Source organism: Sphingopyxis jiangsuensis (assembly GCF_016734905.1).
GTDB classification, from domain to species: Bacteria; Pseudomonadota; Alphaproteobacteria; order Sphingomonadales; family Sphingomonadaceae; genus Sphingopyxis; species Sphingopyxis jiangsuensis.
This window is the reverse complement of the sequence record NZ_JAERPO010000003.1, coordinates 151,771-262,219: the sequence shown is the minus strand read 5'-3', so window position 1 is coordinate 262,219 and position 110,449 is coordinate 151,771. Positions and strand designations below refer to the sequence as shown.

119 protein-coding genes (2 of these 119 running past the window's edge) are annotated in these 110,449 nt (G+C 65.5%); 59 read left to right on the top strand and 60 right to left on the bottom strand.

The annotated features are described in order from the left end of the window. Together spt and JI743_RS14300 are read left to right on the top strand one after the other, a co-directional pair. A protein-coding gene (gene spt, locus JI743_RS14305) for a serine palmitoyltransferase (RefSeq protein WP_201929015.1) crosses the window boundary here: on the top strand, window positions 1-156 show its end. It extends 1,047 nt beyond the left edge of the window; the window shows 156 of its 1,203 coding nt (coding positions 1,048-1,203); its start codon lies off the left edge, out of view; the stop codon is at window positions 154-156. Between the two features lie 114 nt (window positions 157-270). After that, a complete protein-coding gene (locus JI743_RS14300) occupies window positions 271-2,232 on the top strand; it encodes an ATP-binding protein (protein ID WP_201929014.1) in 1,962 nt (653 codons plus the stop codon). A gap of 17 nt (window positions 2,233-2,249) precedes the next feature. Here JI743_RS14300 and JI743_RS14295 read toward each other — a convergent pair whose 3' ends face one another. From JI743_RS14295 to JI743_RS14285, 3 genes are read right to left on the bottom strand one after another with little or no spacing between them, the layout of a single operon-like run. Beyond that, window positions 2,250-3,110, bottom strand: coding sequence for a hypothetical protein (locus JI743_RS14295; RefSeq protein WP_201929013.1), 861 nt, complete (start codon window positions 3,108-3,110; stop codon window positions 2,250-2,252). 21 nt (window positions 3,111-3,131) lie between these two features. Beyond that, window positions 3,132-4,106: a diacylglycerol/lipid kinase family protein gene (locus JI743_RS14290; protein WP_201929012.1), complete on the bottom strand. Its 975-nt coding sequence runs from the start codon at window positions 4,104-4,106 to the stop codon at window positions 3,132-3,134. Between the two features lie 8 nt (window positions 4,107-4,114). Next, on the bottom strand, window positions 4,115-4,630 hold the full coding sequence (locus tag JI743_RS14285; protein ID WP_201929011.1) for a DUF2141 domain-containing protein: 516 nt from the start codon (window positions 4,628-4,630) through the stop codon (window positions 4,115-4,117). Between the two features lie 123 nt (window positions 4,631-4,753). Here JI743_RS14285 and lptF point away from each other — a divergent pair, with 123 nt between their 5' ends. Both lptF and lptG read left to right on the top strand, forming a co-directional pair. Beyond that, complete coding sequence (gene lptF, locus JI743_RS14280; RefSeq protein ID WP_201929010.1) at window positions 4,754-5,962, top strand: LPS export ABC transporter permease LptF; 1,209 nt, start codon at window positions 4,754-4,756, stop codon at window positions 5,960-5,962. Further along, entirely contained in the window at window positions 5,962-7,059 is a 1,098-nt protein-coding gene (lptG, locus tag JI743_RS14275; protein ID WP_201929009.1) for an LPS export ABC transporter permease LptG, read from the top strand. Before lptF ends, lptG begins: the two co-directional genes overlap by 1 nt. 179 nt (window positions 7,060-7,238) lie before the next feature. Here lptG and JI743_RS14270 read toward each other — a convergent pair whose 3' ends face one another. Beyond that, window positions 7,239-8,339: a fatty acid desaturase family protein gene (locus tag JI743_RS14270; RefSeq protein WP_201929008.1), complete on the bottom strand. Its 1,101-nt coding sequence runs from the start codon at window positions 8,337-8,339 to the stop codon at window positions 7,239-7,241. Between the two features lie 119 nt (window positions 8,340-8,458). On the opposite strand from JI743_RS14270, the gene JI743_RS14265 reads away from it, so the two are divergent. The 3 genes from JI743_RS14265 to JI743_RS14255 all read left to right on the top strand — a co-directional run bounded on the left by JI743_RS14265 (window position 8,459) and on the right by JI743_RS14255 (window position 12,243). After that, window positions 8,459-9,628 carry an N-acetyltransferase gene (locus JI743_RS14265; RefSeq protein ID WP_201929007.1) on the top strand — a complete coding sequence of 390 codons (1,170 nt, stop codon included), beginning with the start codon at window positions 8,459-8,461 and terminating at the stop codon, window positions 9,626-9,628. 65 nt (window positions 9,629-9,693) lie between these two features. Beyond that, window positions 9,694-11,115 (top strand): DUF1800 domain-containing protein, encoded by a 1,422-nt coding sequence (locus JI743_RS14260; protein ID WP_201929006.1) that lies wholly within the window; start codon window positions 9,694-9,696, stop codon window positions 11,113-11,115. Between the two features lie 3 nt (window positions 11,116-11,118). Next, complete coding sequence (locus JI743_RS14255) at window positions 11,119-12,243, top strand: DUF1501 domain-containing protein (protein ID WP_201929005.1); 1,125 nt, start codon at window positions 11,119-11,121, stop codon at window positions 12,241-12,243. Window positions 12,244-12,249: 6 nt separating this feature from the next. Here the strand turns inward: JI743_RS14255 and xth are convergent, their stop codons facing one another. The 7 genes from xth to JI743_RS14220 all read right to left on the bottom strand — a co-directional run bounded on the left by xth (window position 12,250) and on the right by JI743_RS14220 (window position 19,258). Beyond that, window positions 12,250-13,020, bottom strand: coding sequence for an exodeoxyribonuclease III (gene xth, locus JI743_RS14250; RefSeq protein ID WP_201929004.1), 771 nt, complete (start codon window positions 13,018-13,020; stop codon window positions 12,250-12,252). 39 nt (window positions 13,021-13,059) lie between these two features. Further along, entirely contained in the window at window positions 13,060-13,392 is a 333-nt protein-coding gene (erpA, locus tag JI743_RS14245; protein WP_201929003.1) for an iron-sulfur cluster insertion protein ErpA, read from the bottom strand. Between the two features lie 88 nt (window positions 13,393-13,480). After that, window positions 13,481-14,185, bottom strand: coding sequence for a M23 family metallopeptidase (locus JI743_RS14240; protein WP_201929002.1), 705 nt, complete (start codon window positions 14,183-14,185; stop codon window positions 13,481-13,483). Between the two features lie 115 nt (window positions 14,186-14,300). Then, a complete protein-coding gene (locus JI743_RS14235) occupies window positions 14,301-15,098 on the bottom strand; it encodes a ferritin-like domain-containing protein (protein WP_201929001.1) in 798 nt (265 codons plus the stop codon). A 65-nt stretch (window positions 15,099-15,163) separates the two neighbouring features. Then, complete coding sequence (gene bcp / locus JI743_RS14230) at window positions 15,164-15,631, bottom strand: thioredoxin-dependent thiol peroxidase (protein WP_201929000.1); 468 nt, start codon at window positions 15,629-15,631, stop codon at window positions 15,164-15,166. Next, window positions 15,628-18,333 (bottom strand): bifunctional [glutamine synthetase] adenylyltransferase/[glutamine synthetase]-adenylyl-L-tyrosine phosphorylase, encoded by a 2,706-nt coding sequence (locus JI743_RS14225; RefSeq protein WP_201928999.1) that lies wholly within the window; start codon window positions 18,331-18,333, stop codon window positions 15,628-15,630. The genes bcp and JI743_RS14225 overlap by 4 nt, the downstream gene beginning before the upstream one ends. A 130-nt stretch (window positions 18,334-18,463) precedes the next feature. Beyond that, window positions 18,464-19,258, bottom strand: a complete 795-nt coding sequence (locus JI743_RS14220) for a response regulator (RefSeq protein WP_201928998.1) — start codon at window positions 19,256-19,258, stop codon at window positions 18,464-18,466. A 210-nt stretch (window positions 19,259-19,468) separates the two neighbouring features. On the opposite strand from JI743_RS14220, the gene JI743_RS14215 reads away from it, so the two are divergent. Beyond that, window positions 19,469-19,639 (top strand): NepR family anti-sigma factor, encoded by a 171-nt coding sequence (locus JI743_RS14215; RefSeq protein WP_201928997.1) that lies wholly within the window; start codon window positions 19,469-19,471, stop codon window positions 19,637-19,639. On the opposite strand, the gene tgt is transcribed toward JI743_RS14215, so the two are convergent. After that, the gene (gene tgt / locus JI743_RS14210; protein ID WP_201928996.1) at window positions 19,640-20,764 is read right to left on the bottom strand and encodes a tRNA guanosine(34) transglycosylase Tgt; all 1,125 of its coding nucleotides are present in this window, start codon (window positions 20,762-20,764) and stop codon (window positions 19,640-19,642) included. 46 nt (window positions 20,765-20,810) lie between these two features. Then, window positions 20,811-21,299 (bottom strand): hemerythrin domain-containing protein, encoded by a 489-nt coding sequence (locus JI743_RS14205; protein WP_201928995.1) that lies wholly within the window; start codon window positions 21,297-21,299, stop codon window positions 20,811-20,813. 256 nt (window positions 21,300-21,555) lie between these two features. Between JI743_RS14205 and JI743_RS14200 the strand changes: the two genes are divergently transcribed. From JI743_RS14200 to JI743_RS14180, 5 genes are all read left to right on the top strand, one after another. Further along, window positions 21,556-22,032, top strand: a complete 477-nt coding sequence (locus JI743_RS14200; protein WP_201928994.1) for an RNA polymerase sigma factor — start codon at window positions 21,556-21,558, stop codon at window positions 22,030-22,032. Then, window positions 22,032-22,997 (top strand): FecR family protein, encoded by a 966-nt coding sequence (locus tag JI743_RS14195; RefSeq protein ID WP_201928993.1) that lies wholly within the window; start codon window positions 22,032-22,034, stop codon window positions 22,995-22,997. Before JI743_RS14200 ends, JI743_RS14195 begins: the two co-directional genes overlap by 1 nt. Before the next feature lie 148 nt (window positions 22,998-23,145). Further along, window positions 23,146-26,439 (top strand): TonB-dependent receptor domain-containing protein, encoded by a 3,294-nt coding sequence (locus JI743_RS14190; protein WP_201928992.1) that lies wholly within the window; start codon window positions 23,146-23,148, stop codon window positions 26,437-26,439. Between the two features lie 8 nt (window positions 26,440-26,447). Next, window positions 26,448-27,710 carry a M14 family metallopeptidase gene (locus JI743_RS14185; RefSeq protein WP_201928991.1) on the top strand — a complete coding sequence of 421 codons (1,263 nt, stop codon included), beginning with the start codon at window positions 26,448-26,450 and terminating at the stop codon, window positions 27,708-27,710. 152 nt (window positions 27,711-27,862) lie between these two features. After that, on the top strand, window positions 27,863-29,947 hold the full coding sequence (locus JI743_RS14180) for a TonB-dependent receptor (protein ID WP_236660011.1): 2,085 nt from the start codon (window positions 27,863-27,865) through the stop codon (window positions 29,945-29,947). Window positions 29,948-29,978: 31 nt separating this feature from the next. Here the strand turns inward: JI743_RS14180 and queA are convergent, their stop codons facing one another. From queA to JI743_RS14155, 5 genes are all read right to left on the bottom strand, one after another. Beyond that, window positions 29,979-31,010: a tRNA preQ1(34) S-adenosylmethionine ribosyltransferase-isomerase QueA gene (queA, locus tag JI743_RS14175; protein WP_201928990.1), complete on the bottom strand. Its 1,032-nt coding sequence runs from the start codon at window positions 31,008-31,010 to the stop codon at window positions 29,979-29,981. Window positions 31,011-31,032: 22 nt separating this feature from the next. Then, entirely contained in the window at window positions 31,033-31,737 is a 705-nt protein-coding gene (locus tag JI743_RS14170) for a peptidylprolyl isomerase (protein ID WP_201928989.1), read from the bottom strand. A gap of 98 nt (window positions 31,738-31,835) precedes the next feature. Further along, window positions 31,836-32,342: a pantetheine-phosphate adenylyltransferase gene (gene coaD, locus JI743_RS14165; protein ID WP_201928988.1), complete on the bottom strand. Its 507-nt coding sequence runs from the start codon at window positions 32,340-32,342 to the stop codon at window positions 31,836-31,838. Continuing rightward, window positions 32,342-33,265, bottom strand: a complete 924-nt coding sequence (locus JI743_RS14160) for a polyprenyl synthetase family protein (protein WP_201928987.1) — start codon at window positions 33,263-33,265, stop codon at window positions 32,342-32,344. Before JI743_RS14160 ends, coaD begins: the two co-directional genes overlap by 1 nt. A gap of 4 nt (window positions 33,266-33,269) precedes the next feature. Further along, window positions 33,270-33,521 carry an exodeoxyribonuclease VII small subunit gene (locus JI743_RS14155; RefSeq protein ID WP_201928986.1) on the bottom strand — a complete coding sequence of 84 codons (252 nt, stop codon included), beginning with the start codon at window positions 33,519-33,521 and terminating at the stop codon, window positions 33,270-33,272. Between the two features lie 97 nt (window positions 33,522-33,618). Here JI743_RS14155 and JI743_RS14150 point away from each other — a divergent pair, with 97 nt between their 5' ends. From JI743_RS14150 to JI743_RS14135, 4 genes are all read left to right on the top strand, one after another. Continuing rightward, the gene (locus JI743_RS14150; protein ID WP_201928985.1) at window positions 33,619-34,035 is read left to right on the top strand and encodes a DUF2177 family protein; all 417 of its coding nucleotides are present in this window, start codon (window positions 33,619-33,621) and stop codon (window positions 34,033-34,035) included. Between the two features lie 131 nt (window positions 34,036-34,166). Next, on the top strand, window positions 34,167-34,463 hold the full coding sequence (locus JI743_RS14145; RefSeq protein ID WP_201928984.1) for a hypothetical protein: 297 nt from the start codon (window positions 34,167-34,169) through the stop codon (window positions 34,461-34,463). Between the two features lie 82 nt (window positions 34,464-34,545). Further along, window positions 34,546-36,801: a phosphoribosylformylglycinamidine synthase subunit PurL gene (gene purL, locus JI743_RS14140; RefSeq protein WP_201928983.1), complete on the top strand. Its 2,256-nt coding sequence runs from the start codon at window positions 34,546-34,548 to the stop codon at window positions 36,799-36,801. A gap of 55 nt (window positions 36,802-36,856) precedes the next feature. Next, a complete protein-coding gene (locus JI743_RS14135; RefSeq protein WP_201928982.1) occupies window positions 36,857-37,603 on the top strand; it encodes a DUF72 domain-containing protein in 747 nt (248 codons plus the stop codon). Window positions 37,604-37,606: 3 nt separating this feature from the next. Here JI743_RS14135 and JI743_RS14130 read toward each other — a convergent pair whose 3' ends face one another. Then, window positions 37,607-38,422: a Coq4 family protein gene (locus JI743_RS14130; RefSeq protein WP_201928981.1), complete on the bottom strand. Its 816-nt coding sequence runs from the start codon at window positions 38,420-38,422 to the stop codon at window positions 37,607-37,609. A gap of 111 nt (window positions 38,423-38,533) precedes the next feature. Here JI743_RS14130 and JI743_RS14125 point away from each other — a divergent pair, with 111 nt between their 5' ends. Further along, entirely contained in the window at window positions 38,534-39,208 is a 675-nt protein-coding gene (locus tag JI743_RS14125; protein WP_201929132.1) for a nitroreductase family protein, read from the top strand. Window positions 39,209-39,236: 28 nt separating this feature from the next. After that, window positions 39,237-40,490 carry a DUF418 domain-containing protein gene (locus JI743_RS14120; RefSeq protein ID WP_201928980.1) on the top strand — a complete coding sequence of 418 codons (1,254 nt, stop codon included), beginning with the start codon at window positions 39,237-39,239 and terminating at the stop codon, window positions 40,488-40,490. Here the strand turns inward: JI743_RS14120 and JI743_RS14115 are convergent. The 6 genes from JI743_RS14115 to panB form a co-directional block, all read right to left on the bottom strand. After that, window positions 40,484-40,888, bottom strand: a complete 405-nt coding sequence (locus JI743_RS14115) for an Hpt domain-containing protein (protein WP_201928979.1) — start codon at window positions 40,886-40,888, stop codon at window positions 40,484-40,486. The two genes, JI743_RS14120 and JI743_RS14115, sit on opposite strands and share 7 nt — an antisense overlap. Window positions 40,889-41,003: 115 nt before the next feature. Continuing rightward, window positions 41,004-41,231, bottom strand: a complete 228-nt coding sequence (locus tag JI743_RS14110) for a sulfurtransferase TusA family protein (protein WP_201928978.1) — start codon at window positions 41,229-41,231, stop codon at window positions 41,004-41,006. Next, window positions 41,221-42,594 carry a ribosome biogenesis GTPase Der gene (gene der / locus JI743_RS14105; protein ID WP_201928977.1) on the bottom strand — a complete coding sequence of 458 codons (1,374 nt, stop codon included), beginning with the start codon at window positions 42,592-42,594 and terminating at the stop codon, window positions 41,221-41,223. The genes JI743_RS14110 and der overlap by 11 nt, the downstream gene beginning before the upstream one ends. Before the next feature lie 43 nt (window positions 42,595-42,637). Beyond that, complete coding sequence (locus JI743_RS14100) at window positions 42,638-43,972, bottom strand: outer membrane protein assembly factor BamB family protein (RefSeq protein ID WP_201928976.1); 1,335 nt, start codon at window positions 43,970-43,972, stop codon at window positions 42,638-42,640. After that, window positions 43,973-44,743 carry a tetratricopeptide repeat protein gene (locus JI743_RS14095; protein ID WP_201928975.1) on the bottom strand — a complete coding sequence of 257 codons (771 nt, stop codon included), beginning with the start codon at window positions 44,741-44,743 and terminating at the stop codon, window positions 43,973-43,975. Window positions 44,744-44,863: 120 nt separating this feature from the next. Then, entirely contained in the window at window positions 44,864-45,727 is an 864-nt protein-coding gene (gene panB, locus JI743_RS14090) for a 3-methyl-2-oxobutanoate hydroxymethyltransferase (protein ID WP_201928974.1), read from the bottom strand. A 125-nt stretch (window positions 45,728-45,852) separates the two neighbouring features. Between panB and JI743_RS14085 the strand changes: the two genes are divergently transcribed. Together JI743_RS14085 and JI743_RS14080 are read left to right on the top strand one after the other, a co-directional pair. After that, window positions 45,853-46,275, top strand: a complete 423-nt coding sequence (locus JI743_RS14085) for a hypothetical protein (protein WP_201928973.1) — start codon at window positions 45,853-45,855, stop codon at window positions 46,273-46,275. Window positions 46,276-46,278: 3 nt separating this feature from the next. After that, window positions 46,279-46,500 (top strand): helix-turn-helix transcriptional regulator, encoded by a 222-nt coding sequence (locus tag JI743_RS14080; protein ID WP_201928972.1) that lies wholly within the window; start codon window positions 46,279-46,281, stop codon window positions 46,498-46,500. Window positions 46,501-46,503: 3 nt separating this feature from the next. On the opposite strand, the gene JI743_RS14075 is transcribed toward JI743_RS14080, so the two are convergent. Genes JI743_RS14075 through JI743_RS14065 form a run of 3 tightly spaced genes read right to left on the bottom strand, consistent with a single transcriptional unit; the run spans window position 46,504 to window position 48,600 of the window. Beyond that, window positions 46,504-47,571 carry a glycerophosphodiester phosphodiesterase gene (locus tag JI743_RS14075; protein WP_201928971.1) on the bottom strand — a complete coding sequence of 356 codons (1,068 nt, stop codon included), beginning with the start codon at window positions 47,569-47,571 and terminating at the stop codon, window positions 46,504-46,506. Beyond that, the gene (locus JI743_RS14070; protein WP_201928970.1) at window positions 47,568-47,918 is read right to left on the bottom strand and encodes an ArsC family reductase; all 351 of its coding nucleotides are present in this window, start codon (window positions 47,916-47,918) and stop codon (window positions 47,568-47,570) included. The genes JI743_RS14075 and JI743_RS14070 overlap by 4 nt, the downstream gene beginning before the upstream one ends. A 7-nt stretch (window positions 47,919-47,925) precedes the next feature. Further along, window positions 47,926-48,600 carry a Crp/Fnr family transcriptional regulator gene (locus tag JI743_RS14065; protein WP_201928969.1) on the bottom strand — a complete coding sequence of 225 codons (675 nt, stop codon included), beginning with the start codon at window positions 48,598-48,600 and terminating at the stop codon, window positions 47,926-47,928. Between the two features lie 256 nt (window positions 48,601-48,856). Here JI743_RS14065 and JI743_RS14060 point away from each other — a divergent pair, with 256 nt between their 5' ends. After that, window positions 48,857-50,230, top strand: coding sequence for a class II 3-deoxy-7-phosphoheptulonate synthase (locus JI743_RS14060; protein ID WP_201928968.1), 1,374 nt, complete (start codon window positions 48,857-48,859; stop codon window positions 50,228-50,230). Further along, window positions 50,227-50,397 carry a hypothetical protein gene (locus tag JI743_RS14055; RefSeq protein WP_201928967.1) on the top strand — a complete coding sequence of 57 codons (171 nt, stop codon included), beginning with the start codon at window positions 50,227-50,229 and terminating at the stop codon, window positions 50,395-50,397. The genes JI743_RS14060 and JI743_RS14055 overlap by 4 nt, the downstream gene beginning before the upstream one ends. A 7-nt stretch (window positions 50,398-50,404) precedes the next feature. Here the strand turns inward: JI743_RS14055 and JI743_RS14050 are convergent, their stop codons facing one another. Both JI743_RS14050 and JI743_RS14045 read right to left on the bottom strand, forming a co-directional pair. Next, a complete protein-coding gene (locus JI743_RS14050) occupies window positions 50,405-51,763 on the bottom strand; it encodes a M28 family peptidase (protein ID WP_236660010.1) in 1,359 nt (452 codons plus the stop codon). A 211-nt stretch (window positions 51,764-51,974) separates the two neighbouring features. After that, window positions 51,975-52,784, bottom strand: coding sequence for an HpcH/HpaI aldolase/citrate lyase family protein (locus JI743_RS14045; RefSeq protein ID WP_201928965.1), 810 nt, complete (start codon window positions 52,782-52,784; stop codon window positions 51,975-51,977). An 82-nt stretch (window positions 52,785-52,866) separates the two neighbouring features. Here JI743_RS14045 and JI743_RS14040 point away from each other — a divergent pair, with 82 nt between their 5' ends. Further along, window positions 52,867-53,778 (top strand): SPFH domain-containing protein, encoded by a 912-nt coding sequence (locus tag JI743_RS14040; protein ID WP_201928964.1) that lies wholly within the window; start codon window positions 52,867-52,869, stop codon window positions 53,776-53,778. 1 nt (window position 53,779) lies between these two features. Further along, window positions 53,780-54,226 carry an NfeD family protein gene (locus tag JI743_RS14035; RefSeq protein WP_201928963.1) on the top strand — a complete coding sequence of 149 codons (447 nt, stop codon included), beginning with the start codon at window positions 53,780-53,782 and terminating at the stop codon, window positions 54,224-54,226. A 140-nt stretch (window positions 54,227-54,366) separates the two neighbouring features. On the opposite strand, the gene JI743_RS14030 is transcribed toward JI743_RS14035, so the two are convergent. The 3 genes from JI743_RS14030 to JI743_RS14020 all read right to left on the bottom strand — a co-directional run bounded on the left by JI743_RS14030 (window position 54,367) and on the right by JI743_RS14020 (window position 56,454). Further along, window positions 54,367-54,897 carry a GNAT family N-acetyltransferase gene (locus JI743_RS14030; RefSeq protein ID WP_201928962.1) on the bottom strand — a complete coding sequence of 177 codons (531 nt, stop codon included), beginning with the start codon at window positions 54,895-54,897 and terminating at the stop codon, window positions 54,367-54,369. Window positions 54,898-54,929: 32 nt separating this feature from the next. Beyond that, window positions 54,930-55,490: a hypothetical protein gene (locus JI743_RS14025; RefSeq protein ID WP_201928961.1), complete on the bottom strand. Its 561-nt coding sequence runs from the start codon at window positions 55,488-55,490 to the stop codon at window positions 54,930-54,932. Between the two features lie 100 nt (window positions 55,491-55,590). Continuing rightward, entirely contained in the window at window positions 55,591-56,454 is an 864-nt protein-coding gene (locus JI743_RS14020; protein WP_201928960.1) for a metal-dependent hydrolase, read from the bottom strand. Between the two features lie 73 nt (window positions 56,455-56,527). Between JI743_RS14020 and JI743_RS14015 the strand changes: the two genes are divergently transcribed. From JI743_RS14015 to JI743_RS14005, 3 genes are all read left to right on the top strand, one after another. Continuing rightward, window positions 56,528-57,136, top strand: a complete 609-nt coding sequence (locus JI743_RS14015) for a TetR/AcrR family transcriptional regulator (RefSeq protein WP_201929130.1) — start codon at window positions 56,528-56,530, stop codon at window positions 57,134-57,136. 110 nt (window positions 57,137-57,246) lie between these two features. After that, a complete protein-coding gene (gene obgE, locus JI743_RS14010) occupies window positions 57,247-58,293 on the top strand; it encodes a GTPase ObgE (protein ID WP_201928959.1) in 1,047 nt (348 codons plus the stop codon). Between the two features lie 50 nt (window positions 58,294-58,343). Further along, complete coding sequence (locus tag JI743_RS14005) at window positions 58,344-59,228, top strand: MipA/OmpV family protein (RefSeq protein ID WP_201928958.1); 885 nt, start codon at window positions 58,344-58,346, stop codon at window positions 59,226-59,228. On the opposite strand, the gene JI743_RS14000 is transcribed toward JI743_RS14005, so the two are convergent. Next, complete coding sequence (locus tag JI743_RS14000) at window positions 59,139-60,206, bottom strand: class I SAM-dependent methyltransferase (RefSeq protein ID WP_201928957.1); 1,068 nt, start codon at window positions 60,204-60,206, stop codon at window positions 59,139-59,141. The two genes, JI743_RS14005 and JI743_RS14000, sit on opposite strands and share 90 nt — an antisense overlap. A 134-nt stretch (window positions 60,207-60,340) precedes the next feature. On the opposite strand from JI743_RS14000, the gene proB reads away from it, so the two are divergent. The 3 genes from proB to sppA all read left to right on the top strand — a co-directional run bounded on the left by proB (window position 60,341) and on the right by sppA (window position 64,422). Beyond that, entirely contained in the window at window positions 60,341-61,444 is a 1,104-nt protein-coding gene (proB, locus tag JI743_RS13995; protein ID WP_201928956.1) for a glutamate 5-kinase, read from the top strand. Between the two features lie 17 nt (window positions 61,445-61,461). After that, a complete protein-coding gene (locus JI743_RS13990; protein ID WP_201929127.1) occupies window positions 61,462-62,361 on the top strand; it encodes an NAD-dependent epimerase/dehydratase family protein in 900 nt (299 codons plus the stop codon). Between the two features lie 78 nt (window positions 62,362-62,439). Further along, window positions 62,440-64,422 (top strand): signal peptide peptidase SppA, encoded by a 1,983-nt coding sequence (gene sppA / locus JI743_RS13985; protein WP_201928955.1) that lies wholly within the window; start codon window positions 62,440-62,442, stop codon window positions 64,420-64,422. Between the two features lies 1 nt (window position 64,423). On the opposite strand, the gene JI743_RS13980 is transcribed toward sppA, so the two are convergent. From JI743_RS13980 to JI743_RS13970, 3 genes are all read right to left on the bottom strand, one after another. Beyond that, entirely contained in the window at window positions 64,424-65,326 is a 903-nt protein-coding gene (locus tag JI743_RS13980; protein WP_201928954.1) for an alpha/beta fold hydrolase, read from the bottom strand. A gap of 24 nt (window positions 65,327-65,350) precedes the next feature. After that, the gene (locus JI743_RS13975; protein ID WP_201928953.1) at window positions 65,351-65,650 is read right to left on the bottom strand and encodes a hypothetical protein; all 300 of its coding nucleotides are present in this window, start codon (window positions 65,648-65,650) and stop codon (window positions 65,351-65,353) included. Window positions 65,651-65,715: 65 nt separating this feature from the next. Further along, window positions 65,716-66,342 carry a trimeric intracellular cation channel family protein gene (locus tag JI743_RS13970; RefSeq protein WP_201928952.1) on the bottom strand — a complete coding sequence of 209 codons (627 nt, stop codon included), beginning with the start codon at window positions 66,340-66,342 and terminating at the stop codon, window positions 65,716-65,718. A 60-nt stretch (window positions 66,343-66,402) separates the two neighbouring features. Between JI743_RS13970 and JI743_RS13965 the strand changes: the two genes are divergently transcribed. After that, window positions 66,403-66,864 carry a GFA family protein gene (locus tag JI743_RS13965; RefSeq protein WP_201929126.1) on the top strand — a complete coding sequence of 154 codons (462 nt, stop codon included), beginning with the start codon at window positions 66,403-66,405 and terminating at the stop codon, window positions 66,862-66,864. A gap of 25 nt (window positions 66,865-66,889) precedes the next feature. Here the strand turns inward: JI743_RS13965 and lpdA are convergent, their stop codons facing one another. From lpdA to mdh, 6 genes are all read right to left on the bottom strand, one after another. Continuing rightward, on the bottom strand, window positions 66,890-68,302 hold the full coding sequence (lpdA, locus tag JI743_RS13960) for a dihydrolipoyl dehydrogenase (RefSeq protein WP_201928951.1): 1,413 nt from the start codon (window positions 68,300-68,302) through the stop codon (window positions 66,890-66,892). Between the two features lie 33 nt (window positions 68,303-68,335). Continuing rightward, on the bottom strand, window positions 68,336-68,536 hold the full coding sequence (locus tag JI743_RS13955) for a hypothetical protein (RefSeq protein WP_201928950.1): 201 nt from the start codon (window positions 68,534-68,536) through the stop codon (window positions 68,336-68,338). 44 nt (window positions 68,537-68,580) lie between these two features. Further along, the gene (odhB, locus tag JI743_RS13950; protein WP_201928949.1) at window positions 68,581-69,807 is read right to left on the bottom strand and encodes a 2-oxoglutarate dehydrogenase complex dihydrolipoyllysine-residue succinyltransferase; all 1,227 of its coding nucleotides are present in this window, start codon (window positions 69,805-69,807) and stop codon (window positions 68,581-68,583) included. 21 nt (window positions 69,808-69,828) lie between these two features. Further along, complete coding sequence (locus tag JI743_RS13945; protein WP_201928948.1) at window positions 69,829-72,642, bottom strand: 2-oxoglutarate dehydrogenase E1 component; 2,814 nt, start codon at window positions 72,640-72,642, stop codon at window positions 69,829-69,831. Window positions 72,643-72,731: 89 nt separating this feature from the next. Continuing rightward, the gene (gene sucD / locus JI743_RS13940) at window positions 72,732-73,622 is read right to left on the bottom strand and encodes a succinate--CoA ligase subunit alpha (RefSeq protein WP_201928947.1); all 891 of its coding nucleotides are present in this window, start codon (window positions 73,620-73,622) and stop codon (window positions 72,732-72,734) included. 126 nt (window positions 73,623-73,748) lie between these two features. Then, a complete protein-coding gene (gene mdh, locus JI743_RS13935; protein ID WP_201928946.1) occupies window positions 73,749-74,711 on the bottom strand; it encodes a malate dehydrogenase in 963 nt (320 codons plus the stop codon). Window positions 74,712-75,023: 312 nt separating this feature from the next. Here mdh and JI743_RS13930 point away from each other — a divergent pair, with 312 nt between their 5' ends. Together JI743_RS13930 and JI743_RS13925 are read left to right on the top strand one after the other, a co-directional pair. Further along, a complete protein-coding gene (locus JI743_RS13930) occupies window positions 75,024-75,566 on the top strand; it encodes a phosphatase PAP2 family protein (RefSeq protein ID WP_201928945.1) in 543 nt (180 codons plus the stop codon). A 76-nt stretch (window positions 75,567-75,642) separates the two neighbouring features. After that, the gene (locus JI743_RS13925) at window positions 75,643-76,686 is read left to right on the top strand and encodes a polysaccharide deacetylase family protein (protein ID WP_201928944.1); all 1,044 of its coding nucleotides are present in this window, start codon (window positions 75,643-75,645) and stop codon (window positions 76,684-76,686) included. Here JI743_RS13925 and zapE read toward each other — a convergent pair. From zapE to JI743_RS13910, 3 genes are read right to left on the bottom strand one after another with little or no spacing between them, the layout of a single operon-like run. Continuing rightward, on the bottom strand, window positions 76,657-77,778 hold the full coding sequence (gene zapE / locus JI743_RS13920) for a cell division protein ZapE (RefSeq protein WP_201928943.1): 1,122 nt from the start codon (window positions 77,776-77,778) through the stop codon (window positions 76,657-76,659). The genes JI743_RS13925 and zapE overlap by 30 nt on opposite strands. Next, complete coding sequence (locus tag JI743_RS13915) at window positions 77,775-78,266, bottom strand: PaaI family thioesterase (RefSeq protein WP_201928942.1); 492 nt, start codon at window positions 78,264-78,266, stop codon at window positions 77,775-77,777. The genes zapE and JI743_RS13915 overlap by 4 nt, the downstream gene beginning before the upstream one ends. Continuing rightward, window positions 78,263-79,045 carry a succinate dehydrogenase iron-sulfur subunit gene (locus JI743_RS13910; protein WP_201928941.1) on the bottom strand — a complete coding sequence of 261 codons (783 nt, stop codon included), beginning with the start codon at window positions 79,043-79,045 and terminating at the stop codon, window positions 78,263-78,265. Before JI743_RS13910 ends, JI743_RS13915 begins: the two co-directional genes overlap by 4 nt. A gap of 243 nt (window positions 79,046-79,288) precedes the next feature. Here JI743_RS13910 and JI743_RS13905 point away from each other — a divergent pair, with 243 nt between their 5' ends. From JI743_RS13905 to JI743_RS13895, 3 genes are all read left to right on the top strand, one after another. After that, window positions 79,289-80,821, top strand: coding sequence for a lipopolysaccharide biosynthesis protein (locus tag JI743_RS13905; protein ID WP_201928940.1), 1,533 nt, complete (start codon window positions 79,289-79,291; stop codon window positions 80,819-80,821). Window positions 80,822-80,990: 169 nt separating this feature from the next. Then, the gene (locus JI743_RS13900; RefSeq protein WP_201928939.1) at window positions 80,991-81,731 is read left to right on the top strand and encodes a methyltransferase family protein; all 741 of its coding nucleotides are present in this window, start codon (window positions 80,991-80,993) and stop codon (window positions 81,729-81,731) included. 4 nt (window positions 81,732-81,735) lie between these two features. After that, complete coding sequence (locus JI743_RS13895) at window positions 81,736-82,428, top strand: nucleoside/nucleotide kinase family protein (protein ID WP_201928938.1); 693 nt, start codon at window positions 81,736-81,738, stop codon at window positions 82,426-82,428. Window positions 82,429-82,525: 97 nt separating this feature from the next. On the opposite strand, the gene JI743_RS13890 is transcribed toward JI743_RS13895, so the two are convergent. Together JI743_RS13890 and JI743_RS13885 are read right to left on the bottom strand one after the other, a co-directional pair. Then, window positions 82,526-83,299: a nucleotidyltransferase family protein gene (locus JI743_RS13890; protein ID WP_201928937.1), complete on the bottom strand. Its 774-nt coding sequence runs from the start codon at window positions 83,297-83,299 to the stop codon at window positions 82,526-82,528. Further along, window positions 83,296-84,252, bottom strand: a complete 957-nt coding sequence (locus JI743_RS13885) for an alpha/beta hydrolase (RefSeq protein ID WP_201928936.1) — start codon at window positions 84,250-84,252, stop codon at window positions 83,296-83,298. The genes JI743_RS13890 and JI743_RS13885 overlap by 4 nt, the downstream gene beginning before the upstream one ends. A gap of 107 nt (window positions 84,253-84,359) precedes the next feature. Here JI743_RS13885 and JI743_RS13880 point away from each other — a divergent pair, with 107 nt between their 5' ends. The 3 genes from JI743_RS13880 to JI743_RS13870 are packed head-to-tail and all read left to right on the top strand — an operon-like array spanning window position 84,360 to window position 86,583. Further along, window positions 84,360-85,199 (top strand): diacylglycerol/lipid kinase family protein, encoded by an 840-nt coding sequence (locus JI743_RS13880; protein ID WP_201928935.1) that lies wholly within the window; start codon window positions 84,360-84,362, stop codon window positions 85,197-85,199. Next, window positions 85,196-86,044, top strand: a complete 849-nt coding sequence (locus JI743_RS13875; protein WP_201928934.1) for a metallophosphoesterase family protein — start codon at window positions 85,196-85,198, stop codon at window positions 86,042-86,044. Before JI743_RS13880 ends, JI743_RS13875 begins: the two co-directional genes overlap by 4 nt. Window positions 86,045-86,076: 32 nt before the next feature. Next, a complete protein-coding gene (locus JI743_RS13870; protein WP_201928933.1) occupies window positions 86,077-86,583 on the top strand; it encodes a hypothetical protein in 507 nt (168 codons plus the stop codon). Here the strand turns inward: JI743_RS13870 and JI743_RS13865 are convergent, their stop codons facing one another. The 4 genes from JI743_RS13865 to JI743_RS13850 all read right to left on the bottom strand — a co-directional run bounded on the left by JI743_RS13865 (window position 86,584) and on the right by JI743_RS13850 (window position 89,418). Beyond that, window positions 86,584-87,069 (bottom strand): DUF2165 domain-containing protein, encoded by a 486-nt coding sequence (locus JI743_RS13865; RefSeq protein WP_201928932.1) that lies wholly within the window; start codon window positions 87,067-87,069, stop codon window positions 86,584-86,586. It abuts the gene before it with no gap. A 136-nt stretch (window positions 87,070-87,205) separates the two neighbouring features. Continuing rightward, window positions 87,206-87,706 carry a 30S ribosomal protein S9 gene (rpsI, locus tag JI743_RS13860; protein ID WP_201928931.1) on the bottom strand — a complete coding sequence of 167 codons (501 nt, stop codon included), beginning with the start codon at window positions 87,704-87,706 and terminating at the stop codon, window positions 87,206-87,208. Then, window positions 87,706-88,185, bottom strand: a complete 480-nt coding sequence (rplM, locus tag JI743_RS13855; RefSeq protein WP_201928930.1) for a 50S ribosomal protein L13 — start codon at window positions 88,183-88,185, stop codon at window positions 87,706-87,708. The genes rpsI and rplM overlap by 1 nt, the downstream gene beginning before the upstream one ends. A gap of 171 nt (window positions 88,186-88,356) precedes the next feature. Continuing rightward, a complete protein-coding gene (locus JI743_RS13850) occupies window positions 88,357-89,418 on the bottom strand; it encodes a COX15/CtaA family protein (RefSeq protein WP_201928929.1) in 1,062 nt (353 codons plus the stop codon). A gap of 87 nt (window positions 89,419-89,505) precedes the next feature. Here JI743_RS13850 and JI743_RS13845 point away from each other — a divergent pair, with 87 nt between their 5' ends. From JI743_RS13845 to galU, 6 genes are all read left to right on the top strand, one after another. Next, entirely contained in the window at window positions 89,506-90,498 is a 993-nt protein-coding gene (locus JI743_RS13845; protein ID WP_201928928.1) for a M48 family metallopeptidase, read from the top strand. 57 nt (window positions 90,499-90,555) lie between these two features. Then, on the top strand, window positions 90,556-91,092 hold the full coding sequence (msrA, locus tag JI743_RS13840; protein WP_201928927.1) for a peptide-methionine (S)-S-oxide reductase MsrA: 537 nt from the start codon (window positions 90,556-90,558) through the stop codon (window positions 91,090-91,092). Window positions 91,093-91,258: 166 nt separating this feature from the next. Next, window positions 91,259-91,774, top strand: a complete 516-nt coding sequence (yfiR, locus tag JI743_RS13835) for a regulatory sequestration protein YfiR (RefSeq protein WP_236660009.1) — start codon at window positions 91,259-91,261, stop codon at window positions 91,772-91,774. After that, a complete protein-coding gene (dgcN, locus tag JI743_RS13830) occupies window positions 91,771-92,988 on the top strand; it encodes a diguanylate cyclase DgcN/YfiN (protein ID WP_201928925.1) in 1,218 nt (405 codons plus the stop codon). Before yfiR ends, dgcN begins: the two co-directional genes overlap by 4 nt. A 22-nt stretch (window positions 92,989-93,010) precedes the next feature. Then, on the top strand, window positions 93,011-93,508 hold the full coding sequence (yfiB, locus tag JI743_RS13825) for an outer membrane lipoprotein YfiB (protein ID WP_201928924.1): 498 nt from the start codon (window positions 93,011-93,013) through the stop codon (window positions 93,506-93,508). 69 nt (window positions 93,509-93,577) lie between these two features. Continuing rightward, window positions 93,578-94,441 (top strand): UTP--glucose-1-phosphate uridylyltransferase GalU, encoded by an 864-nt coding sequence (gene galU / locus JI743_RS13820; RefSeq protein WP_201928923.1) that lies wholly within the window; start codon window positions 93,578-93,580, stop codon window positions 94,439-94,441. A 36-nt stretch (window positions 94,442-94,477) separates the two neighbouring features. Here galU and aqpZ read toward each other — a convergent pair whose 3' ends face one another. Together aqpZ and JI743_RS13810 are read right to left on the bottom strand one after the other, a co-directional pair. After that, window positions 94,478-95,200 carry an aquaporin Z gene (aqpZ, locus tag JI743_RS13815; RefSeq protein WP_201928922.1) on the bottom strand — a complete coding sequence of 241 codons (723 nt, stop codon included), beginning with the start codon at window positions 95,198-95,200 and terminating at the stop codon, window positions 94,478-94,480. 105 nt (window positions 95,201-95,305) lie between these two features. Beyond that, window positions 95,306-96,592: a methyl-accepting chemotaxis protein gene (locus tag JI743_RS13810; RefSeq protein WP_236660008.1), complete on the bottom strand. Its 1,287-nt coding sequence runs from the start codon at window positions 96,590-96,592 to the stop codon at window positions 95,306-95,308. 261 nt (window positions 96,593-96,853) lie between these two features. Here JI743_RS13810 and JI743_RS13805 point away from each other — a divergent pair, with 261 nt between their 5' ends. Then, entirely contained in the window at window positions 96,854-97,075 is a 222-nt protein-coding gene (locus JI743_RS13805) for a hypothetical protein (RefSeq protein WP_330902898.1), read from the top strand. A 13-nt stretch (window positions 97,076-97,088) separates the two neighbouring features. Here JI743_RS13805 and JI743_RS13800 read toward each other — a convergent pair whose 3' ends face one another. Then, window positions 97,089-97,757, bottom strand: coding sequence for a S24 family peptidase (locus JI743_RS13800; protein ID WP_201928921.1), 669 nt, complete (start codon window positions 97,755-97,757; stop codon window positions 97,089-97,091). A 131-nt stretch (window positions 97,758-97,888) separates the two neighbouring features. Here JI743_RS13800 and JI743_RS13795 point away from each other — a divergent pair, with 131 nt between their 5' ends. Continuing rightward, window positions 97,889-98,149 (top strand): hypothetical protein, encoded by a 261-nt coding sequence (locus JI743_RS13795; RefSeq protein ID WP_201929141.1) that lies wholly within the window; start codon window positions 97,889-97,891, stop codon window positions 98,147-98,149. Then, window positions 98,146-98,469: a hypothetical protein gene (locus JI743_RS13790; RefSeq protein ID WP_201928920.1), complete on the top strand. Its 324-nt coding sequence runs from the start codon at window positions 98,146-98,148 to the stop codon at window positions 98,467-98,469. Before JI743_RS13795 ends, JI743_RS13790 begins: the two co-directional genes overlap by 4 nt. A gap of 8 nt (window positions 98,470-98,477) precedes the next feature. Here the strand turns inward: JI743_RS13790 and JI743_RS13785 are convergent, their stop codons facing one another. After that, the gene (locus tag JI743_RS13785) at window positions 98,478-99,302 is read right to left on the bottom strand and encodes a hypothetical protein (protein WP_201928919.1); all 825 of its coding nucleotides are present in this window, start codon (window positions 99,300-99,302) and stop codon (window positions 98,478-98,480) included. 29 nt (window positions 99,303-99,331) lie between these two features. After that, entirely contained in the window at window positions 99,332-100,573 is a 1,242-nt protein-coding gene (locus JI743_RS13780; protein WP_201928918.1) for a TIGR04063 family PEP-CTERM/XrtA system glycosyltransferase, read from the bottom strand. A 104-nt stretch (window positions 100,574-100,677) separates the two neighbouring features. Here JI743_RS13780 and JI743_RS13775 point away from each other — a divergent pair, with 104 nt between their 5' ends. From JI743_RS13775 to JI743_RS13745, 7 genes are all read left to right on the top strand, one after another. Beyond that, window positions 100,678-100,833 (top strand): hypothetical protein, encoded by a 156-nt coding sequence (locus JI743_RS13775; RefSeq protein WP_201928917.1) that lies wholly within the window; start codon window positions 100,678-100,680, stop codon window positions 100,831-100,833. Beyond that, the gene (locus JI743_RS13770; RefSeq protein ID WP_201928916.1) at window positions 100,826-102,208 is read left to right on the top strand and encodes a putative O-glycosylation ligase, exosortase A system-associated; all 1,383 of its coding nucleotides are present in this window, start codon (window positions 100,826-100,828) and stop codon (window positions 102,206-102,208) included. Before JI743_RS13775 ends, JI743_RS13770 begins: the two co-directional genes overlap by 8 nt. Before the next feature lie 458 nt (window positions 102,209-102,666). Next, window positions 102,667-103,821 carry a mechanosensitive ion channel family protein gene (locus tag JI743_RS13765; protein WP_201929121.1) on the top strand — a complete coding sequence of 385 codons (1,155 nt, stop codon included), beginning with the start codon at window positions 102,667-102,669 and terminating at the stop codon, window positions 103,819-103,821. A gap of 96 nt (window positions 103,822-103,917) precedes the next feature. After that, window positions 103,918-104,376, top strand: a complete 459-nt coding sequence (locus JI743_RS13760) for a MaoC family dehydratase (protein ID WP_201928915.1) — start codon at window positions 103,918-103,920, stop codon at window positions 104,374-104,376. 159 nt (window positions 104,377-104,535) lie between these two features. Continuing rightward, a complete protein-coding gene (locus JI743_RS13755; RefSeq protein ID WP_201928914.1) occupies window positions 104,536-105,717 on the top strand; it encodes an acetyl-CoA C-acyltransferase in 1,182 nt (393 codons plus the stop codon). A gap of 54 nt (window positions 105,718-105,771) precedes the next feature. Continuing rightward, on the top strand, window positions 105,772-106,062 hold the full coding sequence (locus JI743_RS13750; protein ID WP_201928913.1) for a putative quinol monooxygenase: 291 nt from the start codon (window positions 105,772-105,774) through the stop codon (window positions 106,060-106,062). A gap of 189 nt (window positions 106,063-106,251) precedes the next feature. Beyond that, window positions 106,252-106,536, top strand: coding sequence for a hypothetical protein (locus JI743_RS13745; RefSeq protein ID WP_201928912.1), 285 nt, complete (start codon window positions 106,252-106,254; stop codon window positions 106,534-106,536). Between the two features lie 49 nt (window positions 106,537-106,585). On the opposite strand, the gene soxR is transcribed toward JI743_RS13745, so the two are convergent. Further along, on the bottom strand, window positions 106,586-107,056 hold the full coding sequence (gene soxR / locus JI743_RS13740) for a redox-sensitive transcriptional activator SoxR (protein WP_201928911.1): 471 nt from the start codon (window positions 107,054-107,056) through the stop codon (window positions 106,586-106,588). 87 nt (window positions 107,057-107,143) lie between these two features. Here soxR and JI743_RS13735 point away from each other — a divergent pair, with 87 nt between their 5' ends. Continuing rightward, entirely contained in the window at window positions 107,144-107,539 is a 396-nt protein-coding gene (locus JI743_RS13735) for a VOC family protein (protein WP_201928910.1), read from the top strand. Between the two features lie 63 nt (window positions 107,540-107,602). Beyond that, window positions 107,603-108,067 carry a pyridoxamine 5'-phosphate oxidase family protein gene (locus JI743_RS13730; protein ID WP_201928909.1) on the top strand — a complete coding sequence of 155 codons (465 nt, stop codon included), beginning with the start codon at window positions 107,603-107,605 and terminating at the stop codon, window positions 108,065-108,067. A 125-nt stretch (window positions 108,068-108,192) separates the two neighbouring features. On the opposite strand, the gene JI743_RS13725 is transcribed toward JI743_RS13730, so the two are convergent. Further along, window positions 108,193-109,185 (bottom strand): dipeptide epimerase, encoded by a 993-nt coding sequence (locus tag JI743_RS13725; protein WP_201928908.1) that lies wholly within the window; start codon window positions 109,183-109,185, stop codon window positions 108,193-108,195. A gap of 158 nt (window positions 109,186-109,343) precedes the next feature. Between JI743_RS13725 and JI743_RS13720 the strand changes: the two genes are divergently transcribed. After that, window positions 109,344-109,739, top strand: a complete 396-nt coding sequence (locus JI743_RS13720) for a YkvA family protein (protein WP_201928907.1) — start codon at window positions 109,344-109,346, stop codon at window positions 109,737-109,739. Between the two features lie 199 nt (window positions 109,740-109,938). On the opposite strand, the gene JI743_RS13715 is transcribed toward JI743_RS13720, so the two are convergent. After that, window positions 109,939-110,449, bottom strand: partial view of a polyhydroxyalkanoate depolymerase gene (locus JI743_RS13715; RefSeq protein ID WP_201928906.1) — the final stretch only. The gene runs 710 nt beyond the window's last position; 511 of the gene's 1,221 nt are visible here — the last part of the coding sequence; its start codon lies beyond the right edge, outside the window; its stop codon occupies window positions 109,939-109,941.

Here is a 110,449-nt window from a genome sequence, read left to right as displayed (position 1 = left end):
GAAGGGCTTTACGTCAACCTTGCGCGCCCGCCGGCGACCCCCGCAGGGATGACATTGCTGCGCTGTTCGCTGTGCGCCGAACATTCGAGCGAACAGGTCGGCGAGATCCTCGGCCGCTTCGAGCGCGCGGGCAAGCGCGTCGGCATAATCGGCTGAATCGAGCGCCCACGCCGACCAGCGGATTCCTTTTCGCGCCGAATCGAGGCGCCGCGCCGCTGCAGGCCGCTTCGCCGCTTGGTCCTTTTGTCCAAATTCGGCTAAACCTTCAGTGTGTTCGAGAGGGATCTGGATAACGAGGCCGAGGGTCGCCGCGAGCGTTTCCGTTTATGGCTGACGATTGCGCTGGGCGCGGTGCTGATCGGCGCGGTCGGCGCGCTCGTGATGCTGTTGTCGCGCGCCAACGACAATTATGATCGCTCGCTCGGCTGGCAGTCGCAGAGCCTCGAGGTCATCTCGCAGACGCGCTCGGTCGACGCCGCGCTCGGCCGCGCCGAGGCGGCGCTCGGCCGCTTTGCGGTGGGGCTGCAGAAGGAAGACGGGCGCATCTATGAATATCAATGGGCGCGCGCGCGGCAAATATTGACGCAATTGCAGCGCAATGTCCGCGACAACCCGCAGCAGGCAGCACTCGTCGAGCAACTCACCGCGGAGCTGAACAGCCGCGGCGCCCAGCTCGGCGACGCCGCGCTCAGCGCCAACTATAACCAGACCGTCGCCGCAATCTCGAAATATCACGCCGCGGGCCACGACGACGGCCTGAACCGCATCGACAAGCTGCTCACCCAGATCATCGAGAACGAACGCACGCTGCTACGCGACCGCATCCGCGGCGCAGCGGCCGACCGGGCGGACCTCAACCGCGCGATCCTGCTCTTCTCGCTGCTCGGCGCGGCGGCGGCGGTGCTCGCGATCGGCGCGACGATCTCGCTCATCCGCGCGATCAGCGAGCGGCGACTGGCACGGCGCGAACAGCTTGCCGAAACCGAGCGTGCGACGCAGCTCGAAGCCGCGGTCGAGGAACGGACGGTCGAACTGGCCGAAGCGAACAGCGCGCTGCGCAATGAAATGTCGGAGCGTATCGCCGCCGAGGCGCAGCTTCGCCAGGCGCAAAAAATGGAGGCGGTCGGCCAGCTCACCGGGGGCATCGCGCACGACTTCAACAATATGCTCGCGGTCGTCGTCGGCGGGCTCGAGCTTGCGCAGCGCTGGCTTCCGGGCGAGCCCGACAAGGCGAAGCGTCACCTTGCCAATGCGCTTGACGGCGCCAACCGCGCTGCCGACCTGACGCGCCGCCTGCTGGCCTTTGCACGGTCGGAATCGGCGCGGCCCGAAATGACCCAGATCGACGCGTGCATCACCGGCTTTGCCGAGCTGATCGAGCGGACGATCGGCGACCGCATCGCGCTGACCCTCGACCTCGAGGCAGGGGAGCTTGCGAGCTGGATCGACCGGCAGCAGTTCGAAAATGCGCTGCTCAACCTCGCGGTCAATGCGCGCGACGCGATGGACGGGCACGGCACGCTGACGATCCGCACGCGCTGCGACCAGCGCGATGGCGCCGCAGCGCTCGCCGTGCAGGTCATCGACACCGGGTGCGGCATGTCGCCCGAAGTGCTCGAACGCGTGTTCGATCCCTTTTACACGACCAAACCCGCGGGCCAGGGCACCGGCCTGGGCATGAGCCAGGTCTTTGCCTTTTGCCGCCAGTCGGGGGGCGAGGTGCAAATCCATTCGACCGAAGGCGAAGGGACGAGCGTTGCGATGCTGCTCCCCGTCGCCCAGCGCGGCGAAGCGACCGATGCGGGACGCAAGATGACGGCGCCGGTCGCCGCGATCGCGCCGTCCAACCCGCTCGACATCCTGGTCGTCGAGGACGATCCGCGCGTCCTTACCGCGACGGTCGACGCCGTCGACGAATTGGGCCACCGGGTCGTCGCCTGCTCCGATCCGCTCGATGCCGAAGCGCTCGTCGAAAAGAAGGGCGGGTTCGACCTCGTGCTCACCGACGTGCTGATGCCCGGACTGACCGGTCCCGAGCTTGTCGCGCGGCTGAAGAAGCGCTGGCCCGACCTGTCGGTGCTGTTCCTGACGGGTTTTGCGGGCGATGCCGCCGAAGAAGCGAGCTTCGGCGACCACGATGTCTTGCGCAAACCCTTCACGCTGAGCGGACTCGATCAGGCGATCCGCCGCGCCAGCGAGCGGCGCGTTGCGGACCATCAGCTCGCGAGCTGAACGCCGCCCTCTTTCCTTCAGCGAATGGCGCCGCTTCGCATCAGGCGCGGAACGAGCGTCAACGCGGCGAGGAGCGGCCAGCGCCGTTGCCACGGCTTGATCTCGATCTTGGTGCCGGCATGCCGGTTGATCTTCCATGCGAGATAGTCGATCCCGCCCGCATAGGTGAAGGCCGCCTTGGCGAGCCGCACGATGCTGAGCGCCTTGCCCTCGATACGCCGCCGCGCCCAGCCGCCGCCCGCCGCGCGCGCCGGAACCGCGGCGATCGCGGCGTCGGCGAAGCGGCGGTATCGATCGGGATCGGCGTCGACCACCGACTGCGCACGGCCTTGGCGCTCGGCGCGCAGCTCGGCCGAATAGGTGAGCGAAAAGGCGCGGCGCCACCAGTCGAGCGGCGCTTCGCTCGCAACCCGGCCTGCCGCCGTCAGCAAGGTCGGCGCGGCACGCGATATTGCCGCAACGGCTTTGTCGCGCGCGGTGTCGTCGACGGCCCACACGATGCGCGACGGCTGGGCAAAGCGCGCCCACACCGACACGTTGCGCGTCTCGGGCCCGTTGAGACGGTGGAAGTCGGCCTCGCTGAGCACGGCATATTTCGCGACCAGCCCGCCATGCTGGAAAGGAAAGACGTTGGGCGGGATCAGCCGGTTCGCGGCGGCCAGCCAGCGCCGGTCATAGGCGTCGCCATAATCGGACACGATCAGATAGAAATCGAGCATCAGCCCGTCGAGTTCGCTTTCGCGCAGGCAGCTTCCATAAAAAAGCACCGCGCGCGCGCTGCCGGGATATTCGGCCGCAATCGCCGCCGCCATCGCGGTTACGCGCGGGTCGACCGGGTGCGACAGTTCGCCGCGGACCAGTTCGGGCAATGAATTCATGACGGGCGCCCCGACAATAGCTCAGGCGGCGAGGCGCAGGAAAGGCACCGGCTGGGTCGAAGTCAGGATGATCGGCTTGCCATTCTTTGCCTCGAAAATCTCGCCATCGAGGATGACGTTCGAGCGCGCGCCTTCGATACGGATTTCGTCGCCCTGCTGGAAATGCACGCCATCGAGCGGCTTTTGCCCGAGCGTGCCGCGCCAGGTCGCGCGCAGCATGCGGAACAGCGCGCCAAAGCTGCTTTCGGTCGCGAGCAGCTTCATATGGCCGTTGGTGCCATAGGCTTCGCTCGTGCGGATGCTCAGCAGCAATTTCTCGAGCGTGGTGACAATGAGCAGCGAAAATTTGCCCTTGAACTCGCCCTGCCGGACCAGCGACACGGTCATCGGCTCGGGCTTGGGAGGCAGACGGCCGCCGCCAAGGCCGAAGACGATCGCAAACAGCCCGAGGATCGCGGCAAGGAAATGCGACACGCCGTTCGGCAGCCCGAGCGGATAGATGCGGTGCCGGCAATAGAGCATCACATCGGCGAGGTAGGCGCCGCCGAGGAACATCCCCAGCACCGGCCGGCCACCGCCGCCGCGGTCGAGCGCAATGAGCTGGCGTTCGATGACATGATCGTCGATCGCGCCGGCTTCGACCAGCTCGACAACGCGTTCGAGCGCCTTGATCGGATCGCCCTCGGCACCGAGGTCGAGTGCGATCAGGTTCGTCTTGCCATTGGGCAGCACTGCGACCGGCGGCGGCGTCCCGCCGAAATGGCCGCCCGAGTAAAGCTCGGTCAGCGCGGCCTGAACCGTGCCGTCGCCGCCGTTGATCGCGACGACGCGCGGGCTGACCATCGCAATCGTGCGGATCGCCTCGCCGATCTGGTCGACGTCCTCGACCTCATAGTGAAAAATGTCGGGGTGCGCCGCGCAATATTCGCGCACGCGGGGAAGCAGAGCGCGATTCCCCGTCGATCGCGGATTGGAAAGTAGCGCGACGCTGGCCACCGCCCCCCCTAATCCACCGGATCGAAAGAGAGCCCGTTGATATAATTCAACGTGACGGGGATACGCTTGGTCGTCGCGCCCACCGCAAAGCTGACCGCTGCCAGCTTCGGCTTCCGCTTGAAGATGAAGTCGGTGAGCTTCATGTCGGGGTTGCCCGACAGGCCGCCGCCGTCGCTCTTGTCCGATTTGCCATTGCCGTTGAGGTCATGGCGGACCGACACGACATAATTGCCCGGCGCCTTGACCGGCACGCACACCTGCATATTGCCCGATTTCGATACCGGAATATCAACACGTTCGAGCCATTTGCGCTTTTCGAGATAGTTGCGGTCCGCACCGTAAATCTGGACGCGCAATGTGCCCGTATTCTGCTTGAACCCGCGCACATCGACGAGGACGGCGGTGGCGTTGCTGTTGCAGAGCGCGGCCGCCGGGCCGAGAGTGGCGCCCTGCGCCGCGACGGGCGCGATCAGCGCTCCGGCAGCACCGGCAGCGAGCAGTCCGGCGAGTAAAATTTTCGACATGACCTCAAAACCTCCAGAGGCTATAGCCACGCCAGCTTCAAGGCTGGCATGGGTCCCTGTCGCCCTTGACTCGGCATATCGGAAACATTTGCGGCCAAAACATGGTGATGGGGCGACGAAAGATTGAATAAGCTACCCGCCATCGACCGTTATATCGCGCGGCTCATCTTCTTCCCCATGCTCGGCACGCTCGTGCTGTCGGCGATGCTGCTCGTCCTCGAAAAAATGCTGCGTCTGTTCGATTTCGTCGCGACAGAAGGCGGACCGGTCAGCGTCGTGTGGCGCATGCTCGCCAATCTTATCCCCGAATATCTGTCGCTCGGCATCCCGATCGGGCTGATGCTCGGCATCCTGCTCGCCTTTCGCCGCCTCGCGACATCGAGCGAACTCGACGTTCTGAAAGGCGTCGGCATGGGCTTCAACCGGCTGATGCGCGTGCCTTATGCCTATGCGATCGCGCTCGCGGCGCTCAACCTCGCCATCGTCGGATTCATCCAGCCCTATGCACGCTATGCCTATGAAGGCTTGCAGTTCGAGCTGCGGTCGGGCGCGCTCGGCGCGTCGATCAAGGTCGGCGAGTTCACCAAGCTCGGCGACCGCATGACGCTGCGCATCGAAGAGAGCCACGACGAGGGGCGCCGCCTCGCCGGCATCTTCGTGCGCGGCGAGAATCGCGACGGCCAGACGGTGTCGGCGACCGCCTCGCGCGGGCAATTCCTTGCGACCGACGATCCGAACACGATCATCCTGCGCCTGTCGCAGGGCGTGTTGATCCATGAATCGCCCAAATTCCCGGTGCCGCGGGTGCTGACCTTCGACAGCCACGACCTGCCGATCCCGCTCCCCAAGATCGAGGCGTTCCGGCTGCGCGGCGGCGCCGACCGCGAATTGACGATTCCCGAGCTGTTCGTCGTCGGCAAGGACGAGCGCGAGACGCTCCAGACGCGGCTCGAATCGCGCGCCAATTTCCATTTCCGCATCGTCGAGGTCATGTCGATGTTCCTGATCCCGCTGATCGCGGTCGCGCTCGCGATCCCGCCCAAGCGTTCGACCTCGTCGCTCGGCGTTTTCCTGTCGATCGTGCTGCTCGTGACGCAGCACAAGATCAACCAATATGCCGAGGATCTGGGCGCTCGCGGGACGGTCGATCCGCTGATCGCACTGTGGGTGCCGTTCCTGCTGTTCGCGGCGCTCGCGGTGTGGATGTACTACACCGTCGCGCATGTTCCGGGCGGCCAGCCGATCGGCGCGCTCGAGCGCGTTGCGGCAAAGGCGGGGCAGAAGATTCGCGCCTTTGCCCGGCTGTTCCAGCGCAAGCAGCGGTCCGCCTGATGCACCAGCTTCATTTCTTTCCCTCGCGCACGATGGCGCTTTATGTCGGGCGGCTGTTCCTCACCCGCAGCTTCGCCATTCTTTTCGCCCTCGTGCTGATCCTCCAGACGCTCGACCTGCTCGGCGAGAGCGGAAAGATACTGGCGGTCGCGGGCAATGGCGACGCCGAGGTGTGGCGCTATGTCGGCCTGCGCCTGCCGCAGATTATCGAGACTTTCCTGCCCTTTTCGGTGCTGCTCGGCACCATCCTGACGCTGATTACGCTGAACCAGAACAGCGAGGTCGTATCGATGAAGGCGGCGGGCATGTCGGCGCACCAGGTGCTCGCGCCGCTGTTCCTCGCCGCGCTGCTCGTCGCGGCGATCAGCTTCGCCTTCAACGAGCGCATCGTCGCGCGCGCCAACGCCTCGCTCAGCGCGTGGCAAAAGGTCCAATATGCCGAGGTGCCGCGCGACGACGGCACGCGGACCAATATCTGGGTGCGTGCGGGCGACGATCTGATCAATGCGGGCAGCGTCACGATCGACGGCGACACGGTCCGGCTCGGCAAGGTCAAGATTTACCAGCGTGTGCAGGGCGTGTTGTCGTCGATGCTCACCGCCGACAGCGCGCGGACGGTCGCGGGCGGATGGGAGCTTGCCAACGCCAAAAGGTTCGAGCGGCGATCGGGCACGGTGACCGAGCTTGGCACGATCGTCGCGGCAAAAGGCGTGCAGCCCGACCAGTTCACGCTGGCGCAGGTCGACGGCGACGCGCTGACCTTTCTCGAGCTGCGCAGCGCCATCGCCGACCTCGAGGCTGCGGGCCGGCCGGTCGATGCGCTCAAGGGCATATTGTGGCACAAGATTTCGGGTCCGCTGTCGGCGATCCTGATGCCGCTCCTCGGCGCGGTCGCGGCCTTCGGTCTTGCGCGCTCGGGCAAGCTGTTCGTGCGCGCGATCCTGGGGATGGCGCTGGGCTTCGCCTATTTCGTCGCCGACAATTTCGCGCTCGCGATGGGTGATCTGGGGGCATATTCGCCGTTTCTGGCGGCGTGGGGGCCGTTCATCCTCTTCGCGCTGATCGGCGAGACGATCTTGATACGCACCGAGGAATAGGGTTGTCGCACGGCGGCTTGCGACCGGTTGCGGACTTTCTAGCCCGTCACCCGGGCTTGACCCGGGGTCCCGCTCAGCAGCGCCATAGAAGCGGGACCCCGGGTCAAGCCCGGGGTGACGAGGGTGTTCTTGAACGTCCGCTCCCCACCCCAAAACCGACAAACTCCTGCCGGTTCGGCTCAGGCCGCCGCGCCCTTGGCCGAACCCGCGAGCAGCTTTGCGACCAGCCCCGGCAGCCCCTTGTAGTTCGCCTTGTGATATTGCGAATCGTCGGGCAGCGCGGCCTTGAGGCGGCGGTGCGCTTCGGGAAGCGCGTGATAGGGGACGCCGGGCAGCAGGTGATGGAGCGCGTGATAACGCAGCCCGACCGGTGCCCAAAGTTCGGGCAGCAGGCCCGGCGGCGGGACGTTGACGCTGTCGAGGAACTGGCCGGTCACGGTCAGCACCTCGCCGTCATTTTCCCACAGATGCGCGACGAGCGTGCGAATCTGGTTGAGCACGATGCTCGCCGACGCGATCGCGCCAAAGATCAGCAGCGCGCGCAGCGGCACCCAGCCGAACAGCCCCGCGGCGACGAGCAAGGTCGACCACGCCCAAGCGCCGCCCTCCTGCCACGCCCATTGGCGGCGAAACTCGCCCTCGGGCGCGCGGCGGCGGAACATCGGGTTGATGATCAGCCCCGAATAGCGCTCGCGCACCAGCTTGCGCAGCGGCGGGATCAGGAAGGACAGCGGCGTCAGCACCGTATAGCGGACGATCAGCGCCAGCGGCGCGAAGGCCGCAGCCACCACGAACAGCGGCACCGTCCACGGCTTCATCAGCGCGAGCGGCAGATATTCAGGGTCCTCGACCGTGCCATATTTGGTGCGGTTGTGGTGCGTCGAATGGATGCCTTCGTACATGAAGGAGGGGATGAGCATCGGCACGCCGACGAGCAGGTTCCACCCCAAGCGAAAGCCCGGCAGCGCATTTTTGCGGATATGCGTGATTTCGTGGATGAAGCTGCCCGCACGGTAGAGCGCGAGCACCGCGACGAGCGCCGCGGCGAGCATCCACGCCGTCGTCGGCGCAAAGATCGCCGCCGCCACACCGGCATAGCCAATGAAGGCCGAGGCGAGGAAATCGGTCCAATAGATTCGCGCACTCGGCTGCACGAGGTCGCGGGTCAGTTCCGACGCGGCGCGGATCATCGCCATGTCGTCGGCAATCGCGGCCTTGCGCGCGGGCTGCGCCGCGGCGGGTGCGGCGGCGCGCTCGGCAGTGGGAGTCATGACAGTCATAGCCGGTGCCTTCACCATGATTTCGTGGCAGCAAGATGGCCAAATGCGGGTCGCCACCGCCGCACAGATGCCCTAATGCGGCGCGACCAATATAGGGCAGTTGCAACGGGATAACAGGTATGGCCGCACACAGCGAAGGTCCGATCACCATCCGCCGCGTCGAAAACAAGGCCGACAAGCGCGAGTTCGTAGAGCTTGCCTATCGGCTCAATCGCGGCGACCCGGCATGGGTTCCGCCGCTGAAGAACGAGGTGTTCGACCTGCTGACGCCCGGCAAGAATCCCTGGTTCGAACATGGCAAGGCGCAGCTTTTCCTCGCCCGCCGCGGCGAGCGCACGGTCGGACGCATTTCGGCGCATATCGACGCGCTCGCGCTCGCGCAGCCTGCCGAACAGGGCATGGGGCCGGGGACCGGCAATTGGGGGCTGCTCGAGGCCGAGGATGAAGAGGTTGCCACCGCCCTGTTCGCGGCGGCCGAAGACTGGCTGCGCGCGCAGGGAATGCACCGCGCGCTGGGGCCGCTGTCGATTTCGGTGTGGGACGAGCCGGGGCTGCTGATCGAGGGCTTTGCCGAGGCGCCGACGATCATGCTCGGCCACAACAGCCCGCTCTATCGCGGCTGGGTCGAAGCCGCAGGCTATCGCCCGGCCAAGCAATTGCTCAACTATGCGGTCGACATCGTCGATGGCTTCCCTCCGATCGTCGAGCGCATCGTCGCGGCGGGAGAGAAAAATGCACGTATCCGCGTCCGGCGCGTCGACAAGCGCCGGTTCGATGCCGAGGCCGCGCTCATCATGGGCATATTGAACGACGCCTGGTCGGACAATTGGGGTTTCGTGCCCTTGACCGACTCCGAAATCGCGCACGTCGGCAAGAAGCTGAAGGCGCTGGTGTTCGAGGACCTGATCCGCATCGCCGAGGTCGACGGCGAACCCGTCGCCTTCATGATCGTCCTCCCCGACATCAACGAGCTGCTGATCGACATGAACGGCTCGCTTCTCCCCTTTCATTGGGCGAAGCTGCTCTGGTGGCTGCACAAGCCCAAGAGCCGCCGGCTCCGCGTCCCGCTGATGGGCGTCGTCAAGAAATTGCAGAACAGCCGCATGGCGAGCACGCTGGCCTTCATGATGATCGAGTTTATCCGCCGCGACGCCGTACGCGATTATGGCGCCACGCGGGGCGACATCGGCTGGGTGCTCGACGACAATCAGGGGATGAAGGCGGTTGCCGACGCGATCGAAGCACGCGTAAACCGGGTGTACCAGATTTACGACAAGTCAATCGGCTGATCCGCTGGCACAAATTTGCGACAAAGCGCGGACATGCTGGCACGGCTTTCGAGAAAGGCTGATGCATGGCTGTCCAATATCTTGCCGCCAACCGCTTCGGTCTCGGTCGCCGCTATGACGACCCGGCAATCGGCGACCCCCGCGACTGGCTGACGCGCCAGCTCGCCGATTTCGACCCTGCACCCGCGCCCATCGCCGCGCTTGCCGGACGCGAGGCTATCGCCGCCGCCTATGTCGATTATTTCGCCGACCGCCGCGCCATGCGCGAGACAGAAGCGCGGGCCCCGACACCTGAAGGTGCCGATCCTGAGGTTGAGCGCCTGTCGCGCTCCGACATCCGCCGCCATTATGTCGACGCGGCGAGCGCACGGCTGACCGCTGCCGTTGCCAGCCCGACTCCCTTTGCCGAGCGGCTGGTCCATTTCTGGTCGAACCATTTTGCCGTGTCGGCGGACAAGCTGCCGGTGATCGGTTTCGCCGGCAATTACGAGTTCGAGGCAATCCGCCCGAATATCATGGGCAAGTTCGCCGACCTGCTGATCGCGGCGGTGCGCCATCCGGCGATGCTCCTCTATCTCGACCAGGCGCAAAGCTTTGGCCCCGACAGCGCGCTCGCGACGCGGATGCGCGGCCGGGGTCGGCGGCAAGCGCCGGGACTCAACGAGAATCTGGCGCGCGAGATCCTCGAACTCCACACGCTCGGCGTGCGCAGCGGCTATACGCAAGCGGACGTCACGTCGTTCGCCAAGGCGCTTACCGGGGTAACGGTGAGCGGCCTTGGGCGCGGCGCGGGCCAGCGGCTGATGCCCGCTAACGCGCGGCCGGGGGAGACGGTGTTCATCGCCCCGCTGCATCAGCCCGGCAGCCAGACAATCCTCGGCAAATCCTATGCCGACACCGGGGCGCGACAGGCCGAAGCGGTGCTGCGCGACCTCGCGGTGCATCCTGCGACCGCGACACATATCGCGACCAAAATTGCGCGCCATTTCACCGGCGACACGCCGCCGCAGTCGCTCGTCGACCGGCTGGCGGAGGATTTCCGCAGGAGCGGCGGCGACCTTCGCTCGCTTTATCGCACGCTTGTCGCGTCGCCCGAGCCGTGGGCCGCCGACACCGCGATGTTCAAGTCGCCGTGGGACTGGTCGGTGTCGGTGATGCGCGCGCTGAAGCTGCCCGCGCTCGGGGAGCGCCAGAATGTCGCAGCAATGTTCAACCAGCTCGGCCAGCCGCTGTGGCGCCCGGGATCGCCCGCGGGCTATGCCGATCTTGTCGCGACCTGGGCGGGATCGGCGGCGCTGATGCAGCGCGTCGAACTCGCGAGCCGGATCGCGGGGCGGATCGGCGACCGCGTCGACGCGCGCCGCCTCGCGCCCCTGATTCTCGCCGACGCGCTGACGACCGAAACCGAAACGGCGATCGCACGCGCCGACAGCCCCGGCCAGGGGATGGCGATGCTCTTCGCCAGCCCGGCCTTTTTGCGGAGATAGCCGATGAGATTCTCGCGCCGCTCGCTGCTGGTTTCGGGCCTGGGCATCGCCGCCGCCGCCGCGGCCACGCCGCGCTTCGCCTATGCCGCCGCCGGAACGACCCGACGGCTCGTTTTCATAATCCAGCGCGGAGCCGCCGACGGGCTTGCAACGCTCGCCCCCACCGGCGACCCCGCCTTTGCCTCCGCGCGCAAGGCGCTCGCCGATGAGACCGCGGGCGGCGCCAAGCTCGATGCGATGTTCACACTGCATCCGGCGCTCGCGAACACCGCGACGCTTTACGGAGCAAAGCAGGCGCATTTTGCGCACGCCGTCGCGACCGCCTATCGCGACCGGTCGCATTTTGACGGGCAGAACATGCTCGAAGGTGGCGGGGCGCGGCCCTATGGACGCGAGGACGGATGGGTGGGTCGGATGCTCACCCTGCTCCCCGATGCCGAGCGCGAGGCACTGGCGATCGCCGCCGCGGTCCCGCTCGCGCTGCGCGGCCCCTTCCCGGTCGGCACCTATGCGCCGAGCCGGTTGCCGCAAGCCGATGCCGACCTGATTGCGCGGTTGTCTGCACTTTACGCCGACGACCCGCTGCTTCACCCACTATGGGACAGCGCGGTCAAGACGCAGGAACTGGCGGGAGACATCGGCGGCAACAACGGGCGCAACGGCGCCGACCTTGGCAAGCTTGCCGCGTCGCTGATGCAGCCTGCCGACGGCGCGCGCGTGATGATGGTCGAAACGGGCGGCTGGGACACGCACAGCGGGCAGCGCGGGCGCCTTGTAGCGCAGTTGCGCGGGCTCGACCAGCTCGTCGCGGCGCTGCAAACCGGCCTGGGCACGGCGTGGAACGACACGCTGGTGATTGTCGCGACCGAGTTCGGCCGGACGGTCGAGGTCAACGGCACCGGCGGCACCGATCACGGAACCGCGTCGAGCGCAATGTTCCTCGGCGGCGCACTGGCGCACGGCGGGACGGTGGTCGCCGACTGGCCGGGGCTGGCGCCTGCTTCGCGTTACGAGGGGCGCGATCTCAGGCCGACGCGAAACCTCGAAAGCGTGATTGCCGAGGCAGTTGCCCATCACTACGCGCTCGACCCGAAACGGGTGATGACGACGCTTTATCCCGACGCCTGATCGTATCTAGCGAAAGCTCGCCCACGTCGGCGCGTGGTCGCTCGCCTTTTCGCGGCCGCGATGATCCTTGTCGACCTGCGCGTCGACAAGCCGGTCGGCCATCGCAGGGCTGAGCAGCAGATGGTCGATGCGAAAGCCGTGGTCGCGTTGCCAGCCGCCCGCCTGATAGTCCCAGAAGGTCCACACCCCGCCCGCGGGGTGACGGCTGCGCAGCGCGTCGGTCCAGCCATCGCCGAGCAGGCGGAAATAGGCATCGCGCGATTCGGGCTGCATCAAGGCGTCGCCCGCCATCGCGCGCGGGTCCCAGACATCGTCGTCGTGCGGGATGACATTATAGTCGCCCGCAAGCACGGTCGGGATTTCGGATGCGAGCAGCGCCTTCGCGCGCTCGCGCAACCGCGCCATCCAGCGCAGCTTGTAATCGAATTTCGGCCCCGGCTGGGGGTTGCCGTTGGGAAGATAGATCGACGCCACGCGGATGCCGTGGACGTCGGCCTCGAGGTAACGCGATTGTTCGTCTTCGGCCTCGCCCGCAAGGCCGCGCTGGATCTCGACAGGCTGTGCATCGCGGGCGAGGATTGCGACGCCATTGAACCCCTTTTGCCCATGATAGAGAAAACCATAGCCCGCCGCCTCGATTTCCTTGACCGGCATGGTTTCGTCGCTCGACTTCAGTTCCTGAAGGCAGGCAACATCGGGCCGGGTTTCCTCCAGCCATTCGACGAGGCGCGGCAGGCGCGCCTTGATCCCATTGATATTGAAGGTCGCGACTTTCATGTGCCCGCTATGGCAGGATGCGGCGCGCTTCGAAAGGCGTCAGATGGAGAAACTCGACCCGCAACCGCAACCCGCGGCGGCGTTGGGATTTTCGACCTTGAACGACGAGCCGCCGAGCGAGTCGACGAAATCGACGATGCAGCCGCGCACGAGGTCGATGCTGACCGAATCGACCACAAGTTTGACGCCATCGGTCTCGGTCACCAGATCGTCGGCGTCGATGCTGTCGGCGAGGCCGAAACGATAGGTAAAGCCCGAACAGCCGCCGCCATCGACGGCGAGGCGCAGCGCAGGCTCGGCGGCGCCTTGCCGCTCGGCAATCCAGCGGACGCGCGCTGCGGCAGCGGAGGAAAGGCTGATGTCGGTGCTCATGACTGCAAGATAAGGCGCCTGCGCCAAATGAAAAGGGCGCCCCGGCATTGCCGTTGGGCGCCCTCGCTCCTCTCCGACCCTAAAGAGCTTATTCCTCGGGACCGCCCATTGCGCTGTTGTCCCCCGTCAGCGCGGCGATTGCCATCTGGTCCGACCGGACGAAGGGCATCGGATTGACCGGTGCGCCCTCGATGCGGACTTCATAATGGAGATGATTGCCAGTCGAGCGGCCGGTCGAACCGACATAGCCGATAATTTCGCCCTTCTTGACCTGCTGACCGGACTTCACGATGTACGACGACATATGGCCGTAGCGCGTCTGGATCGCATTGCCATGTTCGATTTCGACATAATTGCCGTAGCCGCCAAGGCGCTGCGCGCGGCCGACAATGCCGTCGGCGGTGGCATAGATCGGCGTGCCGTGCGGCGCCGGGATGTCGATGCCATTGTGGCGCGCGACCCTGCCCGTGATCGGATGGACACGCATTCCGTAGGAGGATGACAGCGACATTTGCTCGATCGGGCGGCGCGACGGCACCGAAACACCAATGCTTGCGGCAAGGCCGGTATCGAGGCGTTTCCACGCCTGGAACACCGCGCGCGCTTCGCTGTCTTCGCTGGCCGACGGAACGCCGGCGGTAAATTCGTCATCATCGGGTTCGTCGGGAACGACGACCCCGGCATTGGCGCTATTCTCTGCAGCGATCGCTGCTGGCGTGGCGGCCCAGAAAAGGGCGGCGGCACAGAGAAACGCACCTTGTTGCAACTTCTGCATCAGAAGAGTGTTTATCACGTAACGACCCCGCGTTGTCCTAGTCACCAAGGTCCCGAAAAGGGCCTTGGCGCTGGTTTTTCTTGCCTTGGATGATTGCTCATCCCCCGCGAGAGCCTGTGTGCTGTGCCAATCCTTATGAAGCAATAACAGCGTAGTATTCTTGCGTTAAACCGGCGTTGTGACGCGCTGAGTCGTTGAACGGCGGCTTCAGTTGCCCGCGAAACCGCGATTTTACGAGGCTTTGCCACGTTTCAACGGCGTTGAATCCCCGTTCGTCGCACATCCAGCCGAACCAGCGCGTCCCCGCGCTCACGTGACGCACCTCATCCCTATAGATTCGTTCAAAAATTTTCGCCGACGCCGCGTCGCCGACGCCGCGAAAGCGCTCGATCATCGCCGGCGTGACGTCCAGCCCGCGCGCTTCGAGCACCATCGGCACGATCGCGAGCCGCGCGAGCGCGTCATCGGCCGTCGCGGCGGCGGCTTCCCACAGTCCTGCATGCGCAGGAAGCGCGCCATAATGGCTGCCGAGCGCGCGCAACCGGCGGTCGAGCAGCGCAAAATGCATCGCTTCGTCGGCCGCGACGCCGATCCAGTCGTCGACGAAGCCGCGCGGAAATTCGCCGCCGAAGCGACCGACGAGATCGACGGCGAGATCGATCGCGACAAATTCGATATGCGCGAGCGCGTGGAGCATCGCGATCCGGCCGCGCTCGGACCCGCCCTTGCGCCGCCGCGGCATGTGTGCAGGCGAAAGCAACTCGGGCCGGTCGGGCCAGGCGGGCTGATCGGGCATCACGACGTCGCAGCGGTGCGCAAGCGCGCCCTGCCGCCATGCCCGCGCAAATGCGCGCGCCGCACGGCGCTTGTCGTGCGGGTCCGCCGTCAGCAGGACCGCGCGCGCGGCTTCGCTAAGGGTGGTCACCGGCATCCCGCCTCTTTCCCCAAACGGTTCGCGTCGCGCGAACGGAATGGCAGGCGAATGGGCATGCTCGGTCAAAGCGCCTTCGCCGCCTCCAGCACCGCATCGGCATGGCCCTTCACGCGGACCTTGCGCCACTCTTTCGCGAGCTTGCCATCGCGGTCGAAGAGGAAGGTCGAGCGTTCGATGCCCATATAGGTGCGCCCGTAATTCTTCTTCTCCACCCAGGTTCCAAAAGCTTCGCACACGGCACCATCCTCGTCGGAGGCGAGCCGCACAGTGAGGCCATATTTGTCGCGAAACTTGCAGAGCTTTGCCGGCGCGTCGCGCGATACGGCGAGCACCTGCGCGCCCAAATGTGCGAAGTCGGGCGCGAGCCGCGTGAAGTCCTGCGCCTCGGTCGTGCAGCCCGGCGTATCGGCCTTGGGATAGAAATAAACGATCAGCGGCGCCCCCTTCATCGCGGCGAGGTCGATCATCGCGCCGTCGGCGTCGGCCAGCTTGACGGCCGGAATCGCGTCTCCGATGGTCAATCCGCTCATTTCTCGCGCTCCTTTTCCATATCGTCGGGGCGAATCGACGCCCACCAATTGCCGACCTCCTGCCGCGCCGCATCGTGCGCGGCAAGCAATTGGGTCCAGTCGGACTGTCCGCACGCTTCCGCGACAAGGCGGCGCGCGGCGGCGGTTGCAGGTTCACCGTCGGGCGCGGTCAGGCGCAGCATGACGAGCATCCGCGTGAGGAGGTTGTGCGCTTGCGGGATCGTGCGTGGGGCAAGGCCGGCCTCGACCAGCACGGTGAGCGCGGTGCCGAGATGCGGGTCATGCCCCTGCCCGCGCGTCAGCTGGACAAATTGCATCGCGAATTCGAGGTCGACGAGCCCGCCGGGTCCGCCCTTTACGTCGAGCGGTCCTTTGGGCGGCTTGTGCGCGGCCATCTTCGCCCGCATCTCCGCAGCGTCGCGCCCGACCGAATTGGGGTCGCGGGGCCTGGCCAGCACCTCGCGAATGATGCGCTCGACCTCTGTGCGTGCTTCGTCCGACCCGTAAACCGGCCGCGCGCGGAGCAGCGCCATATGTTCCCACGTCCAGGCTTCCTCGCGCTGATAGCGTTCGAAGCTGTCGAGCGTCACGACGAGCGGCCCCTGCGCGCCCTGCGGGCGCAGCCGCGTGTCGACGTCATAGAGCTTGCCCGCTGCCGTCGGGACCGAGAGTGCCGCGGTCACGCGCTGCGCGAGACGGTTGTAATAAGTGGACGCACCGAGCGGGCGCGCGCCGTCCGAATCGGCGAGATGGTCGCCGGTGAAGAGGTAGATCAGGTCGAGATCGGACGCATGGGTAAGCGCGCACCCGCCGAGCCGTCCAAGCGCGAGGATCACCAATTCGCTGTCCGGCACGACGCCGTGCGCCGCACGAAATTCGGCGACCGTCGCATCGGCGAGCAACTGCAGGGCCGCCTCTGCAAGATCGGCATAGCCGCGCGCGACATCGAGCGGATCGGTCGACCCGGCGATGAGCTGGACACCATAGGCGAAACGCCGCTCGCCCACGCGGTCGCGCACGCGGTCGAGCAATTGTTCGTAATCGAGACCCGCGAGCCCCGGCGCCCATTCGACGAAGAGCGCGTCGCGCGTCGCGGGAGCATCGAAAGCATGCGCGTCGATGAGCCCCTCGATCAGATCGACGCGCACCGCGAGCGCGTCGGCCAGCGTCGGCGCAAGCGACAGGATGCGCGTCGCGATCCGCGCAAGCGCGGGGTTGGCGGCGAGAAGATGAAAGAAATTGACCGCGCTCGGCAGTCCCGCGACGAGCTTGTCGAAGCGCGTGAGTGCGGCGTCGGGGTCGGGTGCCGCCCCCAACGCACGCACCAGCTCTGGAAGCACGGTTTCCAGCGCCTCGACCGCGGCGCTGCTTCGCAGCGCGCGCAGCTTGCCACCGCGCCATTCGGCGATCGTGCGGAGCGCGGCGGCGGGCGGATCGAAGCCTGCCGCCGCGAGTTGCGGCGCCAGTTCGCCCTCGTCGCGCGGCAAAGCGCCACTCGGCGCCGCGCGTTCGGCGACGAGGCGGTCGTAACAGGAGCCGACGTCGGCAACCACCGGCTCGAGCAGCGCAAGCAGCGCGGCGCCGTCGGCCAGCCCGTCGAGCCGCGCGACGCCGTCGAGCGCGGCGGTTTGAACCGGCAGGCTGTGCGTTTGCTGATCCTCGACCATCTGCAGCCGATGCTCGATCCGCCGCAGCAGCGCATAATGGTCCGCGAGGCGTGCAGCGACATCGCTGTCGATCCGCCCCGCCGAAGCGAGCGCGGCAAGCGCGTCGACCGTCGCGGGCGCGCGCAGTGCTGGCTCGCGTCCGCCGTAGATGAGCTGGTGGACCTGCGCGAAAAATTCGATCTCGCGAATCCCGCCACGCCCGCGCTTGAGGTCATAGCCGGGGCCAAGCGCCTGTCCTTGCGAGAAATGGTCGCGAATGCGGTCGCTCATCGCGCCGATTTCCTTGAGCTGACGGAAATCGAGGCTGCGGCGCCAGATGAAGGGCTGGATTGCGCCAAGGAAATGTTGCCCGAGCGCGCGGTCGCCCGCCGACGCGCGCGAGCGAATAAATGCCGCCTGCTCCCACGCGAGCGCCTGCGATTCATAATAGGAGATCGCGGCGTTCACCGGCAGCACGATCGGCGTCACTTCGGGGTGCGGGCGAAGGCGCAGGTCGACGCGCAGCACATGCCCGTCGGCGGTGCGCGCCGACAAAATTTCGACCATCCGCCGTGCGATCCGTACGGCAGCCTCGTCGGGATCGTCGCGCGCGCGGCGCGGCAGCGTTTCGGGGTCGAAGATCAGGATGGGGTCGATGTCGGACGAGTAATTGAGCTCGTGGCTGCCGAGTTTGCCGAGCGCGATTACCGACAGCCCGCGCGGCTCCTCGTCCGGCACGCGCTCGGCAAAGGCCGCAGCAAGCGCGGCGTCGCACGCAGCATCGGCAAAGTCCGACAGGTGACGCGTCGTTGCCGCGACATCATGCTCGCCCGACAGGTCGCCGAGCGCAAGTAGCAGCGCAACCTGCCCGCGCCAGTAGCGCAGCGCCGCCATGATATTGTCGTCGACTGCCGGAGAATCGATCTGCGCGAGCGCCGCGTCGGTGCCGTCGGCCAGAAAGCGCGTCACATCGCCGGGATTGAGCTCGGCAAGCCGCGCGAGGAAGGGCGCGTTGGCGGTCAGGCGGTCGAGCGCCGATTGGCGTTGGGACGTCATCGCAGGCCGCTATCGCGCGCCCGGCCCAAGGCCGCAACCCAAAGCTGCTCGCTGCGGGCGCAGCAAAGCGACCCAGGATGGTTTATCCATTCCGGATTGCCTCGCCGCGCTCGCAATGGCGAAGGAAATATCAGGCCGGAACCGTGCTCTCGTCGAAGAACAACACCTGCGCGATCGCGGCGCGCAGCGTTGCGGGCTGATAGGGCTTGGTGAGCAGGAAGGCCGGTTCGGGCCGGTCGCCGGTGAGCAGCCGCTCGGGGAAGGCGGTGATGAAGATGACCGGCAGTTTCACGTCGGAGAGGATTTCCTGCACCGCCTCGATCCCCGAACTGTTGTCGGCGAGCTGGATGTCGGCGAGGACGAGGCCTGGCTTGTGCTTCTGCGCTTCGGCGACCGCTTCGGTGTGGGTGGTCGCCACGGCGACAACCTCGTGCCCGAGTTCGCGGACGATCATTTCGATGTCCATTGCGATGATCGGCTCATCCTCGATGATCAGGATGCGCGCGCGCGTCTGGCGTTCGATCTCTTCGGTTGCTTCGGCGATCAAGCGCTGCACGGCGTCGGCGTCGCGGCCGATGATGCGGCCGGTGTCCTCGGCATCGAACCCCTCGACTGCCGTGAGCAGCAGCGCCTGGCGCGCGAGCGACGGGATGCGGCGCAGCCGGGCATCGGCAATCGCCATATCGTCGGCGGGGGCTGCCTCCGCAACATTCGCCTCTTCCGCCATCAGGGCGAAATTATCGTGAACCATGCGATAGAGCTGAATACGCAGGTCGGCGCCCTCGTCGATCGCGCCCGGATCGGCGACGAGCGTTTCGAGAATGCGGGCCACGAGCGCGTCGCCGCGCTGCTGGCTTCCCGATATGGCACGACCATAGCGCCGCAGATAGGGAAGATGCGGCGCAATCGCCTGACCCAATGACATAGATTACCTCCTGATCCAGGCCAGAGCCTGCCCCAAAACACACGCAAATCCGGGCGTCGCGTCGAAAAGTCGGCGCCAGCCCGGCAAAATTTCTCCTGTCGGGAACGATTTAAGCGCAAATTGGTTTCATGCGGAAGGAACAAACGCACCATTGCAGTTTGGTTTATCCACAGTTAGCACGGGGGACCATGACCAGCGGTTGCTTCGAATATGTCATCTGAATCCGGTTCGTCAGCGAACAAGCGGACCGGCAAGACAGGTGACAGGAAGGTCACCAGAAAGGCGCACGACGTCAACGTCGCGTTGCGCCGCGCCTATGATTCTGCCGTTGAGGAAAGCATTCCGCAGTCGATGCTCGACCTGCTCGGCAAGCTCAGCTGATCATTTGCGATAGCGCGCGGCGAAGTCCGACGCGAAAGCCGCAAAACGGCCCCCCGCGATGGCATCGCGCATCGCCTGCATCAGATCCTGATAGAAATGCAGATTATGCTGCGTCATCAGCATCGCGCCGAGCATCTCGCCGGCGCGGACGAGATGGTGCAGATAGGCGCGCGACCAGTTTGTGCAGACCGGACAGCCGCAGGACGCATCGAGCGGACCCAGATCCTCGGCATGTTTGGCATTGCGGATGTTGACGGGCCCCTCCCACGTGAAGGCCTGCCCGTTGCGCCCCGACCGCGTCGGCAGCACGCAGTCGAACATGTCGACCCCGCGCGCGACCGCGCCGACCAGATCGTCGGGTTTGCCGACGCCCATCAGATAGCGCGGCCTGTCGGCGGGAAGCTGGCCGGGCGCATAGTCAAGCACGCCGAACATCGCCTCCTGCCCCTCGCCCACGGCGAGCCCGCCGATCGCATAGCCATCGAAACCGATGTCGATAAGCGCGGCAGCCGAACGCGCGCGCAATTTTTCGTCGAGCGATCCCTGCTGGATGCCGAACAGTGCCGCACCCGCCGCATGTTCCTCGCCCGCATCGAAACCCGCGCGGCTACGCGCCGCCCAGCGCATCGAACGCTCCATGCTCGCTTCCGCACGCTTTGCATCGACGCCGTTCGGCGGACATTCGTCGAACGCCATCACGATGTCGCTGCCGAGCAGCCGCTGGATTTCCATCGAGCGCTCGGGCGTAAGCATATGGCGCGAGCCGTCGAGATGGCTCTTGAACGCCACGCCCTCTTCGCTCTGCTTGGTGAGCGCCGACAGGCTCATCACCTGATAGCCGCCGCTGTCGGTCAGGATCGGCCGGTCCCACCCCATGAAATTATGGAGCCCGCCCAGCCGGGCCATCCGTTCGGCGCCGGGGCGCAGCATCAGATGATAGGTATTGCCGAGGATGATGTCGGCTCCCGTCGCGCGCACCTCGGCGGGGCGCATCGCCTTCACCGTCGCGGCGGTGCCGACGGGCATGAAGGCGGGCGTGCGAATCTCGCCGCGATGCATCCGGATCGTGCCCGTGCGCGCGGCGCCGTCGGTCGCGGCGATCGAAAAGGCGAATCTGTCGCTCATGGCGCGCGCCTATGGCGAGGCGCGCGCCGAAAGTCGAGCCGCCGCGCTATTCGCGCGCGTGTTCGCTCGAGGGTTCCTCCGCTGCGGCCTTGGCCTTTTCCTTCGGCTTCTCTTTCGCGAAAATGTCCGCGATCTCTTTTTTCTGGGCTTCGGACAGGCCATCCTCGGCTTCGGGGAACATGTCCTCCTCCTCTTCGTCGATATGGTGGAGGTAGCGGTCTTTCATGGTGCGGAAGCGCGTGAGCCAACCGGTCGAGCCGAAGTCCATCTCGTATAGCTCGGTGAGCATATCCTCGATTTCCTTATGCTCGGCGACGCTATGCTGCGCCTCGTCGCGGAGGTCCGAACGGCCGAGCATCGCGGCATAGAGCGACATTTCTTCCGACGCCGCGTGCGCCGTCACCTCGACACGAAATTTTTCGAACAATGCTGCCCGCTCCGGGCTGTCGCCGTGGGTGGCGTCGATCCGTTCGAGCAGCTCACGATGACGATCATGATCCTGCTTGAGGCGGGCGAAGATTTTCGTGTCGGCCATTCGGGTCTCCATCGATCGCTGGGGTCTTCAGGCAAACGGTCGAGCCCCGCGCGGGTTCCGCGACGGCCGTTCCTCTCCAAACGCGCCGACCGCAAGTCCGATTGCTTCGCGCGCAGATCATCAGGGATATTGGCGACGGCGATTTTCTCCGCCAATGAGCATAACGGAAGCGACGCCATTGGTCGGATCGCATCGCGGCATGTCGGCTTTCGACGTCTCGTTCGTCTGAATGGCTGAGGGGGGACCACGGGGACGCATGACAAGCCTTGTCGACATGTTGGCGAAAGCAAGGCGTGCCGTACTGCGGCGCGGCGTTCCAATCGAGGATGCCGATGAATTGGTGCATGATGCTTTCATCAAGCTCGAACAATATGAAAGCGCGCACAATGTGCAGTCGCGCGAGGCCTTGCTTGTGAAGGCAGCGATCAACCTGTCGATCGACCGCGCGCGGCGTAACCTTCGTTCGCCCTTTTCGTCGCAGGACGGAATGCGCGACGTTGCCGACGCGATGCCCGACCCGGCGCAGATTGTCGAAGAGCGGGTGCGGCTTGTCCGCGCATCGGAAGGGCTCGAGCGCCTTCCCGAACGCACGCGGCGTATCCTGCTGGCGCGGCGGCTCGACAACCGGCCCTTTGCCGACATTGCGCGCGATGAGGGGATGACGGTCGCAGCCGTCGAAAAGCAGGTTGCGCGGGCGACGCTGCAATTGATGAAATGGATGGACGAGTGGTGATGCGCCGCGACCGATCGGAACGTATTGCCGCCGAAGCAACGGCGTGGCTCGCCCGGCTCGAATCGACGGGACGGACGCCTTCGACCGAAGCGGGGCTGAAGGCGTGGCTGCTTGCCGACGACGCGCACCGCCGGTCGTTCGAGCGCGCGATGGACGTGTGGGCGATCATCCCGGGCGCCGCCGAACTGTTGGCGGCGAGCCTGTCGCCCGCGCGCAAAAGGTCTGGCTTCAGGCACTTCGTCGAGCACGGCCGCGCACTCGCGATGGCGGCATCGCTGCTGATCATGTGCTTTGTGTCGGGGTGGTTTCTGATCGACGGATCGACAACCTATTCGACGGTGGTCGGCGAACAACAGGTTGCCACGCTTGAAGACGGGTCGCGCATCGCGCTCAACGCCGACACGAAGCTTAAAGTTCACTATGGCAAGGCCTCCCGAAGCGTCCAGCTCGACAAGGGCGAGGCAATGTTCGAGGTTGCGCACAATGCACGGCGCCCCTTCACGGTCGAAGCCGGGAACAAGCGGATTACGGCGCTGGGGACCAGTTTCATTGTCCGCAAGACAGGGGATTCCGTCGCCGTGATCCTGTTGTCGGGCAAGGTGCGCGTCGACACTTTGGACGCGGGTACGGCTCCGCGCGCGACGGCCACCATCCTTGCCCCTGGCGAACAGCTGATGGCCGCCGCCCAATCCCCCGAAGTCGTGACGCGAACATCGGCAGAAGCCGCGACGGCGTGGCGGCGGGGCCAGATCGTGTTCGACGAGACGAGTTTGTCGGCGGCGCTCACCGAACTCGGACGATATGGCGGGCAGCATATCGAGCTTGCCGACCCGCGCCTCGGCGGGCTTACGGTGTCGGGCGTTTTCGCGACCAACGACACCGCCGAATTTGCTCACGCCGTGGCGGCCCTTCACGACCTGCGCGTCGAGCGGTCGGACAGCCGCCTGCTGCTGACGCGCCGGTAAAAAATATGTCAGGCAAATCCGTAATTTAATTGCGCGCTGTGGCCCCAGCCAATTTTTTATTTCATCTCTGTGTCGGATTTGGACGCTTTCGACGTCTGAAAGGTTGAAGGCGGATGCGACAATCGCGGCGCCACAAGGGGGCGAAACTATGATCTCGAAGGCTATGTTGGGTGCCTGCAGCGCAATGGTCGCCATCGCTGCAAATGTGGCCGAGGCGCGCGAACAGACCGAATATAATATCGATCTTCCTCAACAGGCGCTTGCGCGGTCGCTTCGCGCCGTCGCAGCCCAGACCGACAGCAACGTCGTATTTGCAGGATCGGCCGTCGAGGGGCGGACGGCGCCCGCGCTGAAGGGCCGCTTTACCGCTCGCTCGGCCTATCGCACGCTCCTCAAGGGTTCGAGCCTGACGCTGCGCGAAACGAGCGGCGGCTCGTTCGTCGTAACCGCTGGAGCCGTGGCGCAGGCATCGACGGCCAATCCGCCCGTTGCGGCGGCCGAACGCGCGCCGGAATATGCTCCGCCGCAGCAGGAAATCGTCGTAACCGGTTCGCAGATCAAGGGCGCGAAGGTCGACGATGTCCTGCCCGTCACCGTGCTGACCGAGGACGATATCGAGACGACTGGCGCGATCACAGGCGACGAACTTTTCCGTTCGATCCCGCAGATCGGGGCGACCCAGTTCAATGACCAGAATACGGTCGGCAGCGCCAACGCGGCGCGCGGCGACGTCGCGTCGATCAACCTGCGCGACCTGGGCACCGGCAACACGCTGCTGCTCATCAACGGCCGCCGCATGGTCCTCAACCCCGGTTTCCAGACCGAACTTCTTGTCCCTGTCGTGTCGCCGAACACCAATACCATCCCGCCGAGCGCGGTGCGCCGCGTCGAAGTGCTGCGCGATGGCGCATCGCCGGTCTATGGCGCCGACGCCGTCGCCGGCGTGATCGACACCCAGCTTCGCGGACGCCTTAAGGGCGGCTTCGTCAACATGCGGCTCGACCTCGCGAACGAGACGAGCCAATATGAATATGACATCAGCGCGGGCTTCGGCATCGATTTCAATGGCGGCCGCAGCAACCTGACCGTCTATGGCAATTATTTTCACGGCAACCGCGTTCCGGCTTCCGAGCAGGATTTTTCGGCAAGCGACGACCTGCGCCCCTTTTTCGTGGGCACACCGTTCGAGAACGACACCCAGCTGAACAATCGCAGCACAGGCTCGCCCTGGGGTCGCTTCCAAGCGAGCAACCGGATCACGCGCGTCGGCGACGACGATTTCCACATCCAGCCGTGCAGCGTCCTTGCGTCGAACGACACGACCTTCCTGCCGCTGCAGAACGGGCTGTGTGCCGACAACAGCAGCACGACCATCGACACCGCCATCCGCTATGACTCGGCGCCGGTGTCCGACCTTTTTTCGGAGCGCGACCGCTATAATATCTTCGCGCTGTTCAGCCACGAGTTCGACAATGGCCTCGAATTTTATGCCGAGGGCAGCTATTATTATTCGAAGCTCAACCGCAATATCGAGCAGGCGCAGATCCTGGGCGGCGTCCCGATCGGCGTGACGCGGACGGCCTATTACAATCCCTTCGGCGCCCCCGATCCGACCAACCCGAACCGGATCGATCCGCGTCCGGCGGGCATCCCGGCGACCGGATCGACGATCCAGATCATCGGCTATCGTGCGATCGACGCCGGTCCGCGCGAAGTTCAGGTCACCGGCGACAGCATGCGTTTCCTCGCCGGCCTGCGCGGCGAAATCGGTTCGTGGGATTTCGACACCGCGGTCCTTTATACCGAGGCGAACACGACCGACCGCGCGACGCGCATCTCGAACACCCTGTTCCAGGCCGCGATCAACCGCACCGACGCGAGCGCCTATAATCCGTTCAACGGCGGCAGCTTTGAATTTCCCAATTCCATCGACGGGACGCCGAGCAACCAGGCGACGATCGACAGCTTCATCGTCCCCGTCTACCGCATCGGCAAGACGACGCTGGCGCTCGCCGATTTCAAGATTTCGCGTCCCGATCTCTTCACGCTTCCCGGCGGCGACCTTGGCATCGCGGTCGGGGTCGAAGCGCGGCGCGAGACCTTTATCGACAACCGCGACGAGCGGCTCGACGGCACGATCACCTTCACCAATGCGGTGACCGGCGTGGTCGAGCAGAGCGACGTGCTCGGCACCAGCCCCAGCCCCGACACCAGCGGCAACCGCGAAGTCTTTTCGGCCTTCGCCGAGACGTTCATCCCGCTGATCGGTGAGGATATGAATGTTCCGCTCGTCGAGAAGCTGGAAGTTCAGCTTGCGGGCCGCTTCGAACATTTCACCGACGTCGGCAGCACGATCGTCCCGCGCGTCGCGGCGGCGTGGACCCCGTTCGACGGCCTGCTGTTCCGCGGCGCCTGGTCGCTCGGTTTTCGCGCTCCCAACCTCGTTCAGGTCAATGACGTCGGGACGACGCGCAACAATTCGCGCGACGATTATGTCCGTTGTCAGGCCGAGTTCGAAAAGGGCCTCATCTCCAACGTCGGTGCGTGCGGCAACCGCAGCACGACCAGCCTGCGCAGCGGCACCGACCAGCTCGAGCCCGAGGAAACGACCAGCCTGAATTTCGGCGTCGTCGTCTCTCCGTCGTTCATCCCGCGCCTGACGTTGACCGCCGATTATTGGCGCATCAAGCAGACCGGCCTCGTCGGCACGTTCGGCGACCAGAACCAGCTCGCGCTCGACCTTCTCCTTCGCAAGCAGGGCAGCTTTAACCCGAACGTGATTCGCGACGATCCCGACGCCGACACGCTTGCGCTGTTCGCCGGAACGTCGCTCGCCGCCAACCCGGCGGGCAACGTGAACATCGTCCTCGACCCCTATCTGAACCTCGATAGCCGAACGTCGAAGGGCTATGACTTCGGCGCCTATTACGACCTGCCCGACACGGGGATCGGCGACTTCCGCTTCCGGTTCAATGCCGCGCGACTCAAGAGCTTTTTCCAGGTCCCCGGCCCCGACGGCCAGCTGCTGCTCGACGCGATCGCCAACGGCGACCTGCCGACCGAAGTCAGCGTCGATGGCATCGGCGAGTTGATGGAACAGGACGGGCGTCCCAAATGGCGTTTTTCGACCTCCGCAATCTGGAGCGCGGGCAATTGGGACGTCAGCTGGTTCGGCAAATATATCGGCAGCTTCAACGACATCAGCGTCACGCAGGACCAGACCGGGGAATTCCTGCGCGTGAAGAGCTGGTTCACGATGAACGCGTCGGTGGCCTATACGGTGACCAACAACACCGCGCTCAACGGGCTGCGGCTGAAGTTCGGCATCAACAACATCCAGAACAAGCGCCCGCCGATCGCCGACGAAAGCTATGGCTATTTCGGCGCCGAGCATAGTGGCAAGCGCCGCGTCTTCTATTTCGAGATGCGCAAGAAGTTCTGAGGTCCGTGATGCGAAATCGGCGCGGCGCAATCAATGGCGGCATCGCCCGCCACGCCCTTTCGCTTGGTGCCGCGGTGGCAGCGGCAGTCCACTTGCCTGCCACCGCGGCACAGCCGCTTCCACAACCCCTTGCCGCCCCGGCAAAGGCCGGATGCGAAAACAGCCGGGTCCGGCTCGATACCGGCTTTCCCACGGGCGCTGCCGCGCGCTGCGGAACGGTGAGCGAGCGCGAGCTGACGGTCACCCTCGCCCCCGAAGACGCACCCCCGATCAATTGCAGCGCCTGGTATGCCTTTCGCCTGACCCCGCAGCCCGAAGCGAAGCGCGGGACCAAGGTGAAGGTCACGCTGGACTATACCGCGTGCGGGCATCGCTACTGGCCCAAGACGAGCAGCGACGGCGTCAACTGGAAGGCGATGCCGAAAAAGGATGTAACGCTGTTCGAGCGCCGCGGGATCAAGCAGGCGCAGATCAACATCGCCCTTGGTTCCGGACCGCTGTTCGTCGCGGGGCAAGAGATTATTGCGCCATCCACATATGACCATTGGCTCACCGAAAGCGCACGTCATCCCGACGCCGTCCGCGCGACGCTGGGCAAATCGGCCGAGGGCCGCATCATCGAGCAGTTGACGATCACGTCGGCCGCTGCCGCACCGCGCGAGCAGGTCGTCCTGATCGGCCGCCAGCATCCACCCGAAATTACCGGCGCGCTCGCAATGTTCGCCTTTGTCGACACGATCCTTTCCGACGATCCGGTCGCAAAAGCCTATCGCGCGCGTTTCTCGACGATCGTCGTTCCGATGCTCAATCCCGACGGCGTTGTCCGGGGCCATTGGCGCCACGGCACCGGCGGGCTCGACCTCAACCGCGACTGGGGGCCGTTCACCCAGCCCGAGACGCAGCTCATGCAAAAGCTGCTCGCCGACATCGACGCCGATCCGGCGCGCAAGCTGCGGCTGCTGCTCGACTTTCATTCGACGCAGAAGGATGTCGTCTATACGCTTCCCGACGCAAAAATCACCGATCCGCCAGGCTTCGCGGCTGGCTGGCTTGCGCGCTATCAGGACCGTATGCCGGGGTACAAGGTCGAGCGCGATTCGAGCCACAATCCCGGCCTCCCAACCGCCAAGTCGTGGGTCTATGAGGCCTATCGCGTCCCGACCGCGACCTTCGAGCTCGGCGACGAAACCGATCGCAAGCTCGTCGCGCGCATCGGCAGACAAGCCGCGCTCGCGATGATGGAAACGATGCTGGCTACCCCCGCGCGCTAAGCCCGCGGGGCGCGCTCACTATCGATACGCATTTCATTTGCGCGCGACATTGACGTGGGCAGAGGGCGATCTGCCCTGTTGGCATTTCGAAATTGCAACTCACTCGCAATCTCGTTAAGGGGCGGCAAATTCCCGCACCCGATGGAGATAATATGCGACCCCTGTTGATGCTTACGACCGCCATAGCGGCGTTGTCCGCCCCCGCTGCGCACGCGCTGGAGGCCGACGCCGGTGACGATCAGACGATCCTCGTCGTCGGCAAGTCGCAGGGTTATCAGGCGGTCGATTCGGTCACAGCAACCAAGACCGACACGCCGCTGATCGACGTACCGCAGAGTGTCACCGTCGTGACGCGAGAGCAGCTCGACGATCAGGCGCACCACAGCATCGGCGACGTGCTGCGCTATATCCCCGGCACGACGATCGGCCAGGGCGAAGGCAATCGCGACCAGATTACGCTGCGCGGCCAGAACACGACTGCCGACTTTTTCCTCGATGGCGTGCGCGACGACGTCCAATATTATCGCAATCTCTACAACATCGAACGCGTCGAAATCCTCAAGGGGCCCTATGCGCTCATCTTCGGGCGCGGTGGCGGCGGCGGGATCGTCAACCGCGTGCAGAAGGCGCCGAGCGCCGAGCGCGCCTTTGTCGGCGCTGCGGGTTCGGTCAACAGCTTCGGCGCATGGGACGTGTCGGCCGACATCAACGCACCTCTGTCCTCAAACGCAGCTTTCCGCATCAACGGCTTCTACGAGGAACTCGACAATCACCGCGATTATTTCGACGGCAAGCGCTACGCCGTAAACCCCTATGCTGGGGTCGAATTCGCACCCGGCTGGAAGGCGGGGCTCAGCTATGAATATGTGAAGGACGACCGCGTCACCGACCGCGGCATCCCCGCGCTCGCCTGCGCGCAGCCTTGCACGCCCGGGCCGCTCCCCGGCCACCGCGACACCTTCTTCGGGGTTCCCGGCGTCAACCGCACGGGCATCGAGGCGCATATCGTCAAGGCGCGGCTCGACGGCGAGCTTGCGGACAATCTGCAATGGTCGTCGACCTTGCTCTATGGCGACTATGACAAATTTTACACGAACATCTATGCCAATGGCGCGGCGACGGCGCCCGACGGCACGGTAGCGCTGTCGGGCTATACCGACCCGACGAAGCGCGAAAATTTCATCGTCCAATCGAACCTCGTATGGGACGTCGCGCTCGGCGGGGTCGAGAACAAGATCCTGCTCGGCGTCGAATATGGCGAGCAGGATTCGCAGAACCAGCGTCGCAACGCGGTGCTGTCGAGCGCTACGCTCGATCTTTCCAACATCGTCTATCCGACGGTGACGTTTCCGACACTCGCGCGCAGCACCGAATCGACGGTCAAATTCTTCTCCGCCTATGCGCAGGACCAGATTGCGTTCGGCGAGCATGTCGACCTGGTCGTCGGGCTGCGCTTCGACCGTTTCGACATCGCGGGTACCGACTTCATCCCCGATCCCGACCGCAAATTCGCGCGGGTCGATGAAAAGGTCTCGCCGCGCGTCGGGCTGATCGTCAAGCCGCGGGAAAATATCTCGATCTATGGCAGCTACAGCCAGTCGTTCCTGCCGCGGTCGGGCGACCAGTTTCTGTCGCTGTCGACGACGCAGCAAAATCTCGCGCCCGAGAAATTCACCAATTACGAGATTGGCGCCAAATGGGATGTCCGCCCGGGGCTGAGCGCGACGCTCGCGCTGTTCCAGCTCGACCGCACCAATGCGACGACGCCCGATCCGGCGAACCCCGCCAACTCGATCAACGTCGGCGAGACGCGCACCAAGGGCATCGAAGTCGGCCTGGTCGGCGAGATCATGCCGGGTTGGCAGGTGAGCGGCGGCTATTCCTACCAGGACGCAAAGCTGCGCGGGAACGACTTCGTGCGGCTAGGCCAGACGCCGCGCCACCAGCTTGCGCTGTGGAACCGCTATGATTTCGACCGCCGGGTCGGCGTCGGCGTCGGGGTGATCCACCAGTCAGGCCAGTTCGCCGCGATCCGCACATCGGCAACGACGACGCGGCTGCCGTCCTTTACACGGTTCGACGCGGCGCTCTTCTTCGAGGCAAGCGAGCAGGTTCAGTTCCAGCTCAACGTCGAGAATCTGTTCGACACCGGCTATTTCGCCGACGCGCACAATAACAACAATATCTCGCCGGGGGCGCCGCTGAACGCGCGCTTCACCGCACGCGTCAAATTCTGACTGTCGGGGCGGGTAGCGCGCGCCGCGCGCTCTACCCGCCCGGCAGCAGCAGGCTCGCGTCGCCGTAGCTGTAGAAACGATAGTCGCTCGCGATTGCGTGCGCATAGGCAGCCTGCATCGTCTCGAGCCCCATCAACGCGCTCACCAGCATGAAGAGCGTCGAGCGCGGCAGGTGAAAATTGGTCATCAGCCCGTCGATCGCTTTGAAGCGATATCCCGGCGTGATGAAGATCGCGGTGTCGCCCTCGAACGGCGCGATTGTGCCGTCGTCGCGCGCGGCGCTTTCCAGCAGGCGCAGGCTGGTCGTGCCGACCGCAATCACGCGCCCGCCGGCGGCGCGCACGGCATTGAGCCGCCCGGCAGTGGCGGCGTCGATCCGCCCCCATTCGGCGTGCATGACATGATCGTCGGTATCGTCGGCCTTTACCGGCAGGAAGGTGCCCGCGCCGACGTGCAGCGTCAGCGTTTCGCTGGCTATCCCGGCCGCTTTCAACGAGGCCAGCAACTCAGGCGTGAAGTGCAGCGCCGCCGTGGGGGCGGCCACGGCGCCGTCCTCGCGCGCGAACATCGTCTGATAGTCCGAGCGGTCGGCATCGTCGGTCGCGCGCTTGCCCGCGATATAGGGCGGCAGCGGCATCGTCCCGGCACGTTCGAGCAGCACTTCGACCGGTTCTTCGCCGCCAAAGGCGAGCACGAAGCTGCCGTCGGGCAGGCGATCCTCGGCCACGGCCGCGACGCCCTGGCCGAAATCGACCGTCTCGCCGACGCGCAGCCGCTTGGCGTTGCGGACGAACGCCTGCCAGCGCCGCAGGTCGATGCGCTTGTGCAAGGTCGCGCCGATCCGCGCATCGCCGCGCTGCCCCTCGAGCTGCGCCGGGATTACGCGCGTGTCGTTGAAGACGAGGCAGTCACCGGCGCGCAACCGCTGCGGCAAGTCGGCGACGCGCGCGTCGGACAACGCATCACCCTCGACGACAAGCATGCGTGCCGCGTCGCGCGGCCGCGCGGGACGCAGCGCTATGCGTTCGGGCGGAAGGTCGAAATCGAAAGCGTCGACGCGCATGAAACCTCGCGCGGCGCCGCGATCAACGGATCGGCGCGTTGAGCTCGTCGATGCCGATTTGCGGCGCGGCGGGGGCCGGCTGCGCCTCGGTCAGCATCGCGGCCGGCGGCACCGGCTTGTCGTCGGCGGCCACCGAAACCTGAACCATGCGCGACATCACCGCCGGCGGCTCACCGCGATTGATGGCGTCGACATATTGCATTCCCGACACGACACGGCCGAACGCAGTATAATTGCGGTCGAGCGTGAAGCGCGGCTGGAACATGATGAAGAACTGGCTGTTCGCGCTATTCTCTGCCTGCGCGCGCGCCATCGAGACAGTGCCGCGCAGGTGCGGCGTGGGATTGAATTCGGCTTCGAGGTCGGGAAGCTCCGATCCCCCCTGCCCCGTCGCGGTGGGATCGCCCGTCTGCGCCATAAAGCCGTCGATGACGCGGTGGAACTTCACGCCGTCATAAAATCCCGCGCGCGCAAGCTGTTTGACCCGCGCCACATGGTTCGGGGCGACATTGGGGTAAAGCTGGATGACCACACGCCCGCCCGTCGAAAGGTCGAGGTTGAGCATATATTCCGGATTGCCGATATATTGGTCGGGGGTCATCGCGGGCGCAGCCTCGCCCGTCACCTCGGCCGCCTGCTCTGCCGGCGCCGCGTCCTGCGCCGCCACCGGCGCGGCAAAAGCGAGCGCCATCGCGGTCAGGGCCAGGGGGCGGAATGTGAATGTCATGCTGGATCGGCCTCTTGTTTGATACGTGGTTTGCGCCCCGTTTGGCGCGCCCTAGCGGGAAAAAGCTGAACGCTCAATGATTGGCATCGGTCGCGATGTCAAAGCTCGCCCTGGCGCAACCCGCGTTCGGCGATGCGCGTCTCGACCGCCGCGCGCACCGCGGGCGTCACGAATTTGTGAATGTCTCCGCCGAAGATCGCGATCTCCTTGACCAAGCGCGACGCAATTGGTTGCAGGCTGACATCGGCCATCAGGAATACCGTTTCGACGCGGTTGTTGAGCTGCTGGTTCATCCCCGCCATCTGATATTCATATTCAAAGTCGGCGACGGCACGCAGCCCGCGAACGATGATCCCCGCGCCTTCGCGTTCGGCAAAATCCATCAGCAGCGAATTGAAACCGACGACGCGGATATCGCCGTCGATGCCCGCGACTTCGCTCTTCACCATCGCGATGCGCTCGTCGTCGTCGAACATCGGCGATTTCGCGATGTTGGTGGTAACGCCGACGATCAGCTGGTCGACGAGCTTCGCCCCGCGCCGGATGATGTCCATGTGGCCGAGCGTGATCGGATCGAACGTCCCCGGATAAACCCCCACCCGCATCAATGGTCCCTTTCCACCACATAGGCTGCGATCGCGCGCAACAGCGCGGCTTCGTCGCCATAGCCCGACAAATGCGCGATGGCCTGCTCGACAAGAAGCCCTGCCTGTTCGCGCGCGCGTTCGATTCCCATCAACGTGACGAAGGTCGCCTTGCCCGCGGCTTCGTCCTTGTGGAGCGCCTTGCCGGCGAGCGCCTCGTCGCCTTCGACGTCCATGATGTCGTCGGCGATCTGGAAAGCGAGGCCGATGTCGCGCGCATAGCCGCGCAACGGGATGCGTCCGTCGGGGGGGATGCGCGCCAGGATTGCGCCGGCCTCGACCGAAAAGGCGATCAGCGCACCGGTCTTGAGTTGTTGAAGCCGCGTGACGGTCGGCAGGTCGAAATCGGCGGTTTCGGCGGCGAGGTCCATCATCTGCCCCCCCGCCATCCCCGCCGGACCGGCGGCGCGCGCCAGTTCGCGCACCAGTTCGCTGCGGACGAAAGGATCGCTGTGCGTCGCCGGATCGACAAGCCATTCGAAAGCGAGTGCGTGCAGCGAATCGCCCGCAAGCACCGCCGTCGCCTCATCAAAGGCGCGGTGAACGGTCGGCTTGCCGCGACGCAGATCGTCGTCGTCCATGCACGGCAAATCGTCGTGGATCAGCGAATAGACATGCATCGCCTCGACCGCCGCGCCGACCCGCAAGCTCAGCGCGCGATCGACATGGAACAGGTCGCCTGCGGCGCGCACGAGCAAGGGGCGAAGCCGTTTACCCCCCGCGATCGCTGCGTGACGCATCGCCTCGTACAGTCGCGCGCGCGGATCGGCGGGCACGGCGAGCCAGCGCTCGAACAATTCGTCGACACCCGCCGCGACGTCGGCCTGCGCCGCGCGGACCCGCATCGCGGCACTGGCCGTTTCGCCGTCGATCCGCACCGTCATGCGGTCAGCTTTCGCCGAAGGGGGTGGTTCCGGCAGGCTGGCCGTCGGCGCCCAGACTGACCTGCTCGATCCGCGCCTGCGCTGCCGCTAGCCGCGCTTCGCAATGCTGGCGAAGCGCGTGCCCGCGCTCATAGAGCGCCACCGATTCCTCAAGGCTCACATCGCCGCTTTCGAGGCGGCGCACGATTGTCTCAAGCTCGCCCATCGCGGCTTCGAACGACAGCTTGGAAATGTCCGCTTCAGGGGTGTCCGTCATGCCCATGCTTTGGCCCCTTCGCCCCCGCGCGGTCAAGCTTGACGTCGCGCCGCCCTGCTTTAGCCTTTGAGGTCCATGCCATAGGGGAGAAATTGGGATGGCTCTGCAGACAATAGCAGCCTTTGGCGCCACCGCGATCATCTTCGGCCTACTCGATGCCCTCTGGCTGACGCGCGTCGGCCCCAGGCTTTACCGTCCCGAAATCGGCGAATTGCTGATGGACGGCTGGCGCCCGGTACCGGCGCTGGTCTTCTATGGGCTCTATATGGTCGGCATCCAGATCTTCGCGATTAGCCCTGCGCTTACGGCGGGGAAATGGCAGGTCGCGGCGCAGTGGGGGGCGTTGTTCGGCTTCTTTTGTTACATGACCTACGACCTGACCAATCATGCGACGATGAAGATCTGGTCGCTCAAAATCACCGTGCTCGACATAATCTGGGGCAGCTTTGCGACGGGCTTTGCTGCCGGAGCGGCAGCTTGGCTTGTGCTCACATTCCTGCCGCGCGGCGGCTGAGGGGTTCGCTGCGCTGCAATCGCGATTCGGTTTTTTGCAATTGCTGACACGAGACGAGCGCGTCATGCTGCATCGCACAATAAAGAGGGGCTTAAAGGCAAGTTTTGTTCAATCAGACAAGGACTTGCACCATGAAAACGATCATTCTGGCCGTATCGGCTCTCGCGACGCTGACGCCCGCCGCCGTCCATGCGAAAGACCCCGACGTCAAGCGGTTCGAGCATGGCGGAAATGTCTATAGCTATACGGTTACGTCGACCGACAACGGGCGCGTCATCGAAGGCGTCGAGGAAAAGACGGGCAAGCCGTTCACCCTGCGCATCGGCAAGCACCGCGTCCGCGGCACCGTCGGGTCGCAGCAGGTCAGCTTCACGCTGCGCGACGTCAAGCCGCTCGACAAGCCCGCGACGACGCTCGCCTCGCGCTGATCGTCGATTTTCGGACCCCATGTGCCACGCGACAGGCACATGGGGTCTGTTCGTTTCGCGCGCGCGCGGCTAAAGGCGCGCCATGACTCAGACTGCAACCGCGCCCGCCTCCGTCATCACCCCCGAGATCGTCGCCGAACACGGCCTCTCGCCGGAAGAATATGAGCGCGTGCTCCACGCGCTCGGGCGCGAGCCGAACCTTGTCGAGCTTGGCATTTTCTCGGTCATGTGGTCCGAGCATTGCAGCTACAAAAGCTCGCGCATCCATTTGAAGAAACTGCCGACCGAGGCGCCGTGGGTGATCTGCGGTCCCGGCGAGAATGCCGGCGTCATCGACATCGGCGAAGGCCCCGAGGGCAAGAAGCTCGCCGCGATCTTCAAGATGGAGAGCCACAACCACCCGAGCTACATCGAACCCTATCAGGGCGCGGCTACGGGCGTCGGCGGCATTTTGCGCGACGTCTTCACCATGGGCGCGCGCCCGGTCGCGAACCTCAACGCGCTGCGCTTTGGCCGCCCCGACCATCCGAAGATGCGTCACCTGATCTCGGGCGTCGTCCACGGCATCGGCGGCTATGGCAATTGCGTCGGCGTGCCGACCGTCGGCGGCGAGGTCAATTTCCACAAAGCCTATGACGGCAATATCCTCGTCAATGCGATGACAGTCGGCGTCGCCGAGCAGGACAAGATCTTCTATTCGGCGGCCTCGGGCGTCGGCAATCCGATCGTCTATGTCGGGTCCAAAACCGGCCGCGACGGCATCCACGGCGCGACGATGGCGTCGGCCGACTTCGGCGAGGATGCCGAGGAAAAGCGCCCGACGGTGCAGGTCGGCGATCCCTTCACCGAAAAATTGCTGATCGAGGCGTGCCTCGAGCTGATGGCGTCGGACGCGATCGTCGCGATCCAGGACATGGGCGCAGCCGGGCTTACGTCATCGTCGGTCGAAATGGCGTCGAAGGGCGGCGTCGGCCTCCACCTCAAGATGGACGATGTGCCGCAGCGCGAGACGGGCATGACAGCCTATGAGATGATGCTGTCGGAAAGCCAGGAGCGGATGCTCATGGTCCTGAAGCCCGGCAAGGAAGACTTCGCCAAGGCGATCTTCGAGAAATGGGAACTCGACTTCGCGGTCATCGGCACCGTCACCGACACCGGCCGCATGGTGCTCGAACATCATGGCGAGATCGTCTGCGACATCCCGCTCGCCCCGCTCGCCGACGATGCCCCGCTCTACGACCGGCCGCACGTTCCGACGCCGAAGCAGGCCGACCTCACCAACGTCCCCGAAACCTCGGACGTCGCGGCCGACCTCAAGGCCCTGATGGGCACCCCTGACATCGCGAGCCGTCGCTGGATCTGGGAGCAATATGACAGTCAGGTCGGCGGCGATACCGTGCAGACCGGCGGCGACGCCGCGCTCGTCCGCATCCACGGGACGAACCGCGCGCTGGCGATGAGCACCGACTGCACCCCGCGCTATTGCTACGCCGACCCGTTCGAGGGCGGCAAGCAGGCGGTCGCCGAAACATGGCGCAACATCAGCGCGGTCGGCGCGACGCCGCTCGCGATCACCAACTGCCTGAACTTTGCGAACCCGCAGCGCCCCGAAATCATGGGGCAGATTGTCGGCTGTCTCGACGGCATGGCTGCCGCGTGTCGCGCGCTCGACTATCCGATCGTCTCGGGCAACGTCAGCCTCTATAACGAGAGCAAGGCGACCGGTGGCGGCAGCGCGATTCTGCCGACCCCCGCAATCGGCGGCGTCGGCGTGATCGACGATCTGTCGAAGGCCGTCGGCATCGGCTTCAAGCAAACCGGCGACATCGTGCTCGCGGTCGGCGAACGCATGGGGCACCTCGGCCAGTCGGCGTGGCTGCGCGAAATCCACGGACGCGAGGAAGGCCCGCCGCCGCCGGTCGACCTGAAGGCCGAAAAGCGCACGGGCGACTTCATCCGTGCGAGCATCAATGCCGGCTGGATAACGGCGTGCCACGACGTCTCCGACGGCGGCGTAGCGGTGACGCTCGCCGAAATGGCGCTCAAGTCGAACATCGGCGTTCTCGTGAGCGAAGAACAGCCGTTCGGTGTCGCCGAAAGCTTCTTCGGCGAGGATCAGGGGCTTTATCTCGTCACCGTCTGCGACACCTGCCTCGCCGATTTCCTCGACGCCGCAGGCCGCGCGGATGTGCCGGTCGACCCGCTCGGCCGCACGATCAGGGACCGGATCGTCTTCGAACTGCCCGAGAGCGACCATCAGGTGACGCTCGCGGAACTGCGCGAGGCGCATGAAGGGTTTTTCCCGAAGCTGATGGGGGCGGATGCGGCGCTGGCTTAGTATCCTCACCTCATCATCCCGGCGAAGATGGATGAATTGCGGAAAGGATAAAGCGATGAGCATCCGCATCGGCATCGGCGGCTGGACCTACGAACCATGGCGTGGGACCTTTTACCCGCCGAAGCACCCGCAGAAACGCGAACTCGAATATGCCGGCGAGCATCTGACGGGCATCGAGATCAACGGCACCTATTATGGCAGCCAGAAGCCCGAAAGCTTCGCGAACTGGGCGGCATCGGTCCCCGACGGGTTCAAGTTCAGCGTCAAGGCGTCGCGTTTCTGCACCAACCGCAAAATACTCGCCGACGGCGCGGCATCGGTCGAGAAATTCCTGACGCAGGGACTGACACGGCTCGGCGACCGGCTCGGCCCGATCCTCTGGCAGTTCATGGCCACCAAGAAATTCGAGCGCGACGATTTCGCGCGCTTCCTCGACCTGCTTCCGGAAAATCAGGACGGGTTGCCGCTGCGCCACGCGATCGAGGTGCGCCACGAAAGCTTTCGCGATGCTGCCTTCGTCGACCTCGCGCGCGAGCGGAACGCGGCTATCGTCTTTGCCGACAGCGACGAATTTCCGTGCATCGACGAGCAGACTGCCGACTTCACCTATGCGCGGCTGCAGCGCAGCACCGACGATGTCGCAACCGGCTATGACGATGGCGCGCTCGATCATTGGGCGGGCCGCGCGCGCGAATGGGCCGCGAACGGGCGCACCGCCTATATCTTCTTCATTTCCGGCGCGAAGGTCCGCAACCCGGCGGCCGCGCAGGCGCTGATCGCGCGATTGCAACCGAGCGGCTGAGCCTCAGGCCGCCTTCGCGAGTTGCGGTGGTGTCGCCGCTTCAGCCGCCTTCTGCCCTAACAGGTCATATGGGTCGATGCCGTCGGCGCGCATCATCGCGTGGACCTGCTTATAGGTCGCTGGCTCGGCGATCCCAAGCCGCGCGCGCGCGACGTCGAGCGGTTCGGCAAGCAGCGCAGCAATATCCTGATGCGCAATCGGCTGCGCGGCGCGGCCGATGCGCTGGCCTTCGCGAACGGCAGCATAGATCGGATAGCGATTTCCGAAACCCTTGCGGATTTCGCGCGCGCCCGCCCAGGCGATGAACAGCGTGCCCCAACTCGGGTTCTGGCTGTAGGAAAAGGCGAGCACGCATTGTTCGCCCAATGCGTCGCGGCCATAGCCGGTCAGGATATGGAACAGGTCGTGCGTGTCGCGCAGCCGGTTGCCATAGAGTTCGAGCATATCGTTGTAGCGCGGCTGGCCGCGGCGGAATTTGTCGAATTCATCGACGAGGCCCTGCGCCGTCAACCCCTCGCGCTCCATGAAATCGACATAGGTGCGCCCGACGCTGCCCTCGGGCAGCTTGCGCAGCGCATCGTGATTGTCGAGCATCGCCGGGAGGTAGGGGCGCTCGGCCAGCTGCTTCTGTCCCTCGGGCGTCGCAAAAAACGCCTGCGTCGCCTTTTCGAAGCGGCGGTCGCGCAGCGCCTCGATGATGTGGAAGACCTGTTCGGTGTCTTCCTTGTCGGCAATCAGCTTGCGGAAATGGTGCCACGCCTTGAGCGGGCGGAATCCGGTGTCGGTGCGATCGGGATGGGAGAGCGGGATAGTGGTCATGGTGAACCTCTTCAGCGAATCCTTGCAATATCCGGATAGCATTACTGACATAAATGTCAATATAGCATGAACGCGCTGGTCCAGTCGAAAGCGGCACGCTACACCCGCGGCATGAAGCCGCACGCGACGATCCCCTATACCGCCCTCCCTGCCATGTCCGATGCCGAGCGGATCGCCGCCGCCGAGGCGTTTCGCGACCATGTTGGCAAACGCCGTACATGCCGCATGTTCACCGATGCGCCTGTACCGCGCGCCGTGATTGCGGCGGCGATCGAAGCTGCGGGAACCGCGCCCAGCGGCGCGAACCACCAGCCCTGGCATTTTGCCGCGATATCCTCGCCCGAGGTGAAGCACCGCATCCGCCTCGCAGCCGAGGAAGAGGAAGCGGCCTTTTATGCGAGCCGCGCCGGACAGGAATGGCTCGAAGCGCTCGCGCCGCTCGGGACCGACGAGGACAAGGGATTTCTCGATTTGGCGCCGTGGCTGATCGTCGTGTTCGGTCAACGGCGCGGCGGCATCGAGCCCGGCGAATCGCGGCAGAATTATTATGTCACCGAAAGCGTCGGGATCGCGTGCGGACTGCTGCTCACCGCGCTCCACAACGCCGGGCTCGCGACGCTGACGCACACACCCTCGCCGATGGGGTTCCTGCGCGACATTTGCGGGCGCCCCGCCGACGAAAAGCCGCTGATGCTGGTTGTCGCCGGACACCCTGCGCCCGACGCAACGGTGCCCGTTCACGCGACGCGCAAAAAGCCGCTCGATCAGATCGCATCTTGGCTGTAGCATTGCAATAACACAGCCGGAGAACGCCATGTCTGCCACCACCGCGCCCGCATCGACCCGCATCGTGACGCTCGACGCGCTGCGCGGTTTTGCAGTGATGGGCATCCTTGCGATGAATATCGTCGCCTTTGCAATGCCCGAGATGGCCTATCTTTCGCCCAAAGCCTTTGGCGGCACGTCGCCAAGCGATATTGCGGCATGGGGATTTGGTTTCCTGCTGGTAGACGGCAAGATGCGCGGCCTCTTTTCGATCTTGTTCGGCGCAAGCATGTTGTTGATCGTCGACCGCGCGGACGCGCGCGGAAACAACCCTCGGTCGGTCCATTATCGTCGGATGTTCTGGCTGGCGGTCTTTGGGCTGTGCCACTATTTCTTCATCTGGTGGGGTGACATTTTGTTCCTCTATGCCGCGGTTGGCTGCGTCGCATTCGGCTTCCGGCGCTGGGAGGCGCGGCGGCTGATCAAATGGGCTCTCGGCCTCTATACTTTGGGCGTTGTCCTGACATCGCTGTTCTTCGGCGCGCAGCTCGCCGTCGCGAGCGCCGCCGATGATCCGACCTCGCCGCTCGTCGAAGCGGGGCGCGAAGTCCGCGCCGAATATGCCAAGATCGACCGGGAGGCGATCGACGAGGTTGCACTCTATCGCGGTGGATATGCCGCGATCGTCGACGAGCGACTGGGAAATGCCGTCAATCCTTTCATCGGTGTCATAATGATGATGCTCGAAACGCTCCCGATGATGATGCTGGGCATGGCGCTGTTCCGAAACGGGTTCCTGACCGGCGACTGGACCACCGACGCCTATCGGCGGATCGTCTGGCGCTGGCTTCCGCCGGGCATATTGCTCACATTGATCGTCGCATGGCTCCAATGGCGTTCGGGCTTTGATTATATCGTCGCGGTCAACGCCTTTTTGGCGTGGGCGGCGCCGGGCCGGTTGATGATGACGATTGCTTATGCCGCGCTGCTGTTGCTGCTGATCCGGCGCTACGCCGACGGCGGCGGCATCGCGCGTGTCGCGGCTGCCGGACGGACGGCATTTTCCAACTACCTCGGCACCAGCATCGTGATGACGACGATCTTCTATGGCTATGGGCTCGACCTGTTTGGCCAGGTCGATCGCTGGACGCTCTATTTATTCTGCATCGGAATGTGGGCGGTCATGCTGCTGTGGTCGAAGCCCTGGCTCGACCGCTTCGCCTATGGCCCGCTCGAATGGCTGTGGCGCACGCTCGCCCGCGGAAGCCTGCAGCCGATGCGCCGCGTTCCGGGATTTCAGTAGCTGACGGCGCGCCCGAAGGTCGTCGGGCGGCGCTGGACGAGCGGGTTCGCTTCGCGCTCGAGCGCGCCTAGCGTTTCTTCGAACAATGCGCGCAGGCCGACGACGCGCGGCAGATATTCCTCGGGGCTGACCTGTGCCTCGACGCAGCGCCGCGCAAACATTTCGATATCCTCGGACAATTGGCCCAGGCGTTCGGCACCGAACTGACGCGCTTCGCTCTTCAGCGTGTGCGCCGGCATGACGAGACCCCGCGCATCACGGGCGCGCATCGCCTCTTCGATCGCCGCGACCGACTTGGTCCCGTCCTCGCGAAAATAGCCCAGAATCCGCACAAACGCCGCACCCAACTGCGCGCGCGTCGCACGAAATTCATCCCAATCGACCAGGATTTCGTCCAATGTTGCGTCCCTCGGTGTTCAAGTCGGTCTTGGTCCCGACATGGGTGATGCCAAAAGGGGGTAAAAAAGAGGTTACGCGGAGGCTCTCCGAACGCCGAAGCCGTCCCGTTTCGGGTCAGTCGCGCCGGACGCGCCAACGCCCCTCGCCCTCGGCATCGCTGCGCAGCTCCACGCGCCAGCCATGTTCGGCGGCCAGCGCCGCAACTTCGCGGCCCGCTTGCGGATCGTCGGCGAGCAGCAGCACGTCGCGCGCGTCGCGCATCGCGCGTGCAAGGCGGAGCGCCGGCCAGGGGCAGCGCATCCCGCGTGCATCGACGGTCAACGCGGCGGCATCACTCGTCATAGGGGTTGCGCGCGTTGCGGAAATTGAGGCGCACGGGCACGCCCTGGAATCCCAGCTCCTTACGCATCCCGTTGACCAGATAGCGTTCATAGCTGCCCGGCAATGCATCGGTGCGCGTCCCGAAAACCACGAAGGTTGGCGGCCGCGTCCGTGCCTGTGTGATATAGCGCAGCTTGATCCGCTTGCCGCCCGGCGCCGGTGGCGGGTTTGCTTCGACCGCGCGCTCGAACCAGCGGTTGAGCCGCGCGGTCGAGACGCGATTGGTCCAGATGTCGCGCTGTTCGAAGGCGACACGCACCAGCGTGTCGATGCCCTTGCCGGTCGCGCCCGAAATGCTGAGCAGCGGCACGCCCTTGACCTGGCTCAGCCCGTCGTCGAGCGCGGCGCGCACGCCATTGAACAGCGATGACGGATCTTCGGCGACGTCCCATTTGTTGAGCGCGACGATCAACGCACGCCCTTCCTCTAGAACCTTGTCGGCGATGCGCAGATCCTGCGCCTCCAGCCCCTTGGTCGCGTCGAGGAGCAAGACGACGACCTCGGCGAAATCGACCGCGTGCAGCGCGTCGGCGACCGACAATTTTTCGAGCTTGTCCTGCACCTTTGCGCGCTTGCGCATGCCTGCGGTGTCGAAAAGCTGGATCGGGTGGATCTCGCCATTCTTCTCCCACTGCCAGTCGACACGGATCGAATCGCGGGTGATTCCGGCTTCGGGTCCGGTAATCAGTCGGTCTTCGCCGATCATCCGGTTGATGAGCGTCGATTTGCCCGCGTTGGGGCGCCCGACGATTGCGAGCTTGAGCGGCCCAAGCGGAGCGTCCTCGTCCTCTTCCCGCTCTGCCGCCTCCTGCCCTTCCATGAACGGCTCGACGATCGGCCGGAGCGCGTCGAACAATTCCACGAGACCCTCGCCATGTTCGGCGCTGAGCGCGATCGGCGAATCGAAACCGAGCGCATAGGTTTCCATAAGGCCAGCCTCGCCCTGCTTGCCCTCTGCCTTGTTCGCGCAGAGGATGATCGGCGTGTCCTCGCTGCGCAGCCAGCGCGCGATTTCCTCGTCGAGCGGAGTGACGCCAGCGCGCGCATCCACCATGAACAGCGCGGCATCGGCCTCGCGCACCGCTTTTTCAGTCTGGACGCGCATGCGCCCGGGCAGCGTCGCCGCATCCTGATCCTCGAATCCGGCGGTGTCGACGATCAGGAATTCGAGTCCGAGCAGCTTTGCATCGCCCTCGCGCCGGTCGCGCGTAACGCCCGGCTGGTCGTCGACAAGCGCGAGGCGCTTGCCGACCAGCCGGTTGAACAAGGTCGATTTGCCGACATTGGGTCGGCCGATAATGGCGACCGTCGCGGATCGCGCCATCTTCTTATCCTATCTGTCGGCGAAGCCGTCCGCTCCGCCCCTGTTACCGCCAGGCGGTGATGCGCCCGTCGTCCGCCAGAATATAAAGCATGTTGTTCGCGACAACCGGCGACTGCGACAGCGACGATTTGAACTCGGTCGTTGCCAGCACGCTGCCGTCGGTCGGCGAAAATTCGGCCAACTGTCCTTCGCTGTTCACCGCGATCAGGCGGTTCCCGGCGAGGATCGGCCCCGTCCAGCGGATCGGGTCCTTTTTCTTCTTTTCGGTTTCGACGCGAAAGCGCGCGAGCTGTTGCAGCCAGCGGACGCGACCGGTGTTGCGCGCCACGCAGAGCAGCTTGCCGTCGTCAGTCATCGCATAGACCCACTCGCCGACCACGTAAGGCGTCGAAATTCCGGCGATCGAAATTTCCCAGCTGCGCTGGCCGGTGACAAGCTCATAGCTTGCCATGCGGCCGCCCTGACCGAGCGCAAAGACGCGCCCGCGATCGATGACCGGATCGGCATCGACGTCGGAGAGCGTCGACACCGACAGCGCCATCGACGTGCGCGCCAGCGCGTCTTCCCACAGGTCGCGGCCATTTTCGTAGCGATAGGCCTGGACCTCACCCGACGAATAGCCCGCAACGATCGTGCCCTGCCCGGCGGCGGGCGAGCCTGCACCGAAGATGCTTCCCGCTTCGAGCGACGCCGTCGCCTGCCACTGCACCGCGCCGTTGGCGGCGTTGAGCGCGAAAATCTGATTGTCCTGGCTGATCACAAAGACGCCGCCGAATGCGATCGTCGGCGCGCCGCGCAGCGGACCTGCCGGTTTGACCTTCCAGATCACCGATCCGTCGGCGACATTGAGCGCGGCGACATCGCCGACGCCGCTCGTCGCATAGACGACATTGCCGTCGATCCCCGCTCCGCCGCCGAACAGCGAATCCTTGAAGTCCTTGCCGGTGCTGCCGATCGCCGTGCTCCAGAGCTTCGCGCCCGTGTCCGCTGCGAAAGCCGTGACGACCGCGTCGGTGTCGACAACGAACAGGCGATTATCGGCGACGACCGGCGACGAGGCCAGCCGCTGCTTCTTGGTGTTGCCAGCGATGCTCGCCTGCCAAACCTGGCTGCGCGCCGCGCCAAGCGCCGGGTGCCCCATCGACTTCGACGCATTGCCGCCCGACTGTGCCCAAGCGGCATTCACCACGGGCTCGGGCAGGACGACTGCGATGCCCGCAGTGGCCGGATCGACCTTGATGCTGTTGTCGTTCGACAGGATCGAAACGCGTTCGCCGACCGTTGGCGTTCGCGGCCCGCCGTCGCCTTTGAGAGCGCCGCACGCAGCGAGCGGCAGCGCGATGAGGGCAGTCGTCAATATCTTTAGCTTGGTCCGCATTTATTCGGCATCCCCATTCGTTGAAGGCGTCGTGGCGCCCTTCGTGTCGGTTCCCGCTTCAGCCTTTGCGCTGTCCTCGGCGCGGTCGGCGACCGCATCGACGCCGAGCATGCCCGCCATCTGGACGCTGCGCGACTGCAGCGATTTCGGAATATCGTCGAGTTTCGCAATCTGGCCATAAAGCGCACCGGCGCGGTCATATTGGCCGAGCTGATAATGCGCGATCGCGCTGAGTTCGGCGGCGCTCGCGAACCAGCTCGAGGCCGGGTCCTTGGCATCGACCATCGGCTTCATGCGCGCGATTACCGCCTCGGGCTTCAGCGTGTCATATTCGAAAACCGTTTGACGGATGCGCGCGAGGTCGCGGAGCGCCGGATCGACGTCGGCATCGCCCGCCAGCGTTGCCATCATCGCGGCAGCGCCCTTCAGGTCGCCGGCCTCGGCCTTCATATTCGCCTGTTGAATGAGCGCCGCCGCGCGGTAGGCGCCCTCGCCGCTGGCTTCGAGTGCCTTGAGCTCGCTCGTCGCCGCCTGCGGCTGTCCGCTGCTCAGCTTTTCAAATGCGGCGAGAAGTTCTTCGGCTTTTTCTCCGCGCACGCTGTCCTGATGATGCCCCCAGTACAGATAGCCGCCAAAGGCCAACAGCCCTGCGACCGCCACGCCGACGACCCAGCGGCCATAGCGCTGCGCGAAGGATTGCAGCTGGTCCTTGCGAACCGCTTCATCGACTTCCTGCAACAGGGCCGAATTATCTGTCGGGCTCAGCGCCAATCAAACCTCCATCCAACACAAGGGCCGCAAGGCCGGCCGACTCCTTAGCGACGGCGCCCGCAAAGGCCAAGCGATTCACTTGTCCCTCAGCCGCAACGTCAAATCCTGTCGGCTTTAACGTCAACCGGCGTAAATCTGTTCCTCTGTCGGGAATGAACGGGACCTGACCTGATCCGCATATTCCTTGACCGCGTCGGTAACGACATCGGCCATATTGCCATAGCGCTTCACGAATTTGGGGACGCGTTCGAACATGCCCAGCATGTCGTCGGTAACGAGGACCTGGCCATCGCATTGCGCCGACGCGCCGATCCCGATGGTCGGGCATGCCACCTTGTTGGTGATTTCGACAGCGATCGATTCGAGGACGCCCTCGATGACGATCGAAAAGGCACCGGCTTCGGCGACCGCAACGGCATCGTCGACGATCGAGCGCGCCTCCTCGTCGCTCTTGCCGCGTACGCCATAACCGCCGAGGATATTCACCGCCTGCGGCGTCAGCCCGACATGGCCCATCACGGGGATGCCGCGCTGGGTCAGGAACTCGATCGTCGGTGCGAGTACCTTGCCGCCCTCGACCTTCACCGCGGCCGCGCCGGTTTCTTTGAGCAGACGCGCGGCATTGTCAAAAGCGTGCTGGGGGCTGCCCTCATAGCTGCCGAAGGGCATGTCGACGATCACTGCGGCATGAAAACTGCCGCGGACGACCGCGGCGCCGTGCAGTGCCATCATGTCCATCGTCACACCGACGGTATGCGGCATGCCATAGATGACCTGCGCCAGCGAATCGCCGACGAGCAGCATGTCGCAATGCGGATCGAGCAGTTGCGCCTGCCGCACCGTATAGGCGGTGAGCATGACGATCGGCTCGCCGCCCTTGCGCTGGCGGATACGCGGAACGGTCAGCCGCTTCATCGGCTTGGGCGTGGGATTGGCGCGGCTCGTCGAGGTGTCGAGCGTGAGCGTTTTCGGCGTCGTGGACATGGGGCGCGGGCTTAGCCGTTTATGTTGCGGCGCGAAAGGTTGGAGATTGACCGAGGTATATTATACTTGACTCTATGTTCGATATTTTTTACATGATGTATATCAAAGAATGCATGGAGGTTCGGATGTCCTTTCGCGAAAAGACCCACTGGGTCGCGCTTGTCGCGTTGCTCGGCGCCTTTGGATGGTATTTCGCCAATTATCCCTGGAGCATCGTCGATACGCGCGCGGGCGTCTATGCCGCGATCGGGATGCTGATTCCGGTCACCATCATCTTCCTCATACCGATGGTCATCGGTTCGGCGTGGTTCGCTATCCGATCGCCCAAAGAGGCCAATCTGAAGGAAGACGAGCGTGAAAAGACCATCCACATGCGCGGCACGCACCTCGCCTATTATCCGCTCGTGCTCGGTATCTGGGCCAATATCGTCGCGATGATCAACGGCAACAGCGGCGGCGTGATGCTCAACATTCTGCTCGCGACGCTCGTCGCTGCCGAACTCATCCGCGTCGGTTCGCAGCTTTATTACTACCGTCGGGGCTATTGAGAGATGGCGCGCCTTCCCTTCACCAACGACATCCGTACGCTGCGTTTCCTCAGCAACGAGATGACGCAGGGCGAACTCGGCGAGCGGGTCGGCGTTACGCGGCAAACGATCGCCGCGATCGAACAGGGCAAATATTCACCCTCGCTCGAGGTTGCCTTCCGCATCGCGCGCACCTTCGGCAAACCGCTCGAAGAGGTGTTTCAGTGGACCGAGCCGGAGAAATAATGGCTATCGGTCACGCACCGCTGGCACCGCTTCGCGCACATTGTCGCTGAACAGCCCGTCGATGCCGGTCGCCAGATAGGCGCGGATCTCGCCCGCCAGATCGCCATGGCCGGCCGGATTGATCCCGCCCTTGTGGCCGAGCGGCAGGAAATAATTCTCGCGGCGAAAGGTCCAGGGATGGACCTTCAGCCCCGCGGCATGGGCGTCGCGCACCAGCGTCGTCGGCGACCCGAGCGCCCCGAGCGCCGTGCGCGGGATTATCATTGTCTTGTTCGGTCCGATTCCGTCGGCATAGGCAGCAATCGCTTTCAGCCCCTCGGGCGACGCCATGGCGGCATAGCTCGTTCCGGGTATATCGGCCGGACCGCCTTCGGCTTCCATCAACTGGATCAGCGGCAGGTCGCTCTTCGCCCGCAACGCCTTCAGATTGCCGACCTCGAAGCTCTGAATGAACAGCGGCGCTGCGCTTCCGCGATAGCCATAAGCATCGAGGAGCGCGAGCAGCGGAGCTTCATGCGGCAAGCCGATCGATGCGAAATAGCTCGGGTGCTTGGTTTCGGGATAGACGCCGACGGGCGTTTCGCGCCCCATGTTCGCCTCGGCAAGGAAGGCGAGAATTTCTTCAAAAGTCGGCACGTCAAACGCGCCGTCACTGTCGGTCGAGCGCAATTGCGGAAGCCGCTCCTTCGCACGCAGCGTCTTGAGTTCGGCGAGCGTGAAATCTTCGGTGAACCAACCGCTCACCTCGCGCCCGTCGATCGTCTTGGTCGCGCGGCGCGCGGCAAATTCGGGACGGTCGGCGACGTCGGTCGTTTCCGAAATCTCGTTCTCGTGCCGCGCGACGAGCACCCCGTCGCGGGTGAGCACGAGGTCGGGTTCGATGAAATCCGCGCCTTGCTCGATCGCCAGCTTGTAGGCCGCAAGCGTATGTTCTGGACGTTCGCCCGACGCCCCGCGATGCGCGATGACGATCGCAGCCTTTCCATCGAGGGTGGGTTGCGTTGCCATTTCGTCGTCAGCCGCGCACGCCGCGAGCAGCAGCGCGAGCGCCGCGGCGCACCGCGCGATCATTCGGCAAAGCGCGCCTGCCAGTCAGCTTCGGAAAAGCCGACGCTGACGCCGCGTTCCGATTCGACCACGGGCCGCCGGATCATCGCAGGCTGGTCGAGCATCAACCTCCTGGCCTTCGCGGCGTCGAGATCGGCCTTGTCGGCGTCGGACAGCTTGCGAAAAGTCGTTCCACTCTTGTTGAGCAGCTTTTCCCAACCCAGCGCGTCCATCCATCGCTGGAGCCGCGCGTCGTCGAGCCCGTCCTTGCGGAAATCATGGAACGCATGGGGGATGCCGGCCGCGTCGAGCCAACGCCGCGCCTTTTTCACAGTGTCGCAGTTGGGAATGCCGAAGATTGTCAGTGCCATGCGGCCGTCATAGCGACGCTCGCTCGGCAATGCGAGTGTTTGCGCTCGCCAATTTGCCGCGCAGCGCGCGTGCAAATCCCTCGTGCAGGCTCGCCGCGACGTCGGGATTGGCAGCGAGATAGGCTCGCAGTGCAGCGGCGGGAACGAACCACAAGCGCGCATTGCTGGTCAGCACGACCGTTCCGGTCGCATTCGACCCGTCGATCACGGTCGCCTCGCCAATCAGCGCCCCGTCGGCAACCACTCCGACATCATTGCCATCGCGCTGGACCGACGCCGCACCATCAGACAGGTAAAAGAGGCTGGGAGCCGCTTGATTCTCACGGATCAGCACTTCGCCCCGCCGCGCGGTAATCCAGTGCCCCTGATCGATGAGCGCGCGGGCCGTGGCAAGCGGCAACCCGTCGAAGTGCGCGCGGCGCAGTTCCTCTTCCTCGGGTGTGAATTTCACATGCGCGTCGCGCAGCCACAGACGCGCGATGAGTGCAAGGTTGACGATCAGGATCGCGAGTATCAGCAGCGTATAGCCGAGCCCCTGCCATCCGAATATCGCGACGGGCAATGCGAGGAGTGCGGCGACGGCGAGCCCCAGCCGGACGTGGTCGACGCGCGCGACCAAACTTGCCACAAGGAGCACAAGGAGTGCGCCATAGCCCAGCAAGGCAGGATCGAAGTTGGCCATAACAATTCTTTTTTGCGGCGAGACCCTGTTCGGGTCACTAATTCCATTACGTTACCGATTACCGAACGCCTTGACGTTTTCCCCGGAACACCCGCCACTTTCTGAAACAAACTAACATTTTCAGACAGGAAAGGAAAGCAATGCTGCCCAAACGGGGCGGCGATGCTAATTCTCCAACCTTGCGCCCCGCGGCTATTCGCGCCATTGCGGCGCGCGAGTCGCGTTTCGGCCCATTTGGAACTAGAAGACCCTTGATATGACGAAGACTTGGCAACCGCATAGCTGGCGCACGCACGAAGCCCGCCAGCTTCCGACCTATAATGACGCGGCGGCGCTCGCGGCGGCCGAAGGCGAACTTGCGAATTATCCGCCGCTGGTCTTTGCAGGCGAGGCGCGCGAACTGACGAGCGAACTCGCGCGCGTGGCAGAGGGCAAGGCCTTCCTTCTCCAGGGCGGCGACTGCGCCGAAAGCTTTGCCGAATTCCATCCGAACAATATCCGCGACACGTTCCGCGTGATCCTGCAGATGGCGGTGGTCCTGACCTTTGCCTCGAAGATGCCCGTGGTGAAGCTCGGCCGGATGGCGGGACAATTCGCCAAGCCGCGCTCGGCCGACATGGAAGAAGTGAACGGTGTCGCGCTGCCCAGCTATCGCGGCGACATCATCAACGACATCGCCTTCGAGGCCGCGGGCCGCGAGCCCGATCCGCGCCGCATGGTGCGCGCCTATAGCCAGGCGGCGGCGACGCTCAACCTGCTGCGCGCCTTCGCCGGCGGCGGCTATGCGAACCTGCATCAGGTCAACGCCTGGACGCACGACTTCATGGACCGCAGCCCGTGGGCCAAGAAATATCAGGAAACCGCCGCGCGCATTTCCGAAGCGCTTGCCTTCATGGAAGCGTGCGGTGTGACGCCCGAAACCGTGCCGCAGATCAAGGGCACGAGCTTTTACACCAGCCACGAGGCGCTGCTGCTCCCCTATGAGCAGGCGCTCACGCGGCAGGACAGCCTGACCGGCGGCTGGTACGACACCTCGGCCCATTTCCTGTGGGTTGGCGATCGCACCCGCTTCGAAGGGTCGGCGCATATCGAATATCTGCGCGGGATCGGCAATCCGGTCGGCATGAAGTGCGGCCCGAGCCTTGAAGCCGATACGCTGCTGCGGCTCCTCGACACGCTCAACCCCGATCATGTGCCGGGGCGGATGACGCTGATCACCCGTTACGGCCACGACAAGATCGAGGCGCACCTGCCCAGGCTCGTGCGCGCGGTGAAGGAATCGGGACACCCCGTCGTCTGGTCGTGCGACCCGATGCACGGCAATGTCATCAAGACATCGACCGGCTACAAGACGCGCCCGTTCGAGCGCATCCTCGCCGAAGTGCGCGGCTTCTTTGCCGTCCACCGCGCCGAAGGCACGCATGGCGGCGGCATTCACATCGAGATGACCGGCCAGAATGTCACCGAATGCACCGGCGGCGCGATGGACGTGACCCAGATGGATCTTGCCGACCGCTATCACACCCACTGCGACCCGCGCCTCAACGCGGGGCAATCGCTGGAGCTCGCGTTCCTGCTTGCCGAAATGCTCAATCAGGAAATGAGCGACCGCGCCAAACAGGCGGCATGACCGAGCGGCGCGTCGTTGTCCGTCACGAGGCGATCCGCAACGGGATCGGCTTTGGCAGCGCGCTCGCCATCGCGATCAGTTTCACCACGCACCAGTCGGTGCTGTGGGCGATCATCCACGGTATTTTCAGCTGGTTCTACGTCGCCTATTTCGTCCTGACCCGCTGACCGGACCTTATTTCCCCGGCCACCGTTTCGTGTCGGCAAACGCCCGGCCGAGGCCGACGTGGAGATCGGCGTCCTCCGCAGCACCGCCAAGCTCGATGGCCTCGGAATAATTGTCGCCGGGCTTGTGATAGTCGCTGCCCAGGAATTTCTGGAGCAGCGTCATGTCCGAAAAGCTGCCGCCCGCCATCAGCGACGTCACGCCCTTGGCCCCCAATGCCCAGCCGTCCTGGCGCTGGATGAAGGCGTCGGCCTCGCCGTCCTCGTCGAGCTTGCGGCCGAGTTTCGTCGCGACCTCGCGCACGACTGCGTCATAGGCGGGCTTGCCGCGCCCGATCGTCGCGACGGGGGTGCCGCGCGGCGAAATGGCGATGGTATCGATATTGAGCGCGACGGTGATATCCTTGAGCGGCACTGACGGATCGCTCGCAAACCGATGCGCGCCGAGCAGCCCCATTTCCTCTGCCGTGGTCGCGAGGAAATAAATGTCGCGGTCGGGCCGCACGCCCGAACCGAGCCGCTTGGCGACCTCGATCAGCACCGCGATACCGCTCGCATTGTCGACGGCACCGTTACAGATGCGGTCGGCCTCGCCCTCGGGTGCGCAAATGCCGAGGTGATCCCAATGGCCGAGGAAGAGCACCGCCTTGCCGTCGGGCCTGGCGCCCGGCAGCTTGGCGACCACATTGTGGCTGTCATAGGCGCGCACCGCCGTCGTCGCAGCAAGATCGGCGGTCACGGGCAGCGCCGTTCCGCGATAGTCCGCCGAACGCGCCGCCTCGCGCAAGGCCGCGCCGTCCTCGCCCGCCTTGCGGAACAGGGCGTCGGTCGCCTCGAGCGAGATGAATCCGCTGATCGGTGCGCCCGCCTTCGCGCTCGCGGCCCGCGTCGTCTTGCCCGCCAGCGCGTCGCGCAGCTGCGCCCAGGGCAGAGCATCGGTCGCGATCACCAGCACGCCGGCGGCGCCCGCATCGGCGAGCATTTGGCGCCGCTCGCGATAACGCGGCAGCTTGTCGCCGAAGGGCGCATTGTCGAACAGCATGACCGCCAGCTTGTCCTTGACGTCCGCGTTGACCTTGCCCGCCCCGTCGACGCCATAGCCGACGAAAACGACGGGCAGATCGGCGAGCGCGACCGCCGCCTCGCGCCCCGTCAGGATCACGCCATCGTCCTCGAGCGCAAAGTCGCGCCCCTTGACCTTGAACGTCGCGCTGGCGGCCAGCGCCTGTGCCTCGATCAGCGGAACAGGCTGGAGCCAGGGTGTCTTGCTGCCCGGAACCGGAACCAGACCCGCCTTGGCCCATTCGCCGACGATATAGCCGATTGTCCGGTCCTCGCCCGCCGTTCCCGGCGCGCGCCCTTCGAACATGTCATCGGCAAGAATCTTGATATGGGCCGCTAGATCGGACTCGGTAATCGGGGCGTCCGCGCTGTGCGCTGGAGTTGCGGAGAGAGACAGGGCCGAAAGAGCGACGGCCGCAAGAGCGGCGCGAAATTTTGTTGCTTGCATGGGCGCGCCGCATGGCATGAGGCTCATTACGAGGCAAGCGTCGTTCGTCGAAAGACGAACGGCAGACCGGTCAGCGCCCCGCGCGGGCGAGCAGCGCGCGCGCCGCGGCGACGTGCATATCCTCGACCATCCGCCCCTCGTGCCGCTGCGCCCCGCCGGTCGCCGCCGCGACGAGTGCCTCGGCCGCCGCGATCTCGCGCTCGGTCGGAGCAAAGGCCGAATTGCACGGGTCGACCTGCGACGGGTGGATCAACGTCTTGCCGTCGAAACCGAGCCGCCGCCCTCCGGCAGCCTCGGCAGCAAAGCCCTCGGCGTCGTCAATGGCATTATAAACTCCGTCGAAGCACCAAATGCCGCCCGCGCGCGCCGCCAGCACGATGGCCTGGATCGCATGGCTCATCGCTCCGCGGTCCGTCCCGTCCGGCAGTTTCAGTTCGTGCGCGAGGTCGTTGAGCCCCGCGATCAATCCCGTCACCGCCGGATCGGCCGCGATGTCGCGCGCCGCATAGATGGCGACCGGCGTCTCGATCATGGCAAGAAGCGGGAGGCCGAGCGAACGCGCCGGGTCGAGATCGGCGGGAACATCGACCTTCGGAAGCACCACCGCGTCGAGTGCGAGCCCCTCGATCGCCGCGAGATCGTCCGCCTGCTGCGCGCTGCCGCTGCCGTTGATCCGCACCGCGACACGCTTGCCCGGAAAGCCCGCCGTCACCGCCGCGCGCATCGCCGCCCGCGCTTCGTCCTTGCAGTCCGCGGGCACCGCATCCTCGAGGTCGATGATCAGCATATCGGCAGCGAGTCCCGCCGCCTTTTCGAGCGCGCGCGTGTTCGATCCGGGCACATAAAGCAACGAACGCGGAGCAAAATCGGGCAAAGTCATGCGCTTTTCTGTGGCGCAGCGACGCCAATGCCGCAATAAGAAAGGCGGGTACGCAGAGTTCAACTGCTAGAGGGGATTATCGATGGAATTCGCGCTCGCGCTGGTCGTTCTGGCTCTGGTCTTCCTTGTCTGGGCGTTGACGCCCGTCCGGCAGGGCTATGCCTATACGATCGAACGCTTTGGCCGCTACACGCACACCGCGCAGCCGGGACTCAACTTCATCATGCCGATCTTCGACCGCGTCGGGCGCAAGGTGAACATGATGGAACAGGTGCTCGATATTCCCGGGCAGGAAATCATCACCAAGGACAATGCGATGGTCGCGGTCGACGGGGTGGTGTTCTTCCAGGTGCTCGACGCCGCCAAGGCCGCCTATGAGGTCAGCGACCTGTATCTGTCGATCATGAACCTGACGACGACCAACCTGCGTACCGTCATGGGCTCGATGGACCTCGACGAAACGCTGTCTAAGCGCGACGAGATCAATCTTCGCCTGCTCCATGTCGTCGACGATGCGACGACGCCGTGGGGGGTCAAGATCACCCGTGTCGAGATCAAGGACATCCGCCCGCCCGCCGACATTTCGAACGCGATGGCGCGGCAGATGAAAGCCGAACGCGAAAAGCGCGCCAACATCCTCGAAGCCGAAGGCATGCGGGCATCCGAAATCCTGCGCGCCGAGGGCGAGAAGCAGGGCCAAATCCTCCAGGCCGAGGGTCGCCGTGAGGCAGCCTTCCGCGACGCCGAGGCGCGCGAACGCGAGGCCGAGGCCGAAGCGAAGGCGACGACGATGGTCAGCGACGCGATCGCAAGCGGCAACGCGCAGGCAATCAACTATTTCATCGCGCAGAAATATGTCGAGGCGGTGAGCCAGTTTGCGACGAGCCCGAACAGCAAGACAATCCTCTTCCCGGTCGAGGCGACGCAGCTGATCGGTACGCTGGGCGGCATCGGCGAACTTGCGCGCGACGCTATCGAACGCAAGGGAGCCTGACATGCCCGACTGGCTGACCAATATGGAGCCGCACTGGATGTGGCTGTCGCTCGGCGTTCTGCTCGCCGCCGCCGAAATTGTGATGCCGGGATTTTTCCTGATCTGGCTCGGCGCGGCGGCGGTCGTTACCGGCGTGATCGCGTGGGTCGTCCCGCTGTCGATCCCCGCCCAGCTCGGAATATTTGCCGTGCTGTCCTTCGTCGCGCTCTATGGCGCGCGGCGTTGGCTCAAGGCAAACCCGATCACATCGGCCGATCCGCACCTCAACGAGCGCGGGGGACGGCTCGTCGGTGAAATTCTTACCGTGACCCGTGCGATCGAGGATGGCCGCGGGCGCGTCAAGGTCGGCGACGGCGAATGGCCGGTGCGCGGTCCCGATGCCGTCGAGGGCGCCAAGGTGCGCGTCGTCAGCGCCGACGGCGGCTTGCTGGTCGTGGAGTTGGTTTGAAAAAGCTTATCCTCCCCACTTGTGGGGAGGTGGCAGCGCGAAGCGCTGACGGAGGGGGGTGGCGTCCTGCAACCGCCGCTCAATGCCGATAGCCCCCTCCACCGCTTCGCGGTCCCCCTCCCCGTTCCGGGGAGGATTTATTACCCGCCCTTCGGCCGCGAATAGATTGCGACGACGCCCCCCAACGCGTCGCTGTCGCCGATGCGCGCAAAGCCGAGCTTGGCCGCGACGCGTTCGGAGGCCGCGTTACCCGGATCGATGATGCAGCGCACTTCCTTGGCATCGAGATGGCCGTCGGCCCAGCCGAGCGCGGCGGTCATCGCCTCGGTCGCATAGCCTGCGCCCCAATGGTCGGCGTCGAACGCCCAGCCGGCTTCGGGCACGCCCTCCAGCTCCGCAATGCCGCGGCAGAAATAGCTGAGGCCTCCCATGCCGATCAGCCGGTCGTCCGCGCGGTCGGCGAACACCCAATAGCCGAACCCCATCACCGGCCACAGCCCCGCCGAACTCAGATATTTGCCCCAGCTGACATCGGGTGCGCGCGGTTCGCCGCCGATGAAGCGCGTCACGCGCTCGTCGGCCCACATCGCAATATGAACATCCTTGTCACCAAGTCGTTGCGGGCGAAGGCGCATGCGCGCGGTCTCGATAACGGGGGGCGTACTGGTCATCACGCCGCCATGCCGCATTGCGGTTCCGCCGGTCAATCGGGGACGAGGAAATGGTCGAAAAGATCGTGCAGAACCGCCTTGCCGTCGACTTGCCGTTTGGCGCGCAGCACCGCCAGCGTATCGACGCGCGCGAGCACATCGGCATGCTTCAGAACGCCATGATAGTGCTGCCGGTCATTGAAATCGTGAAACAGGAAAATGCAGTCGGGTTTGCAGTGGATGATCGACTGGAGCAGGCAGGCGACGCGAAACCGCCCGTCGATCAGCACCGCGTCGGGACTGCCGCGCAGATGCCGCCAGACCTGCATATGATAGCTCGGCCAATGACGGATATTGTCTTCGCTCGTCGGATAGCCCCATTCGCCGACCGGTCCGATGTCGGCGTGAACCGGGTTGAATTCGACCGGCGCATCGATCAGTGCGGCCGCAACCTTGTCGAGCCATGCAAGATCGCTGTCGACGCTGACGATCCGCTGCACCTGCCGCGCCGCGACGATAGTGCTGCCGCCACACCCGAATTCGAGCAGCGCGTCGCGACCCGCGAGTTGAAGCTCGATCTGTCCCACCTCGGCCGCGGTCATCTGTGGCTGCATGACGCCGTCCCCGTGCCCGATCGGGAAAGGTCCGATCGGACACCACCCGATTAGGAAAGGAGCGCCGCGCCGTCCAGCCTCTGCGCGACCGACGTTGCGCTCAGGCGGCCGCCGCCGGCATTACCGCATCGGCATAGTCGCTATCGAACTTGCGGATAAGCGCGCGGTCGTCGTGGTTCCACGGATGAAACCCCGGCAGGAAATAGGACAGCCATGCGGGCAGGCTGCGCCGGAGCACGCCGGGCCTGCCGAGCAGATACCACCAGATACGCGCCGTCACGCGCCAGCCCGAGAGCCCGTCCTGCCGCAACAACGCCTTCATGCCCTTCACGCGGCGCGGCCAGAAACGCGACGTGACGAGCAGCATCATCAGCGATTTGGCGCGCCAGCGGCGGAAGCGGCTCCAATCCTTCGTCGCGTGGAGCCAGGTGTCATAGGCGACGCCCTTGTGCTCGATCTCTTCGATCGCATGCCAGCGCCACAGCGCCGCCCATTCGGGTTCGGCGCCCTCATACATTGCCGGATCGCTCAGCATCACCGCGGCGAGCATCGCGGTATAATGTTCGAGCGCGATCGTCGCCATCAGATTGACGATCGGCGGACGCGCCTTGATGATCGCCATCACCTCGTCGACGTCAGCCTCGAGTTCGGTCAGTTCGTAGCCCGCCTCCGCCGCCTTGCGGTTGAAGACGACATGCTCGCGGCTGTGGATCACTTCCTGTTGGGTGAAGGCACGGATTTCGCGCGCGAGCTTGTCGGGCACGCCGTCACGATGCGCCTTCACCGCCTCGATGAACATCGCCTCGCCTTTCGGAAACGTCACCGAAAGCGCGGTGTGAAAAGCCGAAGCGATCGGGTCGCCGTTCAGCCACCAGCGCCCCTGCGCATCGTCGCGTCCGAAGCGGCGATCACGCGGGGTGATGGTCAGGTCGTCCGGTGTCGGACTGAGCGAAACGCTGGACATATCGGCCTCTCCGTCGGAAAGGGGTTGGGGGTCGTACAAAACCCATGGGGCAAATTAAGGGTTACTTACAGTGGTGTCAATTGCAAAGAAGCGCCTGAGTCCGGAGGAAAGCCGGTCCGCTTCGCTCGAAGCCGCGCGGCAGATCCTCATCGAAATGGGTCCGCAGGCGGTGACGCTGAAGGCCGTCGCGGCGCGCATCGGGCGCACGCACGCGAACCTGCTCCACCATTTCGGTAGCGCCGCCGGGCTGCAAAAGGCGCTCGCGGCCTATCTTGCCGACACGGTATGCGACACGATCGGGCAAAAGATGGCCGCCTCGCCCCCCGGCGACCGCAATGTGCGCGAGATCGTCGATCTGGCGTTCGACGCGTTCGACAGCGGCGGCGCGGGGGCGCTCGCGACCTGGATGGCAGCGACGGGCAATGACGACGCGCTCGACCCGATCATCGACGCGATCCACCGGCTGATCGATGGCATGACCCCCGACGCCCACGAAAAGCGGCTGATGCACGAAGACACGCTCGCGCTCGTGCTGATGGCGATGGGGGATTCGCAGCTCGGCGGGCCGATGGCCGAAGCATTGGGCCTGCCGCGCGACACCGCGCGCGCGCTCGCGACCGAGCTGATTACCGGGCGCATCACGGCTTTTTGGGCAGAGCATGGGGGCAAGGCGGAGGAATAGCCGACTGGCCTTTTCGCTGCGCAGTCGCTATGTCGCCCCGCCTCCCTCCCCGTTCGCATCGCGGGGGGCTTGACGTTTAGTCCCCTCCTCCCGCCACCAGAGACCCCGCCATGCATTTCCTCGATCAGGCCAAGATTTTCATCAAGTCGGGCGACGGCGGCCCCGGCGCGGTCAGCTTTCGGCGCGAGAAATATATCGAATATGGCGGCCCCGACGGCGGCAACGGCGGCAAGGGCGGCGACGTGATTTTCGAGGCGGTCGCAGGGCTCAACACGCTGATCGACTTTCGCTATACGCAGCATTTCAAGGCAAAGCGCGGAACCCCCGGCGCAGGGCGCGACCGTACCGGCGCGGGCGGCCCCGACCTTGTCATCCAGGTTCCGATCGGAACGCAGATCCTTGCCGACGACGACGAGCGCAGCTTGCTCGCCGACCTGACCAGGGAAGGCGAACGCATTGTCTTCCTGCGCGGCGGCGACGGCGGGCGCGGCAATGCGAGCTACAAGACATCGACCAACCGCGCGCCGCGTCAGCACGGACCCGGCTGGCCGGGCGAGGAAATGTGGGTGTGGCTGCGGCTGAAATTGCTCGCCGATGCGGGGCTCGTCGGCCTGCCCAATGCGGGCAAGTCGACCTTCATCAACGCGGTGACCAACGCGCAGGCGAAGGTCGGCGCCTATGCCTTTACCACGCTGCGCCCGCAGCTCGGCGTCGTCAGCCACAAGGGGCATGAGTTCGTCGTCGCCGACATTCCGGGGCTGATCGAGGGCGCCGCCGAAGGCGCCGGAGTCGGCGACCGCTTCCTCGGCCATATCGAGCGCTGCCGCGTGCTGCTGCACCTTGTCGACGCCAATGACACCGACGTCGCGACCAGTTACCGCGTCGTACGCGACGAACTCGAGGCCTATGGCGCCGACCTGATCGACAAGCCGGTCATCGTCGCGCTCAACAAGGTCGACACGCTCGACGACGAACTGATCGCCGCGCTGTCCGCCGAACTCGCCGAAGCGAGCGGCCAGCCGGTGATGGCGTTGTCGGGCGCAAGCGGCGCGGGTATCGACGCGGTACTCGACAGGCTGCTCGAAGCGGTCGGCCTGCCCGAACCCGGCGCCGACGAGGCCGACGAGGAAGGCGCCGACGACTGGTCGCCGATCTGAGGAACCAACACGGCCTCGGGGGATTGCTTAAAGCAACCAAGGAGTTTCCGATGCTGCATCCTCTCGCCCGGCGGGTTGCCCTCGCCGGGCTTCTGTTATCCGTCGCTATCGCGCCCGCCGCGGCGCAGGACGGGGCAGATCCTGCGAAACGCACCCGCCTGCTTGCCGGTCCGCAAATCTCGCCATCATGGCCGGGGGCGGACAAATTTGGGGTCGGCCCCTATCTCGACTTTTCGCGGGCACGCGAGGGGCGCAATTTCACCTTCGAGGCGCCGGACGAAAGTTTTGGCTCGCCCCTGATCGAAAGCGGACGCTTCGAGTTCGGCCCCGCGCTCGGCTTCATCGGCAAGCGCAGCGCGCGCGACATCGGAGCGCCGCTTCCAACCGTCGGCTTCAGCATCGAAGCGGGCGCTTTCGCGCAAATGTGGGTCGCCCCCGAGCTGCGCGTGCGGGTCGAGGGGCGCAAGGCGCTCTCGGGCCATGACGGCTGGGTCGGCGAGATCAGCGCCGACTATGTCGCGCGCGACGGCGACGAGTGGCTGGTGTCGATCGGTCCCCGCGTGACGCTGGGCGATGCGAAGTTCCATCGCGCCTATGTTGGCGTCGCGCCGGTCGATTCGGCCGCCTCGGGACTTGCAGCCTATCGCCCCGGCGGCGGCATCACGTCTGTGGGCGTAACCGCCGGCGTTCTGAAGCAGATCGATCGCAACTGGGGCGTCGCGGTTTATGGCCGCTATGACCGCCTTGTCGGCGATGCGGCGCGGTCGCCGGTCGTGCGCCAGCTCGGCTCGCGCGATCAGCCGTCCGTTGGCCTCGCGCTGAGCTACACCTTCGGGGGGCAGCCGCTAGGCTCCGCGCGCCTCCAGCACCATATTGAATGGCCCCTCGGTGGCGCGGCGCACTTCGGAAAATCCGCCTTCGCGGATGACCTGTGACAGCTTTGTCTCGCCCGCCTGCGCGCCGAGGCCCTCGCCCACCTCCTGGTCGAGCGACGTCGGCACGCAGATCATCGTCGAGGCGTTGTAATAGAGCCTTCCTACGGGGTTCATATTGTCCGCGGGCGTATCGCCGGCCATCGGCTCGACGATCATCCATACGCCATCCTTCGCCAAGATGCGCCGCATGTGCGACGCACAGCCGCGCGGATCGCCCATGTCGTGGAGGCAGTCATACATGGTGATCAGGTCGAAATCCTCCTCGGCGATGTCTTTGGCCGTCGCGACCTCGAAGCGGACGCGATCGCCATAGCCATGCCCTTCGGCATGACGACGCGCCTCCTCGATCGACGGGCCATGGAAATCGTAGCCGACGAATTCGCTGTCGGGATAGGCATCGGCCATCAGCAACGTCGAAAAGCCGACCCCGCAGCCGACATCGGCGACCTTTGCCCCCTCCTTGAGCCGTGCCTCGATCCCGTCGAGCGCCGGAATCCAGTCCTGCACGATATGATTGACGTAACCCGGACGGAAAAAGGCGCCCGTCGCACAAAACAGGCATCCCGCATGGTCGCCCCAGCGCACCCCCGTGCCCTTGCGGAAACATTGTTCGACCTTGGGCTCGGCCTCGATTGTCGCGGCGACCATTTCGAATGCCCCGGCGAGATAGACGGGGCTGTCGGGATCGACGAACACCATCGCCTGCTCGGGCGACAGGCTGAATCGGTCGGTGGCGGCGTCATAGTCGATATAGCCGTTCGCCGCCTGCGCCAGCGCCCATTCGCGGACATAGCGCTCGTGAAGATTGCCCGCCCTTTCGGCCAACTCGCCCGCGCTCGCCGCGCCCTTCGCCAATTCGTCGAACAGCCCGAGCCGGAAACCGATCCGTGCAGTCGGCACGCTCATCGCACCGCCCAGGTCGCCCAGCATCTTGCCTACAAAGGCGTGCAGTTTCTCTTCGTTGAGAGTGTCAGCCATGATTTCGCTCCTCACCACCAAGGGGTTCGCGACTCTCCAGAAGGCTCGGTGAGGTGCGCGCCATAGCATAATCGGGCGCCGGCCACCCGGATATTCGCATTGGCACCTTCGCGCCTGCACGCTATCGGCTGCGCATGTTGTTCGCCCCCGCCTCCTGCCCCCGCCTGATCGTCAAGATCGGATCGGCGCTGCTCGTCGACGATAGCGGCGCGGTGCGGCGCGACTGGCTGGCGGGCATCGCGGCCGACATTGCCGGGCGGACGCGCGCGGGGCAACAAGTCGCGGTCGTGTCGTCGGGAGCGATCGCACTCGGCGCGCGGCGGCTCGGCCTTGCCAAGGGCGGGCGCGCGAGCCTCGAGGATGCGCAGGCAGCCGCCGCAACAGGGCAGATTGCATTGAGCCGCGTCTGGGCCGACGTGCTCGGGGAAGAAGGGCTGACCGCGGCGCAGATCCTCGTGACGCTCGACGACCTCGAGCATCGCCGCCGCTATCTCAACGCCGCCGCGACGCTCGACCGCCTGCTCGGGCTCGGCGTCGTGCCCGTGATCAACGAGAATGACAGCGTCGCGACCGAGGAAATCCGCTTCGGCGACAACGACCGGCTCGCCGCGCGCGTCGCGCAGGCAGCGGGCGCGGCGGGGGTTGTCCTGCTCTCCGACATCGACGGGCTCTACGACCGCAACCCCGCGCAGCCCGGCGCGGTGCACATCGGCCGCGTCGAGCGTATCGACGCCGCGATCGAGGCGATGGCCGATGACGGATCGGCGTCGGGGATGGGGTCGGGCGGCATGGTGTCGAAGATCGCCGCGGCGCGCATCGCCAATGCCGCGGGCGCACATCTCGCCATCGCTTCCGGCCGCATCGAACGGCCGCTTTCGACCGAAGCGCGGCACACGCTTTTCGTCGCGGAAAAGGGCGCGAGCGCGCGCAAGGCATGGCTCGCGGGCGGGCTCACCGCACGCGGACGGCTGACGATCGATGCGGGCGCGGTCAAGGCGCTGCGCGGCGGTGCGAGCCTGTTGGCGGCAGGGGTGACCGAGGTGAGCGGCGATTTCGCGCGCGGCGACATCCTCGACATCGCCGGTCCCGATGGACGCACGGTCGCACGCGGCCTTGCCGAATATCCCGCCGCCGATGCCGCGGCAATCCGCGGGCTCGGCCGCGATGCACAGGAAGCCGCGCTCGGCTATTCGCCCCGCGCCGCGATGGTTCACCGCGACCATATGGTGCTGCTGTGACGCAGGCGGTGCTCGCGATGACCGGCGCGACCGGCTTCGTGGGCCGTGCGACGCTCGATGCCGCGCTTGCCGCGGGCTGGCACGTTCGCGCGCTCACGCGCCGCCCGCAGGAGGAACGCGAAGGCGTCACCTGGATTGCGGGCGCACTCGACCGCCCCGACAGCCTCGCCGAAATGGCGAAGGGAAGCGACGCGCTGCTGCACATTGCGGGGGTCGTCAACGTTCCCGACCGCGCAGCGTTCGAGGCGGGAAACGCCACGGCAACGGGCCATGTCGTCGACGCCGCGCGCGGCGCGGGTGTCACGCGCTTCGTCCATGTCTCGTCGCTCGCCGCGCGCGAACCCGGTCTGTCCGATTATGGCTGGTCGAAAGACCGTGCCGAGAAGGTGGTGCGGGCAAGCGGGCTCGACTGGACGATCGTGCGCCCGCCCGCGGTGTTCGGCCCCGGCGATACCGAGATGCTCGACCTGTTCCGCATGGCGCGGCGCGGCATCGCGTTGCTGCCGCCCCGCGGGCGAATGTCGGCGATCTATGTCGACGACCTCGCGCGCCTGCTCGTCGCGCTCGTCGCGGATCGCGATGCGAGTATCGGTGCCATCTACGAACCCGACGATGGCCGCCCCGACGGCTGGTCGCACCGCAGCTTCGCGCGCGCGATCGGGCGCGCGGTCGGGCGGCACCATGTATCGACCCTCGCCATTCCCGCGACCATCCTCAAGGCGGGGGGACGTCTGGACAAGCTCTTGCGCCGCGGCCGCGCCAAGCTGACCCCCGACCGCGCGCGCTATATCGCGCATCCCGATTGGGTGGTCACGCAGGGCGCGCGCCCTCCCGCCGGGCTGTGGCGCCCGAACGTCGACACCGTAGATGCGCTCGCCGAAACCGTGCGCTGGTATCGCCGCGAGGGCTGGCTGTAACGTCGTCGATGGGTCGGCAAGGAACACCCGTCGAAGCGTGCATTGCCATCGTCCGGGCGCGCGCCTAGATTTGCGCGCATGAACGACACCAGCGCCAACGCTCCCCAGAATCCCGCCGGCCCGTGGGCCATTCCCGTCCGGCGGCCGCTGCCCGGCGACGACAAGCCCAAGAGCACGACCAGCTTTCCGCGCAAGGTGTGGAATTTGCTCGTCGCGATCAAGGACGGGCTGGCGCTGGTTTTCCTGTTACTTTTCTTTGTCGCACTGTTCGGGCTTCTCGCGGGGCGTCCCAATGCCGGGCTTCCGGTATCCAATGGCGCTTTGCTGCTCGAACTCGACGGCATCGTCACCGAACAGCCAGCCGAGATCGACCCGCTCGCCGCGCTGTCGGGCGGCCAGCAGTTCCGCGAATATCGCACGCGCGACATCGTCCACGCGCTCGAAACCGCGGCCGAGGACAAGCGTGTCACCTCGGTCGTGCTCGACCTCGACCGCTTCCTTGGCGGCGGGCAGGTCTCGCTTGCCGATATCGGCGACGCGATCGACAAGGTGCGCGCCAAAAAGAAGCCGGTGCTCGCCTTTGCCACCGCCTATACGACCGACAGCTATCAACTCGCCGCGCATGCCAGCGAAATCTGGGTCGACGAAATTGGCGGGGTCGCCATCGCGGGCCCGGGCGGATCGCGCCTCTATTACAAGGATTTGCTCGACCGTCTGGGCGTCACCACGCACATCTATCGTGTCGGCACCTTCAAGAGCGCGGTCGAGCCCTTTCTGCGCAGCGACCAGTCACCCGAGGCCAAAGAGGCCGACCTCGCTTATGCCGGCGTGCTCTGGGAGCAATGGCTTGGCGACGTCAAAAAGGCGCGACCGAAAGCCAAGGTCGACGCCTTTGTCGCAAGCCCTGCCGACGCGGTGCGCGCGGCGGGGAACGACCTGTCGAAGGCATCGGCCGACGCCGGGCTCGTCGACAAGCTGGGCAGCCGGATGGCGTTCAGCCGCCGCGTTGCAGAGATCAGCGGCACGATGAATGACGAGCGCCCGTGGGAGTTCAACGCGATCCCGCTCGACAATTGGGTTGCCGCCAACCCGCCGAAGACGCCCGGCAGCGCGATTGCGGTCGTGCCCGTCATCGGCGAAATCGTCGACGGCGACGCACCCAACGGCCTCGCAGGCGGCGAGACCATCGCACAGCATATCCTCGATGCCGCCGCCGCCGACGGGGTGAAGGCCATCGTTCTGCGCGTCGATTCGCCGGGCGGATCGGTGATGGCATCCGAACAGATCCGCCAGGCGCTGCTCGCGGCGAAAGCGAAGAAGCTGCCTATCGTCGTCTCGATGGCCAATGTCGCGGCGTCGGGCGGCTATTGGATCGCAACACCCGCCGACCGCATCTTTGCCGAGCCCGACACGATCACCGGCTCGATCGGCGTCTTTGGCATCCTGCCGAGTTTCGACCGCACGCTCGCCAAGATCGGCGTCAACGCCGACGGCATAACGACCACACCATTGTCGGGGCAGCCCGACCTCTTTGGCGGGATCAACGACGAGTTCAACGCACTCGCGCAGGCGAGCGTCGAGGACGTTTATGCGCGCTTCACGGGCCTTGTCGCCAAGAGCCGCAAGCAGCCACTCGATAAGGTGCTGCCGATTGCGGAAGGCCGCGTCTGGGCGGGCGGCACCGCGCGCCAGATCGGCCTTGTCGACCAGTTCGGCGGCCTGCGCGACGCGATGGCGGCCGCGGCAAAACTCGCGAAAATCGAGGGCGACTATCACGCGAAATATTTTGAGGACGAGCCGAGCGAATTTTCAAAGATGCTCGCCAGCCTGACCGGCGCCGAGCAACAGGAAAGCGCGGCGCTCCCACGCGGCTGGTTCGGCATTGCGGCGCTCAACCGCCAGATGGCCGAACGGCGGCTGGTGCAGGATCTGGCGATGCTCGCCAATGCGGGCTCGATCCAGGCTGCGTGCCTCGACTGCCGCGCCTATCTGCCCGCCGCGCCGCGCCCGTCCGCCGTGCCCGACGGACTGTTCGCGCAGCTGGCGCTATTGCTCAAATAGATCAGGCCGCGACGGCAACACCCTTGGCGTGCTCGGCGATTGCGTCCGCGAGCGTGTCGACGAGCGCGAGCGGCAGGTCATGCCCCATGCCGGGAATCGTCATCAGCCGTGCCCCTGCGATATTGGCGGCAGTGTCGCGCCCGGCCGCAACGGGCACCAGCGGGTCGTCCTCGCCGTGGATGACGAGCGTCGGCGCGGTGATGCGCTTCAGCATCGGGCGACGGTCGCCGTCGGCGACGATCGCCGCCATTTGCCGCGCGACCCCTTGCGGATACCATCCGCGTTCAAAGTCGGACCGCACGCGGCGATGCAGCCGCTCCTCGGCGGCGGGATAGCCGGGGCTTCCGATCACGCGCGCGGCGTTGATCGAATAGGCGATCATGTCTTCGGGATCGCCGCTCATCGGCCGGTTGGCGAGCACCTGCATCGCTTCCTTGCGCGCACGCGGCAGGCGACGATTGCCCGTCGTCGACATCACCGAAGTAAGCGACAGCACGCGGTCCGGCCAGTTGGCCGCAACATGCTGCGCGATCATCCCGCCCATCGATGCGCCGACGATGTGGGCGCGCGCGATGCCCAGATGGTCGAGCAGCGCCATTCCGTCGGCCGCCATGTCCGACAGCGTATAGGCGGGGCGCACGGGCAGGCCGAGCGCAGCCTTCACGAACATCCATTTGAGGTTCGGCACCCCCGCCGCGTCGAACCGCGTCGACAGGCCGACATCGCGATTGTCGTAGCGGATCGTGCGAAAGCCATGCGCGTTGAGCGCATCGACGAACTCGTCGGGCCACAGGGTCAACTGTCCGCCCAGCCCCATCACCAGCAGGATGGCCGGCGCATTGCGGGGTCCCTTGTCTTCGAAGGTGATGGTGATGCCGTTTACGGTCGTCTGGGCGATACTCATGAAAAATCCCTGTTCTCTGCGGCGCTATACGGCCCGAATGGCAGACGCTCGATGGTGCTGACATCGATGTTCACTAGTTGAACGTGCCACAAATCGGCAATTTGGCAAGCTCCGGCGCCGCTTTGCCCTCGCAAGGATCTGCTGCATGCGCTGATACAGGGCCTCGATGCCGCGTGGTCGGTGCTGCGGCTCGAGCAGCATCATCACGATCATCGCCGCCGACGCGGCCAGCAGCCACGGCCCGGCCGGCGCGCTCCCGCGACACGACATGCCGCATCCCGCCGGGTCGACCCCGGCGCCAAAGGCGATCAACAGCGTATCCATGGACGCCACCCGCATGTTTCGCGGGCGATGGGCTATGACGGCTTCGTTAAGCCTTTCTTGCGCGCTCAGGCCGGATCGCCGCGCCCTGTCCCATATATGGGCAGCGCGAGCGACCAGCGGATCGCCGCGCCGCGCAGCAGGAAACCCGCGAGTGCGCCGAGCGGCGCAGCAAGTGCGGTCGGAACGCTCAGCCACAGGAGCAGAAGGAAAAGCCCGGAGGCGAGCGCCGCGGCGGTGACATAGATTTCGGGGCGCATGATGATCGAAGGCGCGCCCGCGAGCACGTCGCGGATGATACCGCCGACACAACCGGTAATCACCCCCATCAGCAGCGCAGGAACGGGCGGCACGCCCCATGCCAGCGCCTTCGCCGTCCCGAACACCGCATAGGCGGCAAGCCCCACCGCATCGGCCCATTCGAGAAGCTTTCCGCGCCACCAGCGTTCGGGGGTGATCCACACGATCAGGGCGATCGCAATGCACACCGCCGCTATGACTCCGTCCTGCACCCAGAACACGGGCGCACCGATGAGCAGGTCGCGCACGCTGCCCCCGCCGACGCCGGTCACGAGCGCAAAAAAACTCGCTGTCACCAGCGTTTGCCGCATCCGTACCGCCATCAACGCGCCCGACAGCGCAAAAACGCCGATGCCGATCACGTCGAGCAAGCGGATCAGGGTTTGAGTTTCCATCGATCGTCGAGCTAACATCGTGCCGACGTCCGCACAATGGACGGCGCGAGGAGATTGGCGATGGAGGGAAGATGTACCTGCGGCAGCCTGCGCTACCAAATGACGGCTACGCCGATGATCGTGCATTGTTGCCATTGCCGCTGGTGCCAGCGTGAAACCGGCAGCGCCTTTGTCATCAATGCGTTGATCGAATCCGACCGGCTGGAAGTCGAGGGCAGTCCCGATCTGGTCATGACGCCGTCTGAAAGTGGAAAAGGGCAGGAAATAGCACGTTGTCCGCGCTGCCGCGTCGCGCTGTGGAGCCACTATCCCAACGCCGGACGGCGCAGTTCCTTCGTCCGCGTCGGCACGCTCGATAATCCCGACGCCTGCCCGCCCGACGTCCATATTTTCACCAGCAGCAAGCAGGCGTGGGTTGCGCTGCCCGACGGCATCCCCGCTTTCGCCGATTTTTACCCGTCGCCGCGGGAGGTCTGGAGCGCCGATGCAATGGACCGCTGGCGCGCCATGATGGAAGCATAGCGCGCCGCGGACCCGGCCCGACCGGTCAGATGTGGATCGGCTTCCCCGTCACCGCCATCGCGGCTTCCTTGATTGCCTCGCTGTGCGTCGGGTGCGCGTGGCAGGTGTAGGCAATGTCTTCGGACGTCGCGCCGAATTCCATCGCCTGCGCGGCCTGCGCAATCATCGTCCCGGCGACGCTCGCGATGCACCAGACGCCGAGCACGCGGTCGGTCTTGGCGTCGGCGATCACCTTCACAAAGCCGTCGGGCTCGTGATTGGTCTTGGCGCGGCTGTTGCCGAGCATCGGGAATTTGCCGACCTTGACCGCGGTCTTATCTCCGCCCGCTTTCTCGACCGCCTGCTCTTGCGACAGACCGACGCCGGCGATTTCGGGCCAGGTATAAACGACCGACGGAATGACATCGTGGTTCACGATTCCCGTCAGCCCGGCGATATTTTCGGCGCAGGCAATGCCTTCATCCTCGGCCTTGTGCGCGAGCATCGGGCCGGGAACGACATCGCCGATTGCCCAGATGCCGGGAACGCTCGTGCGGAAATCATGGTCGGTCTCGATCTGGCCGCGCTGATTGGTCGTCAGCCCCGCCTTGTCGAGTGCGAGGCCGTCGGTGTTGGGACGCCGGCCGATCGACACGAGCACGACGTCGGCCTCGAGCGTCTCGGCCTCGCCGCCCGCGGCGGGTTCGAGCGTCAGCACCGCCTTCCTTCCCTTCACCTCGGCCTTCGTCACCTTGGTCTTGAGCTTGAATTCGATGCCCTGCTTCTTGAAGATCTTGTTCGCTTCCTTGCGAACGTCGCCGTCCATGCCGGGCAGGATCTGGTCGAGGAATTCGACGCAGGTCACCTTGGCGCCCAGGCGGCGCCACACGCTGCCGAGCTCGAGCCCGATTACCCCGCCCCCGATGACGACCATGTGCCCGGGAACCTTGGCGAGTTCGAGCGCGCCGGTCGAATCGACAATCACGCCCTTGTCATTGTCGACTTCCACACCGGGAAGCGGCGTCACCGACGACCCCGTCGCGACGACAATATTCTTGGCGCGATAGGATTTGCCGTCGACCTCGACCGTGTCGGCGGCGGTGAATTTGGCATAGCCCTTCAGCCAGTCGACCTTGTTCTTGCGGAACAGCATCTCGATGCCGCCGGTCAGACCCTTGACCGCGTCCTTGCGCTGGCCGTGCATCGCGTCGAGGTCGAGCCTGGGTTCGACCATCACGCCCATCTTGGCCATCATGCCGCCCGCCGCCGCCTCGAAATACTCCGACGCATGCAACATCGCCTTCGACGGGATGCAGCCGACGTTGAGGCACGTTCCGCCCAGCGTCCCGCGCCCTTCGGCACACGCGGTCTTCAGCCCCAGCTGCGCCGCGCGGATCGCCGCAACATAACCGCCGGGACCGGCACCGATGACAAGAACGTCGTAGTCGTAATCAGCCATGATAGTCACCTAAGCTTGCGGCGCACTCTATTGTCAGGGGAGGAGCCGATACACATATGAGAAAAACAGGGTCGGAGGACCAAATATCGCCGCGACGACAATAAATCTGATCAACCAAGTAACCCAAACAGCTTCTTTCCGCCGCCGCGACGAGAAATCGATATCGTTATTCTTATACCGTGCGCCAATCGATCGAATGATCACAATCGCCGTGGCGGCGGCAATCCAGATCATGATGGTTCCAAGAAACATCAAGAACGGCAAATTTGGCGCCTCCGTTACAAATCGATCAGCAACCGCGTCGGGTCCTCGATCGCTTCCTTGATCGTCTTCAGGAAGGTCACCGCCTCGCGGCCGTCGACCAGGCGATGGTCATAGCTCAGCGCCAGATACATCATCGGCCGCACGACGACTTCGCCGTTCACGACCACCGCGCGGTCCTCGATGCGGTGAAGGCCGAGCACCGCCGACTGCGGCGGGTTGATGATCGGGGTCGACATCAGCGATCCGAACACGCCGCCGTTCGAAATGGTGAAGGTGCCGCCGGTCATGTCGTCCATCGTCAGCGTGCCGTCCTTGGCGCGCTTGCCGAAGTCGCCGATCGTCTTTTCGATCTCGGCAAAGCTCAGCGTCTCGGCATTGCGGATGACAGGAACGACGAGCCCGCTCGGCCCGCTGACCGCGACCGAAATGTCCATATAATTGTTATAGACGATCTCGTCGCCGTCGATCCGGCCGTTGACCGCCGGAATGTCCTTGAGCGCGAGGCAGGCGGCCTTGCTGAAAAAGCCCATGAAGCCCAGGCGGACGCCGTGCTTCTTTTCGAACAGGTCCTTGTACCTGGCGCGCGCCTCGATCACCGCCGACATGTCGACGTCGTTGAAGGTCGTCAGCATCGCCGCCGTGTCCTGCGCAGCCTTGAGCCGCTTGGCGATCGTCTGGCGCAGGCGCGTCATCTTGACGCGCTCTTCCTGACGGCCCGGCGCCGCAGCGGGCGCGGGCGCCACAGCGGCGGGGGCCGGCGCGGGCGACGCGTCGGGCGCGGCGTTGGCGGCGGCGAGCACATCTTCCTTGGTCAGTCGGCCGTCCTTGCCGGTGCCCTTGATCTTCGTGGGGTCGAGGCCATGCTCGAGCACGAGGCGGCGGACCGCGGGCGACATCGTCGTCACGGTATCAACGCTGTCACCGCCCGACGTCGCGGGCGCAGGTGCGGCGGCTTCGGCCTTCGCCTCGGCCTTGGCTGCAGCGGGTGCGGCGGTCTTGCCGTCGCCGGCTTCGATCGTCGCGATCACCGCGCCGACGTTGACCGTGTCGCCGACCGCGACGACCTGTTGCCCCATCACCCCTGCCACCGGCGAAGGCACTTCGATCGCGACCTTGTCGGTTTCGAGGCTGGCGATCGGCTCGTCGACGGCGACCGCCTCGCCGGGCTGCTTCAGCCATTCGCCGATCGTCGCTTCGGTGACGCTTTCGCCGAGAGTGGGAACTTTGACTTCGGTTGTCATTGGCAATTTCCTTGCGGGGTGTCAGGCTTTGGTCTTGGTGCGGCGAATTTCCGCGCGGACGTCGAGGCCGAGCGCATCGGCGACGAGCGCCGCCTGTTCGGTCTGGTGGCGGCTCATCAGGCCGGTCGCGGGCGACGCGGCGGCGTGCCGACCGGCATAACGCGGCCGCATGCCCTTGTGCCCCGCCTCGTTCAGCGATTCCTCGATCAGTTCCTCGACAAAGAACCATGCACCATTGTTGCGCGGCTCTTCCTGCGCCCAGACCAGGGCTTCGAGATTCTTCATCCGCTTGAGCCGGATCGCAAGCGCTTCGCCCGGGAAGGGGTAGAGCTGTTCGACGCGCACGACGCTGACATCGTCGAGCCCGGCGCTGTCGCGCGCTTCCATCAGGTCATAGGCGACCTTGCCCGAGCAGAGGACAAGGCGTTTGACCTTGTCGTCGGCGGGCGGGTTCAGGTCGGACTTGATCCGCATGAAATGGCTGTCGCCCAGGAATTCGTCGCGGCTGCTGACCGCCTGCTTGTGGCGCAGCAGCGACTTGGGCGTCATGATGATCAGCGGCTTGCGGAAATCGCGGAGCATCTGGCGGCGCAGCACGTGGAAGTAATTGGCCGGCGTGGTGATGTTGCACACCTGGATATTGTCGCCCGCGCACAGTTGCAGGAAGCGTTCGAGCCGTGCCGAGCTATGCTCCGGCCCCTGCCCTTCATAACCGTGCGGGAGCAGCATCACGAGGCCGTTGGCGCGCAGCCACTTGGCTTCGCCCGACGCGATGAACTGGTCGATCATGATCTGCGCGCCGTTCGCAAAGTCGCCGAACTGCGCTTCCCACAGCACGAGGCTCTTGGGATCGGCCATCGCATAGCCATATTCGAAGCCGAGCACGCCATATTCGCTCAGCGGGCTGTCGAGTACCTCGAACCGGCCGTGCGGCAGCGTTTTCAGCGGCACATATTTGGCTTCGGTCGTCTGGTCGACCCAGACGGCGTGGCGCTGGCTGAAGGTTCCGCGGCCCGAGTCCTGTCCCGACAGACGGACCTGATAGCCTTCGCTGATCAGCGTGCCAAAGGCGAGTGCCTCGCCGGTCGCCCAGTCGAAATTCTCGCCCGATTTGAACATCTCGGCGCGGCCGTCGATCACGCGGCGGAGCGTCTTGTGAACGTCGACGTCGTCGGGAACGGTCGTGATCGTGCGGCCGATCGCGTCGAACAGCTTGCGCTCGACGCCCGTTTCGACGTTGCGGCGGGTGCTGCCTTCATCCTTCGGCGCATAAAGGCCCGACCAGCGTCCGGCGAACCAGTCGGCCTTGTTCGCCTTGTAATTGGCGCCAAGCTTGAACTCGTCCTCCAGATAGGCCGTAAATTCGGCGCGGTGCTGCGCGACGAAATCGCCGTCGATCACGCCTTCCTCGACCAGCCGCGCCGCGAACATTTCGCTCACCGGCGGGTGCTTGCGAATGCTCTTGTACATCAGCGGCTGGGTAAAGCTCGGCTCGTCGCCCTCATTGTGGCCGAAGCGGCGATAGCACCACATGTCGATCACGATATCGCGCTTGAACTGCTGGCGGAAATCGATCGCGAGCTTGCACGCAAAGGTCACCGCCTCGGGATCGTCGCCGTTGACGTGGAGGATCGGCGCCTGCACGCCCTTTGCGACGTCCGACGGATAGGGTGACGATCTGGCAAATTGCGGGCTCGTCGTAAAACCGATCTGGTTATTGACGATGAAGTGGATGCAGCCGCCGGTATTGTAACCGGGAACGCCCGAAAAGCCGAGGCACTCCCACACGATCCCCTGTCCGGCGAACGCCGCGTCGCCGTGGATCAGCACCGGCAGCACCTGTTCGTGCTTGTCGAGATCGTCGCGGTGGACCTGTTGCGCGCGCACCTTGCCGAGCACGACCGGATCGACCGCCTCGAGGTGCGAAGGGTTGGGGACGAGCGACATATGGACGCTGATCCCGTCGAACTCGCGGTCGGTCGAGGTGCCGAGGTGATATTTGACGTCGCCCGAGCCGCCGACATCGTCGGGGTTCGCGCTGCCGCCCGAAAATTCGTGAAAGATGACGTGATAGGGCTTGGCCATCACGTTCGCGAGCATGTTGAGCCGCCCGCGGTGCGCCATGCCGTACACGATCTCGCGCAAGCCGTATTGGCCGCCATATTTGATGATCGCTTCCATCGCGGGGATCATCGCTTCGCCGCCGTCGAGCCCGAAACGCTTGGTGCCGACATATTTCTTGGCGAGGAATTTTTCCCATTCCTCGGCGTCGATCACCTTCTTGAGGATGGCCTGCTTGCCCTCCTTGGTGAACTCGACGCGCTTGTCGGCGCCCTCCATCCGATCCTGCAGGAAGCGACGCTCCTCGACATCGGCGATGTGCATATATTCGAGGCCGACATGCCCACAGTAATTGGCGCGCAGGATCGATACGATTTCACGTACAGTCGCCTTTTCGAGACCGAGCGCACCGCCGATGAACACGGGGCGATCCTGATCGGCGCCGACGAAGCCGTGAAACTCGGGAGTGAGATCGGCGGGAAGCTCGCGCTGCGTCAGGCCGAGCGGATCGAGCTGCGCCGCCAGATGCCCGCGCACGCGATAGGTGCGGATCAGCATCATCGCGCGGATCGAATCATTCGCGGCGCGTTCGACCTCGGCGGCGGGCAGCGGCGTTCCGGCCTTCGCCGCCGCGGCTTTGACCGCAACCTGCATCTGCTGCGGGTCGAGCGCGGCGGTCATATCGTCGCTGTCGATCAGCGGCCAGTTCTTCGGCGCCCAGCTCGGGCCGGCCTGCGGCTCGTCGATGTCAAAGCTCTGTCGTTCGAGGTTCATTTTCTAATCCATTCTCTCGGGAGAAATGGCTCCGGGGAGGAGTTGAGCAAGCGCCCGCCAGCTACGACCGTTGCCGGCGGGCGCTTAAATCACACGCGTTCCTTGAGCAGGTCGGCGAGCGTCGTGCCTAGTTCGGACGGGCTTGCCGACACCTTGATGCCCGCAGCTTCCATCGCGGCGATCTTGCTTTCGGCGTCGCCCTTGCCGCCCGACACGATCGCGCCGGCGTGGCCCATGCGGCGGCCCGGAGGCGCGGTGCGGCCTGCGATGAAGCCGACCATCGGTTTCTTGCGGCCGCGCTTGGCTTCGTCGATCAGGAACTGCGCTGCCTGTTCTTCGGCATCTCCGCCGATTTCGCCAATCATGATGATGCTCTTCGTGGCGTCATCGGCGAGGAAGAGTTCGAGCACGTCGATGAAGTTGGTGCCGTTGACCGGGTCGCCGCCGATGCCGACCGCGGTGGTCTGGCCAAGGCCCGCATTGGTCGTCTGGAACACCGCTTCATAGGTCAGCGTGCCCGAGCGCGACACGACGCCGACGCTGCCCTTCGAAAAGATGCTGCCCGGCATGATGCCGATCTTGCATTCGTCGGGGGTCAGCACGCCGGGGCAGTTCGGGCCGATCAGCCGCGACTTCGATCCCGACAGCGCGCGCTTCACCTTGACCATGTCGAGCACCGGAATGCCTTCGGTGATGCACACGATCAGTTCGACCTCGGCGTCGATCGCCTCGAGGATCGAGTCGGCGGCGAACGGCGGCGGCACATAGATGCAGCTCGCGGTCGCGCCGGTCACCGACTTGGCCTCGGCAACGGTATCGAACATCGGCAGGCCGATGTGCGTTGTCCCGCCCTTGCCCGGCGTCACGCCTCCGACCATTTGCGTGCCATAGGCGAGCGCCTGTTCGGTGTGGAAGGTGCCGGTGGCACCGGTCATCCCTTGCGTGATGACCTTGGTATTCTTGTCGATGAGGATGCTCATAGATTTCGTTCCGTTTCTCGTGCCCCTGCAAAGGCAGGGGCCCATCTCCAGATTTATCGGCCACCCGCTTGCCCCTACCTTCGAGCGCAGGTGATGGGCCCCTGCCTGCGCAGGGGCACAAGCTAGTTAAGCGAGGCTGGGGTCCAGATTCTTGCAGGCTTCCAGCAGTTCCTTGACCGCGTCGACCGAGACCTGCAGGCCCGCCTTGTCGGCGTCGTCGAGTTCGATTTCGACGATCTTCTCGACGCCGCCCGCGCCGATCATCACCGGCACGCCGACATAGAGGCCATCAACGCCATACTGGCCATCGACATAGGCCGCACAGGGCAGGATGCGCTTCTGGTCGCCGAGGTACGCTTCGGCCATCGCGATGCCCGATGCCGCGGGGGCGTAGAAAGCCGAGCCGGTGCCGAGCAGCGCGACGATCTCGCCGCCGCCGCCGCGCGTGCGCTTGACGATCGCGTCGATCTTGTCCTGGCTCGACAGGCCCATCTTGACGAGGTCGGGAACGGGGATGCCGTTGACGGTCGAGTAGCGGACGACGGGGACCATCGTGTCGCCGTGACCGCCGAGGACGAAGGTATTCACATCCTTCACCGACACGTCGAATTCGTCGGCGATGAAGTGGCTGAAGCGCGCCGAATCGAGCACGCCCGCCATGCCGACGACCTTGTTGTGCGGCAGGCCCGAAAACTCGCGCAGCGCCCAGACCATCGCGTCGAGCGGATTGGTGATGCAGATGACGAAGGCGTCGGGGGCGTTGGCCTTGATGCCTTCGCCGACCGCCTTCATGACATTCAGGTTGATGCCGAGCAGGTCGTCGCGGCTCATCCCGGGCTTGCGCGCGACGCCGGCGGTGACGATGATGACGTCGGCGCCGGCGATGTCCTTGTAATCGTTCGAACCGGTGATTTTCGCGTCGAAGCCCGCGATCGGGCCGACCTGCGACAGGTCGAGCGCCTTGCCCTGCGGCACGCCTTCGACCACGTCGAACAGCACGACGTCGCCGAGCTCCTTCTGCGCGGCGAGCAGCGCCAGTGTTCCGCCGATATTCCCGGCTCCGATCAAAGCGATCTTCTTGCGTCCCATGGCGCGCGGCACTCCCTTCCTGGCAAGCCCGGCAATGTGGTTCACAGACCGACGGGAGCACGGGCTAAAGCCCCGAACCGGTCCCAAAGACTGGCGACGCCACTACGCCGATTCCGTTAAGGAAACAACCGCCAAAAGCACGTTTTTCCGGGTTTTTCTGCAAATAGTTCGCAATAACATTAAGCCGCAACAAGCGGCTGCGTTGCGGATCGAGTGCGCGCGTTGAAATATTATTGTCGCATTTGCTTTGCGCCGCGACGCAATCGGCCTAGCCTGACCGCGCCGGACTCAAATCCTGACGGGGATACGCATATGCTCCTAAAGCGTTGCAGCGCAGTCGCGACCCTGTTCGCGCTCGGCCTTGCCGCTCCCGCTGCGGCGAGCGAGAAAGGTTGGGACGACGCGGGCACAATCGCCAAGAACGCGCTCGTCGTCGCGGCCTTCGCGGTTCCGGCGGTGCAGGAGGATTGGGACGGCGCGCTGCAGGCGGGCGGCAGCATCGGCGGCACGATCCTCGTCACGCAGGGCCTCAAGGAAATCTTTCCTTCGCGGCGACCTGACGGCAGCGACGACCGCAGTTTCCCGTCGGGGCATACATCGACGAGCTTCGCCGCCGCAGCGACGCTCCACAACCGCTACGGCTGGGAGGCGGGGCTTCCCGCCTATGTCGTCGCCTCCTTCGTCGGCCTGTCGCGTGTCGAGGCGCGCAAGCACCGCGTCGGCGATGTGCTCGTCGGCGCCGCGATCGGCACCGCGACGGGGCATCTCATCACGCGCAAGGCGAACGCGCGCGTGCAGATCGTTCCGTGGGGCGACACGAAAAGCGCCGGGATCGACATGACGTTGCGTTTCTGAATCCCACGGGCCGAGCGTAGATTTGCGCAGACGCCGATTAACCCTCACTTATCCCTGCCCTGTTATCGTGGAAAGCGTGACGCGCGCGATCATCAGCTTTGACACCGAATTGTCGGCCGCCCTCTTTCAGCGGGGTGCCGACGCGCGCGCCAATTTCGAAAGCTCTATCCTCGGCCGTTGTCGCGACGGCGATTTCGGCATCCATTTCCAGATGGACATGCTCGAACGCCATGGCCTGACCGGCGTCTGGTTCGTCGACCCGATGCCCGCGCTTGTCTATGGCCCCGCGATCGTCGACGAAATCGTCGCGCCGATCGTCGCCCGCGGGCACGAGGTGCAGCTCCATATTCACACCGAATGGCTGGAATTCGCGCGCTTCAACCCGGTCGGGCGGCTTAACGGGCGCAACATCGGCGACTTCCCCTTTACCGCGCAAAAGAAGCTGATCGCCCTTTCCCGCGACATATTGATCGGCGCCGGGGCACCGCGCCCGATCACATTCCGTGCAGGAAATTTCGGCGCCAATGACGACACGCTACGCGCGGTCGCGGCGCTCGGCTTCCGCTTCGACAGCAGCTTCAACGGCGCGTGGCGCGGCCAGGGCTGCGACATTTCGCTCGACCCCGGCAATATCGGGATGCGCCACCATCAGGGCATCTGCGAAGTGCCCGTCAGCGGACTGCTCGACCGCAGCAACCGCTTTCGCCCCGCACAGCTTTGCGCGATGTCCGAAGAGGAAATGCGCGACGCGCTCGACCATGCGGCGGCGAGCGGCGCGATCCAGTTTTCGGCATTCAGCCACAGCTTCGAGTTGCTCAGCCGCGACCGCGCCGTTCCGAACCGCCTCGCGATCGCACGGATGGAGGCGCTGTGCCGCGCCGTCGCCGACGACCCGCGCATCACCAGCGGCGGCTATGCCGATCTGCCCACCCCGCCGTCGCAGCCGCGCCGCATCCGGCTCGCGCGTCCAAAGCCGCTGCGCACCGCGCGCCGTATCGTCGAGCAGGCGGCGGGCCACCTCGCGCACGAAGTCCGCTACGTCCGCGACCTCATCTCCGTCGCGGTCAATTCGTCGCGCTGGGGCAAGATTCTAAGCGGCGTCATCCTGGCCGTGGCCTAGCGCCAGATAGGCGTCGGACTGCATTTCGGCGAGGCGGCTCGCCGTCCGTTCGAACTCGAACGCGCCGTCGCCCGCAACATAGAGCGCATCGGGCTCGGCCGCCGCGCTCGCGAGCAGCTTGACCTTATATTCGTAAAGCGCGTCGACCAGCGTCACGAAGCGCGCCGCCTCGTTGCGGTTCTCCGGCCCCATCCTGGGAATGCCGACGATGATTACCGTGTGAAATTGCTGCGCGACCGCCAGATAATCCGCCGCGCCGCGCGCCGCGCCGCAAAGCCGCTTGAACGAAAAGACCGCAACGCCCTTCAGCGCCTTCGGGACGTGCAGCGTCCGCCCGCCGCCGACGTCGAGATCGAGCGAAGGCACATGCGCGCGGTCCTCGGGCGGATAGTCGGTGAGGCGGAAAAAGGCGGCCGACAGCGCCGCGCTCGCCGCATCGTCGGCGGGAACGAACCAGCGCGCGCCACCGCCAAGCCGGTCGCGACGATAGTCGGTCGGGCCGTTGAGTCCGAGGATATCGAGCCTCTGCTCGATCAGCGCGATAAAGGGCAGGAAATGCTCGCGATTGAGCCCGTCCTTGTAGAGGTCCTGCGGCGGGCGGTTCGACGTCGCGACGACGGTGACGCCGCGGTCGACCAGCGCGGTGAACAGCCGCGAGAGGATCATCGCGTCGGCGCTGTTGTTCACCACCATCTCGTCGAACGCGAGGCAGCGGACATTTTCGGCGAGCGCCGCAGCCACGAGCGGGATCGGGTCGCCGCTCTCGCTCTTGCGCACCTCGCGCATCCGCGCATGGACGTCGAGCATGAAGGCGTGGAAATGGACGCGGCGCTTTCGCTGGATGTGGAGCGCGTCGTAGAACAGGTCCATCAGCATCGACTTGCCGCGCCCGACCGCACCCCACAAATAGACGCCGCGCGGTGCGTCGGGCTTGCGCCCGGTAATCCGCCAGAGCAAGCTGCCGCGCGGCGGCACGGCTTCGAGCTCGCGCTGGAGCGCGTCGAGCCGCTCGGCCGCCGCGCGTTGCTCAGGGTCGGGCCGCAGCTCGCCCGCAGCAATCAACGCATCATAATGCGCGAGGATGGTCGTCAACGCTTGGTCGCCTTGCGGATCGTCCCCGCAAAGCTCAGCACGATATGCGCGTCACCCGCGCCCTGCACGACCAGCCCGCGCAGGAAGATCAGCCGCCCCGTCTCGCGCACCAGCTCGACCACCGCGTCCATCGGCTCGCCGATCCGCCCCGCGCCGACGAATTGCGTCGACAGGTCGAGCGTCACCGAATGGCCCGCGTCGAGCGAGCCGAACTGATGCGACGCCGCGAAGAGCGCGATGTCGACAAGCGCGAGCGTCACCGCGCCGTGGACATTGTCGCCGAGATTGCTGTGTTTGCGCTCGGGCACCATCCGCACCCGCGCGCGCGGACGACCGTCGGGAGTCGGATCTTCGACGCGCACCGACAGCGGCTCGATGAAGCCATTGAAGCGGCTCGGGTCTTTCAGGTTCCAGCTGACCCAACCGTCGGGCAACTCCTCGGCGGTGAAATTCTCGCGCCGCTTGGGTTCTTCAATGCCGTCGTTCACACCTGCCGCTCGGCCTCGAGCTTCTTGATCTCGGCAATCGCGCGCGCGGGGTTGAGCCCCTTGGGGCACGCATTGGCGCAGTTCATGATCGTGTGGCAGCGATAGAGTCGGAACGGGTCCTCGAGCTCGTCGAGCCGCTCACCCGTCATTTCGTCGCGGCTGTCCGCAAGCCAGCGATAGGCCTGCAGCAGGATCGCAGGGCCGAGGAACTTGTCGCTGTTCCACCAATAGCTCGGGCAGCTCGTCGAGCAGCATGCGCACAGGATGCACTCGTAAAGCCCGTCGAGCTTCTCGCGCTCGGCGGGGCTCTGCAGCCTTTCCTTGCCGCTGGGGGTCGTCGTCTTGGTCTTCAGCCAGGGTTCGATCGACGCATATTGCGCATAGAAATGGGTGAAGTCGGGGACGAGGTCCTTGATGACTTCCATGTGCGGCAGCGGGGTGATCGTGATGTCGCCCTTCAAATCCTCGATCGCGGTCGTGCAGGCGAGGCCGTTCTTGCCGTTCATGTTCATCGAGCAGCTGCCGCAAATGCCCTCGCGGCACGAGCGGCGGAAGGTCAGCGACGCGTCCTGTTCGCTCTTCATCTTGATGAGCGCATCGAGCACCATCGGCCCGCACTTTTCGGTGTCGATCTCGAACGTGTCGAAGCGCGGATTCGCGCCCTTGTCGGGGTCGTAGCGATAGACTTTGAACTTTTTGACGTTGGTCGCCCCCTCGGCCTTGTGGACCGTGCCGCCCTTTTGGACGCGGCTGTTCTTGGGCAGGCGAAATTCGGCCATATCGGGCTCCCTTGTGCAGTCGGCGGTCGGACTAGACCCGTTGCGCGGCGGGGGCAAGGGGGTGTGGCGAGCTAATGAAAAGCCCCTTCCCTTCAGCGGAGGGGTCGGGGTGGGGCCAGCGGCCTGGCGCAAAGGTTCCGAAGGCCCGCCCGCCGCGACCAGACGGCAAGCCGCCAAGTCTCGCTGCCCTCCCCTGAAGGGGAGGGGTGTAAATTCCGAAATATGCGGCTACGGGCGCATGGAATGACCGCCGATCCCGCCCAACCCGCCGTCACCAGCCGCCATGTCGCCAAAGGGCTCGGCACGACCGTGCTCGCGCGGCTCGGTGCGGTGGTCGAGATTGTCGCGCAGCCGCTTTATGTGCTGATGTTCGGGCTCGCGGGCTACGGCCTCTATGCGGTGCTCTGGGCGACGATCAACCTCATCGAGAATATCTTCGACCTCGGCATGACGAGCGCCATGCAGCGGACCGTCCCGCAGTCGGCGAGCGACGCCGAGGCGGCGGGGGCGCTGCGCACCGCCATGCTCTTTGGGGTCGGCCCATGCCTTGTCGTCGCGGCGCTCATTGCCTGGTTCGCGTCCGACCTTGCGCCGCTGCTCAACGTCGCCGAGCGCGACCGCCCGCTCGTCGTTCCCGCGATACAGTTGTTCGTCTGGGCGCTGCCCTTGTGGGCCTTTGTCGAGATCGCGACCTCGGCGATGCGTGCGCGGATGGTGTTCGGCGCCGAAATCCGCCTGCGTATCGTCTGGGAGCAGATCATGCGGCTGGTGTTCGCCGGCGCCTTTTTCGCGGGCGGGCTGGGGCTCAAGGGGCTTTTCGTCGCACATCTGTGCTCGCTCGCGATCACCGCGCTCCTCTGCGTTCGGCTGCTGCGGCGTCATTATGATTTCGCGCTCTTGTGGCGCGGCGGGCGCGGCAGCGATGTCGAGCGCAACACCTTCTGGGCCGGGCTGTCGATCCTGCCGTCGAACGTGATCGCGCGGCTGTTCGGCGATGCGCCGGCGCTGATCCTCAACCTGCTGCTCCCCGGCGCGGCGGGCGCAGCGGCGGCCGGCCTCTTCACCATCGCGCGCAAGCTCTCGAGCGTCGTCCAGCTCGTCCGCGTTGCCTTCGTCTATGTCATCGCTCCGCTCGCCGCGAGCGCCGAGCGCGCCGACCGCGCGCAGGTTGCCGAAATCTATGCCTATGCGACGCGGCTTATCGCGGCGATCGCGCTGCCGCTCGCGGCGGTGCTCGCAGCGGGGAGCGCGTCGCTGCTCAGCCTGTTCGGCGATCAGGCGCAGGTCGCGCGCGCTGCAGTCGTCATCCTCTTCTTCGCGCGCGCGGCGGAAGCGGTGCTCGGCATTTCGCTTCCGGTGCTCCAGGTCGTCGCCGCCTTTCGCCACCAGCTCACCGCCAGCCTGTTCGGCGTCGCCGTCGCGGTCGGCGCTGGGTGGTTGATCGTCGGTCAAATGGACGCACTGACCGGCGTGACGCTCGCCATGTCGATCGGGCTCGTCGTGATGGCAGGCATCCCGATGGCGCAGCTCGCAATCAGCGAGCGGCTTCACCCCTTCGACCGGCAGTTCCCGCTGGTCGCGCTGCGCGGAATGCTGATCACGCTGGCGGCGGGACTGCTCGCGCTGTTCATCAGCCGCCTGCCTGACCCGGTAGCGCTGCCGCTGATCGTGCTGGTCGCGGTCGCGGCAATCTGGTCGTCGCTCCGCTTCGCGCTGCCCGAAGCCGATCGTGCATCGCTGGGCAAGACCGGGCGGAAACTCAGACTGATCTCCTGATCCGTCATCCCCGCGAAGGCCGCGATCTCGACCTCCGCTTGCAATGCACCGGCCAGATCGCGGCCTTCGCCGGGATGACGACAAGACAGAGGGTCTTATTTTGGCCGCAAACTTTGCTAGAGGAGACGCCACTTCATTCGCCGCTCCTGCGGCCAACAGGCGGAACCCGATGTATCAGCAAGAACTCGCCCGTAGCGGCAAGCGCCTTTTCTTCATTCGCGGCACCTATATCTACATCACGATCGCAATCTCGACGCTGATCGCGTGGTGCAGCAAAGACTGGGGGCCGTTCAACACGGCGACCGGCGACTGCGCCTGGTTCTGGCTGTCGCTCGGCGTTGCGAGCGCGGGCGCGATCGTCCGCGTTTTCACCAGTGGTTGGGCCGCGCTCGGCACCTCGGGGCGCGCCAAGGTCGCCGCCGAGGCGAGCGAGCTCAACACCACCGGCCCCTACAGCCTCGTGCGCAACCCGCTCTATGTCGGGCGCATCCTGAACTTCACCGGCCTTGCGATGCTGTCGGGAAGCTGGGTGTTCGGCGCAATCGTCTTCCTGCTCGCGATCCTGATCTATGAGCGCATCTCGATTTACGAAGAAGAGTTCCTGCGCGAAAAGTTCGGCGCCGCACATGCCGAATGGGCAAAGGACGTCCCCGCGCTGCTCCCGCGCCTGTCGGGCTGGGTGAAGCCCAAATATCCCTTCTGGTGGAAGCGGATGATCTGGCGCGAGCAGAACAAGCTGTTCCTGCTCGCGACGACCGTCTTCCTGACGTGGATGGCGCGGATGGACTTCAATTTCGACGCGCTGACCTCGGCGCAGTGGAACTGGGTTTATGCCTTTGCCGCGCTCGTCGTCGTTCGCTTCATCATCGGCGGACTCAAGATGATCGGCTTCTTCAAGGAATTGAGCTGACCAAATGGGGAGCGATCTCGCTCCCCTCATCGCCGTGATCGGCAGCGACGGGTCGGGCAAATCGACGCTGTCGGCCGACCTCCTCGCGCATATCCAGAAGTCGCGGCCCGCGGAGAGCGGCTATCTCGGCCTCGGTTCGGGCGAGCAGGGCCGCCGCATCGGCCGCTGGCCGCTGATCGGCCCGCCGCTCCACCGCTTCCTCGACGGCATCGCCGACCGGCTGCGCGATCCCGACGCGCCGATCCCCGGCTGGCTCGCCGCGCGCTACGCGCTGCGCAAATCGAAGAAGCGCCGCGCGAAGTTCGAACAGCTTCTCGCGCGGCGCCGCGCGGGCATCACCATCGTCACCGACCGCTACCCGCAGATCGAAGTGCCCGGCCTGCACGACGGCCCGATCCTCGCGGGCCGCGCCATGACACCGCGCCTCGCGGCGATGCAGGCAGAGGAGCGCGCGCTTTATGCCGAGATGGCGGCCTATATGCCGACGCTCGTCATTCGCCTGCACATCGACGTCGACACGGTGATGGCCCGCAAGCCTGATCATGTCCGCGCGCTGATCGCGCGCAAGGTCGAAACGGTGCCGCTGCTGACGATGGGCGGCGCCCCCATCGTCGATCTCGACGCGACCATGCCATATGCGGAGGAACTGGCGCTGGCAAAGGCGGCGGTCGATCAGGCACTAGCTGCCCAACCTTGAATTTCGTGAGTCCCCGCGAAGGCGGGGCGCCATCTCCTGCCCGGCCAAGGTGGCACCGACCGGCGATGGGCACCCGCCCCCGCAGGCGCACGCAAGCTTAAAAGCCTCGCCCGGCCATGATCCGCTCGATCAGCACAATATCTTCGGGCTTGTCGGCGTCGATACATGCCTCCGCCGCCGACATCGGCACGATCCGCGCCTTGACCCCGAAACGGCGACCCGCGCGCGCGACGCCCTGATGGATCGTCAGCAGCCGCAGCAGCACGCCGATCAGCAGCGCGGGGCCGAAGGCCGCGATGATCCTGAGCCCCTTCTTGCGATCGCGCTCGATCCGCCCCCAGAAATCGAGCAGCGGCCGTGCGCGGCGACCGCGCAAGCGAAATAGATTCGCCCCCGACCACCAGCCGCCGCGGAACTTGAGCCACGTGCGCCTTGATTCGGGATAGCGCGCGAGCAGCACCGTGCGTTCGACCATCGCAACCGCCACGTCGCTGTCCTCGGCCCCATCGAGAAACTCGCCAATCATTGCGGGAGTGAGCAGCACATTGTCGGCGGTCGTCACCAACACCGGCGCGTCATCGTCGGGGAGCGCAGCGGCGAGCGACGCGCTGATCCCCTGCCCTGAGTCGGCGAACCGCACGTCTTCGAAAGCGGCAAGCGCCGGATCGGCGGCAAGCGCGCGGCTGTTCTGCGCGAGAACGGTGATCGCGCCGACGCGCGGCGACGCGCGCAGCGCGCGCACGACGTGAACGAGCATCGCTTCGCCCGCGATCGGCAGCAGTGCCTTGGTCGCGACGCCGCTGCCGTCGAGCAGGGGGTCGGGGCCGGGGCGGCTCCCTGCCATCACGATTGCCGGGATCGGCGCGGTCATTGCGGCGACGCCTCCACCGGCGCGATCCGCCGTCCGGTAACGCCACGCAGGAAATCGCCCGCTTCGTCCAGTACCGGCGCCTTGCCACCAAAGGGCGCGGCGAGAGCCATGACGATACCCGTGTGACCAAGCCCCGGATAGACGCGCAACGTCGCGGCGCCGCCCGCGCGCTCGATTGCGGCGGCGAGATTCTGGCTGTTGCGCGGGCGCACGATATCGTCGGCGTCGCCCGTCGCGAGCCACATCGGCGGCGCATCGCCACGCGCAAAGGAAACAGGCTGGGTCTTTTCGATCGGGCGGATCTTGCCCATCGCCTTGTCGGCGCGGCCGCCCTTTTCGAGCGGGGTGAAATCATAAGGCCCGGCCAGCCCCGCGACGCCGCGGATCACCGCCGGGTCGGTCCCCGCCGCGCGCAGCCATTGCGGGTCAAGCGCGAGCATCGCAGCATTATAGGCGCCCGCCGAATGTCCCATCAGCGCGATCCGGTCGGGATCGCCGCCAAGCTTTCCGACATGTTCGCGCGTCCATGCGACCGCCGCCGCGCTGTCCTCGATATAATCGGGCCAATAGGCGCGCGGGACGAGGCGATAGTCGGGGATGACGGTGACGAAACCTTGCCGCGCGAGTGCGCGACCGGCGAAGCCGTAGCTGGCGCGCTCGCCGCTGTTCCAGCCGCCACCATAGAAGAAGACGACCACCGGCAGCCGGTTGCCCTCGCGCGCATCCTCGGGAACCCAGATGTCGAGCGTCTGGCGCGCGCCGCGGCCATAGGGCTGCCCCGCGAGGAGCAGTTTTGCGCCGCCTCCGCCGCCGAGCAGCTTGTCGGCAAGGTCGAGTGATTTCGCGCCGCCCGCAACGATAAGCTTTGCGCCGCCACCGAACAGGAGCAGCAGGATCAGCAATATAAACAAATATTTGATCAACCGCCGACCCTTGCGCCCCGCGTCCGTCATTCGTCCGCCCTTCGCCGGACCGCGCAACATCGGTCCGTCCGCGGCCCTACCGTGCGTCGCGCAGCGCCACAAGCGCCACCTTTTCGCGTGTCGTGCGTAGGAAAGGCATGACTCCACCCGCCCGCCGCCCTGCGCTCGTCTGCAACAGCCAGAGCGGCAGCTTCGATTCCGCGCGCCGCGACTGGATCGCCGAACAATTTGCCGCGGCGGGGACGCCGCTCGTCGCCGACTATTGCCTTCCCGACCAGAAACTGCCCGACCCGGCGCGCCTTGTCGCCGATGGCGTCGACCTCGCGGTGGTCTGGGGCGGCGACGGCACGATCAATGCAAGCGTCGCGGCGCTCGCCGGCTGGGACGGCACGCTGCTGGCCCTTCCCGGCGGGACGCTCAACCTCCTCGCCAAACAGCTTCATGGCGAGCGCGAACTGGAAGCCATCCTCGCCGATGTTCTTTCCGGGCGCGCGCATCGCGACGTCCCGCCGACCGTCGCCTGCGCCGCCGGTCGCGCGATGGTCAATATGCTCGCGGGGCCGACGACCGTCTGGGCCGAGGTGCGCGAGCACGTCCGCCAGCGCGAACTGGCCAGCGCCGCCGCGCTTGTCCCCGAGGCACTCGAGGAAAGCCTTGCCGGCGACCCGGTGCGGCTCGCGGGCGATGCACGCGAATTCCAGGCGATCAGCATGACACCCTCGCGCGACGGCATCGTCGTCGACGGCCTCTATGCCGACAGCCCCACATTGCTCCTGCGCCACGCAATCGCGTGGGTCGGCGGCGATTTTCGCGACGGGCCGCGCGAACGGCTGACCGCGCGCCCCACGGTCACGATCAGCTCCGACGCCCCGCTCGGCCTGCTGATGGACGGCGAACATGCCGACGGCGCGGCGAGCGTAACCTTTAGGATCGAGCCCGCGCCGATGGCGATGCTCCTGACGATGCCTTTGCCATGATCCGCCTCTTCCACATCAGCGACCTCCATTTCGGGCTCGAAGACCGCATCGCACTCGCCTGGTTTACCCAATTGGTGCGCGCCGAGTGCCCCGACGGCGTGCTGATCACCGGCGACCTGACGATGCGCGCGCGCACCCGCGAATTCGCCGCGGCGTGCGACTGGATCGAGACGCTCGACCTCCCGGTTACGGTTGAGGTCGGAAACCACGACCTGCCCTATTTCAACCCGATCGAGCGCTTCTTCTTTCCCTATCGCCGTATCGCCCGGATCAAGCGGCTGATCGACCGCGAGCTCGACTTTCCGGGGCTGGCGGTCGTTCCGCTCAAGACGACGGCGCGCGCGCAATGGCGGCTCGACTGGTCGAAGGGTCGGGTGACCCGGCGCGCGCTCGACACGACACTCGCCGCTATCGATGCGCTGCCGCCCGGCACGACGGTCCTCGTCGCGGGCCATCATCCGCTCGTCGAAGCAGGAACGCGCGGGCGCGCGCTCACACGCGGCGGCGAACGGGCGCTGTGCGCGCTCGCCGAGCGCGGCGTCGCGGGCGTGCTCACCGGCCATGTCCACGACGCCTTCGATCTGGTGAAGCAGACACCCGCCGGGCCGGTCCGGATGATCGGCGCGGGCACCTTGTCGCAGCGTATCCGCTCGACCCCGCCCAGCTTCAACGACCTCGAAATCGCGGACGGAGCGGTGCGTGTTACCGTGCGCAGCCTGCCGGAACTCCCGACGCGCCACATGCAGATCGACGCCATCCCGCCCGACGCGCTCCCCCCGCGTCGGCCGGGCGAGCCGGTCGCTCCCGTTGGCGCCGTTCCGCCCGTCGACCCGCCCGTCCATTGACGCGGCCACGCCCAGGTGAAAGGAACCGGTCCATGACGAGCCGCCGCACAATCCACGTCAACGACAGGATGCAGTCGGGTTATAGCTACGACCTCACTGCCCCCGAGGGCGAGGATTTCGACCCCGCATTTACGCCGCATTTCACGCCCGGGGAGATGCTGGAAATGGGGGTCTTCGAGGGAAAATATTGCAACGATTGTCGGGACGAATTTCCCGCCGACTGGTTCGAGAACGCCAGGGTAGCCGACAAGCCCGATCCCGACCTCAACTATTTCGGCGTCAAATCGCGCCAGCCACTCTCCGTTTGGCGCGAAAAAGGATGGATCTACGGCCCCGACCCGCGTGGCTGGTTCCAATGGTATTGCCGCTATTATATGGGGCGCCGCCTGCCCGACATCGACGCGATCCAGATCAAGCGCTGGCGCGGTTTCGCCCGCCATGCGGGGCAGGTTCGCGCCAATTGCGACCCGGGCGACATTCACTGCCGCCCGCGCCAACGGCAGGCGCTGCTGCAATGGGCCTATGACCCGTTCGTCTGATCAGGGCTCGCGCGCGCCCACGAACAGCGCGATGATGCCGATGAACGCGCCATAGCGCAGCGCGGCGTCGAGCGCCGCCTCGCGCATGGCTTCGGATCGCCAAAGTTCGAACCATGTTTCGGCGATCACGATCCAGCCGGCAAAGAGCATCAGCACCGCGACCCCGCACCCCGCCAGCGCGAGCGTCTTGGCGGCGTCGAACGTGGCCGCGTCGCCGCCACGCACCGCCCACATCCGCCACGCGCCCGCGAGGCAAAGCAATGCCGTCACAAGCTTTAGCGCCGGAATAGCGAGCGCCCCCGCAAGGACCAACGCCGGACTTGCCGTCGCGCGCCAATCGTCGCTGCCGCCTTCGAACGTCGTCATCGACAGCGTCGCTGCGACGGCGCCCTTCGTTCCCTGCCAATCATGGAAATTGCCAAAAGCGCCGAGCAGGCCCCAGGTTGCCACCGCGATAACGAGCAATATCTTCAATATTCTGAGCATCGCCTGTTCCCCCCTTTCGCCACGCTAGGCGATTCGGGGCGGAAGGTCCAAGTCCGCTTTGCGCTGCATTCAGCAAAAAGGGCGGCCCGTTTCCGGACCGCCCTCCTCTTTCCCACCCGTCGGTGGAAAAAGTCGTTTAGCGCTTCGAGAACTGGAAGCTGCGGCGGGCCTTTGCCTTGCCGTACTTCTTGCGCTCGACCGCGCGGCTGTCGCGGGTCAGGAAGCCAGCCGACTTCACCGTGCCGCGCAGCGCGGGTTCAAAGCGGGTCAGCGCCTGCGCGATGCCGTGCAGCACGGCGCCAGCCTGACCCGACAGGCCACCACCCTTGACGGTTGCGACGATGTCATACTGGCCGGCGCGGTCGGTCAGACCGAAGGGCTGGTTGATGACGAGGCGCAGCGTCGGACGCGCGAAATAGACTTCCTGGTCGCGGCCGTTGACGGTGATCTTGCCCGTTCCGGGCTTGAGCCACACGCGGGCGACGGCGTCCTTGCGGCGGCCGGTTGCATAAGCGCGGCCCTGCTTGTCGACGATTTTTTCGCGCAGCGGTGCGGACGGTGCCGCGATCGTTGCTTCGGTACCTTCGACGGCGCCGGCGAGATCCTTGAGATCGGTCATGGTCTGTTCGTCAGCCATTATGCACCCACCTTGTTCTTGCGGTTCATCGACGCGACGTCGATCACTTCGGGGCTCTGCCCTTCATGCGGATGTTCAGCTCCAGCAAAGATGCGCAGGTTGCGCATCTGCTGGCGGCCAAGCGGGCCGCGCGGAATCATGCGTTCGACGGCCTTTTCGAGCACGCGCTCGGGGAAACGGCCTTCGAGAATCTTCGCGGGGCTGGTTTCCTTGATGCCGCCGGCATAGCCGGTGTGCTTGTAATAGCGCTTGTCGGCCATCTTCTTGCCGGTGAACGCCACCTTGTCGGCGTTGATGACGATGACATTGTCACCGCAATCGACGTGCGGGGTGAACGACGGCTTGTGCTTGCCGCGCAGGATATTGGCGATGATCGAAGCAACGCGGCCCACGACGAGACCGTCGGCGTCGATCAGCACCCATTTCTTTTCGACCGTCGCGGCGTTTGCCGACTGGGTCGTCTTGGTCAGCGCCTTCATGGCACGCTCCTTGACAGAGATGGAACGGGGCGGTCGCATTCGCTGCCGCCCGAAAACAATCCGCGCCGCCTGCCCCGGTGGGACAATGCGGCGCTTCGGAGCGGCCCAATGACGCTTGAAGCCCCGAAAGTCAAGCGTCCTGCGGCTTTGCTGACGGGTATTATGATACCATCAACAATTTGCCGAGGCAGATTTCAACCCCTGGCGGTGCACGGCGGCCGCCGTCACCGCGACCAATATGGCGCCGACGACCTGATGGAGAACCGCGATCCACATCGAGACCCCCGTGACGACGGTGAGGATTCCGAGCAGCATCTGCGCGGCAACGGTGACGACCATCAATCCCGCTTCATGCCGTGCGCCCCTCTTGGCCAGCGCGCGCGCGAGCAGCAGCAGCGCGAGCGCCGCGACCCACGACCACCAGCGGTGCAGGAAATGAATGAGGAAGGGATCGTTGGTCAGCGCCATCCACGCGCCGCCCGACCAGTCGATGCCTTCGGGCACGAAATGATCGTTCATCGCCGGCCAAGTGTTCGCGACCTGACCCGCGTTGAGCCCCGCCACCCATGCGCCGAGCAGCAATTGCACGAAGAGGATGGCGATCGCCCCGATCGCCGCGCCCGTCAGCCGCGCGGGCCGCGCCCCTTCATCGCGCGCCAGCTCGCCAAGGTCGCGCGCGGTCCACACCAGCCCGCCGAGCAGGAAGAGCGCGGTGAGCAGATGCGCGGCCAAGCGGAAATGGCTGACGTCGGTGCGATATTCGAGCCCCGACGCGACCATCCACCAACCGATCGCGCCCTGCAGCCCGACGAGCGCGGCGAGCGCGAACAGCCGCCAGCCATAGCCCGCGGGGATCGCGCGCCGCCATGCGAACCAGGCGAGCGGCAGCAGCAGCGCCATTCCGACGACGCGCCCCAAAATGCGGTGCAGCCATTCCCAGAAAAAGATCGCCTTGAACCCCTCAAGCGTCATGCCGAGGTTGATTTCCTTATATTCGGGGATCTGCTTGTATTTCTCGAACTCGGCGATCCAGTCGGCCTCGTTCGTCGGCGGCAATACGCCCGACACGGGGCGCCATTCGGTGATCGACAGCCCCGATTCGGTCAGCCGCGTGATCCCGCCCACGGCGACGACGATGATGACGAGCACGGCGACGGCCCACAGCCAGCGCGCAAGCGCGGCGGGGCGGGGGGTGCGGCGCGCGGCCGCGGCGGTCAGCGAGGCGTCGGACATGCGCCGCCCTATCGTCGTTCGGCGCGCGTTAGGCAAGCGGGTCGAAATTCATGGTCGCGACAGGCTGGGGTTGATAATCGGTCGTCGATGTTCCGCCGTTTGCCTGCTCTGGCGCTCGCCTGCGCCGCAATTGCCGCCGCACCCTTTGCCGCGCGTGCCGACACTGCCACGTCACCCTATGCTGCGCTCGCCGCGATGGAGGCGCGCGTGGCAGCGATCGGCTTCCGCCTGACGACCGCCAACGCCAACTGGTGCCCGGTGCGTCAGCCGCAATTCGGATGGCTCTGGGGCGACCCGCGCCTTTACGCCGAGGAGGACCGCGCGGCGGCGCTCGTCCCCTACGACGCATCGACCAGCGACGCGCCCTTCCCCGCAGCCATCGCACCCGATTCGCCCGCAGCCCGTACGGGACTTCGCATCGGCACCCCGATCCTCAAGCTGAACGGGGCGTCCTTGCCGCCCGCCGAGGGCACCGACGCCTTCGCGCGCATTTCGGCGCTCGAAACCGCGCTCGCGGCACTTCCGCTCGACCGGCCGCTGACGCTGGCGACCGGCGACGGGCAAACGGTCGACATCCAGCCTGTCACCGGTTGCGCGTCGGACTTTCGCCTCGAAGCGCGCGACCGCCCCGCAGGCGCGGCCGACGGCCGCCTCGTCCTTATCAGCTACGGCCTCGCGCTGTTTGCCGAGGATGATGCCGAACTCGCCGCTGCCGTCGCGCACGAGCTCGCGCACAATATCCTCCGTCATCGCGAACGGCTTGACGCCGCGGGGGTCGACCGCGGGCTCGGCAAGCAGTTCGGGCGCAGCGCCCGGCTCTTCCGCCAGACCGAGATCGAAGCCGACCGGTTGTCGGTCTGGCTGCTCGCGGGCGCAGGCTATGATCCTACTGCCGCCGCCCGCTTCTGGACGCGCTTCGGCCAGCGCGAAGGGCGTCCGCTCTTCCAGGCGGGCACGCATCCGCGCTGGCGCGACCGCGTCGCGACGCTTGAGGCCGAGGCCGCCGCGATTGCCGCCGCCCGCGCCGAGGGCGAGCCGCTCGTCCCGCCGCTGGTCGCCAACCCGCCGCCCTTGGAATAGCGGCGCGGCCATCCTATTTTGGAGCCATCGCTCCCCGACCCTTCAAGGACCCATGCCATGACCCGTGAGACCGCCATTTTCGCCGGAGGCTGCTTCTGGTGCACCGAAGCCGTGTTCCAGTCGCTCGCGGGTGTGGACTCGGTCGAAAGCGGCTATATCGGCGGGACGGTCGAAAACCCGACCTATAAGCAAGTGTGCGGCGGCGACACCGGCCACGCCGAAGCGATCCGCATCACCTTCGACCCCGACGTCATCGGCTATGACGATCTGCTCGACGTCTTCTTCGCGACGCACGATCCGACGCAGCTCAATCGTCAGGGCAATGACATCGGCACCCAGTATCGCAGCGCGATCTTCCCGCTCGACGATGCGCAGGCCGCTGCGGCGCGCGCCGGAATCGAACGCGCCGCCGCCGACTGGCCAGCACCGATTGTGACGACCATCGAGCCTGCTTCGACCTGGTATCCGGCCGAGGATTATCACCAGGCCTATTGGGATGGCGAAGGCCAGCGCAATCCATATTGCATGGCCGTCATTCCGCCGAAACTGGCAAAGCTGCGCAAAGGGTTCGGCGAGCGCCTCCGCGCGGGCTAGCCGCCGCCGCAATGGCCGAGGGAAGCGCAGGCATGACGTCACTCGCTCCTTTTCCTTGACTTATCAGCGATTTTGACTAGCTGCCGCCGCTTCTTAGGGGCGGGATAGCCCCCAGGCGCCGTGGGGGTCGCTGGACGTGCTGGGATCGTTGTTCCTTTCTGGTATTTTGGCTGTCGCGCAGCCGGTAGCAGTACAGACCGCAAACCAGACGATTGTCGAGGACGGCGCCGACGGCATGGCGCGCGCTGTCAACCGCATGGTCGGCGGCATCATCAGCTATGTCCGCTGGCCCGAAAGCCCCGCCGCCGCGGCACGCAATCTTTGCATCGTCGGAAGCCCTACGATCACTGCGAGCATCGCTCCGTCGATCGCGGGCGGGCTACCCGTGACCGTCCATCGCCTTTCGCCGGCAGCGGTCAGCGTTCGCAAAGACTGCGACATTCTCTTTCTCGGGCGCATGGCGGTGGCCGATCGGCAACGGCTGATCGGCTGGGTGCGCGGCCGCGCCGTGCTGACGATCAGCGACGACGACCCCGATTGCCTGCACGGCGCCATGTTCTGCCTGTCGGCGCGCGCCGGACGCCTCGGCTTTTCGGTCAATCTCGACGCGATCGGGCGTGGACCGCTGCGCGTCGATCCGCGCGTGCTGAAAATGGGGCAGAACGACGGGAGCGCGACATGATCGAGCGCGCTACCGAAACGCCCGTCCGCCGCACCACCCTGCAAAGGCTGTTGTCGCGGTTCCACTTCGGCATCACCCTGTTCGCGGTGGCGCTGTCGGGCATCACGATCCTGCTCGCCGGGGTCACGGCGCTGCGCGGCTATGCCGATCGCAATTTGGAGCTTGCGGCGCGGCTCGGCGCTTATGGCGCCGAACCTGCACTGGTGTTCAACGACCCGCTGGCAGCGCGCGATGGCATCGAACCGCTGACGGAAATTGCCGGCATCGCCCGCCTGCGCGTCCTTGACGATCGCGGCCGCGTGCTGACCGGATGGACGTCCCCCAACCCCGATCCGGCGCCGCTGCTGACGCACCTCGTCTTTCCGCGGCCCTATGCAATCCCCGTCCGCCGCAACGGATCGGTTATCGGGACGGTCGAGGTGTGGGGCGACAGTTCGACGATGAACGATTATGTGCGGCTCGGCCTGCTCGCCGGGCTGGGCTGCCTGCTCGTCACCGCGCTCGGTACGATCGTGCTCGCGCGGCGCTTTGAATATGAGCTCGTCAAGCCGCTCGGCGAGATCGCCACCGTTGCGCACGACGTCCGCCTGCACCGCCGGTTCGACAAGCGCGTCAAGCCGCTCGGCATCGCCGAACTCGACCGGCTCGGCGGTGACATCAACGCACTGCTCGACGAATTGCAGGGGTGGCAGGGACATATGGAAAGCGAACGCGCGATCCTTGAACATCGCGCGTCGCACGATCCGCTGACGACACTCCCCAACCGCGCGGCTTTCGACCGTCAACTGGCCGAGCGAATTGCCGCGGCCGAACGGCGCGGTGGGCGCTTTGTCCTGCTTTTCTGCGACGCCGACAATTTCAAGGCGGTCAACGACGAATATGGCCATGCGGTGGGCGACCGCGTTCTCGTCGCGGTGTCGACCTGCATCCGCAACGGACTGCGCAAGGGCGATTTTGCGGCGCGGATCGGCGGCGACGAATTTGTCGTGATCGTCGATCCGCTCGACGCAGAGGCCGATCCGGGCGCGCTGATCCGGCGCATCAAGGATTGTGTGTCCGATCCGATCGCCTTGCCGGGGGGCGACGAGCAATACCGTCCGTCGATCAGCGTCGGCGCTGCGGTTTACCCCGACGACGGCAGCGATTCCGCCGCTCTGCTGACCGTCGCCGATGCCGGCATGTATGCCGACAAGATGACGAGCGGCGAAAGATGACCAATATCGGAGCCCTCCCGTGATGCGCCTATCCTCCCTTCGCCCATCAGCGCTGCTGGCTTTTGCCGCCGCAGTCGTGCTCGCGGCATGCCAAAGCGTATCGCCGATTTCCGGATTCACGCCGGCCCAGATCGCGATGCTCGAATCGGAAGGCTTTGTCGAAACCGGACCCGCGTGGGAACTCACGATCTCGGAACGCCTGTTGTTCCCGGTCGACGAAAGCGCACTCAAACCCGATCAGCAGGAACGGATCGCCCGCCTCGCCCGCAATCTCGTATCGGTCGATATTCTTACCGCGCGCGTCGAAGGCCACACCGATTCGACCGGCACCTCGGCCTATAACCAGGCCTTGTCGCAGGCGCGCGCCCACGCCGTCGCGACGCCGATGCAGGCGAATGGCATGCGCTTTAACCCAGAGCAGATTGTCGGCCGCGGCGAAGCCTTCCCGCTTTCGAGCAACGACACCGCCGAAGGCCGACAGGATAATCGCCGCGTCGTGGTGATCGTGGCGCCCGAATAGGCGTGCGCCGGCAGTCGCAAACGTCTGCAATGCTTTCCCTCGCAACACTGGGCGGCTAGGGTCGTCGCCATGAAACCGATCCGCAAAGCCGTCTTTCCCGTCGCCGGCCTCGGCACGCGCTTCCTTCCCGCCACCAAGGCGATCCCCAAGGAGATGCTGCCGGTCGTCGATCGCCCGCTTATCCAATATGCGGTCGACGAGGCACGCGAGGCGGGGATCGAACAGATGATCTTCGTCACCGGCCGCGGCAAGAGCGCGATCGAGGATCATTTCGACATCGCCTTCGAGCTCGAAAAAACGATGTCGGAGCGCGGCAAGGATCTGTCGGTTCTCGAACCGACGCGCCTCGGCCCCGGCAATTGCGCCTATGTCCGCCAGCAGGAACCGATGGGGCTTGGCCATGCGATCTGGTGCGCGCGCGACATTGTCGGCGACGAGCCCTTCGCGATCTTCCTCCCCGACGAATTCATGCACGGTTCGCCGGGATGCATGAAGCAGATGGTCGATGCCTATGCGCGCGTCGGCGGCAATCTGATCTCCGTCCTCGAAGTCCCGCGCGAGCAGGTGTCGTCCTATGGCGTCATCGCGCCGGGCGCGTCGGACGGCAAGCTGACCGAGGTCATGGGCCTTGTCGAAAAGCCCCCCGTCACCGAAGCGCCGTCGAACCTCATCATTTCGGGGCGCTACATCCTCCAGCCCGAGGTGATGCGCGTGCTCGAAGGGCAGGGAAAGGGCGCCGGCGGCGAAATCCAGCTCACCGATGCGATGGCCTCGATGATCGGGAACCAGCCCTTTCACGCCGTGACCTTCGACGGCGCGCGCTACGACTGCGGATCGAAGGCGGGCTATATCCAGGCCAATCTGGCGGTCGCGCTCGCACGGCCCGACATGGCCGCCGAAGTGCGAGCCTTTGCCATCGATCTCCTGCGATAACAGTCCGGCGGGGGAGGTCCCCCGCCGGCCCGAAGCCTATTCGCCCTCGATGTTGGGCTTGGGGAATGTATCGGCGCCGAGCGTGCGATAGAGCCACCCGCCGACAAGCCCGCCGACGAGCGGCGCGAGCCAGAACAGCCACAGTTGCTGCAACGCCAATCCGCCGACCACGAGCGCAGGCCCGGTGCTGCGTGCAGGGTTGACCGATGTGTTGGTGACGGGAATCGAGATCAGGTGGATCAGCGTCAGCGCAAGGCCAATTGCAAGCGGCGCAAAAGCGGCGGGCGCGCGCCCGTCGGTTGAACCCATGATGATCCAGAGGAAGAATCCCGTCAGCACGACCTCGATAATCAGCGCCGACCAGATGTCGTAATTGCCCGGCGAGCCCGCATCAAAGCCATTCGCGGCGAGCCCGCCCGCGATGTCGAACACCGGGCTGCCGCTCGCGACATAATAGAGCAGGAAGGCGGCGACGATCGCGCCGAGCACCTGCGCCGCGACATAAAGCGGCATGTCGCGCGCCTCGAAGCGGCCGCCCGCCCACAGCCCGACGGTCACCGCGGGATTGAGATGGCATCCCGAAATATGGCCGATCGCATAGGCCATGGTCACGACCGTCAGACCAAAGGCGAGCGATACGCCGAGCAGACCGATCCCGACCTCGGGGAATGCCGCGGCGAGCACAGCGCTCCCGCATCCACCGAACACGAGCCAGAATGTGCCGATAAACTCGGCGAGTCCCTTCTGCAGATTTGTCATTTGACCCTCCTCCCCGCCGGCGGCCAAGCACGCCTCCGGCGCAGGGGCACTCTAGCGCCGCCGGAGCGGCTCGCAACCCCTTGGAATCGGGCATTCCCGCGACGCTCAGGCGGCGGCGACCGCCTCGACAAAATGGCGCGCGCGCTGGTGCAGCGACTGCGCCGCGCGGTTGAGCCCCGACGAAAGCTCGCCGAGCGTCGCCGCGCCCTCGCCAACCGCCGATGCGCCGCGGCTGATATATTGGACGCGGTCGTCAATCTCGCGGCCCGCGGACACCGCCTGCTCGACATAGCTCGCGATCGACAGGCTTGTTGCGCTCTGGCCGTCGACCGCAGCGTCGATCGTGTCGGAAAAGCCATTGTTCGCCTCGATGGCGCGTTCGACGTCGCGAAATCCCTCGGCGACCTGCACGACAATCTCGCGGATGCGGTCGATATAGGGGGTGATGTCGCTCGCCGCCGAGCGCGTCTGGTTGGCGAGCGCCTTGACCTCGGCGGCGACGACGGCGAAGCCGCGCCCGGCGTCGCCCGCACGCGCCGCCTCGATCCCCGCGTTGAGCGCGAGCATGTTGGTGCGGCTTGCCATGTCGATGATCAGCCGCAGCATCTGTTCGATCGACTGGCTTGCATCCTGCAACATTGCCGCGCGGTCGCCGGTTTGCTTGACCTTCTGATGGGCGTCGCGCCGCACGCTGCGCGCGCGCGTGCCGTCGTCGACGATCTGCGCCATGCTCGCGGCGAGCGCGTGTCCGCGATCGCCGAGTTCCTGCAATCCGGCGAGCGTCTGCGCGGTCGCGCCTGCGACCGACAGCGCGTCGCGCCCGGTCTGTTCGGCGCGTTCGGACAATTGGCGCGCAACCGCTTCAACTTCATGCGCCATATCCGACAAGGTCGCTGTCAGCGCAGCTATATCCTGCTGAAACCCGCGCCCGGCGGCGTCGATCTGCGCCGCGCGCTCGGCGCGCTCACGCGCGACCTCGATCTCGCGCATCATCGCCAGCCGCGCGAGTTGACCGCCGTCGAGCGTTTCGACAAATCGCCCCTTGTCGACGAGCACCAGCCCCTCATGTCCCGCAGCGCGCGATACACGGCGCAACAGCGCGGCGGTCGGTTCGGCAACGTCGGCGGTCAGGCACGGCTCGATCATCGTTGCAATCGAGCCGCCGATCGTCGGATTCTGCATCAGCGAAAACCAATAGGGGCAGAACAGCAGTTCGCGCACGCGCTGTTCGCGGATAATTCCGACAGGAGCCCGGTCGGGGGCCAGCACCGCAAGCAGCCGGAGATCGGGATGCGCGCGAAACGCCTCGATCACCTCGGCCAGCGGTGCATCGACGCCGACCGCGATGGCATGACCCGATGCGGGTTCGAGGGCAAGCTGTACCGAATTCATCTGATCCCATCGCCTTGCGGTTCGTGACGGAGCAATGCCTAGCGGGTGATGGTAAAGACCGTTTTAACCATTTATTTCAGTGATGTGACACCAAGGCGCGGCCGCCGGTCAATTGGTCGCATAATGGTGGCCCGACACCCGATGGCATGCGATGGACGGACCGTCAGGGAGAAGTTCATGCGTGGCTATGTTGCGGCACTATTGGCGGCACCGTTGCTGACAGGATGCGTCGGCGCGGTCTAATCGGTCGTCACGGCGCCGGTGAAGGCGGCCGGGCAAGTCGCCGACTGGTCGACGACCAGCCAGGACGAGGCCGACCGCAACCGTGGTCGCGCGCTACGCGAACGCGAGGAGCGGCTAGGCAAATTGTCGCGCCAGCGCGACAAGGCTGCCGAAAAATGCCGCAACGGCGACAGCGAGCAATGCCAACGTGCGCAAATACTCGATCATGAGATCGAGGCCGAGATGAACGCGCCCTACTGAAAGTCTCGCCGCGTCAACTGACGCGCCGCCCGGTCCACACCACCCGGCCGACGAGCTGCACCGCCGACAGCGGCAGATCGTCCCAGCTCCGGTAATGCGGATTGTCGCTGATCACCGCGATCCGCCCCTGCCCCGGCGCGCGCGCGACGCGCTTGACCATCAGCACATCGTCCATCCGCAGCACATAGATACCGTCGCGCAGCCGCGCCGCAGCGTCGCCGCCGTCGACGAGGATGTCGTCACCGTCGCTCAGCGTCGGCGCCATCGAATCGCCTTCGACGCGGATGATGCTCAGCGCGCGCGGATCGGCGCCCAGGCTGCGTAGCCATTTGGGGTCGAACGCGACCTCGCCCTCGACCGGCTCGCCGTCGATGCTCGCCCCCGCGCCTGCCGAGGCGCCGACGGCGAGCTTGGGCACCAGCACCATGTCGCGCCCGCGCGGCCCTGCGCGCGATGCGACGCGCTGCACCGGGCCGCCGAGGATCGATTCGGCGACGCCCAGAAAGGCGGCGATGCGCGCGCGGTCCTGTTCGGCAAGCCGTCGCGGCGTGCCACGCTTGATATATTGCTGGATATAGGCCGGATTGCGCCCGATCGCCGCCGACAGGCGCGCATAGTCGATGCCCTTTTCCTGGCAGAGCTGGTCGAGCGCGGCGCGCGGATCGGCAGAAAATTCTGACATGGCTGGTCCGGTCCTTCCTATTTCGTCTTTAGCAATAGGATTTTTCCTAGACAAGTAGGAAAATGCCTATCAAATAGGAAACTTCCTATCGCTTGAGTCGCGGCGCGCCTGCACCGAAAAGGGAGAAGAAGATGGAGTCCAGCCTGTTGCAACGGATCGAAAAATTCCTCGAGGAATCGGCGATTCCGCCGAGCGTTTTCGGACGCGCCGCGGTCCGCGATCCGCGCCTCGTCGGCGACTTGCGCGCGGGACGGAAGCCCGGTCTTCAGCTTGTCTGCCGTGCAGAACATTTCATGAACAAATGGCGCGCCGACTTTCGCGCGGGGCGCACAACGCAGCGCGGCGACCGCCGCACGCGCGCGGTTCGCAACGCGATGGAGGCGGGCGCATGAAGCTCTGGTCGCCCGCCTTGCCGCCCCGCCCCGCCTGCCCGCACCGCCGCTTGCGCCGCATCCTCGGCGGCGCGCTGCCCGAAGGCATCACTATCGACACGTCGCTGCTGCACCCGTGGGCGAGCGCGAACTTCGTCGGAGCGCGCCATATCTTCACCTGCTCGGTCGCGAGCGGAGCGAACGGCGTGCAGCGGGCGACGCTCGAAGCGCAGCTCGGCGCGCGCGACTGGGTGCTGGCGGGTCAGATCGTCGCTGACGTCGCGGTGGACGCCGATCGCGACGACAGGCTGCGCATCGAGATATTGACGGTGGAGGATTAGGCCGCGGCTCAGCCGAGCGCGTGGCGGTTCATGCGGCTCAGCGTGCCGAGCGCCGCTTCGAGCGCGACGTCGACTTCGCCGACAAGATCATTGTCGGCGGGACGGGTACCCATCGCGATTTCGCGCTGCGGGTCCGGGGGCACGGCACCGTGCAGATCGCGGCGGCGCGCCAGGCCGACCTCGAGCCGCGCGACCATCGCGCCCAGGCTTTTGTCGGCGGCGTCGGGAACGTCATAGGCGTTCGGAAGCTCGGCAGGCTGCAGCCACGGTGCGTCGGCCACGGCGTCGAACGCGGGCTCGGCGTCGACCGCCGCCAATTCCGCTTCGCGCGCGGCGCTCGGCATCGCTTCGCCGTCCGCTTCCTGTTCGACCGAAGCTTCGGCCCACGCGATTTCGGGCAGCGGACCGAGTCCGCCCGCAGGCAGCTCGCGTCCCGCGCGCAACGGCGGCCGCGGCGCATCGTCGGGGTGAAAGTCGGAACGGCGGCGCGTAGCGGCGTTATTGTCACCCGCATCCGTATCGCGCGACCGGCGGCGCAGCGCGCCGGGCCGCTCGATCAACAGCGCAACCAAGCCGGCAATCAGCGCCGCGACCGCCGACAGGCCGAGCGCGAGCGCAAGCCGCGCGCCGTTGCCGACGGGCGGCACGAAAAGTTCGGCCAGCCGGTCGAGGTAGAGATTCCAGCTGATCGCCGCGACCCACGCCATCGGCATCAGCGCCGCAAACAGGAAAGTCAGCGCCGCCGCGCCGATTATGGCAGGCAGCGCCGGGCGCAGCGCGCGGAGCAGGGCGGCCCCTTTGTTCGCCGTGCGATATTCGCTGCTTTCGTTCATTTTACTTTCGAACCTGTATCTTGCGCCGTTCAGATCGCCGCATTCGACTTGGCGATGCGCCAGGTCGCGCGGCTCTGCAACAGCCTTTGGTAAACAGGCTCATAACATAAAATGTTTGATGACCAGTTACGATGCGTCTCGACGAAGGCTCGCGCCGTTCGTCGGCGTTCGTCCCACATCGCCCGCGCGCCGAGCAGGTCGGCGAGCGCCGCTGCGAGCGCCGCCGGATCGCCGGGCGCGAACAGCGTGCCCGTCACACCATCCTCGATCAGCTCGCGATGACCGCCGACGTCCGACGCGGCGACAAGCTTGCCCTGCGCCATCGCCTCGAGCGGCTTCAGCGGCGTGACCAGATCGGTGAGGCGCATCTTCTTGCGCGGATAGGCGAGAATATCGATCAGCGAATAATAAAGCTCGACCTGGTCGTGCGGCACGCGTCCGACGAAACGGATGCGGTCGGCGACGGGCGATGCCGCGGCCTGCGCGCGCAGCGCATGCTCCATCGGCCCGCCGCCGACCAGCAGCAGTCCGGCGCCGGGCTGCGCCGCGACGAGCGCGGGCATCGCGGCTATCAGGTCGTCGATCCCCTCATAATCGTAAAAGCTGCCGATATATCCGATCACCGTTGCGCTGGTATCCAGCCCCAGCTCGACGGCGAGCCTCTCGTCGCGCGGCGGCGGGTCGCCAAAGAGGTCGAGGTCGACGCCGTTGGGCGACACGATGATTTTCGCGGGATCGATCCCGCGGGCGATCAGGTCGCCGCGCAGCCCTTCGCAGATGACGGCGACCGCATCGGCGCGCCGCACCGCACGCGTTTCGAGCGCGCGCGTCAAGCGGTAGCGCAGGCTGCCTTCGCGCCCGCTGCCGTTGCCGACCGCCGCATCCTCCCAGAAGGCACGGATTTCATAGATCACCGGAATACCGAGCCGCTTGCCAGCGCGCAGCGCCGCCATGCCGTCGAGCACCGGCGAATGGGCGTGGAGTATGTCGGGCCGCCAGTCGCGCGCAACCGCCTCGACCTGCGCGGCGAGCGCGGCGACCTCACGCCACTCGCGGATCGCCGGCGGCGCCCCAGCGATAGGCGGCGTGCGGTGAAAAGCCAGCCCGTCGACCTCCTCGACTTCGGGGCCCTCGACCGGATGACGCACCCCTGTGACGCCCTTGACGTCCCATCCCTTCGCAAGTTGCGCCTTCATCAGCGCGCGCGTGCGAAACGTATAGCCGCTGTGCGCGGGAAGGCTGTGATCGAGGACGTGAAGGATGCGCGGCATAGGCCGCCGCTTTGCCAGACAAGACTTAACGCCGCGTCAACCCCGATGGGTTAGAACGCCGTCAAACGCCCTGCGGGGCCGCCACGAAAGCCAGCGCCGCCACCATGGTCGACAATTTTTCGATTGCCCTGACGCACGCGCTGATCGCGATCGCGCTATGGCGCCTGCTGCATCGCGACGACCTCGACCGCGAGGTGAGCCCGCGCAAATTGTGGCAGCAGCGCCGCGACGCCGCGGCAGCGGAGCAACGCGATGCGTGACATCGCCTTTGTCGCATTTCTCTTTGCCTTCATCGGCCTCGGCTTTCGCCGGCCGTTCCTGTTCGTCCTCGCCTTTTGCTACATCGACATCGTCGCGCCGCAACGGCTCAGCTATTTCCTCATCAACTCGATCCCGATCTCGCTGATTGCCTTCGCACTCGCGATACTCGGCTGGCTCGCGATCGACGACAAGCGCGACACGCGCTGGTCGGGGCGGCAATCCTTGCTCGTCGCGCTGCTGCTTTATTGCTGGATGACGACGATCCACGCCGATTTTCCCGTCGAGGCGGCCGACAAGTGGAGCTGGGTGTGGAAGGCGCTCGTCTGGGCGATCTTCCTGCCGCTGACGCTGCGGACGAAACTCAGGATCGAGGCGCTGGCGCTCGTGATGCTGCTCTCGGCCGCGTCGATCGCCATCGCCGGGGGGATCAAGACCGCTGCGGGCGGCGGCGGCTATGGCTCGCTCCAGCTTCTTCTCAACGAAAATTACGGACTCTACGAAGGGTCGATCATGTCGACCGTCGGCATTTCGATCATCCCGCTGATCCTCTGGTATCGCCGCCACGGCACCATCTTTCCGCCCGACTGGCGCGTCAGCCTGTTTGCCTTCGCGCTCTGCTTTGCGTGCATGCTCCTCCCCGTGGGGACGCAGGCGCGCACCGGCCTGGTCTGCCTTGCCGTGCTCGCGGCGCTGTCGCTGCGCGCGGTCAAATATCGCTTCCTCTACATGGCCGGCGCGGGACTGCTGGCGCTCGCTGCGATCCCCTTCCTGCCGCAAAGCTTCACCGAGCGGATGGAGACGATCCAGGGCTACAAGTCCGACCAGTCGGCCTCGACGCGCGTCGCGGTGTGGGCGTGGACGTGGGACTATGCGAAGGAAAATCCCTTCGGCGGCGGATTCGAAGCCTATATTCAGAACGACCTGCGCGTCGAAACGACGGGCAGCGGCTATGACCCGGACAAGCCGCAGGATGCAACGCCGACCGTTCACGAGGAAAAATCGCGCGCCTATCATTCGAGCTATTTCGAAATGCTCGGCGAACAGGGCTATCCGGGGCTCGCAATGTGGCTGCTGCTCCATGCGATCGGCCTCGTCCAGATGGAGCGATTGCGCCGGCGCTATCTCAAGACGCGCCGCGCCGAGGAGCAATGGATCGCCCCGCTCGCGACCGCGCTCCAGCACGGCCATATTGTCTATATGGTCGGATCATTGTTCGTCGGCATCGCCTTCCAGCCCTTCATCTACATGATGCTCGCGCTCGAAATGGGACTATCGACCTATTGCCGCCGCCGTGAGGACGAAGCCGGATGGCGTCCGCTCACCGCGCGCCCTGCGCAGGTGCCCGCTCGCCGGGCGGCCCCTGCCGCGCATTGAATCGGAACCAAATTCGGTATCCGCACCTTAGGGTCAGGACCCATTAATTACGCGTTCGAGGCGTCGAAATGGCGAAGATATCGGGTCCGGGCGGGTGCAGCGGGTAGCATCGCTACCCGCAAGGCCGCACGGGCCCGAGATCGAAGCCATTTCGGCGTCCCTCCGGGATTTGACCGATTTTGTCCATTGCTTCGTCGGCAAGCCTCGAAATATCGACATATTCCGTCGCCTTGCCTCCTCGCACTGAACAAAATCGCTTCAAACCTCGAACGCGTAATTAATGGGTCCTGACCCTAGTGTAACGTGACGAGCCAAGGGCAAATCCGATTCTCGCGCCTTGCACGCGACTTGTTGACCTGCGCCGTCCCGGAGCGCCATGATGCAGCTCCGCTTCGCGACGCCTGCCCCATCCCCCAACCCAGAGGACCAATGTGATTTTGCCCCTTTACGCATCCAGCATCTTTGCATCCGCCAACCGCACCCCGGGCGACCCGCTCGAGGATCTGCGGCGCTGGTGGGAATCGAGCGTGACCTGGGTGGAGGGCCATTGGCTCCAGATCGTGATCGCCATCGGCGCGGGCCTGCTCATCTATGCGCTGCTATCGATGGTGCGCCGCGTTGCGCTCAAGCGCGCGCAGGCGGCGCCGGGCGAGTTCACGCTGACCGACATCGTCGGCCGGGTCATCCACAAGACCAAGTCGGTCGTGCTCGCCATCATCGCGATCCGTGCAGTCGCAGGCTATGCACAGCCGCCTGCCGTCATGCTCGACATTATCCGGCTCGTCTTCACCGTCGCGGTCGTGCTGCAAGTCGCGATCTGGGCGCGCGAGATCGTGCTGGGGCTGATCCAGCGGCGCGCGGCAGAGGGGCATAATGAAACGCTCCACAATGCGATGGGGATCATCCGTCTACTCATCAGCGTTGCGCTGTTCGCGGTCGCCGCCATCGTCATCCTCGACAATATGGGGGTCAATGTCACCGGCCTCGTCGCGGGTCTCGGCATCGGCGGGATCGCGATCGGCCTCGCCGCACAGGGCATTTTTTCCGACCTCTTCGCGTCGCTCTCGATCATCTTCGACCGGCCGTTCCGCGTCGGCGAAACGATCAAGTATGACGAGAGTATCGCGACGGTCGAAAAGATCGGGCTCAAAAGCACGCATCTGCGCTCGGTCAACGGCGAGCTGCTCGTGATTTCGAACACCAACCTCCTGTCAAAGGAGATTACCAACTACGCGCATCTCGACCGCCGCCGCGTCCAGTTCGGCATCGGCGTCATCTATCAGACGACGCCCGAGATGCTGCGCGCGCTTCCCGCATTGCTCGAGGAACAGGTGAAGGCCGAGGGACATGAGTTCATCCGTTCCAGCTTCCTTGGCTTCGGCGACTCGAGCCTCAATTTCGAGCTCGTCGCCGACATTTTGAGCGCCGACTATGGCGAAGTCATCGCCGCGCGCACCGCAATCGGCATCCGACTGTTCGAGGAAATGACGCGCGCAGGCTATGACTTCGCCTATCCGACGCAGACCACCTTCACCGCGGCGCCCGACGGGACGATGATTCTCCCCTATGCCGAAAGCGTCACGATGAAGACGCAGAAGCCACTGAAGGAGTGACGCTACGGCTCTGCGGCGCTGGGGCGTGGCCCTTGTGCAACCGCGTTCGACGGGCCTAAAACCCCTGCCGACCTGAGAGATTGAGGGGACGCGCGAATGGCTACAATCGCACCGCAAGACATGAAAGAGCTGGTCGGCAAGCCGCTCGGCAGCTCCGAATGGGTGCTCGTCGATCAGGCGATGATCGACAAGTTCGCCGACGCCACCGGCGACCATCAGTTCATCCATGTCGACGAGGAAAGGGCCAGGCTGACGCCCTTCGGCGGGACCATCGCGCACGGGTTCCTCACGCTCTCGCTCTTTCCGCTCTTGATGGCCAAGTCGGACTGTCCGCACCCCGCGGGCGTCAAGATGGGCGTCAACTATGGCGGCAACAAGGTTCGTTTCCTCGCGCCCGTCCGCTCGGGAAAGCGTGTCCGCGGCCATTTCAAGCTGCTCGAAATCGACGAAAAACGCCCCGGCCAGTGGCAACAGACGCTCGAGTTCACCATCGAAATCGAAGGCGAGGAAAAGCCCGCGCTGATGGCCGAATGGATCAGCCAGTTTTTTGTATGAAGTGACTTATTCCCTCCCCTTCAGGGGAGGGGCAGCGAGACTTGCCAGCTTGCTGGCTAGTCGCAGCGGGGTGGGCCGAGCGGCCTTGCACCAGCCTGCGACACCCCAACCCAACCCCTCTCCTGATTGGGAGGGGCTTAGAAAGAGAAGGAATTCATCATGCGTGACGCCGTCATCGTTTCCACCGCCCGCACCCCGCTGACCAAGGCGGGCCGCGGGTCGTTCAACAACACGCTGTCGCCGACGCTCGGCGCCTTTTCGGTCAAGGCCGCGGTCGAGCGCGCCGGCGTCGAGGGCGGCGAGATCGACGACGTCGTCTTCGGCGCCGCGATGCAGCAGGGGTCGCAGTCGCCGAACGTCGCGCGCCTGATCGCACTGCGCGCCGGCCTGCCCGTCACCGTCCCCGGCATGTCGATCGACCGCCAATGCTCGTCGGGGCTGATGACCATCGCGACCGCGGCGAAGCAGATCATCGTCGATCGCCAGGACGTCGTCGTCGCGGGCGGCGTCGAGAGCATTTCGAAGGTCAGCGGCAGCGGCAAGGTGTGGATCGAACCCGACGCCGACCTGATCGCGATGCACAAGGACACCTATATGCCGATGATCGGCACGGCAGAGGTCGTCGCCAAGCGCTACAACATCAGCCGCGAGGCGCAGGACGAATATTCGCTCCAGTCGCAGCAGCGTACCGCCGCCGCGCAGGCCGCGGGCAAGTTCGCCGACGAAATCATCGCGTGCAACGCCACGATGGCGGTGATGGACAAGGAAACCAAGGAAGTCAGCTTCAAGGACGTCGTCGCCGACCGCGACGAATGCAACCGCCCCGACACGACACTCGAAGGGCTCGCGAGCCTCAAGCCCGTGATGGGCGAAGGCCACACGATCACCGCGGGCAACGCCAGCCAGCTCTCGGACGGCTCGTCGGCGGCGGTGCTGATGGAGGCAAAGCTTGCCGAAAAGCGCGGCCTGACCCCGCTCGGCCGCTATGTCGGCATGGCGGTCGCGGGCACCGAGCCCGACGAAATGGGGATCGGCCCCGTTTTCGCGATTCCAAAGCTGCTCGAACGCTTCGACCTCAAGATGGACGACATCGGCCTGTGGGAACTCAATGAGGCCTTTGCCGTCCAGGTTCTCTATTGCCGCGACAAGCTCGGCATCCCGAACGAACTCTTGAACGTCAACGGCGGCTCGATCTCGATCGGCCACCCCTTCGGCATGACGGGCGCGCGCTGCGTCGGCCACGCTTTGCTCGAAGGCAAGCGCCGCGGCGTCAAATATGCTGTCGTCACCATGTGCATCGGCGGCGGCCAGGGCGCGGCAGGGCTTTTCGAAGTCTTCTGACCAACCAGCGGGCCGGTCCTTCGGGACCGGCCCATTCTTTTGAGGAAAAACACCATGAGCGCCATCGGCATCATCGCGACGCTGCGCGTCCAGCCCGGCAAGGAAGCCGAGTTCGAGAGCGTCTTCGCCGACCTCGCCGCCGCGGTCCGCGCAAACGAAGCGGGCAACAGCTATTACCGGCTGTTCAAGGCAGGCGAGGCGGGCGTGTACAAGGTCATGGAATGCTATGACGACGCGGCCGCGACCGAGACGCACCGCGCATCGGACCATTTCCGCACGCTCGGCGCCAAACTCGGCCCCTGCCTCGCCGGCGCGCCGGAGATTGAGACACTGCAGGCGGTTTGAGCGGCGCGGATCGCCGCCTCTGCCCACTCCCGTCACCCCGGGCTTGACCCGGGGTCCATTCACGCAACGTCGAGGCAGTGGATCCCGGGTCAAGCCCGGGATGACGAATGTCCGTTGGCGACCGATTGCGGCCGATTTTGTTTCGTGCAATCTTGATGTTGCTGATACCGACTTCAACGAGTTGATCTTATGGATTTAAGGCGGTCATTTTGGCGTTTTGCCTATCTCCGTTATCAATTCCGAAGTCCGTCGATCAGCCGCGAGAGACTTGCATTTGGCATCTCGATTTTTTTTGGCTTCGTCTATGCCACTGCATTCTGGCACGATTTTCGTGGGAATCTTGAAGTCATTCCCGGAGTGATCGGTTTGGTTGTTGTGCCGCTTTTGATCGCGTTCGCTCACCGACGAATTCGACTGGAATATGCCAGTGGCGGGAGAGGCGCGCTCTATCGAAAAATGTTGGCAAGCAATTAGCCAGCATTCCGCTCCCCACCTCCTACCTGTCGCCCCCAACAACGCCCCCTCACCCCACCTCGGCAATCTCCCCCGCCCGGTCGCCGAGCAGGTAACGCGGCCCCGCGCCGCGCTGCGCCGCCTTGTCGCCGGGGTTGTAGAGCGCGCATTTCTTCAGCGACAGGCACCCACAGCCGATGCAATTGCCCAGCAGCTCGCGCGTCCGTTGCAGCGACGCGATCTGCGCGTCGATCCGCGCGCCCAGCCCGGTGCTGATCCGCGCCCAGTCGGCCGCATTCGGCGTACGCCCCGCGGGCAGGCGCGCGAGTTCGGCGCCGATTTCCTCGAGCGCCAGCCCCAATTGCTGCGCGATCAGGATGAACGAGACGCGGCGGATGTCGGCGCGCAGGAAACGCCGCTGCCCGCCGCGCGTGCGCAGCGCCTCGACCAGCCCCTTCGCCTCGTAAAAGCGGATCGCCGACACCGCGACGCCGGTGCGCGCCGCAAGCTCGCCGATCGATATCAGGTCGGTGCGGTGCATCGTCGCTCCTTTCGTCATTGGCCCTTGACCTAAACCTCACTTGAACTTTCATAACTGTCTGCGTCAACCCGAATCAGGAGTTTTTTCGTGGCGCATCCCTTTATCGAGCATGTGAACATCACCGTCAGCGACCCCGACCGCAGCGCCGCGCTGATGCACGCCATTTTCGGCTGGAACGAGCGCTGGCGCGGCCCCTCGCTTCACGGCGGCCGCACGATCCATGTCGGCAGCGACACCGCCTATCTCGCGCTCTACACCGGCCCCGACGGCGAACATGCCGGCGTGCGCTATCCGAAGGGCGAGCCGCTCCAGCATATCGGCGTCCAGGTCGACGACCTCGACGCGACCGAAGCGCGCGTCGCTGCCGCGGGGCTCACCCCGTTCAACCACGGCGATTACGAACCCGGCCGCCGTTTCTATTTCCTCGACCCCGACGGCATCGAGTTCGAGGTGGTGAGCTACGCCGACCCCCACCCGCGCTGAGGCGGAGCAACATATGGCGCGGCGCCGCGTTGACTCCTTGAACCAACCGAAAGGAGTCCCCCCATGAGCGACGATATCAAGAAGCGGTTCTGGAAAGAACTCGCCGACAGCCCCAATGTCATGGTCGGCCAGACTGGCGAGCGCGCGCACCATATCCCGATGCGCGCGCAGCTCGACAAGGATGCGAACAGCGCCTTCTGGTTTTTCACCGCGACCGACAACCGCCTCGCGGGCGGCGGCCCCGCGATGGCGCAGTTCGCGGCAAAGGGCCACGACCTCTTCGCCTGCATTTCGGGAACGCTGCGCCCCGAAACCGATCGCGCGGTTCTCGACAAGCTGTGGAGCAACGGCGTCGCGGCGTGGTACGAGGGCGGCAAGGACGACCCCAAGCTGCTGCTGCTGCGCTTCGACCTCGACGACGCCGAAATCTGGACCGCCGACGCGGGCATCAAGGGCATGTTCAAGCTCGCGACCGGCATGACGATGAAGGAAGGCGACCTCGGCCAGCACGCCGAAGTGGCGCTCTAGCCCACCTCATCGATCGTCATTCCAGCGTAGGCCGGAATCTCGCCGGTGCGACAAATCGCGAGGTCGAGATCCCGGCCTTCGCCGGGATGACGATTTACGAAACCCATATGACGTCCGGGGCGTCCTCACCCCACGCGCGGTGCGACCTGCCCTTCGCGAAACTCAAACCCGCCCTCGCGGTCGCGCGCGAGCAGCGCGGGACCGTCGAGGTCGACCCAGCGCGCGCGCTGCGCGAGCACGAACGCCGGCGCGATCGCCAGGCTCGTGCACAGCATGCATCCGACCATGATCGACAGCCCGGCCGCGTCCGCCGCATCGGCAAGGCGCAGCGCCTCGGTCAACCCGCCCGCCTTGTCGAGCTTGATGTTCACGCCGTCGTAAAAGGCGCCGATCCGCGCGACGTCGGCGGCGGTGTGGCAGCTTTCGTCGGCGATGAAGGGGATCGGCGCGTAAATGGGGTCGAGCAGGGCATCGGCGCCGACCGGCACCGGCTGTTCGATCATCTCGACGCCCAGGTCGGACAGCGCCTCGGCCTCGCTCAAGATATCGACCTGTCCCCAGCTTTCGTTGGCATCGACGATCAGCCGCGCGTCGGGCGCGCCCTTGCGCACCGCCGTGACGCGGAGCCGGTCGTCGTCGCCGGTCAGCTTGACCTTGAGCAGCCGGTATCCGTCGGCGGCCGCGGTCGCCGCGGCCTCGGCCATCTCGCCCGGCCGTCCGTGCGAGATGGTGAAGGCGGTCAGCCGCGCGGTCGGCGCACCGTCGCACCCCGCGAGTTGCCACAGCCGCATCCCGCGCTGCTTTGCCTCGAGGTCCCACAGCGCGCAGTCGAGCGCGTTGCGCGCCGCCCCCGCCGCCATCATTTCCTGAACCGCCGCGCGCGCCTCGGCGGCCTCCAGGTCGGCGATCAGCGACGCGACCCGCAAAATCTCGTCGCGGCACCCCGTCGCGTCCTCGCCCAGATAATAGACGGGCGTCCCCTCGCCGCGCCCGACCTCGCCCCTGCCCTCGATCTCGGCGACGATGACGTCGACATGTTCCTTGGCGCCGCGGCTGGTGACGAAGCTCCCCGTCACGGGCCAGCGCTCGACGCGCGCGCTTTTCAGTTGGATAGCCATGAACGGATCATAGGCGAAGACCGCCGTCCCACAATATCGTCATTGCGAGGAGCCGCAGGCGACGCGGCAATCTCCAGTCTCGATGACGGTGCTATCGCGGCGGCTGGAGATTGCTTCGCTTCGCTCGCAATGACGGACAAACCTTCTATGGTGCCGCCATGCCGGGCAAATCCCTTTCCGAACGCATCGCCGATTTCGGCCGCCGCCTCGCGGTCGAGGCGCACGCCGCCTGGCTCGCCGCCCGCGACCCGCGCACGCCCTGGCCCGCGCGGCTGATCGCGCTCGCGGCCGCGGCCTATGCGCTGTCGCCGATCGACCTCGTCCCCGATTTCATCCCCGTGCTCGGCTGGATCGACGACCTGATCCTCGTCCCCGCCGGATTGATCCTCGTCCGCCGCCTGATCCCGCGCGCGCTATGGAGCGAATTCCACGCCGTCGCCGCAGCCGCCAGCAAACACCCCTCAAGCCGCGCCGGCATGGCGATGGTGCTGCTCGCCTGGGCCGCGATCCTCTACATCGTCTATTGGAGCGTCCGGGTCGCGCCGGTGCATTGAAGGCACGGCGCTATGGCTACGAAGGGGTAGGTGTCTGCCCCTCCCCCCCTCCCCATGCCTGCGGCACAGGGAGGATCTGATGGCCGCAACCGGTCGTTTCCCGCCTTTCGTCATCCCGGACCTGATCCGGGACCCATGATTTCGGCGCTGCTATGGAGCCCGGATCAAGTCCGGGATTCCGGGTGCTGGACCGCCGCCCCTACCCGCCGTTACCGCAAATCCACGCCTCAACCACCGGCGCAATTTCCTCGCGCCATTTGCGGCCGTTGAAGATGCCATAATGGCCGACGCCCTTCGCCATCAGATATTTCTTCTTCGCGGCGGGCAGCGACTTGGCGAGCGTCAGCGCCGCCTTGGTCTGGCCGATCCCCGAAATATCGTCGCGCTCGCCCTCGATCGCGAGCAGCGCAATATCCTCGATCGCATTGAGGTCGACCGGCTTGCCGCGATGCAGCAATTCGCCCTTGGGCAGCAGGTGGCGCTGGAACACCGCGTCGACCGTCTGCAGGTAGAATTCGGCGGTCATGTCGCAGACCGCGCGGTATTCGTCATAGAATTCCTTGGTCTTGTCCGCGCTCTCGTCGTCGCCGTCGACCAGATGTTTGAACATCTCCCAATGGCTCGTCATATGATTGCCGAGGTTCATCGACATGAAGCCCGCGAGTTGCAGGAAGCCCGGATAGACGCGGCGCCCCGCGCCCGGATAATAA

Coding starts and splice junctions, on each gene's coding strand:
- JI743_RS13750 (WP_201928913.1), top strand. CDS start 105,772: ATGAGCGCCATCGGCATCATCGCGACGCTGCGCGTCCAGCCCGGCAAG.
- JI743_RS13970 (WP_201928952.1), bottom strand. CDS start 66,342: ATGGAAACTCAAACCCTGATCCGCTTGCTCGACGTGATCGGCATCGGC.
- yfiB (WP_201928924.1), top strand. CDS start 93,011: ATGCGCCTATCCTCCCTTCGCCCATCAGCGCTGCTGGCTTTTGCCGCC.
- JI743_RS14255 (WP_201929005.1), top strand. CDS start 11,119: ATGAGATTCTCGCGCCGCTCGCTGCTGGTTTCGGGCCTGGGCATCGCC.
- JI743_RS14220 (WP_201928998.1), bottom strand. CDS start 19,258: ATGTCATTGGGTCAGGCGATTGCGCCGCATCTTCCCTATCTGCGGCGC.
- xth (WP_201929004.1), bottom strand. CDS start 13,020: ATGAAAGTCGCGACCTTCAATATCAATGGGATCAAGGCGCGCCTGCCG.
- JI743_RS14235 (WP_201929001.1), bottom strand. CDS start 15,098: ATGCCGGTGACCACCCTTAGCGAAGCCGCGCGCGCGGTCCTGCTGACG.
- JI743_RS13875 (WP_201928934.1), top strand. CDS start 85,196: ATGATCCGCCTCTTCCACATCAGCGACCTCCATTTCGGGCTCGAAGAC.
- JI743_RS14270 (WP_201929008.1), bottom strand. CDS start 8,339: ATGACTGTCATGACTCCCACTGCCGAGCGCGCCGCCGCACCCGCCGCG.
- JI743_RS14135 (WP_201928982.1), top strand. CDS start 36,857: ATGAGCATCCGCATCGGCATCGGCGGCTGGACCTACGAACCATGGCGT.
- JI743_RS13720 (WP_201928907.1), top strand. CDS start 109,344: ATGCCGGGCAAATCCCTTTCCGAACGCATCGCCGATTTCGGCCGCCGC.
- sppA (WP_201928955.1), top strand. CDS start 62,440: ATGAACGACACCAGCGCCAACGCTCCCCAGAATCCCGCCGGCCCGTGG.
- JI743_RS13810 (WP_236660008.1), bottom strand. CDS start 96,592: ATGAATTCGGTACAGCTTGCCCTCGAACCCGCATCGGGTCATGCCATC.
- JI743_RS14080 (WP_201928972.1), top strand. CDS start 46,279: ATGGCGCGCCTTCCCTTCACCAACGACATCCGTACGCTGCGTTTCCTC.
- JI743_RS13990 (WP_201929127.1), top strand. CDS start 61,462: ATGACCGGCGCGACCGGCTTCGTGGGCCGTGCGACGCTCGATGCCGCG.
- JI743_RS14000 (WP_201928957.1), bottom strand. CDS start 60,206: ATGGCTGACACTCTCAACGAAGAGAAACTGCACGCCTTTGTAGGCAAG.
- JI743_RS13755 (WP_201928914.1), top strand. CDS start 104,536: ATGCGTGACGCCGTCATCGTTTCCACCGCCCGCACCCCGCTGACCAAG.
- JI743_RS13955 (WP_201928950.1), bottom strand. CDS start 68,536: ATGATCTGGATTGCCGCCGCCACGGCGATTGTGATCATTCGATCGATT.
- panB (WP_201928974.1), bottom strand. CDS start 45,727: ATGTCCACGACGCCGAAAACGCTCACGCTCGACACCTCGACGAGCCGC.
- JI743_RS14060 (WP_201928968.1), top strand. CDS start 48,857: ATGACGAAGACTTGGCAACCGCATAGCTGGCGCACGCACGAAGCCCGC.
- dgcN (WP_201928925.1), top strand. CDS start 91,771: ATGATCGAGCGCGCTACCGAAACGCCCGTCCGCCGCACCACCCTGCAA.
- JI743_RS14040 (WP_201928964.1), top strand. CDS start 52,867: ATGGAATTCGCGCTCGCGCTGGTCGTTCTGGCTCTGGTCTTCCTTGTC.
- galU (WP_201928923.1), top strand. CDS start 93,578: ATGAAACCGATCCGCAAAGCCGTCTTTCCCGTCGCCGGCCTCGGCACG.
- der (WP_201928977.1), bottom strand. CDS start 42,594: ATGGCGCGATCCGCGACGGTCGCCATTATCGGCCGACCCAATGTCGGC.
- purL (WP_201928983.1), top strand. CDS start 34,546: ATGACTCAGACTGCAACCGCGCCCGCCTCCGTCATCACCCCCGAGATC.
- JI743_RS13905 (WP_201928940.1), top strand. CDS start 79,289: ATGACCGCCGATCCCGCCCAACCCGCCGTCACCAGCCGCCATGTCGCC.
- JI743_RS14295 (WP_201929013.1), bottom strand. CDS start 3,110: ATGAATTCATTGCCCGAACTGGTCCGCGGCGAACTGTCGCACCCGGTC.
- JI743_RS14260 (WP_201929006.1), top strand. CDS start 9,694: ATGGCTGTCCAATATCTTGCCGCCAACCGCTTCGGTCTCGGTCGCCGC.
- JI743_RS13895 (WP_201928938.1), top strand. CDS start 81,736: ATGGGGAGCGATCTCGCTCCCCTCATCGCCGTGATCGGCAGCGACGGG.
- queA (WP_201928990.1), bottom strand. CDS start 31,010: ATGCGCGTCGACGCTTTCGATTTCGACCTTCCGCCCGAACGCATAGCG.
- JI743_RS14055 (WP_201928967.1), top strand. CDS start 50,227: ATGACCGAGCGGCGCGTCGTTGTCCGTCACGAGGCGATCCGCAACGGG.
- JI743_RS13745 (WP_201928912.1), top strand. CDS start 106,252: ATGGATTTAAGGCGGTCATTTTGGCGTTTTGCCTATCTCCGTTATCAA.
- JI743_RS14075 (WP_201928971.1), bottom strand. CDS start 47,571: ATGATCGCGCGGTGCGCCGCGGCGCTCGCGCTGCTGCTCGCGGCGTGC.
- JI743_RS13880 (WP_201928935.1), top strand. CDS start 84,360: ATGACTCCACCCGCCCGCCGCCCTGCGCTCGTCTGCAACAGCCAGAGC.
- JI743_RS13790 (WP_201928920.1), top strand. CDS start 98,146: ATGAAGCTCTGGTCGCCCGCCTTGCCGCCCCGCCCCGCCTGCCCGCAC.
- JI743_RS13975 (WP_201928953.1), bottom strand. CDS start 65,650: ATGGATACGCTGTTGATCGCCTTTGGCGCCGGGGTCGACCCGGCGGGA.
- JI743_RS13780 (WP_201928918.1), bottom strand. CDS start 100,573: ATGCCGCGCATCCTTCACGTCCTCGATCACAGCCTTCCCGCGCACAGC.
- JI743_RS14070 (WP_201928970.1), bottom strand. CDS start 47,918: ATGGCACTGACAATCTTCGGCATTCCCAACTGCGACACTGTGAAAAAG.
- JI743_RS14145 (WP_201928984.1), top strand. CDS start 34,167: ATGAAAACGATCATTCTGGCCGTATCGGCTCTCGCGACGCTGACGCCC.
- JI743_RS14085 (WP_201928973.1), top strand. CDS start 45,853: ATGTCCTTTCGCGAAAAGACCCACTGGGTCGCGCTTGTCGCGTTGCTC.
- JI743_RS14195 (WP_201928993.1), top strand. CDS start 22,032: ATGCGCCGCGACCGATCGGAACGTATTGCCGCCGAAGCAACGGCGTGG.
- JI743_RS13900 (WP_201928939.1), top strand. CDS start 80,991: ATGTATCAGCAAGAACTCGCCCGTAGCGGCAAGCGCCTTTTCTTCATT.
- JI743_RS14065 (WP_201928969.1), bottom strand. CDS start 48,600: ATGGCCAACTTCGATCCTGCCTTGCTGGGCTATGGCGCACTCCTTGTG.
- JI743_RS14190 (WP_201928992.1), top strand. CDS start 23,146: ATGATCTCGAAGGCTATGTTGGGTGCCTGCAGCGCAATGGTCGCCATC.
- soxR (WP_201928911.1), bottom strand. CDS start 107,056: ATGCACCGCACCGACCTGATATCGATCGGCGAGCTTGCGGCGCGCACC.
- JI743_RS14005 (WP_201928958.1), top strand. CDS start 58,344: ATGCTGCATCCTCTCGCCCGGCGGGTTGCCCTCGCCGGGCTTCTGTTA.
- JI743_RS14125 (WP_201929132.1), top strand. CDS start 38,534: ATGAAGCCGCACGCGACGATCCCCTATACCGCCCTCCCTGCCATGTCC.
- JI743_RS14180 (WP_236660011.1), top strand. CDS start 27,863: ATGCGACCCCTGTTGATGCTTACGACCGCCATAGCGGCGTTGTCCGCC.
- JI743_RS13965 (WP_201929126.1), top strand. CDS start 66,403: ATGGAGGGAAGATGTACCTGCGGCAGCCTGCGCTACCAAATGACGGCT.
- JI743_RS13980 (WP_201928954.1), bottom strand. CDS start 65,326: ATGAGTATCGCCCAGACGACCGTAAACGGCATCACCATCACCTTCGAA.
- JI743_RS14155 (WP_201928986.1), bottom strand. CDS start 33,521: ATGACGGACACCCCTGAAGCGGACATTTCCAAGCTGTCGTTCGAAGCC.
- JI743_RS13870 (WP_201928933.1), top strand. CDS start 86,077: ATGACGAGCCGCCGCACAATCCACGTCAACGACAGGATGCAGTCGGGT.
- obgE (WP_201928959.1), top strand. CDS start 57,247: ATGCATTTCCTCGATCAGGCCAAGATTTTCATCAAGTCGGGCGACGGC.
- JI743_RS13795 (WP_201929141.1), top strand. CDS start 97,889: ATGGAGTCCAGCCTGTTGCAACGGATCGAAAAATTCCTCGAGGAATCG.
- JI743_RS13885 (WP_201928936.1), bottom strand. CDS start 84,252: ATGACGGACGCGGGGCGCAAGGGTCGGCGGTTGATCAAATATTTGTTT.
- JI743_RS14030 (WP_201928962.1), bottom strand. CDS start 54,897: ATGACCAGTACGCCCCCCGTTATCGAGACCGCGCGCATGCGCCTTCGC.
- JI743_RS14020 (WP_201928960.1), bottom strand. CDS start 56,454: ATGTCCAGCGTTTCGCTCAGTCCGACACCGGACGACCTGACCATCACC.
- JI743_RS13785 (WP_201928919.1), bottom strand. CDS start 99,302: ATGAACGAAAGCAGCGAATATCGCACGGCGAACAAAGGGGCCGCCCTG.
- JI743_RS14100 (WP_201928976.1), bottom strand. CDS start 43,972: ATGCGGACCAAGCTAAAGATATTGACGACTGCCCTCATCGCGCTGCCG.
- JI743_RS14185 (WP_201928991.1), top strand. CDS start 26,448: ATGCGAAATCGGCGCGGCGCAATCAATGGCGGCATCGCCCGCCACGCC.
- JI743_RS13865 (WP_201928932.1), bottom strand. CDS start 87,069: ATGCTCAGAATATTGAAGATATTGCTCGTTATCGCGGTGGCAACCTGG.
- JI743_RS14205 (WP_201928995.1), bottom strand. CDS start 21,299: ATGGCCGACACGAAAATCTTCGCCCGCCTCAAGCAGGATCATGATCGT.
- JI743_RS14160 (WP_201928987.1), bottom strand. CDS start 33,265: ATGACGGTGCGGATCGACGGCGAAACGGCCAGTGCCGCGATGCGGGTC.
- aqpZ (WP_201928922.1), bottom strand. CDS start 95,200: ATGACAAATCTGCAGAAGGGACTCGCCGAGTTTATCGGCACATTCTGG.
- JI743_RS13730 (WP_201928909.1), top strand. CDS start 107,603: ATGAGCGACGATATCAAGAAGCGGTTCTGGAAAGAACTCGCCGACAGC.
- JI743_RS14265 (WP_201929007.1), top strand. CDS start 8,459: ATGGCCGCACACAGCGAAGGTCCGATCACCATCCGCCGCGTCGAAAAC.
- JI743_RS14120 (WP_201928980.1), top strand. CDS start 39,237: ATGTCTGCCACCACCGCGCCCGCATCGACCCGCATCGTGACGCTCGAC.
- JI743_RS13770 (WP_201928916.1), top strand. CDS start 100,826: ATGCGTGACATCGCCTTTGTCGCATTTCTCTTTGCCTTCATCGGCCTC.
- msrA (WP_201928927.1), top strand. CDS start 90,556: ATGACCCGTGAGACCGCCATTTTCGCCGGAGGCTGCTTCTGGTGCACC.
- odhB (WP_201928949.1), bottom strand. CDS start 69,807: ATGACAACCGAAGTCAAAGTTCCCACTCTCGGCGAAAGCGTCACCGAA.
- rplM (WP_201928930.1), bottom strand. CDS start 88,185: ATGAAGGCGCTGACCAAGACGACCCAGTCGGCAAACGCCGCGACGGTC.
- JI743_RS14035 (WP_201928963.1), top strand. CDS start 53,780: ATGCCCGACTGGCTGACCAATATGGAGCCGCACTGGATGTGGCTGTCG.
- bcp (WP_201929000.1), bottom strand. CDS start 15,631: ATGAGCGGATTGACCATCGGAGACGCGATTCCGGCCGTCAAGCTGGCC.
- JI743_RS14025 (WP_201928961.1), bottom strand. CDS start 55,490: ATGCAGCCACAGATGACCGCGGCCGAGGTGGGACAGATCGAGCTTCAA.
- JI743_RS13850 (WP_201928929.1), bottom strand. CDS start 89,418: ATGTCCGACGCCTCGCTGACCGCCGCGGCCGCGCGCCGCACCCCCCGC.
- lptG (WP_201929009.1), top strand. CDS start 5,962: ATGCACCAGCTTCATTTCTTTCCCTCGCGCACGATGGCGCTTTATGTC.
- JI743_RS13910 (WP_201928941.1), bottom strand. CDS start 79,045: ATGGCCGAATTTCGCCTGCCCAAGAACAGCCGCGTCCAAAAGGGCGGC.
- JI743_RS14130 (WP_201928981.1), bottom strand. CDS start 38,422: ATGACCACTATCCCGCTCTCCCATCCCGATCGCACCGACACCGGATTC.
- JI743_RS13845 (WP_201928928.1), top strand. CDS start 89,506: ATGTTCCGCCGTTTGCCTGCTCTGGCGCTCGCCTGCGCCGCAATTGCC.
- JI743_RS14045 (WP_201928965.1), bottom strand. CDS start 52,784: ATGACTTTGCCCGATTTTGCTCCGCGTTCGTTGCTTTATGTGCCCGGA.
- rpsI (WP_201928931.1), bottom strand. CDS start 87,706: ATGGCTGACGAACAGACCATGACCGATCTCAAGGATCTCGCCGGCGCC.
- JI743_RS14110 (WP_201928978.1), bottom strand. CDS start 41,231: ATGACGAGTGATGCCGCCGCGTTGACCGTCGATGCACGCGGGATGCGC.
- JI743_RS14050 (WP_236660010.1), bottom strand. CDS start 51,763: ATGTTCGAAGGGCGCGCGCCGGGAACGGCGGGCGAGGACCGGACAATC.
- erpA (WP_201929003.1), bottom strand. CDS start 13,392: ATGAGCACCGACATCAGCCTTTCCTCCGCTGCCGCAGCGCGCGTCCGC.
- mdh (WP_201928946.1), bottom strand. CDS start 74,711: ATGGGACGCAAGAAGATCGCTTTGATCGGAGCCGGGAATATCGGCGGA.
- JI743_RS13945 (WP_201928948.1), bottom strand. CDS start 72,642: ATGAACCTCGAACGACAGAGCTTTGACATCGACGAGCCGCAGGCCGGC.
- sucD (WP_201928947.1), bottom strand. CDS start 73,622: ATGAGCATCCTCATCGACAAGAATACCAAGGTCATCACGCAAGGGATG.
- JI743_RS13930 (WP_201928945.1), top strand. CDS start 75,024: ATGCTCCTAAAGCGTTGCAGCGCAGTCGCGACCCTGTTCGCGCTCGGC.
- proB (WP_201928956.1), top strand. CDS start 60,341: ATGTTGTTCGCCCCCGCCTCCTGCCCCCGCCTGATCGTCAAGATCGGA.
- JI743_RS13800 (WP_201928921.1), bottom strand. CDS start 97,757: ATGTCAGAATTTTCTGCCGATCCGCGCGCCGCGCTCGACCAGCTCTGC.
- JI743_RS13760 (WP_201928915.1), top strand. CDS start 103,918: ATGGCTACAATCGCACCGCAAGACATGAAAGAGCTGGTCGGCAAGCCG.
- JI743_RS14170 (WP_201928989.1), bottom strand. CDS start 31,737: ATGACATTCACATTCCGCCCCCTGGCCCTGACCGCGATGGCGCTCGCT.
- JI743_RS13775 (WP_201928917.1), top strand. CDS start 100,678: ATGGTCGACAATTTTTCGATTGCCCTGACGCACGCGCTGATCGCGATC.
- JI743_RS14150 (WP_201928985.1), top strand. CDS start 33,619: ATGGCTCTGCAGACAATAGCAGCCTTTGGCGCCACCGCGATCATCTTC.
- JI743_RS14225 (WP_201928999.1), bottom strand. CDS start 18,333: ATGACGTCCCAACGCCAATCGGCGCTCGACCGCCTGACCGCCAACGCG.
- JI743_RS14215 (WP_201928997.1), top strand. CDS start 19,469: ATGTCATCTGAATCCGGTTCGTCAGCGAACAAGCGGACCGGCAAGACA.
- JI743_RS13725 (WP_201928908.1), bottom strand. CDS start 109,185: ATGGCTATCCAACTGAAAAGCGCGCGCGTCGAGCGCTGGCCCGTGACG.
- lpdA (WP_201928951.1), bottom strand. CDS start 68,302: ATGGCTGATTACGACTACGACGTTCTTGTCATCGGTGCCGGTCCCGGC.
- JI743_RS13890 (WP_201928937.1), bottom strand. CDS start 83,299: ATGACCGCGCCGATCCCGGCAATCGTGATGGCAGGGAGCCGCCCCGGC.
- coaD (WP_201928988.1), bottom strand. CDS start 32,342: ATGCGGGTGGGGGTTTATCCGGGGACGTTCGATCCGATCACGCTCGGC.
- tgt (WP_201928996.1), bottom strand. CDS start 20,764: ATGAGCGACAGATTCGCCTTTTCGATCGCCGCGACCGACGGCGCCGCG.
- JI743_RS14200 (WP_201928994.1), top strand. CDS start 21,556: ATGACAAGCCTTGTCGACATGTTGGCGAAAGCAAGGCGTGCCGTACTG.
- JI743_RS14285 (WP_201929011.1), bottom strand. CDS start 4,630: ATGTCGAAAATTTTACTCGCCGGACTGCTCGCTGCCGGTGCTGCCGGA.